This window comes from Bradyrhizobium sp. 27S5 (assembly GCF_037217225.1).
GTDB classification, from domain to species: domain Bacteria; phylum Pseudomonadota; class Alphaproteobacteria; order Rhizobiales; family Xanthobacteraceae; genus Bradyrhizobium; species Bradyrhizobium septentrionale.
Map to the genome: position 1 here is coordinate 7,220,264 of NZ_CP147714.1, position 111,267 is coordinate 7,331,530.

Annotated in this window: 111 protein-coding genes and 1 pseudogene (1 of these 112 running past the window's edge); 61 read left to right on the forward strand and 51 right to left on the reverse strand. The window is 64.9% G+C overall.

Annotated elements, in window-relative coordinates; all coding sequences use genetic code 11:
* Window positions 1-609: 609 nt before the first annotated feature.
* Complete coding sequence (locus WDM24_RS34045; RefSeq protein WP_338828882.1) at window positions 610-1,140, reverse strand: DUF3617 domain-containing protein; 531 nt, start codon at window positions 1,138-1,140, stop codon at window positions 610-612.
* A 44-nt stretch (window positions 1,141-1,184) separates the two neighbouring features.
* Entirely contained in the window at window positions 1,185-1,484 is a 300-nt protein-coding gene (locus WDM24_RS34050) for a hypothetical protein (protein WP_338828883.1), read from the reverse strand.
* A 164-nt stretch (window positions 1,485-1,648) separates the two neighbouring features.
* Between WDM24_RS34050 and WDM24_RS34055 the strand changes: the two genes are divergently transcribed.
* From WDM24_RS34055 to WDM24_RS34070, 4 genes are all read left to right on the forward strand, one after another.
* Window positions 1,649-2,143, forward strand: coding sequence for a hypothetical protein (locus tag WDM24_RS34055; protein ID WP_338828884.1), 495 nt, complete (start codon window positions 1,649-1,651; stop codon window positions 2,141-2,143).
* Window positions 2,144-2,257: 114 nt separating this feature from the next.
* The gene (locus tag WDM24_RS34060) at window positions 2,258-2,944 is read left to right on the forward strand and encodes a ribonuclease T2 family protein (protein ID WP_414645646.1); all 687 of its coding nucleotides are present in this window, start codon (window positions 2,258-2,260) and stop codon (window positions 2,942-2,944) included.
* A 304-nt stretch (window positions 2,945-3,248) separates the two neighbouring features.
* On the forward strand, window positions 3,249-4,109 hold the full coding sequence (locus tag WDM24_RS34065; RefSeq protein ID WP_338691835.1) for a 23S rRNA (adenine(2030)-N(6))-methyltransferase RlmJ: 861 nt from the start codon (window positions 3,249-3,251) through the stop codon (window positions 4,107-4,109).
* A gap of 260 nt (window positions 4,110-4,369) precedes the next feature.
* Window positions 4,370-4,582, forward strand: coding sequence for a cold-shock protein (locus WDM24_RS34070; RefSeq protein ID WP_016844477.1), 213 nt, complete (start codon window positions 4,370-4,372; stop codon window positions 4,580-4,582).
* A gap of 272 nt (window positions 4,583-4,854) precedes the next feature.
* Here WDM24_RS34070 and WDM24_RS34075 read toward each other — a convergent pair whose 3' ends face one another.
* Window positions 4,855-5,478 (reverse strand): outer membrane protein, encoded by a 624-nt coding sequence (locus tag WDM24_RS34075; protein WP_166209848.1) that lies wholly within the window; start codon window positions 5,476-5,478, stop codon window positions 4,855-4,857.
* 263 nt (window positions 5,479-5,741) lie between these two features.
* Between WDM24_RS34075 and uvrC the strand changes: the two genes are divergently transcribed.
* From uvrC to WDM24_RS34110, 7 genes are all read left to right on the forward strand, one after another.
* Entirely contained in the window at window positions 5,742-7,826 is a 2,085-nt protein-coding gene (gene uvrC / locus WDM24_RS34080; protein WP_338828885.1) for an excinuclease ABC subunit UvrC, read from the forward strand.
* 206 nt (window positions 7,827-8,032) lie between these two features.
* Window positions 8,033-8,647 carry a CDP-diacylglycerol--glycerol-3-phosphate 3-phosphatidyltransferase gene (gene pgsA / locus WDM24_RS34085; RefSeq protein WP_029081939.1) on the forward strand — a complete coding sequence of 205 codons (615 nt, stop codon included), beginning with the start codon at window positions 8,033-8,035 and terminating at the stop codon, window positions 8,645-8,647.
* Entirely contained in the window at window positions 8,644-8,895 is a 252-nt protein-coding gene (moaD, locus tag WDM24_RS34090; protein ID WP_338828886.1) for a molybdopterin converting factor subunit 1, read from the forward strand. The genes pgsA and moaD overlap by 4 nt, the downstream gene beginning before the upstream one ends.
* A gap of 8 nt (window positions 8,896-8,903) precedes the next feature.
* Window positions 8,904-9,371, forward strand: coding sequence for a molybdenum cofactor biosynthesis protein MoaE (locus WDM24_RS34095; protein ID WP_338828887.1), 468 nt, complete (start codon window positions 8,904-8,906; stop codon window positions 9,369-9,371).
* Window positions 9,371-10,330 (forward strand): 50S ribosomal protein L3 N(5)-glutamine methyltransferase, encoded by a 960-nt coding sequence (prmB, locus tag WDM24_RS34100; RefSeq protein WP_338828888.1) that lies wholly within the window; start codon window positions 9,371-9,373, stop codon window positions 10,328-10,330. The genes WDM24_RS34095 and prmB overlap by 1 nt, the downstream gene beginning before the upstream one ends.
* Before the next feature lie 178 nt (window positions 10,331-10,508).
* Window positions 10,509-11,921, forward strand: coding sequence for an EAL domain-containing protein (locus WDM24_RS34105; RefSeq protein WP_338828889.1), 1,413 nt, complete (start codon window positions 10,509-10,511; stop codon window positions 11,919-11,921).
* A 15-nt stretch (window positions 11,922-11,936) separates the two neighbouring features.
* A complete protein-coding gene (locus tag WDM24_RS34110) occupies window positions 11,937-12,788 on the forward strand; it encodes a TIGR01459 family HAD-type hydrolase (protein ID WP_029081934.1) in 852 nt (283 codons plus the stop codon).
* A 258-nt stretch (window positions 12,789-13,046) separates the two neighbouring features.
* Here WDM24_RS34110 and WDM24_RS34115 read toward each other — a convergent pair whose 3' ends face one another.
* On the reverse strand, window positions 13,047-13,442 hold the full coding sequence (locus tag WDM24_RS34115) for a response regulator (protein ID WP_016844467.1): 396 nt from the start codon (window positions 13,440-13,442) through the stop codon (window positions 13,047-13,049).
* 213 nt (window positions 13,443-13,655) lie between these two features.
* Here WDM24_RS34115 and WDM24_RS34120 point away from each other — a divergent pair, with 213 nt between their 5' ends.
* The 8 genes from WDM24_RS34120 to arfB all read left to right on the forward strand — a co-directional run bounded on the left by WDM24_RS34120 (window position 13,656) and on the right by arfB (window position 23,584).
* On the forward strand, window positions 13,656-14,627 hold the full coding sequence (locus WDM24_RS34120; RefSeq protein WP_166303552.1) for a bifunctional riboflavin kinase/FAD synthetase: 972 nt from the start codon (window positions 13,656-13,658) through the stop codon (window positions 14,625-14,627).
* Window positions 14,624-15,175, forward strand: a complete 552-nt coding sequence (locus WDM24_RS34125) for a sugar O-acetyltransferase (RefSeq protein WP_166303549.1) — start codon at window positions 14,624-14,626, stop codon at window positions 15,173-15,175. Before WDM24_RS34120 ends, WDM24_RS34125 begins: the two co-directional genes overlap by 4 nt.
* A 213-nt stretch (window positions 15,176-15,388) precedes the next feature.
* Window positions 15,389-18,391 (forward strand): isoleucine--tRNA ligase, encoded by a 3,003-nt coding sequence (ileS, locus tag WDM24_RS34130; RefSeq protein ID WP_338828890.1) that lies wholly within the window; start codon window positions 15,389-15,391, stop codon window positions 18,389-18,391.
* Between the two features lie 166 nt (window positions 18,392-18,557).
* Complete coding sequence (gene lspA, locus WDM24_RS34135) at window positions 18,558-19,055, forward strand: signal peptidase II (protein WP_166308204.1); 498 nt, start codon at window positions 18,558-18,560, stop codon at window positions 19,053-19,055.
* Window positions 19,056-19,155: 100 nt separating this feature from the next.
* Complete coding sequence (locus WDM24_RS34140; RefSeq protein WP_338828891.1) at window positions 19,156-19,887, forward strand: hypothetical protein; 732 nt, start codon at window positions 19,156-19,158, stop codon at window positions 19,885-19,887.
* A 165-nt stretch (window positions 19,888-20,052) separates the two neighbouring features.
* Window positions 20,053-21,444, forward strand: coding sequence for a pitrilysin family protein (locus WDM24_RS34145; protein WP_338828892.1), 1,392 nt, complete (start codon window positions 20,053-20,055; stop codon window positions 21,442-21,444).
* Between the two features lie 33 nt (window positions 21,445-21,477).
* Window positions 21,478-22,806 carry a pitrilysin family protein gene (locus tag WDM24_RS34150; RefSeq protein ID WP_338828893.1) on the forward strand — a complete coding sequence of 443 codons (1,329 nt, stop codon included), beginning with the start codon at window positions 21,478-21,480 and terminating at the stop codon, window positions 22,804-22,806.
* A 358-nt stretch (window positions 22,807-23,164) separates the two neighbouring features.
* Complete coding sequence (arfB, locus tag WDM24_RS34155) at window positions 23,165-23,584, forward strand: alternative ribosome rescue aminoacyl-tRNA hydrolase ArfB (protein ID WP_166303534.1); 420 nt, start codon at window positions 23,165-23,167, stop codon at window positions 23,582-23,584.
* A gap of 57 nt (window positions 23,585-23,641) precedes the next feature.
* Here arfB and WDM24_RS34160 read toward each other — a convergent pair whose 3' ends face one another.
* Window positions 23,642-23,944, reverse strand: a complete 303-nt coding sequence (locus tag WDM24_RS34160; RefSeq protein ID WP_338828895.1) for a hypothetical protein — start codon at window positions 23,942-23,944, stop codon at window positions 23,642-23,644.
* Window positions 23,945-24,334: 390 nt separating this feature from the next.
* Between WDM24_RS34160 and WDM24_RS34165 the strand changes: the two genes are divergently transcribed.
* From WDM24_RS34165 to WDM24_RS34180, 4 genes are all read left to right on the forward strand, one after another.
* Window positions 24,335-24,655: a c-type cytochrome gene (locus tag WDM24_RS34165; protein WP_029081924.1), complete on the forward strand. Its 321-nt coding sequence runs from the start codon at window positions 24,335-24,337 to the stop codon at window positions 24,653-24,655.
* On the forward strand, window positions 24,656-25,051 hold the full coding sequence (locus WDM24_RS34170) for a VOC family protein (protein WP_166303531.1): 396 nt from the start codon (window positions 24,656-24,658) through the stop codon (window positions 25,049-25,051).
* A gap of 92 nt (window positions 25,052-25,143) precedes the next feature.
* Entirely contained in the window at window positions 25,144-25,692 is a 549-nt protein-coding gene (locus WDM24_RS34175; protein WP_338691849.1) for a gluconate 2-dehydrogenase subunit 3 family protein, read from the forward strand.
* Between the two features lie 29 nt (window positions 25,693-25,721).
* On the forward strand, window positions 25,722-27,290 hold the full coding sequence (locus tag WDM24_RS34180; RefSeq protein WP_338828896.1) for a GMC family oxidoreductase: 1,569 nt from the start codon (window positions 25,722-25,724) through the stop codon (window positions 27,288-27,290).
* A 187-nt stretch (window positions 27,291-27,477) separates the two neighbouring features.
* Here WDM24_RS34180 and WDM24_RS34185 read toward each other — a convergent pair whose 3' ends face one another.
* Window positions 27,478-27,801, reverse strand: coding sequence for a ribbon-helix-helix domain-containing protein (locus tag WDM24_RS34185; protein WP_338828897.1), 324 nt, complete (start codon window positions 27,799-27,801; stop codon window positions 27,478-27,480).
* Between the two features lie 231 nt (window positions 27,802-28,032).
* On the opposite strand from WDM24_RS34185, the gene mutL reads away from it, so the two are divergent.
* The gene (gene mutL / locus WDM24_RS34190; protein WP_338828898.1) at window positions 28,033-29,850 is read left to right on the forward strand and encodes a DNA mismatch repair endonuclease MutL; all 1,818 of its coding nucleotides are present in this window, start codon (window positions 28,033-28,035) and stop codon (window positions 29,848-29,850) included.
* A 201-nt stretch (window positions 29,851-30,051) separates the two neighbouring features.
* Here mutL and rsmD read toward each other — a convergent pair whose 3' ends face one another.
* Together rsmD and WDM24_RS34200 are read right to left on the reverse strand one after the other, a co-directional pair.
* Window positions 30,052-30,606, reverse strand: a complete 555-nt coding sequence (gene rsmD / locus WDM24_RS34195; RefSeq protein WP_166303517.1) for a 16S rRNA (guanine(966)-N(2))-methyltransferase RsmD — start codon at window positions 30,604-30,606, stop codon at window positions 30,052-30,054.
* Between the two features lie 6 nt (window positions 30,607-30,612).
* Complete coding sequence (locus WDM24_RS34200; protein WP_338828899.1) at window positions 30,613-32,766, reverse strand: pseudouridine synthase; 2,154 nt, start codon at window positions 32,764-32,766, stop codon at window positions 30,613-30,615.
* Window positions 32,767-32,893: 127 nt separating this feature from the next.
* On the opposite strand from WDM24_RS34200, the gene WDM24_RS34205 reads away from it, so the two are divergent.
* The gene (locus WDM24_RS34205; protein WP_338828900.1) at window positions 32,894-33,352 is read left to right on the forward strand and encodes a nucleoside deaminase; all 459 of its coding nucleotides are present in this window, start codon (window positions 32,894-32,896) and stop codon (window positions 33,350-33,352) included.
* A gap of 223 nt (window positions 33,353-33,575) precedes the next feature.
* On the opposite strand, the gene WDM24_RS34210 is transcribed toward WDM24_RS34205, so the two are convergent.
* Entirely contained in the window at window positions 33,576-34,481 is a 906-nt protein-coding gene (locus WDM24_RS34210) for an alpha/beta hydrolase (RefSeq protein ID WP_338828901.1), read from the reverse strand.
* A 123-nt stretch (window positions 34,482-34,604) separates the two neighbouring features.
* Here WDM24_RS34210 and WDM24_RS34215 point away from each other — a divergent pair, with 123 nt between their 5' ends.
* Window positions 34,605-35,837 carry an acyl-CoA dehydrogenase family protein gene (locus WDM24_RS34215; protein WP_076864913.1) on the forward strand — a complete coding sequence of 411 codons (1,233 nt, stop codon included), beginning with the start codon at window positions 34,605-34,607 and terminating at the stop codon, window positions 35,835-35,837.
* Window positions 35,838-35,960: 123 nt separating this feature from the next.
* Here the strand turns inward: WDM24_RS34215 and purD are convergent, their stop codons facing one another.
* From purD to WDM24_RS34235, 4 genes are all read right to left on the reverse strand, one after another.
* Entirely contained in the window at window positions 35,961-37,238 is a 1,278-nt protein-coding gene (gene purD / locus WDM24_RS34220; RefSeq protein WP_338828902.1) for a phosphoribosylamine--glycine ligase, read from the reverse strand.
* A gap of 108 nt (window positions 37,239-37,346) precedes the next feature.
* Window positions 37,347-37,646: a winged helix-turn-helix domain-containing protein gene (locus WDM24_RS34225; RefSeq protein ID WP_166303496.1), complete on the reverse strand. Its 300-nt coding sequence runs from the start codon at window positions 37,644-37,646 to the stop codon at window positions 37,347-37,349.
* 4 nt (window positions 37,647-37,650) lie between these two features.
* Window positions 37,651-38,202 carry a hypothetical protein gene (locus WDM24_RS34230; RefSeq protein WP_338691859.1) on the reverse strand — a complete coding sequence of 184 codons (552 nt, stop codon included), beginning with the start codon at window positions 38,200-38,202 and terminating at the stop codon, window positions 37,651-37,653.
* A complete protein-coding gene (locus WDM24_RS34235; RefSeq protein WP_338828903.1) occupies window positions 38,199-38,741 on the reverse strand; it encodes a DUF2306 domain-containing protein in 543 nt (180 codons plus the stop codon). Before WDM24_RS34235 ends, WDM24_RS34230 begins: the two co-directional genes overlap by 4 nt.
* Before the next feature lie 149 nt (window positions 38,742-38,890).
* Between WDM24_RS34235 and xseA the strand changes: the two genes are divergently transcribed.
* Window positions 38,891-40,516 (forward strand): exodeoxyribonuclease VII large subunit, encoded by a 1,626-nt coding sequence (xseA, locus tag WDM24_RS34240; protein WP_338828904.1) that lies wholly within the window; start codon window positions 38,891-38,893, stop codon window positions 40,514-40,516.
* Here the strand turns inward: xseA and WDM24_RS34245 are convergent, their stop codons facing one another.
* Window positions 40,517-41,347, reverse strand: coding sequence for a dienelactone hydrolase family protein (locus WDM24_RS34245; protein ID WP_338828905.1), 831 nt, complete (start codon window positions 41,345-41,347; stop codon window positions 40,517-40,519).
* A gap of 187 nt (window positions 41,348-41,534) precedes the next feature.
* Here WDM24_RS34245 and WDM24_RS34250 point away from each other — a divergent pair, with 187 nt between their 5' ends.
* Window positions 41,535-41,762 carry a DUF2093 domain-containing protein gene (locus WDM24_RS34250; protein WP_016848019.1) on the forward strand — a complete coding sequence of 76 codons (228 nt, stop codon included), beginning with the start codon at window positions 41,535-41,537 and terminating at the stop codon, window positions 41,760-41,762.
* Window positions 41,763-41,776: 14 nt separating this feature from the next.
* Here WDM24_RS34250 and lpxK read toward each other — a convergent pair whose 3' ends face one another.
* The 6 genes from lpxK to WDM24_RS34280 form a co-directional block, all read right to left on the reverse strand.
* A complete protein-coding gene (gene lpxK, locus WDM24_RS34255) occupies window positions 41,777-42,787 on the reverse strand; it encodes a tetraacyldisaccharide 4'-kinase (RefSeq protein ID WP_338828906.1) in 1,011 nt (336 codons plus the stop codon).
* Window positions 42,780-44,114: a 3-deoxy-D-manno-octulosonic acid transferase gene (locus tag WDM24_RS34260; RefSeq protein WP_338828907.1), complete on the reverse strand. Its 1,335-nt coding sequence runs from the start codon at window positions 44,112-44,114 to the stop codon at window positions 42,780-42,782. The genes lpxK and WDM24_RS34260 overlap by 8 nt, the downstream gene beginning before the upstream one ends.
* On the reverse strand, window positions 44,077-44,790 hold the full coding sequence (locus tag WDM24_RS34265; protein ID WP_029079220.1) for a lysophospholipid acyltransferase family protein: 714 nt from the start codon (window positions 44,788-44,790) through the stop codon (window positions 44,077-44,079). Before WDM24_RS34265 ends, WDM24_RS34260 begins: the two co-directional genes overlap by 38 nt.
* Complete coding sequence (locus tag WDM24_RS34270) at window positions 44,787-45,035, reverse strand: DUF4170 domain-containing protein (protein ID WP_016848023.1); 249 nt, start codon at window positions 45,033-45,035, stop codon at window positions 44,787-44,789. Before WDM24_RS34270 ends, WDM24_RS34265 begins: the two co-directional genes overlap by 4 nt.
* Before the next feature lie 129 nt (window positions 45,036-45,164).
* Window positions 45,165-45,974 carry a 3'(2'),5'-bisphosphate nucleotidase CysQ gene (locus tag WDM24_RS34275; protein ID WP_338828908.1) on the reverse strand — a complete coding sequence of 270 codons (810 nt, stop codon included), beginning with the start codon at window positions 45,972-45,974 and terminating at the stop codon, window positions 45,165-45,167.
* The gene (locus WDM24_RS34280; RefSeq protein WP_338828909.1) at window positions 45,961-47,355 is read right to left on the reverse strand and encodes a TldD/PmbA family protein; all 1,395 of its coding nucleotides are present in this window, start codon (window positions 47,353-47,355) and stop codon (window positions 45,961-45,963) included. Before WDM24_RS34280 ends, WDM24_RS34275 begins: the two co-directional genes overlap by 14 nt.
* A gap of 275 nt (window positions 47,356-47,630) precedes the next feature.
* On the opposite strand from WDM24_RS34280, the gene WDM24_RS34285 reads away from it, so the two are divergent.
* On the forward strand, window positions 47,631-48,155 hold the full coding sequence (locus WDM24_RS34285; protein ID WP_166298630.1) for a DUF6101 family protein: 525 nt from the start codon (window positions 47,631-47,633) through the stop codon (window positions 48,153-48,155).
* A gap of 723 nt (window positions 48,156-48,878) precedes the next feature.
* On the opposite strand, the gene ubiA is transcribed toward WDM24_RS34285, so the two are convergent.
* A complete protein-coding gene (gene ubiA, locus WDM24_RS34290) occupies window positions 48,879-49,811 on the reverse strand; it encodes a 4-hydroxybenzoate octaprenyltransferase (protein WP_338691866.1) in 933 nt (310 codons plus the stop codon).
* A 25-nt stretch (window positions 49,812-49,836) separates the two neighbouring features.
* Entirely contained in the window at window positions 49,837-50,571 is a 735-nt protein-coding gene (locus WDM24_RS34295; RefSeq protein WP_166298632.1) for a hypothetical protein, read from the reverse strand.
* A 512-nt stretch (window positions 50,572-51,083) separates the two neighbouring features.
* Here WDM24_RS34295 and WDM24_RS34300 point away from each other — a divergent pair.
* From WDM24_RS34300 to WDM24_RS34325, 6 genes are all read left to right on the forward strand, one after another.
* Window positions 51,084-51,833 (forward strand): 16S rRNA (uracil(1498)-N(3))-methyltransferase, encoded by a 750-nt coding sequence (locus WDM24_RS34300; RefSeq protein ID WP_338828910.1) that lies wholly within the window; start codon window positions 51,084-51,086, stop codon window positions 51,831-51,833.
* 352 nt (window positions 51,834-52,185) lie between these two features.
* Window positions 52,186-53,352 (forward strand): ATP phosphoribosyltransferase regulatory subunit, encoded by a 1,167-nt coding sequence (locus WDM24_RS34305; RefSeq protein WP_338828911.1) that lies wholly within the window; start codon window positions 52,186-52,188, stop codon window positions 53,350-53,352.
* Window positions 53,349-54,326 carry an ATP phosphoribosyltransferase gene (gene hisG, locus WDM24_RS34310; RefSeq protein ID WP_338691869.1) on the forward strand — a complete coding sequence of 326 codons (978 nt, stop codon included), beginning with the start codon at window positions 53,349-53,351 and terminating at the stop codon, window positions 54,324-54,326. The genes WDM24_RS34305 and hisG overlap by 4 nt, the downstream gene beginning before the upstream one ends.
* 139 nt (window positions 54,327-54,465) lie before the next feature.
* Window positions 54,466-55,512, forward strand: a complete 1,047-nt coding sequence (locus WDM24_RS34315) for a glycosyltransferase family 2 protein (protein ID WP_338828912.1) — start codon at window positions 54,466-54,468, stop codon at window positions 55,510-55,512.
* Complete coding sequence (locus WDM24_RS34320; protein ID WP_338691870.1) at window positions 55,509-56,351, forward strand: ChbG/HpnK family deacetylase; 843 nt, start codon at window positions 55,509-55,511, stop codon at window positions 56,349-56,351. Before WDM24_RS34315 ends, WDM24_RS34320 begins: the two co-directional genes overlap by 4 nt.
* A 129-nt stretch (window positions 56,352-56,480) precedes the next feature.
* Entirely contained in the window at window positions 56,481-57,356 is an 876-nt protein-coding gene (locus tag WDM24_RS34325; RefSeq protein ID WP_338828913.1) for a DUF2076 domain-containing protein, read from the forward strand.
* Between the two features lie 163 nt (window positions 57,357-57,519).
* On the opposite strand, the gene WDM24_RS34330 is transcribed toward WDM24_RS34325, so the two are convergent.
* Window positions 57,520-58,323 (reverse strand): L,D-transpeptidase, encoded by an 804-nt coding sequence (locus WDM24_RS34330; RefSeq protein WP_338828914.1) that lies wholly within the window; start codon window positions 58,321-58,323, stop codon window positions 57,520-57,522.
* Window positions 58,324-58,630: 307 nt separating this feature from the next.
* Here WDM24_RS34330 and WDM24_RS34335 point away from each other — a divergent pair, with 307 nt between their 5' ends.
* The 5 genes from WDM24_RS34335 to WDM24_RS34355 all read left to right on the forward strand — a co-directional run bounded on the left by WDM24_RS34335 (window position 58,631) and on the right by WDM24_RS34355 (window position 63,917).
* A complete protein-coding gene (locus WDM24_RS34335; RefSeq protein ID WP_338828915.1) occupies window positions 58,631-59,407 on the forward strand; it encodes a protein phosphatase CheZ in 777 nt (258 codons plus the stop codon).
* Window positions 59,408-59,862: 455 nt separating this feature from the next.
* Complete coding sequence (locus WDM24_RS34340) at window positions 59,863-60,342, forward strand: hypothetical protein (protein WP_338828916.1); 480 nt, start codon at window positions 59,863-59,865, stop codon at window positions 60,340-60,342.
* Window positions 60,343-60,674: 332 nt separating this feature from the next.
* A complete protein-coding gene (locus WDM24_RS34345; protein ID WP_338828917.1) occupies window positions 60,675-61,526 on the forward strand; it encodes a hypothetical protein in 852 nt (283 codons plus the stop codon).
* A gap of 1,121 nt (window positions 61,527-62,647) precedes the next feature.
* Entirely contained in the window at window positions 62,648-62,911 is a 264-nt protein-coding gene (locus tag WDM24_RS34350; RefSeq protein WP_338828918.1) for a hypothetical protein, read from the forward strand.
* Between the two features lie 490 nt (window positions 62,912-63,401).
* A complete protein-coding gene (locus WDM24_RS34355; protein ID WP_338691877.1) occupies window positions 63,402-63,917 on the forward strand; it encodes a hypothetical protein in 516 nt (171 codons plus the stop codon).
* Between the two features lie 588 nt (window positions 63,918-64,505).
* Here WDM24_RS34355 and WDM24_RS34360 read toward each other — a convergent pair.
* Complete coding sequence (locus WDM24_RS34360; RefSeq protein WP_166298641.1) at window positions 64,506-65,024, reverse strand: hypothetical protein; 519 nt, start codon at window positions 65,022-65,024, stop codon at window positions 64,506-64,508.
* 318 nt (window positions 65,025-65,342) lie between these two features.
* On the opposite strand from WDM24_RS34360, the gene WDM24_RS34365 reads away from it, so the two are divergent.
* Complete coding sequence (locus WDM24_RS34365) at window positions 65,343-65,639, forward strand: co-chaperone GroES (RefSeq protein ID WP_018269780.1); 297 nt, start codon at window positions 65,343-65,345, stop codon at window positions 65,637-65,639.
* A gap of 163 nt (window positions 65,640-65,802) precedes the next feature.
* A complete protein-coding gene (gene groL, locus WDM24_RS34370) occupies window positions 65,803-67,449 on the forward strand; it encodes a chaperonin GroEL (protein ID WP_338828919.1) in 1,647 nt (548 codons plus the stop codon).
* 232 nt (window positions 67,450-67,681) lie between these two features.
* Here groL and WDM24_RS34375 read toward each other — a convergent pair whose 3' ends face one another.
* Entirely contained in the window at window positions 67,682-68,050 is a 369-nt protein-coding gene (locus WDM24_RS34375; protein WP_338828920.1) for an antibiotic biosynthesis monooxygenase family protein, read from the reverse strand.
* 96 nt (window positions 68,051-68,146) lie between these two features.
* Here WDM24_RS34375 and WDM24_RS34380 point away from each other — a divergent pair, with 96 nt between their 5' ends.
* Both WDM24_RS34380 and WDM24_RS34385 read left to right on the forward strand, forming a co-directional pair.
* Entirely contained in the window at window positions 68,147-68,623 is a 477-nt protein-coding gene (locus WDM24_RS34380) for a MarR family winged helix-turn-helix transcriptional regulator (protein ID WP_338691881.1), read from the forward strand.
* A gap of 127 nt (window positions 68,624-68,750) precedes the next feature.
* The gene (locus tag WDM24_RS34385; protein WP_338828922.1) at window positions 68,751-69,953 is read left to right on the forward strand and encodes a hypothetical protein; all 1,203 of its coding nucleotides are present in this window, start codon (window positions 68,751-68,753) and stop codon (window positions 69,951-69,953) included.
* Between the two features lie 120 nt (window positions 69,954-70,073).
* On the opposite strand, the gene WDM24_RS34390 is transcribed toward WDM24_RS34385, so the two are convergent.
* Window positions 70,074-70,271 (reverse strand): hypothetical protein, encoded by a 198-nt coding sequence (locus WDM24_RS34390; protein ID WP_166298646.1) that lies wholly within the window; start codon window positions 70,269-70,271, stop codon window positions 70,074-70,076.
* A 248-nt stretch (window positions 70,272-70,519) separates the two neighbouring features.
* Here WDM24_RS34390 and WDM24_RS34395 point away from each other — a divergent pair, with 248 nt between their 5' ends.
* Window positions 70,520-71,047 (forward strand): ester cyclase, encoded by a 528-nt coding sequence (locus tag WDM24_RS34395; RefSeq protein WP_338828924.1) that lies wholly within the window; start codon window positions 70,520-70,522, stop codon window positions 71,045-71,047.
* Window positions 71,048-71,256: 209 nt separating this feature from the next.
* Here the strand turns inward: WDM24_RS34395 and WDM24_RS34400 are convergent, their stop codons facing one another.
* Both WDM24_RS34400 and WDM24_RS34405 read right to left on the reverse strand, forming a co-directional pair.
* The gene (locus WDM24_RS34400) at window positions 71,257-71,724 is read right to left on the reverse strand and encodes a PaaI family thioesterase (RefSeq protein WP_338828925.1); all 468 of its coding nucleotides are present in this window, start codon (window positions 71,722-71,724) and stop codon (window positions 71,257-71,259) included.
* A gap of 18 nt (window positions 71,725-71,742) precedes the next feature.
* On the reverse strand, window positions 71,743-72,321 hold the full coding sequence (locus tag WDM24_RS34405; RefSeq protein WP_338701606.1) for a bifunctional transcriptional activator/DNA repair enzyme AdaA: 579 nt from the start codon (window positions 72,319-72,321) through the stop codon (window positions 71,743-71,745).
* Between the two features lie 251 nt (window positions 72,322-72,572).
* Here WDM24_RS34405 and WDM24_RS34410 point away from each other — a divergent pair, with 251 nt between their 5' ends.
* Complete coding sequence (locus WDM24_RS34410) at window positions 72,573-73,211, forward strand: hypothetical protein (RefSeq protein ID WP_338828926.1); 639 nt, start codon at window positions 72,573-72,575, stop codon at window positions 73,209-73,211.
* Between the two features lie 37 nt (window positions 73,212-73,248).
* Here the strand turns inward: WDM24_RS34410 and WDM24_RS34415 are convergent, their stop codons facing one another.
* Both WDM24_RS34415 and WDM24_RS34420 read right to left on the reverse strand, forming a co-directional pair.
* A complete protein-coding gene (locus WDM24_RS34415; RefSeq protein ID WP_338828927.1) occupies window positions 73,249-73,665 on the reverse strand; it encodes an META domain-containing protein in 417 nt (138 codons plus the stop codon).
* Between the two features lie 154 nt (window positions 73,666-73,819).
* Window positions 73,820-75,490 carry an L-lactate permease gene (locus WDM24_RS34420; RefSeq protein ID WP_338691888.1) on the reverse strand — a complete coding sequence of 557 codons (1,671 nt, stop codon included), beginning with the start codon at window positions 75,488-75,490 and terminating at the stop codon, window positions 73,820-73,822.
* A gap of 309 nt (window positions 75,491-75,799) precedes the next feature.
* Here WDM24_RS34420 and WDM24_RS34425 point away from each other — a divergent pair, with 309 nt between their 5' ends.
* The gene (locus WDM24_RS34425) at window positions 75,800-77,545 is read left to right on the forward strand and encodes an ABC transporter ATP-binding protein/permease (RefSeq protein WP_338691889.1); all 1,746 of its coding nucleotides are present in this window, start codon (window positions 75,800-75,802) and stop codon (window positions 77,543-77,545) included.
* Between the two features lie 6 nt (window positions 77,546-77,551).
* Here WDM24_RS34425 and WDM24_RS34430 read toward each other — a convergent pair whose 3' ends face one another.
* The 5 genes from WDM24_RS34430 to WDM24_RS34450 form a co-directional block, all read right to left on the reverse strand.
* Window positions 77,552-78,058, reverse strand: coding sequence for an HPP family protein (locus WDM24_RS34430; RefSeq protein ID WP_166298653.1), 507 nt, complete (start codon window positions 78,056-78,058; stop codon window positions 77,552-77,554).
* 69 nt (window positions 78,059-78,127) lie between these two features.
* Window positions 78,128-79,117, reverse strand: coding sequence for a TorF family putative porin (locus tag WDM24_RS34435; protein WP_166298654.1), 990 nt, complete (start codon window positions 79,115-79,117; stop codon window positions 78,128-78,130).
* A 406-nt stretch (window positions 79,118-79,523) separates the two neighbouring features.
* On the reverse strand, window positions 79,524-79,931 hold the full coding sequence (locus WDM24_RS34440; RefSeq protein ID WP_338691891.1) for a histone: 408 nt from the start codon (window positions 79,929-79,931) through the stop codon (window positions 79,524-79,526).
* A 214-nt stretch (window positions 79,932-80,145) separates the two neighbouring features.
* Entirely contained in the window at window positions 80,146-81,462 is a 1,317-nt protein-coding gene (gene glcF, locus WDM24_RS34445; protein ID WP_166298656.1) for a glycolate oxidase subunit GlcF, read from the reverse strand.
* Window positions 81,459-82,697, reverse strand: coding sequence for an FAD-binding protein (locus WDM24_RS34450; protein ID WP_338828928.1), 1,239 nt, complete (start codon window positions 82,695-82,697; stop codon window positions 81,459-81,461). The genes glcF and WDM24_RS34450 overlap by 4 nt, the downstream gene beginning before the upstream one ends.
* A 419-nt stretch (window positions 82,698-83,116) precedes the next feature.
* Between WDM24_RS34450 and WDM24_RS34455 the strand changes: the two genes are divergently transcribed.
* Complete coding sequence (locus WDM24_RS34455) at window positions 83,117-83,599, forward strand: putative quinol monooxygenase (RefSeq protein ID WP_338828929.1); 483 nt, start codon at window positions 83,117-83,119, stop codon at window positions 83,597-83,599.
* 146 nt (window positions 83,600-83,745) lie between these two features.
* On the opposite strand, the gene WDM24_RS34460 is transcribed toward WDM24_RS34455, so the two are convergent.
* Window positions 83,746-84,891, reverse strand: a complete 1,146-nt coding sequence (locus WDM24_RS34460) for an acyltransferase (protein WP_338828930.1) — start codon at window positions 84,889-84,891, stop codon at window positions 83,746-83,748.
* Window positions 84,892-85,169: 278 nt separating this feature from the next.
* On the opposite strand from WDM24_RS34460, the gene WDM24_RS34465 reads away from it, so the two are divergent.
* On the forward strand, window positions 85,170-85,583 hold the full coding sequence (locus tag WDM24_RS34465) for a hypothetical protein (RefSeq protein WP_338828931.1): 414 nt from the start codon (window positions 85,170-85,172) through the stop codon (window positions 85,581-85,583).
* On the opposite strand, the gene WDM24_RS34470 is transcribed toward WDM24_RS34465, so the two are convergent.
* A complete protein-coding gene (locus WDM24_RS34470; RefSeq protein ID WP_338828932.1) occupies window positions 85,580-87,073 on the reverse strand; it encodes an FAD-linked oxidase C-terminal domain-containing protein in 1,494 nt (497 codons plus the stop codon). The genes WDM24_RS34465 and WDM24_RS34470 overlap by 4 nt on opposite strands.
* A gap of 235 nt (window positions 87,074-87,308) precedes the next feature.
* On the opposite strand from WDM24_RS34470, the gene cycA reads away from it, so the two are divergent.
* Complete coding sequence (cycA, locus tag WDM24_RS34475) at window positions 87,309-87,701, forward strand: cytochrome c-550 CycA (protein WP_338691897.1); 393 nt, start codon at window positions 87,309-87,311, stop codon at window positions 87,699-87,701.
* A 26-nt stretch (window positions 87,702-87,727) separates the two neighbouring features.
* On the opposite strand, the pseudogene WDM24_RS34480 reads toward cycA, so the two are convergent.
* Together WDM24_RS34480 and WDM24_RS34485 are read right to left on the reverse strand one after the other, a co-directional pair.
* Window positions 87,728-87,946 (reverse strand): annotated as a pseudogene (locus WDM24_RS34480) (hypothetical protein); the annotation flags it as partial.
* A 41-nt stretch (window positions 87,947-87,987) separates the two neighbouring features.
* Window positions 87,988-88,911 carry a LysR substrate-binding domain-containing protein gene (locus WDM24_RS34485; RefSeq protein WP_338828934.1) on the reverse strand — a complete coding sequence of 308 codons (924 nt, stop codon included), beginning with the start codon at window positions 88,909-88,911 and terminating at the stop codon, window positions 87,988-87,990.
* Between the two features lie 88 nt (window positions 88,912-88,999).
* Here WDM24_RS34485 and WDM24_RS34490 point away from each other — a divergent pair, with 88 nt between their 5' ends.
* A complete protein-coding gene (locus WDM24_RS34490; RefSeq protein ID WP_338828935.1) occupies window positions 89,000-89,515 on the forward strand; it encodes a DinB family protein in 516 nt (171 codons plus the stop codon).
* Between the two features lie 135 nt (window positions 89,516-89,650).
* Here WDM24_RS34490 and poxB read toward each other — a convergent pair whose 3' ends face one another.
* Together poxB and WDM24_RS34500 are read right to left on the reverse strand one after the other, a co-directional pair.
* Window positions 89,651-91,387 carry a ubiquinone-dependent pyruvate dehydrogenase gene (gene poxB / locus WDM24_RS34495; protein WP_338828936.1) on the reverse strand — a complete coding sequence of 579 codons (1,737 nt, stop codon included), beginning with the start codon at window positions 91,385-91,387 and terminating at the stop codon, window positions 89,651-89,653.
* An 83-nt stretch (window positions 91,388-91,470) separates the two neighbouring features.
* A complete protein-coding gene (locus tag WDM24_RS34500) occupies window positions 91,471-92,454 on the reverse strand; it encodes an alpha/beta hydrolase (RefSeq protein WP_338691901.1) in 984 nt (327 codons plus the stop codon).
* Window positions 92,455-92,809: 355 nt separating this feature from the next.
* Here WDM24_RS34500 and WDM24_RS34505 point away from each other — a divergent pair, with 355 nt between their 5' ends.
* Window positions 92,810-92,986, forward strand: coding sequence for a hypothetical protein (locus WDM24_RS34505; protein WP_165126306.1), 177 nt, complete (start codon window positions 92,810-92,812; stop codon window positions 92,984-92,986).
* A 96-nt stretch (window positions 92,987-93,082) separates the two neighbouring features.
* Here WDM24_RS34505 and WDM24_RS34510 read toward each other — a convergent pair whose 3' ends face one another.
* The gene (locus WDM24_RS34510; protein ID WP_338691903.1) at window positions 93,083-93,754 is read right to left on the reverse strand and encodes a tetratricopeptide repeat protein; all 672 of its coding nucleotides are present in this window, start codon (window positions 93,752-93,754) and stop codon (window positions 93,083-93,085) included.
* A 104-nt stretch (window positions 93,755-93,858) separates the two neighbouring features.
* Window positions 93,859-93,984: a type B 50S ribosomal protein L36 gene (ykgO, locus tag WDM24_RS34515; RefSeq protein WP_002718645.1), complete on the reverse strand. Its 126-nt coding sequence runs from the start codon at window positions 93,982-93,984 to the stop codon at window positions 93,859-93,861.
* Between the two features lie 490 nt (window positions 93,985-94,474).
* Between ykgO and WDM24_RS34520 the strand changes: the two genes are divergently transcribed.
* Genes WDM24_RS34520 through WDM24_RS34535 form a run of 4 tightly spaced genes read left to right on the forward strand, consistent with a single transcriptional unit; the run spans window position 94,475 to window position 97,469 of the window.
* Window positions 94,475-95,359: an amidohydrolase family protein gene (locus WDM24_RS34520; protein ID WP_029079264.1), complete on the forward strand. Its 885-nt coding sequence runs from the start codon at window positions 94,475-94,477 to the stop codon at window positions 95,357-95,359.
* Window positions 95,360-95,395: 36 nt separating this feature from the next.
* A complete protein-coding gene (locus tag WDM24_RS34525) occupies window positions 95,396-96,238 on the forward strand; it encodes a dienelactone hydrolase family protein (RefSeq protein ID WP_338828937.1) in 843 nt (280 codons plus the stop codon).
* Window positions 96,235-96,978 carry a haloacid dehalogenase type II gene (locus WDM24_RS34530; RefSeq protein WP_338828938.1) on the forward strand — a complete coding sequence of 248 codons (744 nt, stop codon included), beginning with the start codon at window positions 96,235-96,237 and terminating at the stop codon, window positions 96,976-96,978. The genes WDM24_RS34525 and WDM24_RS34530 overlap by 4 nt, the downstream gene beginning before the upstream one ends.
* 5 nt (window positions 96,979-96,983) lie before the next feature.
* Complete coding sequence (locus tag WDM24_RS34535; RefSeq protein ID WP_338828939.1) at window positions 96,984-97,469, forward strand: YbaK/EbsC family protein; 486 nt, start codon at window positions 96,984-96,986, stop codon at window positions 97,467-97,469.
* 215 nt (window positions 97,470-97,684) lie between these two features.
* Here the strand turns inward: WDM24_RS34535 and WDM24_RS34540 are convergent, their stop codons facing one another.
* From WDM24_RS34540 to WDM24_RS34555, 4 genes are all read right to left on the reverse strand, one after another.
* The gene (locus tag WDM24_RS34540; RefSeq protein WP_166298796.1) at window positions 97,685-98,047 is read right to left on the reverse strand and encodes a hypothetical protein; all 363 of its coding nucleotides are present in this window, start codon (window positions 98,045-98,047) and stop codon (window positions 97,685-97,687) included.
* A gap of 134 nt (window positions 98,048-98,181) precedes the next feature.
* The gene (locus WDM24_RS34545) at window positions 98,182-99,171 is read right to left on the reverse strand and encodes a tripartite tricarboxylate transporter substrate binding protein (RefSeq protein WP_338828940.1); all 990 of its coding nucleotides are present in this window, start codon (window positions 99,169-99,171) and stop codon (window positions 98,182-98,184) included.
* A 283-nt stretch (window positions 99,172-99,454) separates the two neighbouring features.
* Complete coding sequence (locus WDM24_RS34550; RefSeq protein ID WP_338828941.1) at window positions 99,455-101,482, reverse strand: hypothetical protein; 2,028 nt, start codon at window positions 101,480-101,482, stop codon at window positions 99,455-99,457.
* 236 nt (window positions 101,483-101,718) lie between these two features.
* Window positions 101,719-102,633 (reverse strand): LysR family transcriptional regulator, encoded by a 915-nt coding sequence (locus tag WDM24_RS34555; protein ID WP_338828943.1) that lies wholly within the window; start codon window positions 102,631-102,633, stop codon window positions 101,719-101,721.
* Window positions 102,634-102,760: 127 nt separating this feature from the next.
* Between WDM24_RS34555 and WDM24_RS34560 the strand changes: the two genes are divergently transcribed.
* The 4 genes from WDM24_RS34560 to WDM24_RS34575 all read left to right on the forward strand — a co-directional run bounded on the left by WDM24_RS34560 (window position 102,761) and on the right by WDM24_RS34575 (window position 106,105).
* Window positions 102,761-103,513 (forward strand): SDR family NAD(P)-dependent oxidoreductase, encoded by a 753-nt coding sequence (locus WDM24_RS34560; protein WP_338828944.1) that lies wholly within the window; start codon window positions 102,761-102,763, stop codon window positions 103,511-103,513.
* 76 nt (window positions 103,514-103,589) lie between these two features.
* Entirely contained in the window at window positions 103,590-104,288 is a 699-nt protein-coding gene (locus WDM24_RS34565; RefSeq protein ID WP_338691907.1) for a pirin family protein, read from the forward strand.
* Window positions 104,289-104,375: 87 nt separating this feature from the next.
* A complete protein-coding gene (gene wrbA, locus WDM24_RS34570; RefSeq protein ID WP_338691908.1) occupies window positions 104,376-104,975 on the forward strand; it encodes an NAD(P)H:quinone oxidoreductase in 600 nt (199 codons plus the stop codon).
* Window positions 104,976-105,157: 182 nt separating this feature from the next.
* Window positions 105,158-106,105 carry a DUF5996 family protein gene (locus tag WDM24_RS34575; protein ID WP_338828945.1) on the forward strand — a complete coding sequence of 316 codons (948 nt, stop codon included), beginning with the start codon at window positions 105,158-105,160 and terminating at the stop codon, window positions 106,103-106,105.
* A gap of 23 nt (window positions 106,106-106,128) precedes the next feature.
* Here WDM24_RS34575 and WDM24_RS34580 read toward each other — a convergent pair whose 3' ends face one another.
* Window positions 106,129-107,319 (reverse strand): GNAT family N-acetyltransferase, encoded by a 1,191-nt coding sequence (locus WDM24_RS34580; RefSeq protein WP_338828946.1) that lies wholly within the window; start codon window positions 107,317-107,319, stop codon window positions 106,129-106,131.
* A 28-nt stretch (window positions 107,320-107,347) separates the two neighbouring features.
* A complete protein-coding gene (locus WDM24_RS34585; RefSeq protein WP_338828947.1) occupies window positions 107,348-108,295 on the reverse strand; it encodes a cupin-like domain-containing protein in 948 nt (315 codons plus the stop codon).
* 193 nt (window positions 108,296-108,488) lie between these two features.
* Between WDM24_RS34585 and WDM24_RS34590 the strand changes: the two genes are divergently transcribed.
* Window positions 108,489-109,580: a hypothetical protein gene (locus tag WDM24_RS34590; protein WP_338828948.1), complete on the forward strand. Its 1,092-nt coding sequence runs from the start codon at window positions 108,489-108,491 to the stop codon at window positions 109,578-109,580.
* On the opposite strand, the gene WDM24_RS34595 is transcribed toward WDM24_RS34590, so the two are convergent.
* Both WDM24_RS34595 and WDM24_RS34600 read right to left on the reverse strand, forming a co-directional pair.
* Entirely contained in the window at window positions 109,577-110,890 is a 1,314-nt protein-coding gene (locus tag WDM24_RS34595) for an O-antigen ligase (RefSeq protein WP_338828949.1), read from the reverse strand. The two genes, WDM24_RS34590 and WDM24_RS34595, sit on opposite strands and share 4 nt — an antisense overlap.
* A protein-coding gene (locus WDM24_RS34600; protein ID WP_338828950.1) for a glycosyltransferase family 2 protein crosses the window boundary here: on the reverse strand, window positions 110,887-111,267 show its 3' portion. It continues 615 nt past the right edge of the window; only the last 381 of its 996 coding nucleotides appear in the window; its start codon lies off the right edge, out of view; the stop codon is at window positions 110,887-110,889. The genes WDM24_RS34595 and WDM24_RS34600 overlap by 4 nt, the downstream gene beginning before the upstream one ends.

Consider the following 111,267-nt stretch of genomic DNA (forward strand, 5'->3'; position numbering starts at 1 on the left):
CCCCAGTTGATCGTGATCGAGCCGCGTGTTCGCAACTCAGCGGGCATCGATTGGGGGGGACTTCTATCGGCGGGTTGAGCGAAATTCCACACGCGCAAAATAGAATCCATTGAAGCGCACACGATGCGAAACACTGGAACGATTCAAGATGCGCAACACTGGAGCGATTCAAAACGACATGTAGTCGCAGCACGCTTGCAGCGCGAAGAATTCGATGCGCGTCTTCGCTTTCTCAGATTGCTCGAGCGCGAGGCACGCAGCGATCGTTCAATGATGTTGATTTCGTCCTGCAATGCCCTTGGCATTTTCGCGCGCGATCAAGGCCAGCACCTCGCAAGTGATGCGCGCTATCCATGTCATCGCATCTAACGGGGCGGGCGAACGCGCGCGATGTTAGGCTGCGCGAAGCAGCCATCGCTCCTCGACAAGCAAGCTGCGAATTGGATCGCGTTCGCCTTCGCCGAGCTTCGGCGGACAAGTCGTCGCTTCAGCGCAAAATTGCTTTGCAGTTTTGTTGCGAGCTCCTCGCAATGGAGGTGGTGCAAAGCGTCACAGCCTCTCGAGATGAGAGGCGATACATTCAGGCGCGCGACGTCAGTGCGCTGCGCCCTACTTCTGCTTGGGCAGCAGGCCCTTCAGCTTTTCCATGTCCTTGACGTTCATCTTCATGCCGCCGGGCATGACGATGTCACCGGGCTTCTGGTCGGCCTTGCAGGCGCCAAGCCATTTCGCCTCGATGGTCATCGTGGTGTCGCGGGTGCCCGCCGCGCCGCCCTCGGAATGCGAGGTGCTCGTGACCGTGTAGGCGGAATTGAAATCGCCGACGATCTCGGCGTGGCTCTGCACCGTCATGCCGGCGACGCTGCAGACGGAATCGCTGACATAGCCGGTCGCGGTCTTCTGGATATCCTGCTTGGAGCAGACTTCCTTGGCCATCGGCGATGCCGCCGCGCTCATTTCCTTGTCGGTGGTCTCGTCGGTGCAATGCTGCATGGTGATTTCGGGCATCGGCCCGCCAGTGCGCAGCATTTTCATCTCCCAAAGACCGGCCTTGCGGGTCGGCAGGTCGACGGCACTTGCGGCGCCGGCGGACAAGACGAGGCAAACAGCCGAACCAAGCAAGGCAAGCTGTCGGGTCATGCGGTGAGCTCCCGGCTGAACGATCGGAGAATGGAGCGGCGCGCTCAGTAGAGCGTGCGCACCGGCCTCTCGGCCGCGCCGTAGGGCACCCAGCGGCAGGCAAAGGAGATATAGCCGCCCGGATTGCGCTGCACCGCAAGGAACTTCACCACCTTGCCGTAGGAGGCGCAGTGATCGACGGCAAGCTGCCGGGCGTCGGTCTGGGCTGCCAGCGTATAGGCGATGATACCGCCGGTATCATTGCCCTTGAACGGCGGCACCGGCTGCAACCAATCGGCCCGCGCCGGTACAACGGCCAGCATCCCGCAAACGGCAACCAGGCACGCGGCCAATTTCCTTCGCATCGCAGACTCCATTTCGCTTGAAGCAACATAGAGTGCGCCGGCCACCGTGAAAAGAACGAGCCGGCCGCTAGAGGTGGACTTCTCCGCAGGTGTTGCCGCGCTGCACTTGACCTTGCCGGGGCTTCGCGGCACCGTCCGCGCATCGGATCATCGGGTGGATTCCCATGCGCAACCTGTTCAACTCCCGCACTAAACTCGGCCACAAGCTTGGCCTCGGCGCCGCATTGGTGGTCGGCCTGCTGGCGTTCGGGGGTACGGCCGAGGCCGCCAATCCGTTCGAGCTGAATTTCTGGCTGTCCGGCCCGCGCTATGACGGCAATGTGGCGCCCTGCGAGAGGGCGCTGAGGGTCATCAGCGAGCAATTCCAGGAAAAGGAAGCCACTTTCTGGAATTCGCCGCTCGTGATCACCGGCTTCAACCGGATCCACGAAACCGCCTTCCGCCCCTGGCAGGCCGACAATATTCCGCGCCGCTATTGCTCGGGCGACGTGATGTTGAGCGACGGCAAGGTGCGCGGCGTACACTATTCGATCATCGAGGACGGCGGTTTTGCCGGTGTCAGCGACTCTCTCAGCCTCAGCCCGGGCGTCGAATGGTGCGTGACCGGCCTCGATCGCAACTGGGCCTACAACCCGTCCTGCAAGGCCGCCCGGCCCTGATCTCCGACCAGATTGCTGACAGCAGAAGCCGCCGCCATTCAGACGGCGGCTTTTGTTCTTGAAATGTTCCGGTGGCCTGCTAGGCTCCGGGCGGTCGAGTGAGGGGAGCGTTTGATGCCGCGGTTGGTCACAATTTCCCGATTTCTGATTTCGATTGCCTTTGTTCTATGCGGTGCGGTGGGGGCCTCGGCCCAGGATCGCCGCCAGAATGCGCCGGGTGAGTTCGATTTCTACGTATTGTCGCTGTCGTGGTCGCCTTCGTTCTGCGAGGCGGCGAGCGAGCGCGGCAACAATGGCCGCGGCACGCAGGCCCAGTGCAGCGGTCGGCCGTATTCCTTCGTGGTGCACGGCCTGTGGCCGCAATATGAGCGGGGCTTTCCGGAATACTGCCAGCGGCCCTCGCCGCGGCTCGCCCGCAACATCATGACCTCGATGCTCGACCTGATGCCGGCGCCCGGGCTGATCTACAACGAGTGGGACAAGCACGGCACCTGCTCCGGCCTCGGCGAGCGGGCCTATTTCGAAGCCATCCGCAAGGCCCGCGCCGCGGTGAAGATCCCCGAGGAATTCCTGCAATTGTCGGAGCCGAAGACGATCGCGCCCGACGAACTGGAGGCGGCGTTCATCAAGGTCAATCCGGGACTCAGCAGCTCGGCGATCGCGGTGACCTGCGACAGCAGGCGGCTCAGCGAGGTGCGGATCTGCCTCAGCAAGGACCTGCAATTCCGTTCCTGCGAGGAAACCGACCGCCGTGCCTGTCGCCGTGATCAGGTGCTGATGCCGCCGGTTCGCGGCGGCTAGCGCCTTTTCGAGCGAACTGGGTACCGGTCCACGTGAATAAAACGCGTCAAAACTGGAGGCTCATCGGTTCTGATTTCAATCAGAACCGAACATGCTCCAGCCCATCGCTTCCCGTCATTGCGAGCAACTCGCGACAAAATTGCAGGGCAATTTTGCGCTGAAGCGACGACTTGTCCGCCGCAGCCTCGGCGAAGGCGGAGGCAATCGATACTTTCTCGTGGTGAGATGGATTGCTTCCGCCTACGCTCCCCGAGCTTCGGCGGACAAGTCGCTCCCCCCGCAATGACGTGGTAATTGCTATCCCATGAACTACCGTCACGCCTTTCACGCCGGCGGCTTTGCCGATGTCATCAAGCACATCGTGCTGGTGCGCATGCTCACCTATCTGCAGGAAAAGCAGGCGCCGTTCCGCGTCATCGACACCCATGCCGGCGCCGGGCTCTATGACCTGACATCGAGCGAAGCGCAGCGCAGCGGCGAATGGCTCACCGGCATCGCGCGGCTGATGCAGGCGCGACTCTCCGACAAGGCGCTGCCGCTGATCGCGCCGTATCTCGACATCGTCAGGGCATTCAATTCGAGAGGCGAACTGAAAACCTATCCCGGTTCGCCGCTGATCGCGCGTGCGCTGCTGCGGCCGCAAGACCGCCTCACCGCCTGCGAGATCGAACCGACGGCGCGCAAGCAACTGATCGATGCGTTGCGGCGTGACGCGCAAGCGCGCGTCGTCGATCTCGATGGTTGGACGGCGCTGCCCGCATTCGTGCCGCCGAACGAGCGGCGCGGTCTGGTGCTGATCGATCCACCGTTCGAGGCAAAGGATGAGTTCGAACGACTGGCCCATGCTTTCACTGAAGCGTTCGCGAAATGGCCGACTGGCGCGTATCTTTTGTGGTACCCCGTAAAATCCCGGAGGGCCACCGACGAGCTCGCGCACAGCGTCGCTGCAGCGGCAGCAACAAGCCGGCCTGCCGGCAAATGCTTGCGTTTGGAATTCAGTGTGGCACCGCAAGAAACCGACGGCGGCCTCGTATCCACCGGCCTTTTGATGGTGAATCCGCCGTGGACGTTGGCAGGTGAGCTGAAGATCATCCTGCCCGAACTCGAGAAGCCGCTTGGTCAAGGCGGCGCTGGCCGCTTCAGACTCGAGACGCTCAAGGCTTAATCCGCAGCACCCACTGAAAAGTTCGAATTGATCGTAGGCAACGCGCGCGGAACCGTATTATGCTCATCCTGTTACGACTGGCTTTACGTTCCGCTTCCGCGAATGGTTGCGGCGGAGTGACAAGGCCGAAATAAATCCAGGCAGACCGGCGGCGTGACACCGGCCTGTTCAGGTGGCCAAGCTTCCGACAAGCGAATGTCGGTCAACCGCTATGCGGCGTGCGCGTAGCGGTGGAGCAATACGGGGGAGGAGTTTTCCCGATGGCCATGACTGGGACAGTCAAGTTCTTCAACGGAGAGCGTGGCTACGGCTTCATCAAACCTGACGATGGCGGCCGCGATGTGTTCGTTCACATCACAGCTGTCGAGCGTGCGGGATTGAAGGACCTGACTGAAGGACAGCGCATTACGTTCGAGGTTGAACCGGACAAGAAGGGCAAGGGCCCGAAGGCGGTCAACCTGGTGGTTTCATGAGGAGCGCTTGCGGCGCGCGGCTCGTGATGAACGCCAAATGAAGCGTTGCGTGTGAGTTGACTGCCGGGCGCGCGGCTCGCGCTCGCTGCGTGACCACCTGCATGATGCGGACGCGACTGGCGGTGCCCGCATAACCGACACGTGCGGCGCGATCGGCTTCGCGAACGCCGTGGCGTGCGTGCCGCTGCTCATGATGTCCACGTCATCAGCACGAAGAAAAACCCGGCCGCGCGAGGCGCGACCGGGAGTTGATATCTGACGTTTTCTTGTTCTCAGAAGTGATAGTTGATGCCGGCGCGAACCAGGCTGAAGCTGTAGCCGTTCGACGCGCCGCCGGTGATGGTGAAGTTGCTGTTGGCGAGGTCGACGTAGAGATACTCGATCTTGGCGCTCCAGTTCGGGGCAAAGCCCATTTCGGCGCCGGCGCCGACGGTGAAGCCCGCATTGGTATGCGTCTCCGAAATGCCGAAGGTTTCGCCGCGCAGCTCGCCGAAGGCGAGACCGCCGGTTGCGTAGAACAGCACGTTGTTGACCGCATAGCCGGCGCGGCCGCGCACCGTGCCGAACCACGGGTTGGAGAACTTCCAGGGCGCGAACCGATCGTCCGCGGCGGAGCCCTGGATATCGGCTTCGATACCGAACACCCAGGGGGTGCCGTTCTGGAAATTGTAGCCGGCCTGTACGCCGCCGGCGAAGCCGGACGGCTTGGTCGGGTTGTTCTCGACCGAACCCCAGCCATAGCCGATGTTGCCGCCGAGGTAGGGGCCGGCCCAGCTATAGGCGTTGAGCGGCTGATGGACGGTATAGGGCGATCCGTAGTTGAGGTCGGCCGACGCCGCCGAAGTCGTCCAGCCTGCGACGATCAGTGCCAGCGCACGCGCAACCAAACGGGTCATTGTACTCTCCACCACGCAACTGCCGTAGCCCGCCGGCCAAGGCCAGCGTGGTTACGGAATTCCACTTTTTTCGCTAAGGTTTATCGAGAGTTTTAAGTTAAAGGGCTGTTAAGCCCGGTTACCGCAGCGCTCATCAATCTTAACAATGTGTTACCCACCCGCCCGGGTCGGCCCGCGGGGTCGGTAACCTCCTGCGATCGGGCTTGTTTTTCCGGCGCCGCCAACGCTGGCGAGCGGTCGCCCAAGCGCTTAATTTACGGCCCATGGTTCACGATTCTCCCGAACGCCCGACGCCGGCCCCGAAGCCACGGCGCGGTTCAAAGTCCGACCTGCCGCAGGACGATCTGACGCTCGACACGAGCGACGTCGATCCGGAAACCTCCGCAGCCGAGGAGGAGGATGAGGCGCGTCTGCCGGACGCTTCGGACGACGCCACCGAGGCGGTTGCCGAAGGCACGCTCTCGGTCGGGCACGCCGCGATCGAGAACGCGGTTCGCCTCGCCCCGACCTCGCCCGGCGTCTACCGCATGCTCAACGCCGCCAACGACGTGCTCTATGTCGGCAAGGCGAAAAACGTCAAAAAGCGGCTGTCGTCCTATGCGCGGGCCAACGCGCCGCTGCCGGCGCGGATCCTGCGCATGATCGCAGCAACCACGCATGTCGAGATCGTCTCGACCACGACCGAGACCGAAGCACTGCTGCTCGAAGCCAATCTGATCAAGCAGCTTCGCCCGCGCTTCAATGTGCAGCTACGCGACGACAAGTCGTTTCCCTATATCCTGATATCGGGCGATCACTGGGCGCCGCAGATCCTCAAGCATCGCGGTGCGCAGTCGAGGCCCGGACGCTATTTCGGTCCGTTCGCCAACGCCGGCGCGGTCAACCGCACCATCACGGCGCTGCAGCGCGCCTTCCTGATCCGCTCCTGCACCGACGGCTTCTTCGAAAGCCGCACCCGGCCCTGCCTGCTCTATCAGATCAAGCGTTGTGCCGGCCCGTGCACGCGCGAGATCGATTTCCCCGGCTACACCGAACTGGTGCGCGAGGCGACCGAATTCCTCTCCGGCCGGAGCCACGCCGTGAAGGAGTTGCTCGCGGCCGAGATGGAGAAGGCCTCCGGCGAGCTCGAATTCGAGACCGCGGCACTGTATCGCGACCGTCTCGCGGCGCTGTCGGCGATCCAGTCGCAGCAGGGCATCAACCCGCGCACGGTCGAAGAGGCCGATGTGTTCGCGATCCATCAGGAAGGCGGCTATTCCTGCGTCGAGGTGTTCTTCTTCCGCACCGGCCAGAACTGGGGCAACCGCGCCTATTTCCCGCGGGCGGAAAAGACCTTCACGCCCGAGGAGGTGCTGTCCTCGTTCCTCGCGCAATTCTACGACGACAAGCCGCCGCCGAAGCTGATCCTGCTGTCGCACGAGATCGAGGAAAGCGCGTTGCTCGCCGACGCGCTGTCGGTCAAGGCCGGATCCAAGGTCGAGGTCTCCGTGCCCAAGCGCGGCGAGAAGAAGGAGCTGATCGGCCACGCGCTCACCAACGCGCGCGAGGCGCTCGGCCGCAGGCTCGCCGACACCGCGACGCAAAGCCGGCTGCTCGAGGGCATGGTCACCACGCTTGGCCTGCCGCACACACTGAGGCGCATCGAGGTCTACGACAACAGCCACATCCAGGGCACCAACGCGGTCGGCGCAATGATCGTGGCCGGGCCCGACGGATTCATGAAGAACCAGTACCGCAAGTTCAACATCAAGTCCGAGGGTCTGACGCCGGGCGACGACTATGGGATGATGCGCGAGGTGCTGGAGCGCCGCTTCAAGCGGCTGCTGAAGCCGCCGGAGGGCGAGGCCGCCAGAGCCAAGGAAAACGACAAGGCGGACGACGATTCGTTCCCGCAATGGCCCGACCTCGTCATCATCGACGGCGGCCGCGGCCAGCTCAACGCGGTCAGGGAAATTTTCCAGAATCTCGGGCTGACCCAGGTCTCGCTGATGGCGGTGGCCAAGGGACCGGAGCGCGATGCCGGGCGCGAAACCCTGTTCATGCCTGACCGCGAGGCCATCAAGCTGGAGCCGCGGGACCCGGTGCTCTATTTCATCCAGCGGCTGCGCGACGAGGCCCACCGCTTCGTGATCGGCTCGCACCGCAAGCTGCGCAAAAAGGACATCCGCGAGGCCGGCCTGCAGGAGATTCCCGGCATCGGCCCATCGCGCAAACGTGCCCTGCTGCACCACTTCGGAACTCTCAAGGAGATCGAGCGGGCCTCGATCGCCGACCTCGGCAAGGTTCCCGGCGTCAGCGCCGAGAGCGCCCGCAAGATTTTCGAGTTTTTCCACGCCCAGCCGGGTTAAACGAAAGACGAGTCATCAGGGCGTCGCCTGCGACGGGGCATCTGGGGCATGATGCGGGCAATGTTCCCTCGCGACAAACGCGAGGCGTTTGCGCGGAGATCATGCATAAACAAGGAGCTAAAGTGCCATGAGGATTCGGCGTAATCTCACCGCGCTTTGGCCTGCGCACGGTTGACCTTCTTGCTTCAGCGGTATTGGTAGAACGGATGAACATCGCCACGACCCGGGGACAGCCCAAGACCTTGTCCCTCCCGAATATCCTGACCTATGCCCGGATCGCCGCCATCCCGGTGGTGATCGGCTGCGTCTACTGGCAATCGATCCTGGACGGCCCGCTTTGGCTGCGCTGGGTGGCGCTGGCGGTATTCATCGCAGCGGGGATCACCGATTATCTCGACGGTTACTACGCCCGGATGTGGGACCAGCAGTCGGCGTTCGGCCGGATGCTCGATCCAATCGCCGACAAGCTTCTGGTCGCCTCCAGCCTGTTGATGCTGGCCGCCGACAACTCGATCCATGGCTGGACGCTGTGGGCGGCGATCGTGATCCTGTGCCGCGAGATCCTGGTCTCGGGCCTGCGCGAATATCTCGCAGGACTGCGGGTCAGCGTTCCCGTCACCAAGCTTGCGAAATGGAAGACCACGATCCAGCTGGTGGCGATCGGTTTCCTGATTGCCGGCGAAGCGGGCGAGCAGGTCGTTCCGGCGACCACCCTGATCGGCATCGTGTTGCTCTGGATGTCGGCGATCTTCACCATCTACACCGGCTGGGACTATTTCCGCGCCGGCATCCATCACCTCATCAAGGAGGATGAGGGATGAAGCTGAAATATTTCGCCTGGGTCCGTGAACGCGTCGGCAAGGCCGAAGAGGTCATCGAGCCGCCGGTCGAGGTGCGCACCGTCGGCGACCTGATCGGCTGGCTTGCCGCGCGCGACGATGCCTACGCCTATGCCTTCGAGAAGCCCGCGGTGATCCGCGCCGCGATCGACCACGCCCACGTCAAATCGGACGCAGCGATCTCCGGCGCCCGCGAGATCGCGTTCTTCCCGCCGATGACCGGCGGCTAAATCTCATCATGGCTGTCGCAGCGACCATCCGCATCCAGGAAGCCGACTTCGATGTCGCGCGGGAGATTGCGGAGTTGAGCAAGGGGCGCACCGATGTCGGCGCGGTCGTCAGCTTCAGCGGCATCTGCCGCGGCAGCGAACAGGGCGAGCCGATCGCGGCACTGACGCTCGAGCATTACCCTGAAATGGCGGAAGCCGAGATTGCGCGCCATGCCGACGAGGCGCTTTCGCGCTGGCCATTGCAGGGCCTCACCGTCATCCATCGCTTCGGCCGCATCGCGCCGGGCGAGAACATCGTGCTGGTCGTGACCGCCTCGGCGCACCGGCAGGCCGCGTTCGAGGCAGCCGAGTTCCTGATGGACTACCTCAAGACCAACGCACCGTTCTGGAAGCGCGAGGAAAGCGCGCGCGGCACCGGCTGGATCGAGGCGCGCGACCATGACGATGCGGCCACCGCGCGCTGGACCAAATCCTGATGGCCAAGCGCAGCAAAGTGCCGGCCAGGCGCGGCCCCGCCGCGCCGAAAGCGCCCAAGGTCGGCGCCGGCGAGCTTCACACGCTGTTCGATTTCCTGCGCTACGCGGTCAGTCGCTTCAACGCGGCCAAGCTCGTGTTCGCGCACGGCACCACCGATCCGGTGGCCGAGGCCGCATTCCTGATCTGCGAGACGCTGCATCTGCACCCCGACCAGTTCGAGAGCTTTGCCAACGCGCGCGTCACCATTGCCGAAGGCAGGCAGATCCTCGACTTGATCGAGCAGCGGATCGCGACGCGAAAGCCGGCCGCCTACCTCGTCAACAAGGTCTATATGCGCGGCCTGCCGTTCTATGTCGACGAGCGCACCATCGTGCCGCGCTCCTTCATCGGCGAATTGCTGGACTCGCATTTCGGCGGCGACGAGGACGGCACCTCATTGATCGGCGACCCAGAGGACGTCGAAAGCGTGCTCGACCTCTGCACCGGCTCCGGCTGTCTTGCGATTTTGGCCGCCAGGCATTTCGCCAACGCCGCGGTCGACGCGGTCGATATTTCGAAGGATGCGCTGGAAGTCGCCGCGCGCAACGTCGCCGACCACGGCCTCGACGATCGCCTGACGCTCCATCGCGGCGACCTGTTCAAGCCGCTCGGCAGCCACCGCTACGATCTCATCATCTCGAACCCGCCCTATGTCGACGCTAGAGGCATGGCGGCGCTGCCGCGCGAGTGCCGCGCCGAGCCGAAGATCGCGTTCGATGGCGGCACTGACGGGCTCGATATCGTCCGCCGCCTGCTCGACGAGGCCAGGGAACATCTGACCCCGCAGGGCGGGCTGCTCTGCGAGATCGGCCCCGGCCGCGACAATCTCGAGGCTGCCTATACGAACCTGCCCCTGCTCTGGCTCGACACCGAGGACTCCGAGGGCGAGGTGTTCTGGATCGCCGCCGCGGACCTCTGACGGGCGCGGCGCGGCCGGGTCCGGATTATTGCGGAGCCCGGCTTATCGAGCCCGATCTGGGCGAAGCGAAAATCGTGTGCAGTTCCAGCCGGTTCCGAAGATCGCAGGCCCGTCGAATCAACAATGGTGCTAAGGTTGCGGTCCGGGGACGTTCGGAGAGAGGGCGCGGGCGCGCGACATGATTCGCATTTCGACGATCTTCATCGCCATCTGCATGGTGCTCCTCGCAGCCTCGCTCGGCTTCGTGCTGTATTCGGTGGCGGGCATCAGCGGATCGGAATCGGCGATCGTGGCGCTCACCGCCCTCACCTGCCTGATCCTCTACAACGCCGTCTCGATGCGGTTGCGCGACCGCAGCGATGTCGGCGGCCAGATCGCTGATCTGTCGCGCGGCACCGCCGACCTCGCCCGCCAGGTCGCCGAATTCGGCCGCCGGCTGGCCGCGGTCGAAGGCCGCGTCGCTTCGGCCAACTCCACCGGCGCCGACCGGATCCAGGGCATGGCCGGCGAGATCAGCGAGCTTGGCGGACTTGTGAAGCAGCTTGCGGCGTCCGTCGCCCATCATGAGGATCTGCTGGCGGCAGGTCCCGTGGCGCAGCCGGTCGCATCATTGCGCGACGATCTGCTGCAACCGGTCCCGCCGGCACCGACCGTCGTGTTTGCGCCCCCGCCGCCACCTGCACCTCCGTCAGCGATCTCACGCAGCCAGACCCAACTCATCGGCGCGATCAGGCACGCCCTCGATGAGAACCGCCTCGACATCTACCTGCAACCGATGGTGACGCTGCCGCAGCGCAAGGTGCGCTACTACGAGGCGATGACGCGACTGCGCGACGAGCGCGACCAGGTCCTTGCCGCCGACGATTTCATCGAGGCCGCCGAGGCCGGCGGCCTGATCGGCCGTATCGACCACATGGTGATGCTTCGCTGCGTCCAGGTGCTGCGACGCCTGATGATCCGCAGCAAGGATGTCGGCGTGTTCTGCAACGTGGCGTCGGCGACGTTGTCCAACCCGGCGCATTTCACCCAATGCCTCGATTTCCTCGAGGCCAACCGCGCGCTGGCGCCGTCCTTCGTGCTCGAGTTCAAGCAGGCGACCTTCCGCAATCTCGGCCCGGTCGAAAGCGAGAACCTCGCAGCGCTGGCGCAGCGCGGCTACCGCTTCTCGATCGACCATGTCAGCGACCTCCGCCTCGAGCCGCGCGAGCTCGCCGATCGCGGCGTCCGCTTCATCAAGGTGCCGGCCGCGCTGCTGCTCGACGCCAGGCAGAGCGCGACCACCGATATCCATCCCTCCGATCTGTCCGACCTGCTCGGCCGCTACGGGATCGACCTGATCGCCGAACGGATCGAGGGCGAGCGCTCGGTGGTCGATTTGCTCGACTTCGATGTCCGGTTCGGCCAGGGCTTCCTGTTCGCCCCGCCGCGGCCGTTGCGGCCGGAAGGGGCATCTGCTACCGCCGAGACTGCACAGACCAAGCCCCAGGACCTCAATGGCGCCAGCACTTCCGCACCCGTCTCCAGCCCCGCAGCGCCACCGCGCACCACCGGCAGCGCTGCGCTGGCGCGCCGCGCGCTCGGTCCGAACTAACCAACGGTTCGCCTCATGACGCTGCGTTTTGTGGAGCGGCTGCGCGATCTCGTCGACGGCGTCGACGTCGTGCTGTCGGACATCTGGGGCGTCGTGCACAATGGGCTCGAGTCCTTTCCCGAGGCCTGCGCGGCGCTGCACACCTTTCGCCAGCAGGGCGGCACCGTCATCCTGATCACCAACGCGCCGCGGCCGGCCGATTCCGTGCAGCGGCAGCTGCGCAAGCTCGGCGTCGCCGACGAGACCTATGACGCAATCGTCTCCTCGGGCGACCTGACGCGTCATTTTGTTTCTGATCATCCCGGCCAAAAGATCTTCTGGATCGGCCCGGAGCGCGACAGCTCGATCCATCGCGGCCTCGACGCCACCATGGTGCCGCTGGAGCAGGCCGACTACATCATCTGCACCGGCCTGTTCGACGACGAGACCGAGTCCGCCGAAGACTATCGCGACACGCTGTTGAAGGCACTCGAGCGCAAGCTCACGCTGATCTGCGCCAATCCCGACATCGTGGTCGAACGCGGCGACCGGCTGATCTATTGCGCCGGCGCGGTCGCCGAACTCTATCGCGAACTCGGCGGCGAGGTGATCTTCTACGGCAAGCCGCACCGGCCGATCTATGAACGCGCCATGGCGCTGGCCACTGAGCGCCGCGGGCGTCCGACCGAACTCAGCCGCGTGCTCGCGATCGGCGATTCCGTGCGCACCGACCTCACCGGCGCCCATGGCTTCGGCATCGATCTGCTGTTCGTCACCCGCGGCATCCATTCCGATCAGTTCGAGGGCATCGAGCAGCTCGATCAGGCCTCGGTGAAGGAATTGTTCGGCCATCCGCCGCGCGCGCTGATGCGCGACCTGAAGTGGTAGCGGCGCTTCACAGCCAAAATATCGAAAACAACCCCATGCAAAGTAGCCGCCGGCGGCTGACGGTCGACCCGGCGACTTGACACGTCGGGCAACTCAGGGACATTCTTCCAATATTCCGAAATCGTGCAGGCACACCCTCCCGGCAGGACTATCGCATTGGCATTTGACGCAAATGCCCGGGACATCTAGCGCGAAGACGCGCTTCGCGCTTCTGCCCGGGCATGACGAGATATTCAGTTGGCGCGATGAACGGGCGTCTTACGCCGTCGCCATATCCGGGAAGACCGCCTCGATCTTGGTCTTCAGCGTGGCGGCGTTGAACGGCTTGACGATGTAATTGTTCACGCCGGCCTTCTTGGCCGCGATCACGTTCTCGGTCTTGGACTCCGCCGTGATCATGATGAAGGGCGTGGTCGCGAGGTTGGGATCGGCGCGGACTTCCTTGAGCAGGTCGTAGCCGGTCATCGGCTCCATGTTCCAGTCGGAAATCACCAGGCCATACTTCTTGCCGCGCATCTTGTTCAGCGCCGCCGAGCCGTCGGAGGCATCGTCGATATTCTCGAATCCAAGCTGCTTGAGAAGATTCCGGATGATGCGGATCATGGTGCTGTAGTCATCAACCACCAGAACCGGCATGGACAAATCAACCGCCATCTTTTCCCCCAAAACAACTGACGCAACTGGCTTCTGCGCAAACGCAGCTTTCCGCCAACGACTAACAGCAGGCGTTAAACAGCGCGTTAACCGGCTGAACCCGGATTGTTACGGATTTGACGCGATTTTCGCTACGCTTGACTTCCACGCCGCCGCCGCGTCACGGTCCGGCCCGCAACAATCATGCTTAAGAATCCTTGAAGAATCCCTGAAATGAGCACCGGCTTTACCGTTATCCGCGACAACACCCCCGCCAGCGCCATTCCGAAGGGCGCCGTAGTCGCGATGGGAAATTTCGATGGCGTCCATCTCGGTCACCGCGCCGTGATCGGCGCGGCGCTCGCGATGGGCAAGGCACATGGCGTGCCCGCGTTGGCCGTCACCTTCGAGCCGCATCCGCGCTCCTTCTTCAGCCCGAACACCCCGCAATTCCGCCTCACGGACGAGACCAACAAGCTGCGGCTGCTCGCGGCCACGGGGCTTGCCGGCGCGGTCGTCATGACCTTCGACAAGGCGCGCGCCGGCACCACGGCACAGGACTTCATTCATCATGACCTGATTGACCGGCTCGGCATCAGCGGGATCGCGGTCGGCTACGACTTCCATTTCGGCAAGGGCCGGGTCGGCTCGCCGAGCCTGCTGGTCAGCGAAGCGCCGCGGCTCGGCATCGAGGTCGATGTGCAGGCCCATGTCGATATCGAGGAGCGTCCGGTTTCCTCCAGCGCCATCCGCATGGCGCTCGCCGAGGGCCAGGTCACTGACGCCACCACGATGCTGGGCGGACCGTGGTTCGTCACCGGCAAGGTGATCCACGGCGAGAAGCGCGGCCGCGACCTCGGCTACCCCACCGCCAACATCCGCCTCGACAAGCATTGCGGCCTGAAGCACGGCATCTATGCGGTGCGGGTCGGCAAGGGCTCGCAACGTTTCGACGGGGTCGCAAGCTTCGGGCGGCGTCCGACCTTCGACAACGGCGCGCCGCTGCTCGAAGTGTTCCTGTTCGACTTCAAGGGCGATCTCTACGACACGGTCCTTGATGTCGCATTCATCGGTTTCATTCGCGAAGAGCTGAAATTCGACACCATCGAGGCGTTGATCCGCCAGATGGACGACGACAGCGCCAAGGCGCGCGCGGTGCTGGCCGCGGCACCCGATGCGTTCCCGCAGCTCGGAGCGATTGGTTGAACAGGACTGAGAAGCAGAAGATGCTGGCGGGCGAACTGTATCGCCCCGATGCCGAGCTCGCCGCCGACCATACCGCGGCGGAACATTGGATGACGCGCTACAACGCGTCAGGCGCCTCTTCCGCAAGCGAGCTGCACGCGCTGCTCGCCGAGCGCTTCCGCAGGGTCGGCAACGATGCCGTGATCCGCCCGCCGTTCTTCTGCGACTACGGCAGCAATATCAGCCTCGGCGACGGCGTGTTCCTGAACTTCAATTGCGTCATCCTCGACGTGGTCGAGGTCGCGATCGGCGATCGCACCCAGATCGGGCCCGCGGTGCAGATCTATACCGCCGACCACCCGCGCGACGCCGCGACCCGGCGCGCCGGGCTGGAATTCGGCCGCCCGATCCGGATCGGTAGCGACGTCTGGATCGGCGGGGGTGCCATCATCCTGCCCGGCGTCACGATCGGCGACGGCGCCCTGGTCGGGGCCGGCAGCGTGGTCACCCGGGACGTCGCCCCGGGCGCCATCGTGGCCGGAAATCCGGCCCGGCCGCGGCAGGCCTAGAACACCCCGGCGGTCCGGATTTGCCGGCGGCGGGGGGCTTTGCGATTTCCCTGCCCGGCTGCTATGGAAACCCCATGTTTTCGCGGCGCATCATACGGATTAGCGGCCCGGCTTCCGCCTGAGCCTGAAGGCTCGGCGCAAGACCGGGACTTTCGCCGTTTCACCCGCGATTGATCGCGTATCCGCGCCCTCACCTGCCAAATCAGAGCCTTCATGTCCGACAAGCCGCAAAAGACCGACGCCAACGACTATTCCAAGACCCTTTACCTGCCGCAGACGGAATTCCCGATGCGCGCCGGCCTGCCCCAGCGCGAGCCGGAAATCCTGAAATACTGGAACGACATCGGCCTCTACACCAAGCTCCGTCAGGAAGCCGAGGGCCGCGCCAAATTCGTGCTGCATGACGGCCCGCCCTACGCCAACGGCAACATCCATATCGGGCACGCGCTGAACAAGATCCTCAAGGACGTCGTGACCAAGAGCCAACAAATGCTCGGCTTCGACTCCAACTACGTGCCGGGCTGGGATTGCCACGGCCTGCCGATCGAATGGAAGATCGAGGAGGAGAACTACCGCTCCAAAGGCAAGCAGAAGCCCGACTTCCGCGACTCCGCCGCGATGGTCGCATTCCGCAAGGAATGCCGCGCCTATGCGACGCACTGGATCAACGTGCAGCGCGAGGAGTTCAAGCGGCTCGGCATCATCGGCGACTGGGACCATCCCTATCAGACCATGAGCTATCCGGCGGAAGCTGCGATCGCCCGCGAGCTGATGAAATTCGCCGCCAACGGCACGCTCTATCGCGGCTCGAAGCCCGTGATGTGGAGCGTGGTCGAGAAGACCGCGCTTGCCGAAGCCGAGGTCGAATACGAGGACTACACCTCCGACATGGTGTGGGTGAAATTCCCGGTCACCTCGCCGGCGCATGGCGTGCTGGCCAATGCCTCGGTCGTGATCTGGACCACCACGCCGTGGACGCTGCCGGGTAACCGCGCGATCTCGTTCTCGCCGAAGATCGCCTACGGTCTCTACAAGGTCACGGATGCGCCTGCGGACAATTGGGCGAAGACGGGCGATCTCCTGATCCTGGCCGATGCGCTTGCCGCCGAGGTGTTCAAGCAGGCCCGCGTCACGGCCTATGAGAAGGTCCGCGATATCCCCGGCGACACGCTCGACGCCGTGGAATGCGCCCATCCGCTGCGCGGGTTCGGTGGCGGCTACGAGTTCACCGTGCCGCTGCTCGCCGGCGAGCATGTCACCGACGACACCGGCACCGGCTTCGTCCACACCGCGCCGAGCCACGGCCGCGAGGACTTCGACGTCTGGACCGCCAACACCCGCGAGCTCGACGCGCGCGGCATTCCGACTGCGATCCCCTACACGGTCGACGAGAACGGCGCCTACACCGCACAGGCGCCGGGCTTCACCGAAAAGCGCGTGATCAACGACAAGGGCGAAAAGGGCGACGCCAACGAGGCCGTGATCAAGGCGCTGATCGAGGCCGGCAAGCTGCTGGCGCGCGGCCGCCTCAAGCACCAATATCCGCATTCCTGGCGCTCCAAGAAGCCGGTGATCTTCCGCAACACGCCGCAATGGTTCATCGCGATGGACAAGGACATCGCGGAGAACGGCCATGCGAAGAAGGGCGACACGCTGCGCGCCCGCGCCCTGCACGCGATCTCGGTCACGCAATGGGTACCGCCGGCCGGCGAGAACCGCATCAACGGCATGATCGCCAACCGTCCGGACTGGGTGATCTCGCGGCAGCGCGCCTGGGGCGTGCCGATCGCCGTGTTCGTGCGCGAGAACAGCGACGGCTCGGCCGAGATCCTGCAGGACGAGGTCGTCAACCAGCGCATCGCCGAGGCGTTCATGGAAGAAGGCGCCGACGCGTGGTACATGGACGGCGCCCGCGAGCGCTTCCTCGGGGCCCGCGCGTCGGAGAACTGGAAGAAGGTCGACGACATCTGCGACGTCTGGTTCGATTCCGGTTCGACGCACGCCTTCGTGCTGGAAGACCGCCAGAACTTCCCGCAGCTCGGCAACATCGTTCGCAAGATCGATGGCGGCGACGACACCGTGATGTATCTGGAAGGCTCGGACCAGCATCGCGGCTGGTTCCACTCGTCGCTGCTGGAGAGCGCCGGCACGCGCGGGCGCGCGCCGTACGACATCGTGCTGACCCACGGCTTCACGCTCGACGAGAACGGCCGCAAGATGTCGAAGTCGCTCGGCAACACGGTCGAGCCGCAGAAGGTGATCAAGGATTCCGGTGCGGACATCCTGCGGCTGTGGGTTTGCGCCACCGACTATGCCGATGACCAGCGCATCGGCCCGGAGATCCTGAAGAACACCATCGAGACCTACCGCAAGCTGCGCAACTCGATCCGCTGGATGCTCGGCACGCTGCATCACTTCAAGCCGAGCGAGAAGGTCGGATTTGCCGAGATGCCCGAGCTCGAGCGGCTGATGCTGCACGAATTGGCCGGGCACGCCGAGACCATCCGCAAGGCCTATGCGGAGTTCGACTACAAGACCGTGGTCGCCAGCCTCGCGGCCTTCATGAACTCCGAGCTGTCGGCGTTCTATTTCGATATCCGCAAGGACACGCTGTATTGCGATCCGCCGTCCTCGGTGGCGCGCAAGGCGGCGCTGACCACGATCGACCTGCTGTGCGACGCGATCCTGAAATGGCTGGCGCCGATCCTGAGCTTCACCACCGACGAAGCCTGGCGGATGTACCGGCCGAACGCGGAGCCATCGGTGCACCTCACGCTGTTCCCCGAAGGTCTCGAGCGGTTCCGCGACGACGCCCTCGCCGCAAAGTGGGAGACGATCCGCAACGTCCGCCGCGTCGTCACCGGCGCACTCGAGCTCGAACGCGCCGCCAAGCGGATCGGCTCGTCGCTCGAGGCATCGCCGGTGATCTACGTCGCCGACCGGCAGATGTTGGCGACGCTGTTCGACATCGACCTCGCCGAAGTCTGCATCACCTCGAACTACGAGGTGCGCGAGGGCGAGGCGCCGGCCAATGCCTTCCGCCTCGATGCCGTGCCCGGCGTTGCCGTCGTGGTCGAGAAGGCGGTCGGCACCAAATGCGCGCGCTCGTGGAAAATCCTCCCGACAGTCGGCGAGGATCGCGAATATCCCGACGTTTCGCCGCGCGACGCGCAAGCGCTGCGCGAATGGAAGGCGCTGGGGGTCAGCATCTCCTGACTGTCCGTTGTCCCGGCCTAGTGCGCAATTGCGCACGGGGGCCGGGACCCATAACCACCGCTGTCTCGAATGGACGAAGGTTGATGACCCCGAGTCATTCAAACAATACCCGGCACGGCGTATGGGTCCCGGCCTTCGCCGGGACGACGCCTTTGGCGGCAAGCCGATGACCCCTGCTGTCCGCACCGGCGTGATCGCGGCAGTCATCACCCTGATCGCCGACCAGGCCTCCAAGCTCTGGCTCCTGTACGTCTTCGGCATTGCCCACCGCGGCGCGGTGCAGGTGACGCCGTTCTTCGACCTGGTACTTGCCTGGAATCCCGGGATCAGTTTCGGCTGGTTTCAGAGCGAGACCCCGGCGGCCCAGATTCTGCTGATGGTGGTCAAGGCCGCCGCCGTGATCGCCCTGGCGATCTGGATGGCGCGGTCGCGGACCTGGCTGGCGACGCTGTCGCTGGGGCTGATCATCGGCGGCGCGATCGGGAACGGCATCGACCGCTTCGCCTACGGCGCCGTGGTCGATTTCGCCCTGTTTCATGTCGAGATCGGGGGAAAAACCTTCAATTGGTACGTATTCAACCTCGCCGATGTGGCGATCGTTGCTGGCGTGGCGGCCCTATTGTATGATTCCGTGATGGGGACCCCCGCCGTAAAAGCGCCCTGATCCCGGCCGATACGAGCCGGTCGGCGGCCGACTTGCACCCAGCGGAACTGAGCGCTAAGCCAGTGATCGCTCGGGCGAATTTTGAGATGGGAATAGCGCGATGCGCAACACCAAAGCCCGCGGTTACCTGATCGAGACCTCCCGGATACCGCTGATGCGCGGCCTCCGCCTGGCGTTCGTTGCGGCCGGAATCGGCCTCGTCATGACGGCCGGCCCGGTGCGCGCCGGCGACGATGACGACGATGGCGATGACGGCCTGACCTTCGAAGAGCGGATCGTCGACAATCTGATGACCGGGCTCGGCGCCAAGAGCGCGGCCAGCAAGGGCATCGACTACCGCGAGCGCTCGCCGCTGGTGGTGCCGCCGAAGCTCGACCTGCCACCGCCCGCTTCGGCCGCCCAGGTCAATGCGCCGAACTGGCCGAAGGACCCCGATATCGCCAGGCGCAAGGCCGCGATCGCGGCGCGCAAGAAGGAAGTCAAGAAGGAGTCCTGGGAGTCGGCGATGCCGCTGACGCAGGCCGAGATCGAGGCCGGCCGCAAGCAGCAGACGGCCACCGACGGCCGGAAAGAGCCGCTCGAGCCTGGCGTGAGCACGAATCCGGCGCTGTCGCCGAGCCAGCTCGGTTACAATGGTGGCCTGCTCGGCATATTCAAGGGAAACAGCAGCGAGTCCAAGCCGTTCAAGGGTGAGCCGACGCGCGAATCCCTGACCGAGCCGCCGCCCGGCTACCAGACGCCATCATCGGGCTTTGCCTATGGCACTGGACCGATGCAGCCGGTGGCGAAAGAGGGCCAGTACGACGTCATGTCCGGAAAACCGGTGCAGTGATCGATTGGCCCGATCACTTGGCCTCTGCGGGCGAAGGCTGACATGAGCAAAGCTTAATGCGGGGTGACGCATGTCTCTCCGCTTCGTGACGACGGGCACGGATGCGACCGTGTACGATGGCTTGCTTTCGCGCCCCGGCTGTGTGTCCGGGCTTCAACAAGGATCATGATGCCCTCACGCCGATCGATTGCCCTGTTTGCTGCCGCATTTGTTTCCACGATCCCGCTGTCGGGCGCCAGCCTCCGCGCCCAGACCACCGTCACCTCGGAACGCCCCGCCAGCTTCACGCTCGATAACGGCCTGCAGGTCGTGGTGATCCCCGATCGCCGCACGCCGGTCGTCACGCAGATGATCTGGTACAAGGTGGGCTCCGCCGACGAGACGCCCGGCAAATCGGGGCTGGCGCATTTCCTCGAGCATCTGATGTTCAAGGGCACCGCCAAGCATCCGGAGGGCGAGTTCTCGAAGACCGTGCTGCGGGTCGGCGGCAACGAGAACGCCTTCACCTCGGTTGACTATACCGGCTACTTCCAGCGCGTGCCGCGCGAGCAGCTCGCCTCCATGATGGAGTTCGAGGCCGACCGCATGACCGGCCTGATCCTGAAGGACGAGAATGTGCTGCCCGAGCGCGACGTCGTGCTCGAAGAGTACAACATGCGCGTTGCCAACAACCCGGACGCCCGGCTCACCGAGCAGATCATGGCCGCGCTCTATCTCAACCATCCCTACGGCCGGCCGGTGATCGGCTGGCACCAGGAGATCGAGAAGCTCGACCGCGAGGATGCGCTCGCCTTCTACCGGCGCTTCTACGCGCCGAACAACGCGATCCTGGTCATCGCCGGCGACGTCGACGTCAACGATATCCGACCGCTGGTCGAGAAGAATTTCGGCCCGATCCCGGCGCAGAAGGCAATTCCCGAGAAGCGCGTCCGGCCGCAGGAGCCGACGCCGGCCGCACCGCGCACCGTGACGCTGTCCGATCCGCGTGTCGAACAGCCGGGCCTTCGCCGCTATTATTTGGTGCCCTCGGCGACCACAGCCGCATCGGGCGAAAGCCAGGCGCTCGATGTGCTCGCGCAGTTGATGGGCGGCGGCGCCAACTCCTACCTCTATCGCTCGCTGGTGATCGACAAGGGCCTCGCGATCTCGGCCGGCGCCGGCTACCAGGGCACTTCGCTCGATCCGTCGCAATTCTCGATCTCGGTGACGCCCAAGGCGGGCGTCGAGTTCGCCCAGATCGAGGACGCGATCGACAAGGTGATCGCCGACCTCGCGCAGAACCCGGCCCGCGCCGAGGACCTCGAACGGGTCAAGACCCAGCTCATCGCGGAAGCGATCTACGCCCAGGACAATCAGGCGACGCTGGCTCGTTGGTATGGCGGAGCGCTGACCACCGGGCTCAGCATCGACGACATCAGGAGCTGGCCGGATCGCATTCGCGCCGTGACCGCCGAGCAGGTGCGTGCCGCGGCCGCCACCTGGCTCGACAAGAAGCGGTCGGTGACCGGCTATCTGATCAAGGATACTGCGCCGAAACGCGAGGAGAAGCGCTCGTGATCTATTCCCTGACCCGCCGTGCAGCGCTGATCGGTGGCGCCTGCGCCGCGCTGCTTTCGCTGTCATCAGGCCGCATCGGCGCCCTCGGCCAAGATCCAGCGGCTGGTGTCACCCGGCGGCATCGAGGCGTGGTTCGTGCAGGATGCGACCGTGCCGCTGATCGCGATGGAATATTCCTTCAGCGGCGGCGCCAGCCAGGATCCGCCCGGCAAGCCCGGCGTCGGCAATCTGGTCGCCGACCTACTCGACGAGGGCTCCGGCGATCTCGATTCCAAGACCTATCACGAGCGGCTCGAGCGCCGCGCCATCGAGCTCAGCTTCCAGTCGAACCGCGATCAATTCCGCGGCTCGCTGCGCATGCTCAAGGACAACAAGGACGAAGCCTACGACCTGTTGCGGATGGCACTGACCTCGGCGCGGTTCGAGCCGAAGGACGTCGAACGCATCCGCGCTCAGGTGATCTCGAACCTGCGCCGCGAATCGACCAATCCGTCGTCGCTGGCCGGCCGCAAGTTCCTCGAGCTCGCATTCGGCGATCATCCCTATGCCAGGACCGCCACCGGCACGCTCGAGAGCGTACCGACCATCGAGATATCGGACCTGAAGGACTATGTCCGCCGCATCATCGCCAAGGATACGCTGCGCATCGCCGTGGTCGGCGACGTCGACCCTGAGACGCTCGGCAAGCTCCTGGACAAGACCTTCGGCGGCCTGCCCGCGAAGGCCGAATTGGCGCCGATTCCCGACGTCGCGGCGACCAAGCCGCCACAGCGCGCCTTTGTCCCGCTCGACGTGCCGCAGACCGTCGTCACTTTCGGCGGCCCCGGCATCAACAGGCACGACCCGGATTTCATGCCGGCCTATGTGGTGAACCACATTCTCGGCGGCGGCGGGTCGTCGTCGCGGCTCTACAAGGAAGTGCGCGAGAAGCGCGGGCTGGCCTATTCGATCTATGAAGCGCTGGTCTGGATGGATCACTCCGCGCTGTTCATCGGCAACACCGGCACCCGCGCCGATCGCGCCGGCGAGACCGTCGATGCGATCGATGCCGAAGTCCGCCGCATCGCCGAGGAAGGCCCGACGCAGAAGGAACTCGACGAGGCGAAGTCCTATCTGAAGGGCTCGCAGATGCTGGCACTCGACACCTCCTCCAAGCTCGCGCAGGCGATGCTGCAGTACCAGCTCGACAAGCTGCCGATCGATTACATCGAGAAGCGCAACGCCATCGTCGATGCGGTGACGCTCGACGACGCCAAGCGGGTCGCCAAAAAGCTCTGGGGCAACGGCCTGCTCACCGTAATCGTCGGCCGCTCCCCGCAAGCCGCGGCGCAGCCGGTGTCGGCGCCGCCGAAGGCGAACTGACGCGCTTCGGCACGACCGCTTCTCCACACGCACTTCCGTTGCGGCCACCCCTTTCCCCGCCCTCCCCCGCAAGGGGGGAGGGAGCCTGACACGCGTGCTCACCTCACATCGTGTTCTCGCATCACGTCACAGCTGGCGATTGCGCTGGATCTTTAGGGACGCACAGGCGGATGGGCTCCCTCCCCCCTCTTGTCCGCCGAAGCCTCTTGGCGAAGGCGGATGCGGGGGAGGGTTGGGGAGAGGGGTGGCCCCGCACTCCGGTAGCAGACGTAACGCAAACCCTATCAACACCGCCCGAGCACGCCCAGCGCAAACCCGCTATCCTGCGGCCGCCGATTCTTCCCCACCGGGTGATGTCATGCTGCGGGTGTCCCGCGACCTTACGATCGACGAGAACGACATTGAGATCGTGTTTGTCCGCGCCTCCGGACCGGGCGGACAGAATGTCAACAAGGTCTCGACCGCAGCGCAGCTCCGCTTCGACACGCACAAGATCACGCTGCCGCCGGACGCGGCGCAGCGGCTGGCGCGCCTCGCGGGCAGCCGCATGACCAAGGACGGCGTGATCGTGATCCAGGCCTTCCGCTTTCGCACCCAGGAGCGCAATCGCACTGACGCGATCGAGCGGCTGCTTGAGATGCTGAAGGAAGCAATGGTGCGGCCGACACCGCGCCGCCCGACCAAGCCGACATTCGGCTCCAAGCAGCGCCGGCTTGAGGGCAAGAAGCACCGCAGCGACATCAAGGCCGGCCGCGGCACCCGCCGTTTCGATGATTGAAGAGCACCGGACGCAGCGCACGCGCGGCGCTGCATCCGGTATCCGATCATTGCGGGATCAATATTTTTTGGTCCCCGGCGCCATCTCGGAACCGCTGGACTTCGGCGCGGCGTGGCCGCTGCCGACCGTTCCCTTGCTGCCCGCCTTGGCGTTGGCCCCGCTCTTCTGCGTCGGAGCAGTCGGTTGCGCCGCCATTTCCTCATCGCCGCTGCCGGACATGCCGCCGCCCTGCTGCATGGTACCCCTGCCCTGTGCACCGCCGCGAAGCTGGGTATCCGATGCGGCCCCTTGCGCCAGAACGGGGCCGGCCATCGCGGCTGAGACGGCAAGGGCGAGCACGCTGGTTTTCACAAACGTCATCCATTTCTCCTGGACTTTAATTGACGATGGACGGAGCGGCGCAGGACGTGCGCCGTTTGCAGCGCCGACCCTGAACCCCATCGCGCGAGACTGAATTTTCCGCAAACGGCGCACGCGCAATGCAAGCTGCGTCGTGTGGTGATCGTGCAGGGATTTCGCGGTCATTTTGCGGATTTGTCGTTCGCATATGCGGCAACGATCGGTTCCGCGCCAGATCACCGCCCATCTTTGTTCTGCGGTGAAACAGCCCGCTACTACCAATGGCCGATTTCAGCCTCCTACAGTCACCGCACAGAGGCGGTGATGTATATGACAAAGCTGCGGGCCAAGTGGACGTTGGCGCTGGGATTTTGCAGCGCGATGTTTGCAGTGCAAATGGCCGGCGCGCAAATGCCCTTGCCTGCCGCCAAGCCGCCCGACGGGGCGACGCTGTTCAAGCAGCAATGCGCGACCTGCCATACCACCAACACATCGGATCCCGTCCGGCAGGGACCGTCACTCTTCAAGATCGTCGGCCGCCATGCCGGCCAGGCCGACGGCTTCAAATATTCCGCGGGCTTTACCAAGGCGGATTTCGTCTGGGACGACGCCAGGCTCGATGCCTGGCTGGCCAATCCGCAGGAGGTGATCCCTGGCGCCGTGATGGCCTATCGGCAGGCCAAGCCGGAAACCCGCGCCATGATCATCGCCTACCTGAAGGAGCTGAACTGAATGGCGAAACCCGTGCACTCGATGATCCGCGTGTTCGACGAGGCCAGGGCGCTCGACTTCTACAAGCGCGCGTTCGGCCTCGAGATCGCGGACAATCTGCGATTTCCCGATTTCGCGCTGATCTATCTGCGCCATCCCTCCTCGCCGTTCGAGGTCGAGCTCACGGTGAATTTCGATCGCAAGGAGCCCTATGCGCTCGGCGACGGCTACGGCCATCTCGCCGTCGTGGTCGATGACGTCGACACCGAGCACGCACGCTTCGAAAAGGAGAAACTGTCGCCCGGGCCGCTGCGCGACTTCAAGCATGACGGCAAGACGCTGGCGCGCTTCTTCTTCGTCTCCGATCCCGACGGCTACAAGATCGAGGTGATCCAGCGCGGCGGGCGGTTCGGTTAGAGCATGATCCGGAAAAGTGGGTACCGGTTTTCCGGCAAGATCATGCCCAGACAAAATGGTTCAATTACAAAAAATGTTGACGGAGGAAACCCATGAGAGAAATCGATCGACGCAGCAAATATGACCGGCGTGTCTTCCTCAAAGGCGCGGCCGCGACCGCACCGGCAGTCGCGATCGCGACCTCCACCGGGCTTGGCATCACCGATGCGTGGGCCGATGACGCCTCGACGCTGACGCCGGCCACGCTGAAGACGCTGTTGAAGATGGCGCGCGACATCTATCCGCACGACTTCCTCGGCGACAGCTATTACATCACCGCGGTCAAGCCGTGGGATGCGAAGGCGGCGAAGGATCCGGCGGTCAAATCGCTGATCAACAACGGCGTTATCAGGCTCGATCAGGCGGCCAACGACCGCCACAAGATGCCCTATGTCCAGGTCGCCTGGGAGAACGATCGCGTCGCGCTGCTGCAGCAGATCGAGGGAAGCGCGTTCTTCCAGCAGATCCGCGGCGACCTCATCGTCTCGCTCTACAACAACAAGGAGGTGTGGCCGAGGTTCGGCTACGAGGGCTCCTCCGCCGAGCATGGCGGCTACATCAAACGCGGCTTCGCCGATATCGACTGGCTGCCGAAAGCCTGAATCGGACAACGAACGCTCGGGAGGAAACAATGGCAAAATTCGATCTGAATGACAGCGGCGTTGTCGTGATCGTCGGCTCCGGCGCCGGCGGCGGAACGCTCGGCAATGAACTGGCGCAGAAGGGCGTCAAGGTCGTGATCCTGGAGGCCGGTCCGCGTATCGAGAACCAGGACTTCATCAACGACGAGTGGGACAGCTTCACCCAGCTCGCCTGGGCCGACGCGCGCTCCACGTCGGGAAGCTGGCGCGTCGCCAAGGACTTTGCGGGCCTGCCGGCCTGGATCGTGAAGGCTGTCGGCGGCTCGACCACGCACTGGGCCGGCGCATCGCTGCGCTTCGACGAGCATGAGTTCAAGATCAAGTCCGCCTACGGCAACATCCCCGGCGCCAACTTGATCGACTGGCCGATCACGCTCGCCGAAATGGAGCCATGGTACGCCAAGGCCGAGGACAAGATGGGCGTCACCCGCACCAACGGCATCCCCGGACTTCCCGGCAACAACAACTTCAAGGTGATGGAGGCCGGCGCCAAAAAGCTCGGCTACAAGGAAGTGCACACCGGGCGGATGGCGATTAACAGCGAACCGCGCGACGGCCGCGGCTCCTGCCAGCAGATCGGCTTCTGCTTCCAGGGCTGCAAGTCGGGCGCCAAATGGTCGACCCTCTACACCGAGATTCCGAAGGGCGAAGCCACCGGCAATCTCGAGGTGCGCCCCGGCAGCATGGTGATCAAGATCGAGCACGACCAGTCCGGGAAAGTCACCGGCGTGGTCTATGCCGATACGAGCGGCGCGATACAGCGCCAGAAGGCGCGCGTGGTCGCGGTCGCCGGCAACTCGATCGAGAGCCCGCGGCTGCTGCTCAACAGCGCCTCCAGCATGTTCCCCGACGGGCTCGCCAACTCGTCCGGCCAGGTCGGCCGCAACTACATGCGGCACATGACCGGCAGCGTGTATGCGAGCTTCGAGAAGTCGGTGCACATGTATCGCGGCACCACGATGGCCGGCATCATCCGCGACGAGGCCAAGAACGATCCGAAGCGCGGCTTCGTCGGCGGCTACGAGATGGAAACGCTGTCGCTCGGCCTACCGTTCATGGCGGCGTTCCTCAATCCCGGCGCCTGGGGCCGCAGCTTCACCAGCGCGATCGAGGGCTATCCGCGGATGGCCGGCATGTGGCTGGTCGGCGAAGACATGCCGCAGGAGACCAACCGCGTCACGCTGGATCCGAAGATCAAGGACAAGTTCGGACTGCCGGTCGCCAGCGTGCATTTCGACGATCATCCGAACGACGTCGCGATGCGCGATCACGCCTACAAGCAGGGCTCCGCGGTCTATGAGGCGGTCGGCGCCACCGTGACCTATCCGACGCCGCCCTATCCCTCGACCCACAACATGGGCACCAACCGGATGAGCGAGAAGCCGCGCGACGGCGTGGTCAACAAGTTCGGCCAGACCCACGACATCAAGAACCTGTTCGTCTCCGACGGCAGCCAGTTCACCTCGGGCGCGGCGTGCAACCCGACGCTGACGATCGTGTCACTGGCGATCCGGCAGGCCGACCACATCGCCGGCGCGATGCAGCGCAAGGAGATCTAGAGCGTTATCGAGCGAAGTGGCACCGGTTCGCGTGAAGAAAACGCGTCAAAACAAGAAGCTGGAGGTTCGGTTCTGATTCAATCAGAACCGAGCCTCCAGCAAGAAAATCCAATTCCCCTCTCACTGAAGCGGCCTTGCCCAACAGGACAAGGCCGCTTTTCTCTTTGCGTGACGGGTTGGCGCGACGCTATTCCGCCGCGTCCAGGATCGCTGCCGCCGTGCCGCTATAGTCGGGGACGACCACCGGCGCATTCGCCTTGGCGCGGTAGATCAGGCAGGAGCAGCGCAGCAGCGACGCGAAATTGTTCACCTCGCCGTGATGGTCGAGCACCTCGTTGTGCAAGGTGGTGAGGAACTTGGCCAGCGTCATGCCTTCCTTGGCCGCGATCTCCTCCAGCGTGTCCCAGAACGACATTTCCAGCCTTATCGAGGTGCAATGGCCGTCGATCCGCAACGATCCGGTGTGCGATTCATAGTCGCGTTGCGGCTGGTGCGCGAAAAGATGGCACATGGCGTTCCTCCGGCAAGAACTTATAATTTTTCTAAACGATATACCGGCGCGCGCGGCCCCACAATCGCGACGTAGGGGGTAACGCGCCGGTCGCTGAAGATGAGCGTCTTCAAGGCGATAGGCCGGAATCATCCCCAGCTGGATCGGGCAGGCGCAGCGCTCCCATGCATTTGCCGCCGCGGCCATTTATAGTCGCGACCAGGCTCGAATCGCTCATCCGACATCCAATCCATGCCCGTCCGCCAGCTCCCAGAACAGCTCGTCAACCGCATCGCCGCCGGCGAAGTGGTCGAACGCCCGGCGAGCGTGGTCAAGGAACTGGTCGAGAACGCGATCGACGCCGGCGCGAGCCGGATCGATGTTTTCACCGATGGCGGCGGGCGGCGTCGGATCGGCATCACCGATGACGGCAGCGGCATGACCCGCGCCGACCTCGCGCTTGCGGTCGACCGCCACGCCACCTCCAAGCTCGACGACGAAGATTTGCTGCGCATCCGCACGCTCGGGTTCCGCGGCGAGGCGCTGCCGTCGATCGGCGCGGTTGCAAAACTTGGCATCACCACGCGTCATGCCAGCGAGCCGCACGCCTGGTCGCTGTCGGTCGAAGGCGGCGAGAAGTCGGCGATCATGCCGGCTGCGCTCGGCCAGGGCACCCGCGTCGAGGTCAACGAACTGTTCTACGCCACGCCGGCGCGGCTGAAATTCCTCAAGACCGATCGCACCGAGGCGGAGGCGATCCGTGAGGTGGTGCGGCGGCTGGCCATGGCGCGCCCCGACATTGCCTTCACGCTGGCCGGCGAGGAGCGCGCACCGGTGACCTGGGCGGCAGCGCTGCCCGGCGCGGCCGGCCGGCTGACGCGGCTCGGCGATATCCTGGGTGCGGATTTCCGCAGCTCCGCCATCGAAGTCCGCTCCGAGCGCGAGGGCGTCGTGGTCGAAGGTTTCGCCGCCGCGCCATCGCTGACCCGCGCCAATGCGCTCGGGCAGTATCTGTTCGTCAACGGCCGCCCGGTGCGCGACAAGCTGATCCTCGGCGCCGTGCGCGCGGCCTATTCCGACTATCTGCCGCGCGACCGCCATCCCGTCGTGGCGCTGTTCGTGACCTGCGACCCGCAAGAGGTCGACGCCAATGTGCATCCGGCCAAGACCGAGGTGCGCTTCCGCAATGCCGGCCTGGTCCGCGCGCTGATCGTGCACGCTTTGAAGGATGGCCTCGCGCGCGAGGGCAGACGCACCGCGGCCAACACCGCCGACGGCGCGACGTTGCAGGCGTTCCAGCCTGCCTTCACGCCGCCGCGCCCGGGCAATTGGGACTGGCGCGGCTCGCCGTCATATCCGGTCAATCCGATGCGCGCGTTCGAGGGGACGGCGGCGCCCGCGTTCGCCGAGCCCGGACAGGCCGCCTTCGATGTCGGCACGCCGAGCGCCGATGTGCGTTTCGAGGCGGCGCCCGCGCCCGATCTGCTCGACCGCCCGCTCGGGGCCGCGCGCACCCAGATCCACGAGACCTACATCGTCTCGCAAACCCGCGATGGCCTGATCGTGGTGGACCAGCACGCGGCGCATGAGCGCATCGTCTATGAGAGACTGAAGGCCTCGCTGGCGAAGAACGGCGTGCAACGGCAGATCCTCTTGATCCCCGAGATCGTCGAGCTCGACGAGGCGACCGTCGAGAAGCTGCTCGACCGCGCCGAGGAGCTGGCGTCGTTCGGGCTCGCGATCGAATCCTTCGGTCCCGGCGCGGTCGCGGTGCGCGAGACGCCCTCGCTGCTCGGCAAGGCTAATGCGGCGGGCCTGTTGCGCGACCTCGCCGAACACATGGCGGAATGGGACGAGGCGCTGCCGCTGGAGCGCCGCCTGATGCATGTCGCCGCCACCATGGCCTGCCACGGCTCGGTCCGCGCCGGCCGCCGTCTCAAGCCGGAAGAGATGAACGCGCTGCTCCGCGAGATGGAAGACACGCCGAACTCCGGCCAGTGCAACCACGGCCGCCCGACCTATGTCGAGTTGAAGCTGAGCGATATCGAGAAGCTGTTCGGGCGCAGGTAGGACTGCACACTCCGCTGTCATCGCCCGGCTTGCCGCCTTCGCTAAAGCTTCGGCGTGCCTGGGATCATAGGCCTCGTCGAAGCCTTGGCGTAGACGGGACCGGGCGATCCAGTACGCCGCGGCGATCGTGATCAGTCGAGAGGCCTCGGCGTACTGGATCACCCGCATGCGCGGGTGATGACAGCACATCAAGCGGTAACATCACGGCCTGCGCAAAAACACGAACTCCGTGTCGTCATACGCACGCCGCTCGAGCTCCTCGAAACCCGCGGGCGGCGCGAACGCTGCGGCCTTCGCCTCCTCGACCACGAGCAGCGCGCCCGGCGTCAGCCAGCCGCCATCGCGCAGCGAGGCGAGCGCCTTGTCCGCGAGCCCCTTACCGTAGGGCGGATCGAGAAACACCAGCGAGAACGGCTCGACCGGATGCGCCGGTCCGAGATCGGTGGCATCGCGGCGATAGACCTTGGTCGTGCCGCCAAGCCCGAGCGACTCGACATTGTTGCGCAGCAGCGCCCGCGCCTCGGCGCCATTGTCGACGAACAGCGTGAACTTCGCGCCGCGCGAGACGGCCTCGATACCGAGCGCACCGGTGCCGGCAAACAGGTCGAGCACGCGCGCGTCCGCGATCGGATTGTCGTAGGCGTGGATCAGGATGTTGAACACGGACTCGCGCAGGCGATCCGCGGTCGGGCGGATCTCGCGGCCCGACGGCGACGCGAGATTGCGGCCCTTCAGCCTGCCCCCGACGACGCGCATCGACCGTTACTTGTCCTTCGGCGTGAGATCGCGCTTGCCGTGATAGCCGCGCTTGGGCCGGCGCGGCGGGCCGTAGCCGCTGGCCTCGTCCTCGTTGCGGGCGCGGGCTTCCTCGCTGCCGGTGCGCTGCACCAGCACGCGGCGGCCCTTGCGGTCGTTGATCACCGCCCTCTTCGCCACCGGCTTGGACGGCTTTGCGCGCGTATCATCGCCGTCGTCGGCGTCGCGCTGCTCGGGCCGCGTGAAATCGGCGCCTGCGACCTTGGCGATTTTCTCGCCGAGCTGCTCGCGCAGCACCCGCGTCTTGACCTCCTCGACCTTGCCCTCCTCGAGCTCGCCGAGTTGGAACGGACCGTAGGAGACCCGGATCAGCCGGTTCACCTCGAGCCCGAGATGCGCCATCACGTTGCGCACCTCGCGGTTCTTGCCCTCACGGATCGCGAACACCACCCAGACGTTGGAGCTCTGGTCGCGCTCCAGCGTTGCATCGATCGGCCCGTATTTGACACCGTCGACCTCGACGCCGTTCTTGAGCTGGTCGAGCTGGCCCTGCGTCACCTCGCCATGCGCGCGCACGCGGTAGCGGCGCAGCCATCCGGTGTCGGGATGCTCCAGCGTCCGCGCCAGCCCGCCGTCATTGGTCAGCAGCAGCAGGCCCTCGGTGTTGAAATCGAGCCGGCCGATCGAGATCAGCCGCGGCAGGCCCTCGGGCAGATTGTCGAACACGGTCGGCCGTCCCTCGGGATCGGCATGCGTCGTCATCAGCCCGCGCGGCTTGTGATACATGAACAACCGCGTCCGCTCGCGCGGCGGCAACGGCTTGCCGTCGACCGCCACGACATCGTTGTCGGTGATATCGAGCGCCGGCGAATTGATCACGCGTCCGTTGACGGTGACGCGCCCCTGGGTGACGATCTCTTCGGCATCGCGGCGCGAGGCGAGACCGGCGCGTGCCAATACCTTGGCGATGCGCTCGCCGGATTTCTTCGGCTTCGGCTCGGGACGCTCGCGGCGATCGTCGTAGGAACGTTCACGATAGGCGCCGCGGCCGCCGAAGGCCGGGCGCTTCGCAAAAATCTCGCCGTCGTTTTCATTGTCGCGGCGCGGGCGATCGCCGAAACGACCCTCGCTGCGCGGATGCTCCTGCCAGTCGGTGCGGCCTTCGGGCCGTTCGCGTCGGCGCTCGCCGCCTTCCTCGTCACGACTCCAGCGCGGCCGGCTGAACTTCGGCCGCTCATGACGGTCGCCTTGCTCGCGATCGTCGCGGGAACGCGAGAACCTGGGCCGCTCGCCGCCGCCGCGATCATCGCGCGGCTTGTCGTAACGCGGCTTGTCGAAATTGCGCGGCCCCTCGCGGAACGGACGCGACCCGCGCTCCGGACGATCGGAGCCGCCCTCGCGCTTCTGCCACGGCTTGGATTCGCCGCGCGGCGGCCGGTCGCCAAAGTCCTTGCGCGGGCCGCGGTCACCACGATCACGATCGCCCCCGCGATCCGCCGCACCGCGCTTGAACTTGCTGTCGCCGCCGAATTTCCGTTCGGGCCGGTCGCCGCCGCGCGAAGGACGGTCGCCGAACGATCGCTCGCCACGCGGCGTATAGGGCCGCTTCTCCCCGTCACGCTCGCGCGGCGCGTAAGGCTTGCGGTCGCCGAACTTCCGATCGGAGAACCGCCCCGCCGGGCGGGCGTCATCGCGATCGCGACGCGGCGCGCGGTCATCGCGATTATAGTTCGGGCGGTCGCCACGCGGCGTGTAGGGGCGCTTTTCGCCGCCGCGGTCGTCGCGCGGTTTGAACGTGCGCTTCTCGGCATCGCCGCCGCGATCAAATCTCGGCCGGTCGCCACGCGGCTTGAAGCTGCGCTTCTCGCCATCGCCGTCACGCGGCGGCCGATCGCCGCGGGGGCGGTCGTCGCGGTTGAACCTCGGCTTGTCGCCGAACTCGCGGCGCGGCGGACGGTCCTCGCGGTCGCCGCGATAGGGCCGCTTCTCGCCATCGCCCTTGCCGGCAAACTTCTTGTCGCCAAAGCCGCGCTTGGCGAATTTCTTGTCCGGTCCGCGGGCGGCGCCGGAGCGGCCTTTGCCGCCGCCGCGGCCTTGACCACCGCCGGGCCGATCACGCCGGCCGCGGGAATCGTTGTTTTTGTCGCTGTCGCGGGGCATGAATAATCTCGCTGGACGTTCAATTGGGGTGCAAGGGGACGGGCCGTACGCGCCTGTTGGCAGCGCATTTGACGCAAAACCGGCATCCACTTTTGCTGAAGGCGAAGCTACTAGCAGGTTTCTGGCAATGATACGAGGCATGACAGCCCCTTCTTTCATGGATTTGGCGCTGAAAACGGCCGAAAACGCCGGAAAATCGGGCGAAGTTCCGATCGGATGCGTGATTGTCCGGGGTTACGAGGTGATCGCCACCGCCGGTAACCGCACCCTGACCGACCGCGACCCCACGGCGCACGCCGAAATCCTGGCGATCCGGCAGGCCGCGGACGCGATCGGCACCGAACGGCTGGTCGACTGCGACCTCTACGTGACGCTGGAGCCCTGCACCATGTGCGCCGGCGCGATCTCGTTTGCCCGCATCCGCCGACTGTATTACGGCGCCGCCGACCCCAAGGGCGGTGCGGTCGAGTCAGGTGTGCGGTTCTTCGCGCAGCCGACCTGCCACCACGTGCCGGATATCTACGGCGCAGTCGGCGAGCGCGAGGCCGCGCGCCTCTTGCGCGAGTTCTTCAGAGAGCGGCGCTGACGGCTCGTAGCCCGGATGGAGCGCAGCGCAATCCGGGGAGTTTTCTCCGCGGAGACCGTCCCGGATTTCGCTTCGCTACGCACTTCAGCATGCAATATGTTGATCCCGTCATCCTGAGGTGCGAGCTCTTGCGAGCCTCGAAGGATCGACGGCCACCAGCCGAGCCGTACATCCTTCGAGGCTCGCTTCGCTCGCACCTCAGGATGACGGTGCTAGAGCAGATTCATCCCGCCAGGAAAAACTCCCGCAGCAGCTTCGCCGTCACCTCCGGATTTTCCTCGGGCAGAAAATGCCCTGACGCCACCGGCGCGCCGCTGACATTGGTCGCCCAGTTCTTCCAGGTGTCGAGCGGCGTCGTTGCGGCGCTGGCAACCCCCGCATCGCCCCACAACGCCAGCATCGGGATCGTGATCTTCTTGCCGGCGTCGACATCGGCCTTGTCGATCTCGTAGTCGGCATAGGCGCCGGCACGATAGTCCTCGCACATTGCATGGATGCGGGCGGGATCGCGGAACGGCGCGAGGTAATGCGCGAGCGCGCGCGGATCGATCGCATCGAGCGTCTTGCTGCTGGTCTGGCTCGCCATCTTCTCCTTGAGGAAGAATTCGCCGTGGCCGGAGATCAGCGTCTCCGGCAGCGGATAAGGCTGCGCCAGGAAGGCCCAGTGGTAGATCTTCAGCGCCGACAGGCGATTGAGCTTCTGCCAGTAATCATAGGTCGGCGCGATATCGAGCACCGCGAGCTTCGACAGCCGGCCGGGATGATCGAGCGCGAGCCGATACGACACCCGGCCGCCGCGGTCGTGACCGGCAAGTGCGAAATGCACATGGCCGAGCCGCTCCATCACCTCGACCATGGTTTTCGCCCAGGCCCGCTTGGTGTAGGGCGTATGGTCCTTGTCGCTATCCGGCATGTCGGACCAGCCATAGCCCGGCAAGTCGGCAATGATCAGCGTGAACTTGTCGTCGAGTTTCGGCGCCACCGTGTGCCACATCACATGGGTCGAGGAGAACCCGTGCAGCAACAGCAGCGGCGGGCCCTTGCCGCCGACGCGGGCGAAGATGCGGCCCTGCGAGGTGTTGACCCATTCGGAGGCATAGCCGGGAAAAAGATCAGCGAGATCAGGCATCGGTGGCTCCCTTCCCTGTCGCGGCCGCGCTGCTTCAAACTTTGTTCGGCGTTGCCGCTGCTTTCGGCGAGGTTTATGCCATCCTCAAGCCAAGCCAACAACAACATGAAACGAGGAAGTGCCATGTCGATCGATTTCGAGATTCCAGCCGAAGCCAAGGCGATCCGCGAGAAGGTCCGCAAATTCGTCCACGACGAGTGCATTCCGGCGGAAAAGGAACTCGACACCAAACCGCTTGCCGAGGTGCTGGGGCCGCTGCGCAAAAAGGCCCGCGCGCAGGGCCTGTGGTGCCCGTTCGTACCGAAGGAGTATGGCGGTATGGGCCTCGGCCCGCTGGCGAACGCCCTGGTGCAGATGGAGCTCGGCGAGAGCATGCTGGGCGCGCTCTCGATGAACACGCAGGGGCCGGACGACGCCTCGATGATGACGATCCTGGCGCACGGCACCGAGTACCAGAAGGAGAAATTCCTCAAGCCCCTGCTGAACGGCGAGAAGCGCATCTGCTTTTCAATGACGGAAAAGGCCGCCGGCGCCGACGCCACCGGCATGCAGACCACGGCCGTGAAGGACGGCAACGAGAACTACATCCTCAACGGCGAGAAATGGTTCTCGTCGTCGGCGAGCGTCGCCGACATGGCGCTGGTGATGGCGAAGACCGATCCGAACGCGCCGCGCCACAAGCAATACTCGACCTTCATCGTCGAGCTGCCGAATCCCGGCTACCGCATCAAGCGCAACGTCGCGAACATGGCGATCGAGGGTCCGCACGACGACGTGATCCATGGCGGCCACTCCGAGATCGAGATCAAGGATCTGAAGGTGCCGGCCGACAATCTGCTCGGCGGCGAAGGCAACGGCTTCAACATGGGCCAGCACCGCCTCGCCTACGGCCGGCTGCGCCACGGCATGCACAACGTCGCCAAGGCGCAGCGCGCGCTCGACATGGCAGCCGCCCACGTCACCAAGCGCTCGACCTTCGGGCAGTTGCTGGCCGACCGCCAGGCGGTGCAGTTCATGCTCGCCGACTGCGCGAGCGAGCTCTATATCGGCCGGCTGATGCTGCTGCACATCGCCTACAAGGCGGAGAAGGGCCTCGATATCCGCCAGGAGAACTCGATCGCGAAGATCTTCCATGCCCACATGGTGCACAAGGTGATCGACACCGCGATCCAGCTCCACGGCGCGCTCGGCTTCAGCCAGGATACACCGCTGGCGAAATGGTACACCCAGGTGCGCTCGCAGCGGCTGGTCGACGGCCCCGACGAGGTGCACAAGTGGAAGATCGGCAAGAACGTCATCAAGGCGTTCCGCGAGCACGGCACCACCGCATCAGCGGCGGGCGGGGATTTGCTCTGACCCACTTCGTCATTCCGGGGCGGCGCAACGCGGCGAACCCGGAATCTCGAGCTGAGGGACGACGGTGCTTACAACATCGAGATTCCGGATCGACGCGCGATGCGCGTCGTCCGGAATGACGAGTTAGCCCCTCTCCGCCTCCACCGCCTGCCACCCAATATCGCGCCGGCAGAATCCGTCGGGCCATTTGATGCGATCGACCGCCTGATAGGCGCGGTCGCGCGCCTCGGTGACCGTCGTGGCCATCGCGCAGACGTTCAGCACCCGCCCACCATTGGCGAGAATGGCGCCGTCCTTGGCAACCGTGCCGGCGTGGAAGATCTCGACGCCCTCGACAGCAGCGGCGTCATCAAGGCCTTCGATCCGCGTGCCCTTGATGTAGTCGCCGGGATAGCCCTTCGCCGCCATCACGACCGTTAGCGCCGGTTCGTCGTACCAACGCAGATCGAAATGTTTCAGCTGCCCCTCGCAGGCGGCAAGCAGCGCCGGCACGATGTCCGACATCATCCGCAGCATCAGCACCTGGCATTCGGGATCGCCGAAGCGGACATTGTATTCGAACAGTTTTGGGCCCTGCGCGGTCAGCATCACGCCGGCATAGAGCACGCCCTTGAACGGCGTACCGCGACTCTTCATCCCGGCGACGGTCGGCAGGATGATCCGCGCCATGATCTGGTCGTGCACCTCGGGCGTCACGAACGGCGTCGGCGAGTAGGCGCCCATGCCGCCGGTGTTCGGTCCCCGATCGTGATCAAACACACGCTTGTGGTCTTGCGCCGAGGCCAGCGGAATCGCAGTCTCGCCGTCGCACAGCGCGAAGAAGCTGATCTCGCGCCCCGACAGGAATTCCTCGATCACCACCTCGGCGCCGGCCGAGCCGAACGCGCCCTCGAACATCATCGCGATCGCAGCTTCCGCCTCGAGCAGCGTCTGCGCCACCACGACGCCCTTGCCGGCCGCAAGCCCGTCCGCCTTGACCACGATCGGCGCCCCCTGCGCGCGGACATAGGCGACCGCTTCCTTCGCATTGTCGAAGCGGCGATAGGCGCCGGTCGGAATGTTGAACTCGCTGCAGAGGTCTTTTGTGAAACCCTTGGAGCCCTCGAGCTGGGCGGCCTGCTTATTGGGCCCGAATGCCTTGATGTCGACGGCGGCGAGATCGTCGACGATGCCGGCGGCGAGCGGCGTCTCGGGGCCGACCACGACCAGATCGACCGCGTTGCGCCGGCAGAATTCGATCACAGCGGCATGGTCGGCGACATCGAGCGCGACGCATTCCGCCTCGCGTGCGATCCCGGCATTGCCCGGCGCGCACCAGAGTTTCGTCACCAGCGGGGATGCTGCGATCTTCCACGCCAGCGCATGTTCGCGGCCGCCGGAACCGAGCAAAAGGATGTTCATCTGATACGGGCTCGAAAGGGTGCAAGAAACGGGTGCAAGACCCGTGTCGGTCGCACGAATCCCCGCCGGCCTGCAAGGGGCGAGGCGGCCGATTCCCGTCATTCCGGCTCACGGCTGCTTGCCGGCGATGATCTCCTGCAGCGTCGCGACATGGCGGGCGAAGGCGCCGCGGCCGGCCGCGGTCGCGGTCACCGTGGTCTGCGGCTTCTTGCCGACGAAGGCCTTGTCGACCGAGACATAGCCGGCCCTGGCCAGCGTCTCGATATGGGCGCCGAGATTGCCGTCGGTGGCCCCCGTCAGCTTCTTCAGCCGGGCGAATTCGAGCCCGGTCGAAACCGGCAAGGCGTTGAGCGCCGCCATGATCCGCAGCCGCAGCGGCTGGTGGATGATCTCGTCGAGTTCGGCCATCGCGTCAGATCCGGCGCATCCAGAGGCCGCCAAGCATCAGCCCGCCGCCATGCACCACCGCCATCCATAACAGGAACGCTGGCCCGATATAGTAGTAGCCGATCAGCGTCAGCGCGCTGGTGCAGGCCGCGATCACGATGAAGGCGTAACCGAACCACACGCCGGCGATGGCGTAAAACAGCATGCCGTAGAGCACCCAGAACACGATCATCTGGCGCGGTCCGAAATGGCCGAGCATGACCGAACAGTAGACGCCGAATACACCGATCAGCAGGAAGCTGATCGTCGAACGGATCGGAAAGGTGCGATTGCCGGAGCGGAGGTTGATGACGAAGCCAACCGCGGTGCTGAACGCAAGGCCGCTGAGATTGGTGACGGTCCAGATCGTGTAACCCTGCCGGGGCCAGAGATGGTTGGCGATGTAGGCCACAAATAGCAGCACGCCCCATAGCGTGATGATGATGCTCGCGATCTGATAGATCTGCGACTGACGGACGCGCTGGACGACGTCGTTGATGTCGGCCAGCGCCGCGCTGGCCTGCTTGCTGTCGATCATATCGGCGCCCCGCTTTGCTCGGCGAGTTCGGCGGACACCGGCGGCGCCTCCGCCGGCGGGCGATATTTGCCGATCAGGATATAGCCGATCGTCATCGTCACGATCGACAGGACGAAAGCCATCAGCCCAATTTGCCCGCGCGTCATCGGCGGCAGCAGACGCACCACGATTTCCGTCGACGCCGCCGACATCAGCGACACATAGGACCAGGAGATGAAGTAGTAGTGCTTCAGTTTCCAGTTGGCCGGCCGCGGGCTGCGCAGCAGCGGAACAATCGCTGCCACGATGCAGGCGAAGTTCACGATCGCGCCAACATGGAACAGGTTGAAGCGGCCGCTGAACTGATAGACCAGCATCGCCGTCCCGTCGGCGACCAGCATGGCGTAGACGTAGAGATAGCCGTGCGCCCGGTGGCCCGCACCGCGCTTCGGGCGCAGGAACTGGATCAGCCCGACACCGATGCAAAGGATTGCCACAACGGCATGCACCGCGCCCGCCGCGGAATGGACAAAACCTGCCAACATGACATGCGGGATCATCGGTCGGCCCCCCAAACGAGGATCGTCATCGCTCAATACAGAGAACTCTGTATCACAGAGTACATGGACAAACAAGCCCTCGGATTGGCGATGTCGGGCAAAAGTCCCTACGTTGCGTTGAAGCTCACAAACAGCCGAATCACCTGCAAATGACTGCTGCCGCGCCTAATCTCGTCAACGCGCCTGAATTCACCGTCTCGGAACTCTCCTCCGCGCTGAAGCGGACGGTGGAGGACCGGTTCGGCCATGTCCGCGTCCGCGGCGAGATTTCCGGCTTTCGCGGCCCGCACTCCTCCGGCCACTGCTATTTCGCGCTGAAGGACGAGAACGCCAAGATCGAGGCGGTGATCTGGAAGTTCGCCCACGCCCGCATGCGCTTCAAGCCGCAGGAAGGCCTCGAGGTCATCGCCACCGGCAAGCTGACCACCTATCCGAACTCCTCGAAATACCAGATCGTCATCGATTCGCTGGAACCGGCCGGCGTCGGCGCGCTGATGGCGCTGATGGAGGAGCGCAAAAAGAAGCTCGCGGCCGAAGGCCTGTTCGACGAGGCGCGCAAGCAGCTGCTGCCGTGGCTGCCGGAGGTGATCGGCGTCGTCACCTCGCCGACCGGTGCCGTGATCCGCGACATCCTGCATCGCCTCGAGGACCGCTTTCCCCGCCGCGTGCTGGTCTGGCCGGTCAAGGTGCAGGGCGACGGCTCGGCCGAACAGGTCGCGGCCGCGATCCGCGGCTTCAACGCGCTGCCGGAAGGCGGCAGGATTCCCCGACCTGATCTGTTGATCGTCGCACGTGGCGGCGGCTCGCTGGAGGACCTCTGGTCGTTCAACGAGGAGATCGTGGTCCGCGCTGCGGCGGAGAGCCATATCCCGCTGATCTCGGCGGTCGGCCATGAAACCGATATCACGCTGATCGACTTCGTCGCCGACAAGCGCGCCCCAACGCCGACCGCCGCCGCCGAAATGGCGGTGCCGGTGCGCAGCGAGCTGTTCGTCGAGGTCGAAAGCCTCGCCCGCCGCACCATGGTGTGCTGGCAGCGGGCCCAGGAGGCCCGCCGCACCGAGCTGCGCGCCGCCGCGCGTGCGCTGCCGGCAGCGAACGAGCTGCTGGCGATCCCGCGGCAACGGCTCGATCATCTCGGAGCCGGGCTGCCGCGCGGGCTGAAGGCCAATACGCACGCGCATTTCCGCCGCTTTGCCGCGACGAGCTCCCGGCTCACCATCGGCGTGCTGCGCGGCCAGGTCGCGCATGCCAGGCAGCGGCTCACCGCCTCCGGCGAACGCATCACGCTGTCGGCGCGCGCGCTGCTGCATCGCCGGCGCGAGCGTTTTGGCGGGCTCGAGATCCGGCTCAAGGCCTCGAAGCTCGCCAATGCCAAGGCCCAACGCAACGCGATCGCGCGCGATCTCGAGCGCACCCACCGCCTCGCCGAGCGCGCCCGGCGCGCACTGCTGACGACGATGCAGCGGCTGGAGGCGCGGGTCGCCCATCGCGGCCAGCTGCTGTCGGCGCTGTCCTATCGCGGCGTGCTGGCGCGCGGCTTTGCGCTGGTGCGCGACGATCAGGGCCACGCACTGCATTCCGCCGCGGCGGTCGGCCCGAATGCCGGCCTGTCGATCGAATTCGCCGATGGCCGCGTCGCCGCCACCGTGAATGCCGATCAGCCGCCGGCGACGGTGGCGCCCGAGAGCCAGGTCAAGCCGCAGCCGCGTGAGGCAAAACCCGCTGCGCCGAAGCGCGTCGTAAAGCCGGTCGATCAGGGCAGCTTGTTTTAGCTAGCGCGCCAGCCACTCGGCGACTTGCTTCTGCGCATCCTTGCGCGCGTCGGTGTCGGTGCCGATGTGACCGCGCTCGGCGATGTCGGCATCGGAGGCCGCGACCGCGTGCAGCGGCAGGTTAGCGCGGTCGAAGTCGTGATACGCCTCGGGATAGACCACGATCCGCGCCAGCGCGCTGCGGCCATGCGCGGCCTCGACCATCTGGTGGCAGGCCGATGGCGATGTGACATCGTCGCGCGCGCCGATCAACACCAGCGTCGGCACCCGCGCGCTCCAGCCGAGACCGAACGAGGCGCGGCAATCCGGATAGAACGCGACCGCCGAGCGGAAATCCGGCTCGGCATTGCGCGACCCTAGCTGCGGCCGCACCGCCCACAGCAAGGCGGCCGCGCCATTGCCCCAGCCGATCAGGCTGATGCGGCTCTTCGCCACCCATTTCTGCTGCACCAGCCACTGCCGCGCCGCATTGATGTCGGCGACCCGCGCACGGCGGGTCTGGACCTGATGCTCCCTGATGCGGCACTGCGGACCAAGCTCGCGCGAACCGTAGCTGTCCGGCAGCAGCACCGCGTGGCCGGCGGTCAGCAGCTGTTCGGCCCAGTCGCGATAGCGCGGTGCAACCTGCTCGGAACGGCCAGCGAGACCGCCGCAGCCATGCAGCGCGATGACCGTCGGGAACGGTCCGTCGCCATCGGGCCGGTAGAGCTGCGCGTGCAGCGTGACATTGCCATCTGGAATCTCGACCTGATGCGGGGCCGGAAGCGGCGCTGCAGCCGCGGCCGGCACGGCAAGCATCGCGAGACACATGAAAACCGACTTGAGGCGCATCCGATCCGGCCGGCTCGTCATGGCGCTGCAAACGCGGCGAACCACGCGTGCAACGCTACCATGCGCTTCCGCCGCCAAATCATCACAAGTCGGTGGTTTAACGGGCGGACATGCCCGCCTATCTGTGATAGACGGCTTCATGAACATTTAAGGCTGCCTCGTCAGAGGCAAGGCGGAGAGCTCAATCGTGCTGAACAAGTTCGGTCCCTCGGGCCATGGCGAAGCGCAGGTGCAATATCTTGACGGCGATTTCCGCGTGATCTCGCCCGGCACCTTCGTGCGTTGTGCGATCACCGATGTCCGGATTCCGCTCGACGAGCTGAAGTACTGGAGCGTCGACCTGCAGGAGGCCTACGCCACCCCGACCGCCGTACTGCAGCGCCACCATCCCGGCGTGCTCAAGCCGCAGGCCTAAGCTCGAGGCCAGGTTCACTTTCGCAGCCTCCTATCCCGCGCCTTGAACAGCTGATCGGCCACCAGGCGCCGCAGCGCGCCAACGTCGGCGAATTGCAACGTCACCGCGAACGGCACGATCGTCTTCGCCGCATCGGTGCCGCGCAGGCGCGCGAAATCCTTCTCCGTCGTCACCAGCGTCAGGCCATTATCTCGGGCGTCAGCGACGAGCTGATCGATCTCGTCCTTCGTGAAGGCGTGGTGATCGGCGAAAGCCCTGCTGCGCACGACATCGACGCCGCTCGACCGCAGCGAATTGAAGAAGCGCGCGGGATCGCCGATGCCGGCAAAGGCGAGCGCACGCGTGCCGCGCAGCGCCGCCAGCGAAGCCGCGTCCGGCGTCAGATGCGCCGACAGCACCGGCTTGCCGCGGGAGGCGATCTCGGCCGCGATGTCCTGCGCCGCACGCCCCTCGCCGACCACGATCAGCGCGTCGGTCCGCTCCAGCTGCGGCGGCAGCGGCGCGCGCAACGGTCCGGCCGGAATGACGCGGCCGTTGCCGATGCCGCGCGTGCCGTCGGCCACGATCAGGCAGCAATCCTTCGCGACCGACGGGTTCTGGAAGCCGTCATCCATCAGGATCACGCTGGCGTTCTGCGCCCGCGCCAGCGCCAGACCCGCGGCGCGGTCGCGCGACACCACGACCGGCAGGCTCGCCGCCATCATCAGCGGCTCGTCGCCGACATCGGCCGCGGTGTGGCTGTCGGAATCGACCTTGACCGGGCCGGCAAGCCTGCCGCCATAACCGCGGCTGAGCACGACCGGCCGCTCGTCGAGCTCGCGCAGCAGTTTTGCCAGCGCCAGCACCGTCGGCGTCTTGCCGGCGCCGCCGACGTGGTAATTGCCGACGCAAAGCACCGGGATGCCGGCGTCGATGCCGGCGCGCTGCATGCGCCGCGCGGCCACCGCGCCGTACAGCGCGGCAAGCGGTCTCAACAGTTGCGATATCCAGGACGACGGCCGGTGCCAAAAGGCCGGCTCACGCATTGGCGGCTCCCATCTCGAGCCGCAACTGCAACAGATAGGGCTCGAGAGCGGTCACCGTGCGCTCCAGCGCACCACCGAGTTGTTCGACGACGCGCTCCGAGGCACCCAGCGAGGTGTCGCGCGCCGCGGGATCGGCGAGGAACTGGCCAAGCTGCTTGACCAGCGCCTCGCGATCGTCGGCGCGCCGCGCGCCGCCGGCACGATCGAGTGCGTCATAGACGTCGGTGAAATTGAAGACGTGCGGACCGTGCACGATCGCACCGCCAAGCTTGATCGCCTCGATCGGATTCTGGCCGCCATGCGCGACCAGCGAGCCGCCCATGAACACGATCGGCGCCAGCCGGTAGAACAGGCCGAGCTCGCCCATCGTGTCGGCGACGTAGATATCGGTGGTCGCAACCGGCAGGTCCTCGTGCGAGCGCATGCCGGGGCGCAGGCCAGCCTCCGTCACCAGCCGCGCCACCGCCTCGCCGCGCGCGGCGTGCCGCGGCACGATCACCGTGAGCAGCCCGGGGAAGAATCCGGCGAGCGATTTGTGCGCCTCGATCAGGATCTCTTCCTCACCCGGATGGGTCGATGCCGCGACCACGATCGGGCGGCCGCGCGTCACCGACATCAGCCGTTCCAGCTTGGCCGGATCGGCCGGCGGCGCCGCGACGTCGAGCTTGAGATTGCCGGTGACGACGACATTCGGGCTGCCGAGCGCGGCAAAACGCTCGGCGTCGGTGTTCGACTGCGCGAGGCAGATGTCGAACCGTCCGAGCAGCGCCCCGATGGTGTTGGAGACCCGGCGCCAGCGCGGGAACGAGCGCTGCGACATCCGCCCGTTGATCAAGACCATCGGCAGCCGCCGCGCCGCGCACGACAGGATCAGGTTCGGCCACAGATCGGACTCGATGAACAGCGCTAGCGACGGATGCCAGTGATCGAGGAAGCGCGTGACATAGCGCGGCGAGTCGTACGGCACGTATTGGTGGATCACGTCGGGCGGAAAGCGCTTGGCCACGATCGCGGCCGAGGTCACCGTGCCCGAGGTCAGCAGGATGCGCAAATTGAGCGCGCGCAACCGCTCGATCAGCCCTGCCGCCGCCAGCACCTCGCCGACGCTGGCGCCGTGGATCCACACCAGCGGCCCCTGCGGCCTGACATCGGCGCTCATGCCGCGCCGCTCGCCGACGCGCTCGGGATCTTCCTTGCCGAGCTTGAGCCGCCGCTTGATCAGGGCAGGCGCGAGCGGCACCATCGCGGACGACAGCTGGCGGTACACACGCAACGTCATCGGTAGCGAGCTAGCCAAGCGTTGCCTCCGGCCGCCCGACGGCTGCATAGGCGCGTCGGGTCGCTTCGTTGAGAAGATTCTCCACGTGCTGCCGAAGCTTTTCCATCGTCGCGGCATCGGCATCGGGCGGCACATAGACCGGCTCAATACCTACCACTGCGCCGCGCCCGAATGGCAAATTGATGGTGGTCGAATCCCAGTTTTTCAACCGGATGAATCGGCTGGTGACCATCGCAAAGGGGATGATCGGCCGGCCGCTCTCCCGCGCCAGCATGATGGCCCCGAGACCCGCCACCCGCGCCCGCTTCGGCACGTCGGCCGTGGTCGCCATGTTGCAGCCGTCTTCCAGCGTCCGAACCATCTCCAGGAAAGCGCCGACGCCGCCCTTGCGATGGAACGCGCCGGAATGGTCGCCGGAACCTCTGATCGTGCCGATCCCGAGGCGCTCCACCGCCAGCGCGTTGAACTCGCCGTCGCGGTGGCGGGAGATCAAGACCTTGGCGCGGTAGCTCTCCTTGGTCTTGATGAACGGCGTCATGAAGTGCTGGCCGTGCCAGAACACGAAGATCGCCGGCATCAAGGGCTCGACGATCCCATACACGTCAGGAGGCTGGTAGCTGAAGCGGTTGGTGTGCCAGACCAGCCGCAGATACTCGGCCGCAAGCACACCCAGCACGCGCTGCACGAAGCCGCTGCGCAGCAGATCGCGAAGTAGTCGTTTCAATGGGAGTGCTTTGTGTCCTGCTCAGGATCGAGCAACCGGTGGAGGTGAACGACGAAATAGCGCATCTGGGCGTTGTCCACGGTCTGCTGCGCCTTCGCCTTCCAGGCCGCATAGGCGGTCGCATAGTTCGGATAGACGCCGACGATCTCGACTTCGTCCAGGTTCTTGAAGGTGTTGTGCTCGAGATCGGTCAACTCGCCGCCGATGACGAGGTGGAGCAGCTGCGGCTGGGCATTGTCTGACATGATGGTTTTTCCTAACGAGATGCCCGGCAAAGTCGTGGTCGTCACAAGTCTGGTCGTCACAGGTCTGTCGTAACAAGTCTGTCGTAACGTCTGGTCACAATCGGAAGCGCGGCGCGGATCGGCGGGGTCTCACGGCAATGGACGGTTGCGAAAATGCTCGACAATGCGTGCATGACGTTCGCGTCCTGCTGCCACCAGCACCCCATGCGTCACCTCCCGGCGATTGTACTCAATCGCTTCCCCCGAGAGCGCGGTCATCTTACCATCCGCTTCCTGCACGATCAAATTCGCGGCGGCAAGATCCCAGTCGCGGCTTTGCCCGCCCGCAAAGGCGGCGTCAAGTCGACCTTGTGCTACACGGCACAACCGCAGCGCCAGGGATCCGATCCGCGGAAACAGCGTGATCTCGTCCGACGTCGGGCTGAGCCGCTGCACCAGCGGCTTCGGTCCGGCCATGCGGGAAAAATCGAATTCGGTGCCTGCGGTTGCATGCACGGCGCTGTCGTTCAGGGTCGCGCCCTGCCCGCGGGCGGCAAAGAAGAATTCCTCGCTCACCGGCGCATACACCGCCGCGAGCACCGGAGCTGCATTTTCAACCAGCGCCACACTGACGCACCAGTCCTCGCGGCCGGCGAGATAGGCGCGGGTGCCGTCGATCGGATCGACGATCCAGGTGAAGCGCTTGCCGAGCCGGGCCGTGTTGTCGGCGCTTTCCTCCGACAGCCAGCCATAGGCTGGCGTTGCCGAACGCAGCTGCTGCTCCAGCAGGTCATTGACCGCGATGTCGGCCTCGGAGACCGGCGAGGACGCGCCCTTGGTCCAGTTCTTCAATTCGGTGCGGAACAGCGACAGCGCGAGCCGACCTGCCTCCTGCACCGACCGGGTCAGCAAGACAGCATCGCGCGCCTTGGTCCAGTCGTCCGTATCAGCGTCCGCCAAGCGTCAGGCCCTCGATGCGCAGCGTCGGCGAATTGACGCCGTAGCGGAATTCCAGATCGTTGGCGGCGACCAGCGACTTGAACATCGGCAGCAGATGCCCGGCGATGGTCACTTCGCTGACCGGATAGGTGATCTCGCCGTTCTCGATCCAGAAGCCGGACGCGCCGCGGCTGTAATCGCCGGTCACGCCATTGACGCCGGAACCAATCAGGTCGGTGACGTAGAAGCCCTGCTTGATGTCGGAGATCAGCTCCTTCGGCGTCACCGCACCGGGCTCGAGATGCAGATTGTAGGTGCCGGGCGACGGCGAGGACGACACGCCGCGATGCGCATGTCCCGTCGTGACCAGGCCGAGCTCGCGCGCAGTCGCCGAGTCCAGCACCCAGGTGGTCAGCACGCCCTCGTCGATCAGCGCCGTTCGCTTTACCTTGACGCCTTCGGCATCGAAGGTCTGCGAGCGCAGGCCGCGTACGCGCAGGGGATCATCGATGATGCGAATATCTTTGGAGAACAGCTGCTCGCCGAGCTTGTCCTTCAGGAAGCTGGTCTTGCGCGCGATCGAGGCGCCGTTGATGGAGCCGACCAGATGGCCGACGATCGAGCCGGCAACCCGCGGATCGAACACGACGGGCACCTTGCAGGTCTCGACCTTGCGCGGGTTCGACCGTGCTACTGCGCGCTCGCCGGCCTTGCGGCCGACGGAAGCGGGTGAATCGAGATCGGACCCATGCGGCGCGCTGGTGAAATCATAGTCGCGCTCCATGCCGGTGCCCTCACCGGAAATCGCGGTTGTCGAGATGCCGTGGCTGGAGCGCAAATAGGAGCCGTGAAAGCCGGTCGACGTCACCAGCACCATGCCGCCGATCCCGGTCGAGGCCGACGCACCGCCGGACTTGCTGACGCCCTTGACCGCGAGCGCCGCAGCCTCCGCCTCGATGGCACGCTGCTCGAGCTCGGCCGTGGTCGGGACCTTGCGATCGAGCAGATCGAGATCGGGGAAATCATGCGCGTGGAGCGCAGGATCGGCCAGACCGACATATTTGTCGTCGGGCGCCACGCGCGCCATAGCCACCGCACGCTCCGCAAGCTTTGCGATCCCGTCGCCGCTGATATCGTTGGTTGACACCACCGCCTGGCGCTGGCCGACGAACACCCGCAACCCCACGTCATCGCCTTCGGAGCGCTCGGTTTCCTCGACGCGGCCGTCGCGCACCTCGACGCCTTGCGAGACGCCGCGGACCGCGATCGCATCGGCCGCGTCCGCGCCGGCGCGCCTCGCGGCCTCGACGAGACGCTGCGCGAGGTCGCTGAGGCCGGATTGGTCGAACAGATCGGAGGAATCGCCGTGTCGCGACGACGATGCAGATGGTGAAGGGTTCACGAACGAATTCCTGCGGATTGAGGGGAGGCCCGGAACGAGGTCGACAGACCCACCAGATGTGCAGGATTCACAGGGATTTCAAGCACTTTGCACCGGCGGGCAACAAAGATTTGAGTGATCGGCGCAACGCTTCGTCAATCATGCGGGCCAACCTCTTGTCAATCATGGCGCCAGGTGAGGATGGGTTAACCAGGCTTTTTAAGCCGAAACGGCCATCGCTCGGCTAGGCTCTCACACATCGACCGGGAACATAATCCCGGCGGGGAGATAAGGCTTTGAGGCGTCAAACACCAACAAGCGGAATCAATTCCGCCGGGTCGAGCTGCGCGTTGCGGCTCGACCCTCTTTCCCTTCCGCTCTCTTTCCACGCGCAGGATGCGCGCGCGGATGGCGGCACGCGGCAGGTCGAGCTTCATCGCGAACATGTCGTGCTGCGCCGTGCCGTTCTCGGCATGCGGATGGCGGTCAATGTTCGCGTCAGCGATTTCCTCGGCGTCGCGTTGCGCGGCATCGACGACGCGCAGATGCTGGTGCTGGTTCACCGCGATCCCGCGCTCTCCATTCCGCTCGGCACCAGTTCGGATGCCGAGGAGATCACGTCCGCCTGGCAGATGTGGAGCGACATCTTCCGTCTCCCGCAACTGACCGAGCCGGCGCCGCGCCAGCCGGCGGCGCGCCGCCGTCGCCGCAACGCGATCCGCGCCCGCCGCCCGAAATTCCTGGTCCGCCGCCGCGCCGGCGTCCAGCTCAACGAAGCCAGCGTGCATCGCGACGAGCGCGAGATCATCGCGCGGAATTGAGGTCGTTTCACAGCGCTCCACGCCATTCACCATCGCTGTTGTGCAAGCAGGGATAACGCGTCGTTGCAGTTCGGATCTGCATTTCAAGCATCGCGGTGTCATCACCCGCGCATGCGGGTGATCCAGTATTCCAGAGACGCAGCGATTGAAACGATAGGCCGCGGCGTACTGGATCGCCCGGTCGAGCCGGGCGATGACACCCGTCCGCTTCACATGCGTTCGTCGCTTGCATGATCAGCGTCCACCGCATCCCACACCGCGTTCGCGACGATCACGAGCCGCCCCTCGATCGGGTGAGACCGGCGAACCATACACCGCGTTGCATTTCTGATAAAGCGAACTATTTTTGCTGCGGGGCTTGCGCCGTCGGGCAACTCAGTGGCACGCGCGCGTGAGGAACGCACCGGCGGAAGGGTTCCCTCTTCCCTTGCGGGAGAGGGTTAGGGAGAGGGGTGCCACACGGCAAGCTCTCTCCACTCGATCGAGCACGCACGACACGCGGTCGAATTGCGCGTGCGAGTTTCACTTCGATCATCTCGCCCGGGGCCACCCCTCTCCCCACCTCTCCCATCGCAAGTCGGGCCTGCCCGACTTGCGCAAATCAATGATGCGCAACCGGGGTAAACCCCGGTTGCGTGGGAAAGGGAGCCTGAGTAGCGTGCTCACCTCACTCGTCACTCCCCGTCGCGCAATTGCGCACCGGGGAATGACGAGGGATGTGCGTCACCCCGCCCGCATCACCGCATCGACGACCAGGCTTGCGAACAGGATGAAGCCGGCGTCGCGGTTGGACTTGAAGATGCGCAGGCAGAGCGCGGGATCGCTGGTGTCGAGCCGGCGGACCTGCCAGGCGAGATGCAGCGCAAATGCGGCAAGGCCGATCCAGGCCGGCCAGCGTGCGCCCGCGAGCGCGAACGCCGCGCCGATCAGCAGCACGGCGAGACCATAGAAGATCACCAGCGCGCGGTGGGTGCGTGCGCCGAACAGGCGCGCGGTGGATTTGACGCCGATCAGCGCGTCATCCTCGGCGTCCTGGTGGGCGTAGATGGTGTCGTAGGCGATCACCCAGGCGATCGACCCGGCATAGAGCGCAATCGCCGTTGCATCGATGCGTTCGAGCGTCACCGCAAATCCCATCAGCGCGCCGTAGGAGAAGGCGAGGCCGAGCACGACCTGCGGCCACCAGGTGATCCGCTTCATGAACGGGTAGATCGCGACGATCAGAAGCGAAGCGATGCCGGTCATTACCGCAAAGCGGTTGAACTGCAGCAGCACCGCAAGCCCGATCAGCGCCTGCAGCACCATGAAGACCACCGCCTGCGTCACCGTCACCTGCCCGGCCGGGATCGGCCGCGACCGTGTGCGCTCGACCTTGGCGTCGAGATCGCGATCGGTGATGTCGTTCCAGGTGCAGCCCGCGCCGCGCATCACGAAGGCGCCGATGAAGAACAGCAGCACCACGAGCGGCAGCGAGCGGACATCATGCGCGACACCGGCGGCGAGCGCCGCCGACCACCAGCACGGCATCAATAGCAGCCAGGAGCCGATCGGCCGGTCGTAGCGCGCAAGCCGCAGATAGGGCCGCGACCAGACCGGCGCATGGGTGTCCACCCAGTTGCCTGTGGAGTCGGCAACGCGGGCGGAGACGTCGCTCATGAGCAGTCGATCATCGGGCGGTCCCTTATCGGGTGAGGACGTTGCCGTTCAGCGTGTCGAAGGTGCTGCCGCCCTTCTTGGTCGGGGTCGCTTCGGGCAGCGAAGCGGACGAACCCAGCACGTCGCTCAGCGACGGCCCAGCGGGGCCGCGCGGCTGCGCCGCCGCCTGCTCTGCGACATTGCAGACCTTCTTCAGCAGCGCTTCCGTGTTCTTGTGGCCGTCCTTGAGCTGGTTGGCGATCTGCGGCGGAATTCCGCACTTGGCCGCGTTGGTATCGACATATTTGATCATCTTGACCTCGGCCTGGCTGTAATTGCCGATCAGCTTGCAGGCCTCCTGCGGGCTGGCGTGGCGATCGCTCGCGGCCTTGATCGCCTTGCCGCGCTTCTCAGCTTCCTCACGCAGCGGCACGAAATTCTTCATGCAGGCCTCGCTGGCGCCACCCGCCTCGCTCGGCGGAGGCGGCGGCGAGGACAACCCGCCACCGGCTATGGGCGCCGCACCATTGCTCGGGAACGCCGACGGCGCCGCGCCGACCCTGGCTGCCGGCGCGCCATTGACCGGCGGGAATGCGGAATCCGAGGCGGTTCCGGCCTGGCTTGGACGCATACCATTGACCGGCGGAAACGCCGGATCGGACGCGGTGCCAGCCTTGCCGGCCTGATTGGGCAGCGGAGCCGGAAAGGCGCTCTGGGCAGCGGCCTGCCCCACAGACAGGGCGGTCGCGGCAACGGTCAGCACGATCAGGCGGCGGATCATCGAGGGTGTCTCTCCGGCAAAAGGTCCAGGCAACCCCAGCGCAACAAAAACGAAGCAACCAATTTGGGGGCGTTTTACGATTCCTGTGGCGCCTTAACAACCCGTCGATTTGGGCGACAGCGCGGCGTAGGGCCACGCCGGCCACATTAAATTGTTCCTCGTTTATAAGCCTTTAGGCTACGAACGGCGGTAAAACCGGACCATCAAATATACCTGATCCCGATTTTCGGTCATGCCACAGTCTGGATTTGCGGCCCGACGCCGCGCAGGGGTGACTGAAAAGCAAAAGGGGCCGCGTGCAAGCGACCCCTCCCTTGGGCCTAAGAACTTTGGACTTAAGAACTTAACCAATGACTTGGTGACAGAAGCAATACATCGACAGGTCCTTACTACGTTGGTCGGCGAGTTCCTGACGAGTCCGCGGGACTACGGTATTGCTCAGCTTGGTAAATTTGCCACGGAGCAATAAGGCCGCCTTGCCTTTTGGGCTAAAGCGCGGTCCGGAATAGGACATGCCTGAACTCGATTTTCGCAGCCCCCGCCTGTTTGTCGATGCGCCGCTTGGCGCCGGCGCGACCGTCGCGCTCGAACGCGACCAGAGCAACTATCTCGGCAATGTGCTGCGGCTTGGCGCCGGCGACAGCGTGCTGGTGTTCAACGGCCGCGACGGCGAATGGCGCGCCGAGATTGGTGGCCGCAAGCGCCCCGACACGCTCTCGATCACGGCGCAGACCCGCGCGCAGGACCGCCTGCCCGACGTCGCTTACGTGTTCGCGCCGCTGAAGCATGCGCGGCTCGACTACATGGTGCAGAAGGCGGTCGAGATGGGCGCGGCGCGGCTCGTGCCGGTGCTGACCCGCTTCACCCAGGTGTCGCGGGTCAATAGCGAGCGGATGCGCGCCAATGTGGTCGAGGCCGCCGAGCAGTGCGGGATCATCTCACTCGCCGAGGTCGCCGATCCGCTCCCGCTCGAACGCTTCCTGGCGGGGCGCGACCAGACGCGCCTGCTGGTGTTCTGCGACGAGGCCGCCGAGGTCGCGAACCCGGTGCAGGCGCTGCAGGTGGCCAAGGCGGCGCAGGCCGGGATCGATGTGCTGATCGGCCCGGAAGGCGGCTTTGCCGAAGAGGAGCGCGCGCTGCTGCTGCGCCAGCCCAACATCCTCCGCCTCGCGCTCGGCCCGCGCATCCTGCGCGCCGACACCGCAGCCGTCGCCGCACTGGCGCTGGTGCAGGCGGCGCTGGGGGATTGGAGCGCTGCGTAGCCAAGAAGGGACTGCGCCCCCCTCTCCCGCTTGCGGGGGAGGGTTTGGGTGGGGGTCTCGCCGCAACGAGATTCTTTGAGTGGCGAGAGCCCCCACCCGGATTGCATCTCCGATGCAATCCGACCTCCCCCGCAAGCGGGAGAGGTGGACCGCCCGTGCCGCAGCACATAGCCCAGATGAAGAAAAACATCTTTCCCTAGCCAAGCCGTCGCAAAATCGTTAACGAACCCAATCATTAAGCCACTTGGCCGATCCCTGTCGAAAGCCCGGGCCGACCATGCTAAGGGCTCCGCCAACACCACCTATGGAACCCGCTCTGGAACTGCGATTTCGGGGCGAATTGGACGTCGAGATGACCGAAGCTGCCGCACCACGATCCGCCGCCGGATCCGCCGACTGGGCGGATGCGTTGCTGGCCTCGTTCGCGCAGGCTGGGTATCTCCGGTCCGAGCCGGCGATCCTGCAGCCGGCCGAGCCGTTCCTCGACCTCTCCGGCGAAGACATCCGCAAGAGCCTGTATCTGACCACCGACCCGAGCGGCGAGGAGCTCTGCCTGCGCCCGGACCTCACGATCCCGGTGGCGCGCGACTACCTCGCCTCCAACAGGGCCGGCCAGCCGGCGGGCTTCAGCTATCTCGGGCCGGTGTTCCGCTATCGCGGCGGCCAGCCCAGCCAGTTCCTGCAGGCCGGCATCGAATCGTTCGGGCGGCAGGACCGCGCCGCGGCCGATGCCGAGATGCTGGCGCTGGCACTGGAGGCGACCACGGCGTTTGGCTTGAGCGATGTCGAAATCCGCACCGGCGATGTCGCGCTGTTCAACGCGCTGATCGATGCGCTCGAGCTTTACCCGGTGTGGCGGCGCCGGCTGATCAAGGATTTCAACCGCAAGGTTTCGCTGACCGACGACATCGAGCAGCTGACGCTCGCGACCGCGCCGGGCCGCAACGAATATGAGGGTGTGCTCGCCGCACTGGCCGGCTCCGACCGCAAGGCGGCGCTGGCGCTGGTCACCGATCTGATGTCGATCGCCGGCACCACCAATGTCGGCGGGCGCACAGTGGCCGAGATCGCCGACCGCTTCCTCGAGCAATCGACGCTGAAGGCCGGCGCGCTGCCGCGCGACGCGGTCGCCATCATCAAGCGCTTCCTTGCGATATCGGGCGACCCCGACGACGCAGTCGCGCAACTGCGCGCGCTGGCCGACAACGCGAAGCTCAACCTTGCCGCCGCGATCGACCAGTTCGAGAGCCGGGTCGGCTTCATGGCGGCGCGCGGCATCGACACCAGGAAGACGCGGTTCTCGACCGCGTTCGGCCGCGGCCTCGACTACTACACCGGCTTTGAGTTCGAGCTGCACGCCAAGGGCAACGGCGCCGAGCCGCTGGTCGCGGGCGGCCGCTATGACGGGCTGATGACGCAGCTCGGCTCGGCAAGCCCGATCCCGGCGGTCGGCTTCTCGGTCTGGATCGAGGCGATGACCCGGCATGGCAAGGCCGCTGGCCGCGGAGGCGCCCCATGAGCACGCCGTTCGTCGTCGCCGTCCCCTCCAAGGGACGCCTGCAGGAAAACGCGGAAGGCTTCTTCGCCCGCGCCGGGCTGACGCTGTCGAAGGCCGGGGGCGCGCGCGACTATCGCGGCACCATCTCAGGCGTCGACAATGTCGAGATCGCCTATCTCTCGGCGAGCGAGATCGCGGCCAATCTGGCGCGCGGTTCCGTGCATCTGGGTGTCACCGGCGAGGACCTCGTGCGCGAGAGCATTCCGGATGCCGACAAGCGCGTGCTGATGATCGAAGGCCTCGGCTTCGGCTATGCCAATGTCGTGGTCGCGGTGCCGCAGGCCTGGATCGACGTCCGCACCATGGCCGACCTCGACGACGTCGCCTCCGGCTTCCGCGAGCAGCACAATCACCGCATGCGGGTGGCGACCAAATACATCAATCTGACGCGCGGCTTTTTCGCCAAGCACGGCGTCGGCGACTACCGCATCGTCGAGAGCTCCGGCGCCACCGAGGGCGCGCCCGCGGCCGGCACCGCGGAATTGATCGTCGACATCACCACGACCGGGGCGACGCTCGCCGCCAACGGGCTCAAGGTGCTCGACGACGGCGTCATGCTGCGCAGCCAGGCCAATCTGGTGGCGTCGCGGGATGCCGACTGGTCGACCGGCGCCCGCGAGACCGCGCGCGTCATCCTCGACCACATCGCCGCGCGCGCCCGTGCCAGCAAGTATCGCGAGGTCCGCACCCGCTTTGCCGGCTGCAACGATGCGCTGCTCTCCGAGGCGCATCACCGTTTCGGCGTGGTCGCCCCGTTCGGGGGGCCGACCTCGTCGGGCATGCTTACGCTGCACTGCCCACCGGGCAAGCTCTACGCGCTCGGCAGCTTCCTGCGCGACCACGGCGCGGAAACCGTGTCGGTGGTGTCGCTGGACTATGTGTTCGACCGCGAGAACCCGCTCTTCGCCAGGCTCGAGGCGTTCCTGCGACAATGAGCCGGCAAGGCCATTCATCTTGGCGACAGCTGCCCCGCGGTACCATATTCTGTTCAAGCTCTCTTGTTTGACGTGTTTTCCTCACGCGAGCCGGATGTCCGCTTCGCTCGAAAACGCGCTTAGTTCTGGAACCTGACCGATGATGCTGGGCTCTGACGTTTCCAGCCTGACCACAACCGCCAAGACCGCCGCCGCGCAGGGTCTGTCCATCGTCGTGCCCGTCTACAACGAGGCCGCCGGGCTTGCGGCGCTGCACCAGCGGCTGATCGATCTCGCCAAGTCGCTGCGCGCACGCTACGGGCTGCCTTGCGAAGTGGTCTATGTCGACGACGGCAGCGCCGACACTACCCTTGCGATCGCCCGCGCCCTGCCCGCCCATGGGCTGGACCTGCAGGTAGTGTCGCTGTCGCGCAATTTCGGCAAGGAGGCGGCGCTGATGGCCGGCCTCGACCACGCCCGCCGCGGCGCGGTGCTGTTCATGGACGGTGACGGCCAGCATCCGCCCACGCTGGTGGAGCAGCTGGTCGCGCACTGGATCGATGACGGCTACGACGTCGTCTACACGGCGAAGGCACATCGCGACAATGAATCGGCGTTCCGACGGCTGGCCGGGCGCGGCTTCTACGCGCTGATCAACTGGGGCGCGCGGCAGAAGATCCCGGAGGATGCCGGCGACTTCCGCCTGCTGTCGCCGCGCGCGGCCGCGGCGCTGCGGCAATTGCCGGAACGCAACCGCTTCTTCAAGGGGCTCGCCAGCTGGATCGGCTTCAGGCAGATCCGCGTCGACTACGAGCCGGCGCCGCGCGCGCATGGCGTCACCACCTTCAATGCCGGCCGGCTGATCGGCCTGTCGATCGAAGGCCTGACCTCGTTCTCGGTGGCGCCGCTGCGCTTCGCCAGCCTGCTCGGCGCGCTGCTCGCGGGCGTGGCCTTCCTGTTCGGTCTCTCGATCCTCTGGGAAGTGTTGACCACCGGCAAGCAGGTCCCCGGCTATCCGTCGCTGATGATCGGCGTGATGACGATCGGCGGCGTGCAGCTGATCATGATCGGCATCGTCGGCGAATATATCGGCAAGATCCTCTCCGAATTGAAGGCGCGGCCGATCTATTTCGTCGCCGAGCACACCGAGAAGCACGCCGACGGCGGCGCGGCGCAAAGCGCCGCCGAGCGGACCGCCGCCGAATGAGCGATGCCGCTGCGCCACGCCGGATCTGGCTGTGTGCTGACGATTACGGCCTGAGTGACGGCGTCAACCGCGCGATCCGCGACCTGATCGAGCGCGGCCGCCTCAACGCGACCTCGGTGATGACGGTGACGCCGGCGATCGGCCGCGAGGCTGCGGCCGCGTTGCAGGCTTCGGTCGCGAACAGCCCGCGCTGCGCGATCGGGCTGCATGTGACGCTGACCGCGCCGTTCCGGCCGCTGACGATGCATTTCCGCCCGCTCGACGGCGACATGTTCCTGCCGTTCGCAAAACTGTTGCGCGCCGGGCTGATGCGGCGGTTGGATGCCGAACTCGTGCATGCCGAGGTGCTGGCGCAGCTCGACGCCTTCCACGATCTGTTCGGCCGCGCGCCCGATTTCGTCGACGGTCACCAGCATGCGCAGCTGTTCCCGCAGGTGCGCGACGGCTTCCTGCGCGCGGTGAAGGAGCGCGCGCCGCAGGCCTGGGTGCGGCAGTGCGGACGCGACGGTCCGCTGGCGCGGCTGGTCGGGCCGAAGGCTCTGGTGCTGAACGTGCTCAGCACGCAATTCCGGGCGAAAGCGACCCGCGCCGGCCTGACGTTCAATCCGGCCTTCGCCGGTGCCTATGATTTCATGCGCGAGCATGATTTCGCGGCACTGATGCGCGGCTTTCTGGATGGCATGCCCGACGGCGGCCTCGTGATGTGCCATCCCGGTTTCGTCGATGACACGCTGAAAAACCTCGACCCGCTGACGACGCAGCGCGAGACCGAACATGCCTATCTGGCAGGCGACGATTTCCCGGCCCTGCTCGCCCTGAATAAAGTTACACTGGCCTGACAGGGTTCAGAAAAAACCGACGGTCGTATTGTCGCATACATAAATTTAATTCGGCCCCCCACTCCTTGCGCCACAAAGCCCGTCCTACATCTCGGGCGCGCCGATTCGATCGACGCGATGGAGAACGCCATGACACCGCAAGAACGCCAACTGATCGACGATCTCTTCGACCGGCTCGCCAAGCTGGAGAATGCCCCGCGCGACAGCGAGGCCATGTCCGCGATCATACAGGGCCTGCGCAGCGCGCCGAATGCGGTCTACGCGCTGGTGCAGACCGCACTGGTGCAGGACGAGGCTCTGAAGCGCGCCCATGATCGGATCCAGGAGCTCGAGGCCGCGGTCAGCCAGCAACCGCCCGCGCAGCAGCAGGGCGGCGGCTTCCTCGATTCGATGCGCGACGCGGTCTTCGGACAGGGCCAGCCGCATGGCTCGGTGCCGCCGGTCCGCGCCCCCGATATCGGCGGCAGCCGCCCGGTCTGGAACTCGGGCCAGGCGATGCAGCAGGCGGGCGGCTACGGCCAGAACTACGGCCAGCCGCCGCAGCAATACGGCCAGGGCCAATACGGCCAGCCTTACGGCGGCCCGCAGCCCCCGGCCTTCGGCGGCGGCGCTCCCGGTGGTGGCGGCGGCTCGTTCCTCGGCACGGCGGCTGCGGCCGCGGCCGGCGTGGTCGGCGGCGGGCTATTGCTCTCCAGCATCCGCGGCATGATGGGTGGCGGCAGCCATCAGTCGCTGGCCGATGCCGGCGGCCTCGGCGGCGGTTCGCGTCCTTGGGGCGGCGACCAGTCGTCGAGCGACCTGGCGCGTGACGCCGGGATCAACGATGTCGGCTCATCCGGCCGCGGCAACGACAATTCCGGCTCGCGCTCAGGCCTGTTCGACCAGGCCTCGAACAACAGCAACAACAACGACGATAACACCGACCACGATTCTGACGGCTTCGATCATGATGACGATGATGATGGCGGCTTCGACGGTGGAAGCGATGACAGCAACTACGCGTAAGCGTGTGCGTGTCGCCTGAACACGAACGGCCGCTCTCATCGAGCGGCCGTTTTTTTGATCATCGTAGCCCGGATGCAGCGAAGCGAAATCCGGGGAAATCTCTCAGCTTGCACAACTGTCCCGGATTTCGCTGCGCTTCATCCGGGCTGCGCAGACAGCTATCTCACATCACGACGACCTTGGCGCCGACATTGACGCGGCCGTAGAGGTCGATGACGTCCTCGTTGCGCATCCGGATGCAGCCCGACGACACGTTGGTGCCGATGGTCCAGGGCTCGTTGGAGCCGTGAATGCGGTACAGCGAGGAGCCGAGATACATCGCGCGTGCGCCGAGCGGATTCTCCGGCCCGCCCTCCATGTGCCGTGGTAGATCGGGGCGGCGCGCCAGCATTTCCGGCGGCGGCGTCCAGGCCGGCCACTCCTTCTTGGCCGAGATCGTCTTGACGCCGGCCCAGGTGAAGCCGGGCCGGCCGACGCCGATGCCGTAGCGCATCGCACGGCCATCGCCCTGCACCAGATAGAGGAACTTGTTCGGCGTATCGACCACGATGGTGCCGACGCCTTCCTTGCCGTGATAGTCGACCAGCTGTTTTTCATATCGCGGATCGAACGGACGCTGCGCCGGATCGCCCGCGGCCTCTTCCTGCTGGCGGATCATCTGCTGCTGCGGATCCATCGGCGGCAGGCCCTGGCGGTTGCCGTAATAGCCGGGCTGCTGCTGATACTGCGGCGAATATCCCTGCGACGACGGAGCATCGCCGAACAGAAATTCGATGAAGCCGCCGCCCATGCTGGAGCGCTGCGGCTGCACATAGGCGGTGCGCATCGGCGGCTGCGGCGCGCCCTGGTTGGCGTAGATCACGGTGGGCTCGGCGGGCGACACCGCGTCGATCGCCATGGCGTGATGGGGGACGGCAATAAGAGAAGAGGCGCCGGCAAGCAGCGCAAGCGTGGTTTTCCTGAACATCGACGTACTCTGTACTGGTTTCGTCGTGAGGTGATGCGCGAGGGCGCGACGAGCGCCGTTGCACGTGGTCAATAAGCAATGAAAACCGCATCGGTTTGGTAAACGGATCGGCGGTTTCGATTCACCATCCCGGCAATAGCGCGCGGTTTTGCCGGGTAGCGTTTATTTTGCGTGAACGCCGCCGCAACATGGTTAATCGCCGGTAGCGCGGCCGCCGCGCGCCGTGCGCGCAAATTGTTCCGCGTGAACCTGACGTTAAATCACCTCTCGCTAGAACGGACCTTAGTGAAGGGGCGGGAATGAAATCATGTCAGTGAAGCGCAAGCGTTTTCGTGTCGAGCAGGCGATGGGCGAAGTGGTGATGGCGGAGCCGGAGGCCGCCGGCGGCGACGACCTCGGTCCGATGCATCGCGAGATCATGGCCGAGCTTCGCTCGATCCGCGCCCAGATGGCCGCAGCACCGGCGCAGCGCACCGCCGACAGCGTCGATTCCATCGTGGCCCGCGAGGTCGCCGAGACGCATAAGATGCTCGAGACCTATCGCGCCCAGGTCGAACAGTGCGAGAAGCTCAAGGTCGAGCTCGACCTGATCCACGACGCGATCAGCCGCACCAAGCGCGAAATCGCCGTGCTGCACGGCAAGAGCTTCAACGGCGAGGAGATGGCCAAGGTCAATGGCGAGCTCGGCGCCGTGGTCGGCGGCACCGAACAGGCCACCCAGCAGATCCTCGAGGCTGTCGAGGCGATCGACCAGGCCGCGTCGGCACTGGCCAACAACGTCACCCCCGACCAGCAGAGGCGGCTCAGCGAGGATATCCAGGAGCGCGTGGTCTCGATCTTCGAGGCCTGCAACTTCCAGGACCTCACCGGCCAGCGCATCAACAAGGTGATGCAGACGATGAAGTTCATCGAGCAGCACATCAACGAGATGATGAACATCTGGGGCGGCGTCGACGCCATCAAGACGCACGTCCCGCCTGTTGTCGACACCCGCGAGGGCGACGCCCGCCTGCTCAACGGCCCGAAGCTCGACGGCGACGCCGGCCACGCCTCGCAGGACGACATCGACGCGATGTTCGACTGAGATTTGTCGAATCAAGACAAAAAGCGCCGGCCCTCGGGCCGGCGTTTTTTGTTTGAGTGCTGCGGCTCTCCGTGTGTGTGCGTCAAGTGACGCATCAGTCAGAACCTCTGTCTCGACCTCATGCAGTTTGTGCCAACTGCGACACTTGGAAATTGCGACTCTTGGAAATTGACTGGCAGGTTTGCTGTCGCGGACGCATACTGTGTCTGAGGGAAATTGTCATGCGCATGCCGGAAGCCAACATTTGGTGCCGGTTGCATGGGACTTCCGGAGTGAATCCGGTCGCCCCCGAGCGGGGTTTTGTACTTCCACAAGCACACAGTCACAGGTTCGCGGCCACTCGCCGCGCGCATCCGACGAGGGCAAGCTGGCTTCTCTCGAGCGATGCCGTACGCCCCGTTATCGGATAACTGATTGGGGGGAGCCACTGGAGTACTCAACGCTGGAGATTGAACATGACGCAAAGAATGGTCAGAAATACTGCAATTGCGCTCTCGACTTTCGCTTGTGCGACACTGTTCTCCATCACCTGGTCTGAGCAGGGCGGCGTTTCGGCGTCAGTCGAAAGCGCCCAGGCGCGTGTGGGCCGACCGCTGACGCCCATGAGCGTCGCAGGTGTTGCGCGTCGCCAAACCCGGCGCGCTGCGTATGGATACGGGGTTGGCGCGGGGGTCGCTGCTACGGCGGCGGTCGCCACGGCGGCCGCTACCACGGCGGCCTATTCCGGCTGGGGCACAAACAATTGGACCGATGCATATGCCGCCCAGACGGATCCCCGCTTTGGCCAGCCCTACTATCCGGCACGAGCCTATCAACGGGTCAGTCCGTATTACGGTTACGCCGGATGGGCAGACTACAAGGCCGCCAATGGTATCGCCTGCGAACCCGGTACGATGACGAAAATGCCTGACGGCAACATGTACGTCTGCCAGTGAAGCCGGCGCAACGGCACCGCAAGAGGGCGGCTCCTTGAGCCGCCCTCTTGATCTTCATGACGGACCAGGACGTGTACTCATAAGTGTCGGCTTCCAACTACGAGGCAGAACTCGCCGGGATCGATCGTCATCGGCGGCTTGTGACCCCGAGCGCACCTGACCTCCGGCTAGCCCAGGCCGGTATCCCGCTCTATTGTCACGAGACCTCAAGCGCGCTTTCATCCGGCCATTCTTTGGACAAAACTGACAGGAGTGCTGAGGGGGGCTGATCGACCCTAACGGATAGCCGGGTCGGCACGCTTGGGTGACATTGGACGGAAAGGGAAACGTCAGTGAACTCCACCCCCACTCCGAACCCAGTTCAATCGAACGATAGCCTGACCGCGCCCGCCGACGAAAGACTCGCGGAAGCTCGCAAGCAAATCGCGCGCGCCGATGAAGAGCTCACGCGTTTGAGTGAACAGCTTGCAAGAATGGAACGCGATGCCGCGTCCCCACCTTCGGCGCAACCTAACCCGCCTGCGGCCGGAACTAACCCTGCTTCTTCCGGGCCTAGCCCTGCCTCTTCCGCACTTGGCTCGCAATCGCCGCCTGGAAGGCCGGTGTTCCGAGCCCTCGCCGGCTTGTCGCTGGCAGCATGTATCGTTATCGCTGCCCTGGCTTTGCAGTCGTCTTATGGTGGGGAAGCCAAGCTGATTGCTGCCCGTTGGGCGCCGCAGCTTGTCTCAACTCCATCATTGCCGCCTGATGATCCGCCGCTCACGGCGCGGCCCGCTCCACCCACCGTTCAGGTCGCCGCGGCGGACGCCGCTCCGCCCCAAGCGACGCCCATGGTTCAAACCGCACCGCCGCAGGACGCCGCGCCGACAGCCAACACAGCCCTTCCCGATCAGACGCAGTTGCTGCAAACGATCGCGCGCGACCTCGCAAATATGGAGCGAAATATCGAACAGCTCAAGGCGGACCAGCAACAAATGGCCCGCGAGAACTCCAAAGCCATTGAGGAACTCAAGGCGAGCCAGGAAGAAATGAAACGGGCGCTCGCGAAGGCTTCCGAGCAGAGGGCGTTACCGCCTCCGACACAGCCGACTCCGGCCGTACGCAAGCCCGAGCGGACGTCTCAACCGCCGTACGCAAGATTGCGGCCTCGAATCCCAAGGGAGTGGCTCTACGACGAATGGTGACCGTCGATGCAGTGATCATCGACGTCTTGTCCCGCAACAACGCCTCGATTTAGAATGCGGCGCGGTGTCACTTCCGGTTTGGGCCCAGGCAGACATGGGGGCCAATAACGAGGGTGGCCTAAGGCCCCAAGCGGACCGAAGCGCGCATGCAACCGCCCTGACTCCCCACTTCCGTCAATTTTGATCGCCATGTCAGATGTGGAAATTTTCGCCGAAGCGTGGCTACAAGAGTCACGCGATCAATTCTTTTGTCTGAGTGATTTGCAGGACGGCAATGAAAAACGCTACGCTGTTTGCACTTGGTTTATTGGCGGCGGGAGTTTGGTCACACGACAGCGCGAGATGTCAGACGTCGCTGTCCCCGCCGCTTTCGCTTGCGCCGCCGTCTCAGTTGAATGAGGGGTCGGCATCTCCGGCCGCGACCAACAGCGTTTGGCCGCCGATGGCGGCACCCAGCGTGTCGCCGCCGGTGGCGGCTGCCGTAAGTCCCACGCCATCAGCAAAGGGCAATGTTGGTTCGTCACGGGCGACGGATGACGTTCCGCCGCCGACGGCGACCGCCAAGGGAGCCAAGGGTCCGGTGCCGCCCCGAGCCGCTAAAGATGTGCCGCGACACACGACCGCCCCACGATCTGCCACTGTCGAGCACACGCCGCCAGAGCCCGACAGCGTTTCGCCAGCGCAAGTGATCGACAGGTCGCGGCCGTCGGCCAAGCCGGCCACCGATTACGATGGCTTTAGCGTCGGTATCGCCGACGATGATGACACGTCAAGCCGGACGACGCGACCCGTCAGGCCGCGCCGGGCAAAGCAGCCCATCAATCAAGAAGCAGATCGTGTCTCTGGGCAGCAATCGGTCGATCCCGGGGAAGATGACAAGCTAAAGGGCAAGCTTACGATTTGCCGCGGCTGCAAGTAGCAGGCGCCACTCCGGGCGGACGACTAGATTGGCGCATCATTTTGGGGGACTTCTTGCGGTGCAAGAGTCCGGAAATGGCCCAGGGCGCGCGCCCGGCGTTGATCCATGTCAACATCACTCATCCTTTGCCACCGACGATAGATTGGGCCACATCTGCGGTGGCTCCATCACCTTTCGGTTCGCGTGCGATGAGGAGGATACCATGCGTCGGACGAACATTCTTTCGACCAGGTCAGTGACAGTTGCGGGAATTGCGGCCAGCCTCGTGCTGGGGTTTGCAGGTGTTACTCTCAGTCCGGCACCGGCTAAGGCCGTCATTTATTGCCAGTACGTCGGGTATCCGGTGGGTTGCGTGGCGAGAGCAGGCGTGGTGCTCAGGCCTCGTCCGGTGGCGCGTGCTGCGGTTCGTCATAACGCCGGCGGCAATTTGAATGGCGGCGTCAATCGCGTCGGAGTGCGGCGGTAGCAGCTGTTTGCGGGTCACGACTTTGGGCGGTAGACGGCAAGCCAGGTTCGTCCGTGCCCCCTGAAGTTCGTCATAGACAGACGAAAACGCCGGCCTTCGGGCCGGCGCTGGATGCGGTAATCAGCGACTTCAAAGAAACCTGAAGGCGCGGCGGAAGTGCCCGACCTGATTCCGAATGGCCTCGACGTGCAACATCGTCGGGCCATTGCTTATCTCAAAATGCAGCATTGCGTGTGATACTGCTGGCGCCTCAGTCCGCGAAACATCACGCATCATCCCAGTGCGGTTGAGTGAGGCTCTTCGTCAACGACGCTGACCCATCTGCGTCAATTGGTCGAATTCGTCAACTTGTATGGAGCAATGCAGGGTTGTACGTTCCGCTGCGTGCTCCACGAACAGGAGCGCCTGCAATTTACTGCAAGCGGTTCGTTTGCCAATTGAGTTATCGCTCGACGCAATTAGTTCTCAAACGCCATTATGGGAGGGAACAATGTCAATTACTCACGTACTTGTCGCGTTGTCCTCAATTGCTGCTGTTCTCACGGCTGGCAATGCCCAGGCTCAGAGCATGCCACCGGAAGGGCCCGTCTCGGTGACATTTACTGCGACACCAATCCCGCCACCAAAGCCGATGCCGATCGGCGGCGGTAGAGAGTTTGACCTGCTGAACCAAGCGATGGCAGCAATGAACGACGCGGGAAACCCGGTGCTCAATAACATGGGTGGACGTTGCCAGTTTAGTCGGCTCAGAGATACATCGGCGAAGACCGTCGAAGTCCGCGGGTTCTGTACTTACGTCGACAAGGACGGCGATCAAACATTCGAACAATGCGATTTCCTGCCGGGGCAACCCAACAAGTGCAACATAACCGGCGGGACCGGCAAATTCGAAGGGCTCCAAGCCGAACTCATCATTTCCATCGAGCCTCTTAAGAGCAATTTCGAAGGCATTGGTCAGGTCATTGGCCACAAGAAGGGCACGTATCGGATTGCAAAGACAAACTGATACATCCGGCCGCGTTCTGGTTGGCGCAAGCGCGAGCTGGCCGCGAGCCGCTTTCGCACGGAATGTGATTACCTCGATGGAGCGATTGCCACATCCAGCCCTGACCAAGTACCGTGATCAGCGACGCTTATGATCGGATGGTCCGGCGGATGTACCCGTGGCCGATGATCTCGAATGGCCCCGACGTGGATATCGTCGGGGCCATTTGTCTAAGGGCGTGATCCCATAGGCAAGTGCTGATTGGGGGCTCGCGACGCAAAGCAATATTCGCGGATGCGCTTGCTTCCGGCACGAGAGATCGGGTCCGTACTTAACGAGAGCCGTTTCGTCCGGCGTATCGTAAAATCCAGATCAAATGTAAACCCCGCGCGCAGCGGCTCGTGCTTCGTCTAGCGGCCCGGCCACGCTCGCAGGACGACATCGACGCGATGTTCAACTGAGATTAGTTTAGGCGATGGCCTTTCCCCGTCATTGCGAGGAGCGGAAGCGACGAAGGAATCCATGCCTTCGATGCGATCCGACCTCTCCCACAAGGGGAGAGGCGCACCGTCATCGCGGCTCTGGCTCAGGCTGAACCTTCTTTGCCCCTCACGCCCGCGGCGCGCAGCGGACGTAGACCATGTTGCCGTAGCGGGTGGCGGCGTCCTTGTCGACGAAGCGGGTGATCAAGACCCGGCCGTCGAACGAGATGATCTCGCGGTCCTGCTCGCCGGGCACAGGTCCTGGCGGGCCGATATAGTTCTTGCCGCCGGGGGAACCCTTCAGCCGCAATTCCTGCGGGGTGGCCTGGTCGGCCAGGTGCATGATGACGCCGCCGTTCTGGCCCGCGCCGATCACGTAAGGCTGCTTGCACTGGCCGCGCGCCGCGGCCTCGGTGCGGGCGCGGTCGGCGGGATTCTGGAACGAGGCGAGACCCCAGCGGCCGACGATCTCATCGGGGCGGATCGACGCAGGCATCTCCGGGGCCCCCCCGGGTTCGGAGGGCGCCGGCTCGGGGTTCGACGACAACGACGGCAGGCTGAAGCTGCTGCACGCCCCCAAGAGTGCCGTCAGCGCCGAGACAGCCGCGAATCGTGCGACCAATCGCGCGTTGAGTGACCTGATCATATGCATCCCCCGACTATGTCCCGGCCGCACCCGTCCTGCAGCCAAGCGTAAAACTTAAGGCGGAGCAACGACGTCTGACAAAATTACGTCATCGCTACGATTTGGTTTCCGGTCCACCATCCTATATTGGCCTCACCAAGGCCTTAACCACTTTGCTTGACAGAAAACCCGCCAAGCCATATTTCCCGGCCCGCAATTAGCACTCTCGCACCACGATTGCTAAATGCGCCGGGCGTCCTGCCTGGCGCCGACCGGGCCGGCATTCAACGCCGGTCTCGATGAACCGGACCTGAAACCGAGCCTCCAAGAGGGAACGTCATGGCTAAATCCACCTTCCGCCCACTGCATGACCGCGTCGTGGTCAAGCGTATCGATGCCGAGGAGAAGTCCAAGGGTGGCATCATCATTCCGGACTCGGCCAAGGAAAAGCCGTCCCAGGGCGAGATCGTCGCCGTCGGCCCGGGTGGCCGCGACGAGGCCGGCAAGCTGATCCCGATCGACCTCAAGGTCGGCGACCGCGTGCTGTTCGGCAAATGGTCGGGCACCGAGGTCAAGCTCGACAACCAGGAGCTCCTGATCATGAAGGAGTCCGACATCATGGGCGTGCTGGCGTAAGCGCACCTCTTTTTCCGTCACCCAGAGGAAGCAGCGAAGCTGCCGTCTCGAAGGGTGAACATCCACAAACTCATCCTTCGAGACGCAGGCCAAGGCCCGCTCCTCGAGCAATAACGGCAAAGCCGTTATGCAAGGGATGACGGCTTTCCAGGAGTTGAAAACAATGGCTGCCAAGGACGTAAAATTCGCCGGAGACGCCCGCGAGCGCATGCTGCGCGGCGTCGACGTGCTCGCCAACGCCGTGAAGGTGACGCTCGGCCCGAAGGGCCGCAACGTCGTCATCGAGAAAAGCTTCGGCGCGCCCCGCATCACCAAGGACGGCGTCACCGTCGCCAAGGATATCGAGCTCGACGACAAGTTCGAGAACATGGGCGCGCAGATGCTGCGCGAGGTCGCTTCCAAGACCAACGACACCGCCGGTGACGGCACCACCACCGCAACCGTGCTGGCGCAGGCCATCGTCCGCGAGGGCGCCAAGTCGGTCGCCGCCGGCATGAACCCGATGGATCTGAAGCGCGGCATCGACACCGCGGTCGCCGCCGTGATCAAGGACATCGAGAAGCGTGCCAAGCCGGTCGCCTCCTCCTCAGAAGTCGCCCAGGTCGGCACCATCTCGGCCAATGGCGACGCCGCGATCGGCAAGATGATCGCGCAGGCGATGCAGAAGGTCGGCAATGAGGGCGTGATCACCGTCGAGGAGAACAAGTCGCTCGATACCGAGGTCGACATCGTCGAGGGCATGAAGTTCGATCGCGGCTATCTCTCGCCCTACTTCATCACCAACGCCGAGAAGATGACCGCCGAGCTCGAGGATGCCTACATCCTGCTGCACGAGAAGAAGCTGACCGGCCTGCAGTCGATGCTGCCGGTGCTGGAAGCCGTGGTGCAGTCGGGCCGTCCGCTCCTGATCCTCGCCGAGGACGTCGAGGGCGAGGCGCTGGCGACGCTGGTGGTCAACCGCCTGCGCGGCGGGCTCAAGGTCGCCGCCGTCAAGGCGCCGGGCTTCGGCGATCGCCGCAAGGCGATGCTGGAGGACATCGCGATCCTGACCGGCGGTCAGTTGATCTCCGATGACCTCGGCATGAAGCTCGAAAACGTCACGGTGAACATGCTCGGCCGCGCCGGCAAGATCGTGATCGACAAGGAGAACACCACGATCGTCAAGGGCGCCGGCAAGAAGAAGGACATCGACGCCCGCGTCGGCCAGATCAAGGCGCAGATCGAGGAGACCACCTCGGACTACGACCGAGAGAAGCTGCAGGAGCGCCTTGCCAAGCTCGCCGGCGGCGTTGCGGTGATCAAGGTCGGTGGTGCGACCGAGATCGAGGTCAAGGAGAAGAAGGACCGTGTCGAGGACGCGCTGAACGCGACCCGCGCCGCGGTGCAGGAAGGCATCGTGCCCGGCGGCGGCGTCGCGCTGCTGCGCGCCAAGAAGGCGGTCGGCCGTCTCACCAACGCCAATGCCGACGTCCAGGCCGGCATCAACATCGTGCTCAAGGCGCTGGAAGCTCCGGTCCGCCAGATCTCGGAGAACGCCGGCGTCGAGGGCTCGATCGTGGTCGGCAAGATCCTCGAGAACAAGTCGGAGACCTTCGGCTTCGACGCCCAGACCGAGGACTATGTCGACATGGTCGACAAGGGCATCATCGACCCCGCCAAGGTGGTGCGCACCGCGCTGCAGGACGCCTCCTCGGTGGCCGGCCTGCTGGTGACCACCGAAGCCATGGTCGCCGAACTCCCAAAGGACGCTGCGCCGGCGATGCCGGGCGGCGGCGGCATGGGTGGAATGGGTGGCATGGGCGGCTTCTGAGCCCGGTCAGCGCATCAATATCGAGATCGAAGGCCGCCTCCGGGCGGCCTTCTTTTTTGTCTGAGGCAGCAGCCTCCCTCACCTCTCCCGCTTGCGGGGGAGGTCGGATCGCATCGCAAGATGCGATCCGGGTGGGGCTCTCACCGCAATATGACTCGCGGTAAGACCCCCACCCCACCCTCCCCCGCAAGCGGGAGAGGGAGCCCAGCATCGAGCCAACCTCACCGTGCGCCTACGCGACGCAGACGCCCGGCACCGCCACCTTCCGGAACAGATGCGGCGACGCCACCGCCGACGCCGGATAGGCCGAGAGCTTGGCCCTGAACTCGGGATTGGCGAAGGCGGCCCGAAAAGCCGCGGTCGATTCCCAGACCGCGTAATTCAGATAGGCCGGGCTGTCGCCGAGCGCGCGGTGCAGCTGGGTCGAGATGAAGCCGGGCTGCCGCTTCATGATGGCGGCGTCGTCCTGCCAGGCCTTGAGGAAGGTGTCCTCGTCGGCAGCATCGAGCGTGAAGAGGTTGACGAGCACGACGGCGGTGGCATCGACCGCGAGCTGGCGGTCGATCGGGAATGCGGGGTCGAGGGGGCGCATCTGCGGCATGGTTGGCTCCGTGATATGGTGCTATGATGTCATGTCGTTACGATGGATACATATCAATATTGACATCATGATGTCAATATACTCTTATGGTGACAAATGCCACAGACCAAGCGCACCCCGGCCGGCGAGGCCCTGAGCAACCTGATTCTCGACCTGTTCAGGCTCAACAGCCTGCTGTTCACTGCCGGCGACCGGCTGGTGGCCGGGCTCGGGCTGACCAGCGCGCGCTGGCAGATCCTCGGCGCCATCATCGCCGCCGAACGCCCGCAACCGGTGGCGTGGCTTGCGCGCGACCTCGGCGCTGCCAGACAGAACGTGCAGCGGATCGTCAACGACCTCCAGCGGGACGGGCTCGTCACCTTCGAGACCAACCCGCATCACCGCCGCGCCCAGCTCGTGGTGCTGACCGGCAAGGGACAGCAGGCCTTCGACGCGGCCATGCGCCTGCAACTGCCCTGGGTAAACGGCCTCGCCGACGGTCTCTCGACAAAGGACATCGAAACCGTGAGCCGCGTCGTGACCGCGCTGCGCGGCAGGCTGGAAAGCAGTGAGGAGCCCGGTGCACGCGTATGACGCGCACCGGTACCCGCTTCGCATGAAAACGCTCTCAGGCCGCCGTTAGGCGGCCTTCTTTTTGGCCAATGACACACAGGTTTGCTAGTTACGACGGAACCGATTCTGCCCTTCGAGGACTTATCGTATGCGCGCGCTCCCGCTCCTGCTGCTCGGTCTTGCCGTCGTCTCGGCGCCCGCTCTCGCCCAGATGAAGCTGCAGCCCAAGGCGGCGCCAGGCGGCGGCCCCGAGACGCGCTACTTCAACTCGATCATCGGCCTGATGGACGGCAATGCCGACGTCATCCTGAAGGAAACCCGCCAGGGCAAGACCGTGACCGCGGCCGTGCTCGACGTCTGCTATCCCGTCGAGAAGGGCTCCGACCGCAAGGACCGCTTCATCGCCAACCTCGCCGTCAGCGGCCAGACCCTCGCCGGCACCAGCCAGAGCATCGCCGACAAGCAGCCGGTCACCGTCAAGCTGACCCGCAAGCAGACCGGCGACGATTTCGAGTTCCGCGGCCAGATCACGATCGGCCAGGCCGTGACCGAGGTCGCCTCGACGGACAATTCCGATCTCAGCGAGAAGGAATTCCAGGACAGCCAGGCCAGCCAGGACGACATCACGCCGCAGCCGAAGGATTTCACCGACGTCTCGCCGGAATCGATCGGCGTGCGGGTAAAGCTGGATGCGGCGGCCGACTTCCTGAAGAGCCTGAAGGGCGAGGCCGTCGAGATCGGCACCTCCAGCCTCGCGGTGACCTGCGACGAGATCCGCGCCGGCGAGCAGACCATCAACCTCACCGTCGATCCCGAGCGCGCCGGCGCGCTGCTCGCCAAGGCCAAGAGCACGCCCGGCGTGACCGCAGCCGGCTGGACCAGCGGCGCGTTCGAGATGGACCGCACGATCCGCTTTGCCGCCGCCGACTGGCGCGACGGTGACAAGATCAACAAGGACAAGCTCGCCTCCGCCGTCGCCGGCGTTCTGGCGAAGACGCTTGCCGCGAAGCCTGCCTCCGCCACCTGGAACGCGAATACCGGCAAGCTGAAGCTGGTGCTGAAGCGGCCGAGCGCGGTCTATCCGGCGCTCGGCCTGATCCAGAACTACGAGGTCACCGCCCTCGTCTCGCCCGACAAGCCCGGGAGCTCGGACAAGCTGATGCTGTGGGTCTCGACGCCGACCGTCTCGACGTCCGACGACAGCGCCGGCGCCAAGCTCAATCTTTCGGACGATTCCAGCGGCAGCGACGAGGAAGGCAGCGAGCCGAAGGACGACAACGGCGCGATCGACGCTCTGATCAAGGAATTCAGGGGCCAGCGCTGGGATGCCGACAAGTCGGTGTGGCGCTAACGCCGGCGCGCTAGACCGGGATGACTTTTCTTCGAGAAGTCATCCCGGTCCAGCTCTTTGATTTGAGCATGATCTCTTCGGAAAACCGCTACACACTTTTCCGGATCATGCTCTGGTGATTCAAGCCGCCCTGCTCTTCAGCGGCACGACATTGTCGCGCGCCGCTTTGGGAGTGGCGTCCGGACCGGACTGAAGCATCCCGTCGCTTCTGACGAACAGTTCAGCGCGAAGCTCGATCGCAGCGCGATCAAAGAGCGCCCGCAGCTCGGGACGAAGTCCGTCGCCGCGCAGCGCGGCGATCGCATCGAAATTGCGCATGATGTTCTCCTGTGTATTTGGGACGATGATTTCGTGCCCGCGTTGCGCGCACCACCCGTTTCCCGATTGAGCGACGACGCGCAAAAAACTGCGCCAAGCACCATGCCGACACAGCGGAATCTCGCCTGAAGGCCGAGCGCACGCCCGATCCGGAATCGGGTGGCACGACACGCGCCTCCAAATGCTTACTGCGCGCATCGAGACAGCGCCGGTCGCGATACCGGTAAACCGCAAATGGAGACGATCCGATGTCAGAGGAAAACAAGAACGTCGTAGGCCGGTGGTTCAAGGAGTTCTGGGGCAATCCCTGGAATCCGCGCATCATCAACGAGCTCGCCACGTCAGACATTGTCGTGCATTATCCGATGCACGAACCGAAGCGCGGCCGCGCTGCGGTTATGAAGTTCATCACCGAGTTTCGCGAAGCCTTTCCGGATCTCAATTTCTGGGGCGTCGGCGATCTGATCGCGGAAGGCGACCTCGTCGTCGGCCGCTGGGAAGGCGGCGGCACCCACACCGGACCGGCGTTCAGTGACTTCCGCCTCGGCTCGCTTCCGGCAGCCTCCGGTCGCAAGATGACGTTCGCCGGCACCACCGTGCTCCGCGTCCGCGAGGGACGGATCGCCGAAGAGCTCGGGCAGGAAGATGCGCTGACCGCCATGTTTCAGCTCGGCCTCATTCGCTTGCCTGAACACAATGGCACAGCGACGCGGCCCGGCGGCGAGTTGCCTGCCGGATGGAACAACATGCCGGGATATCCGGAGGGACCGCGCTGAGCACGGCTGTGCGGCGTGGCTTCGTCGACGATCGCATCCTGACTACCCGAACGCTGTTCCCATAGCGTTCGGGTAAGCCAATCGATCGGTTCAGTGAAATTGAAGGTCTCTAAGTCGGTGCCTCGCTGGACACGTTCCAATGTTGCTGCGCCGGCATCGCATCTACAGATGCAGGCCGGCGCAGTCTCTCCGTGCCAACGGCGTTTGCGCTACGACGGAAAGATCAGGCACGTCGTCGTGCCGTGGGCGAGCAGCCGTCCCTTGGCGTCGGTGACTCTGCCCTCGGCGGTGCCGATGCGGCGACCGCAATTGAGCACCTGGCCTTCCGCCCGGATCGGGCCGGTGTCCGGCGTGATTGGCCGCACCAGCGAGATCTTGAATTCGAGCGTGGTCTGGCTGGTGCCGGCCTCGAGCGTCGACTGCACCGCAAGCCCCATGCAACTGTCGAGTAGCGTGGCGGTGAGCCCGCCATGCACGGTGCCGGCCGGATTGAGATGCGCGTCCGTCGGCTCTAGCGTGACCACGACGCGGCCGCGCTCGGCCTCAGTGACGTCATAACCCAGGGTCTGCGCGATGGTGTTGAGCGGCAGCGCGCCGGAGGCGAGCCCCTGGACGAATTCGAGGCCGCTCATCTGCGCTTTGCGTTCCGCACTGACGGTGCCGTAGCTCTTGGCCATTGCTGATCTCCATCGAGGTTATTGCATCAAGACGCGTGGCTGCCGCTTACCTCGCAGCGAGGCGGGCGAGCGGCCGTAGAGCCTTGCGAACGCAGCGTTCATGCGCCTTGCACTGGAGAAGCCGGCGCGCTGCGCCACCAGAGAGAGCGGAAGATCGCTGCCATCGATCAGGCGCTTGGCGCGCTGCACGCGCAGCGACAACGCGATTTGCAGCGGCGAGGCATCGAGATGCTCGGCAAACAGCCGCGACAGATGCCGCGTGCCGATGCCGAGCCGGTCGGCCAGCGCCGCGACATCGCCGCGATCGAGTGCGCCCTCTTCGATCAGCGCCAGCGCGCGCTCGACCGTCGTCCGAGTGCCCCTCCACGCCGGACAGAACGGCGCCGCCTCGGGACGGCAGCGCAGGCAGGGCCGGAAGCCGGCGCGCTCCGCCGACGCGGCGCTGCCATAGAATTTCACATTGCGCGCCAGCGGCGTGCGCGCCCGGCAGACCGGGCGGCAATACACGCCGGTGGTCTTGACCGCGACGAAAACGATGCCGTCCCAGGCCGGGTCGCGGCGCTGAAAGGCGGCATACTGTGCGGCGAAATCGAGCATGCGATCGCTATAGCCGCGCACGCACGCCGCGACGACCCGGTTTGCGGAGACGACGTCCGGAAACGACCGCTGCGTCCTGAGCCCCGCACTTTTACGGGGACTGCGACCAAAAGACTTCGTGCTGCCGCAGTTCGGTCACCGAAAATTAAGGCTCGATTTAGTTTCGGGGATCATCCTTTGCGTCACCGAACACAGGTCACGCCATGCAAGACCGCGAGCCGATCAGTGCTGCGAGCATCTGGCCAACAGATGTGACGGAGGGTCATTCGCCGGCGCAGACGGCGGACCTCTGGGACGTCTCCAACGAGAACCACGACGCCGCCCTGCTGCTGCGGGAGCCATTCGCCGATCGCATCGGCACCGCGCTGCTGGCAGCCACGGCCCTTGCCGCAAGCTTCGTGCTGGGCTGGACCGGCGGCGCCAACTGGCACGACTTTGCGGCGCCCGCCCCGGTCTCGGTGGCTCAGAAGGAAGCGCCTGTCCCCCACGTCGCGGAGACGCGGCCGAGCCCCAAGATCGAGGGGAGAATCGAGAGCCCGCGGCGGACCGCGTCCAACGCGGACCCCGCCGTCACCGGCAGCATTCCCAAATCCGTTGCCAATCCGCGCCCGCAGGTCGTCGGTGCTGCACCCACGACGTTGAACGCGCAGGCCATGGCGCTCGGGCCGAAGCAGCCGCTTCCGGCCGCACCCGAGACGCGGCCAAGCACCATCCCCGGCTGGTCAGTGGTGGAGGTTCGCGACGGCACCGCCGTGCTCGAAGGGCCGGAGGGCGTCAAGATGGCCGCGCGCGGCGACGTCGTCCCTGGGCTTGGTCGAGTCGACTCGATCGTACGCTGGGGCAACCGCTGGATCGTCGCCACCGCCAGCGGATTGATCGCGACGCCCTGAGCGGGTGCGCTCGACGCGCCAGCGCGTTACGCCGCCATCAGTTACTGTTGATCACGAAACGCAGCGACTTGCTGCCGATGAACGTGACCTGATCACCCTGCCGGCGCCAGGACGTCATATCGCCGAGCGCGGCGAGCAGATCGTTGTCGGCCTGCGCGCGCTCCGGCGCGCAGCTGCGGTTCTCCATCGCGCCGGGAACGAAGACGATGGTGTTGCCGGCTACCGAGAACTGGCCCTTGCCGCCGTTGCACCACAGCTCGAGGATCACCTCGCCATTGTCGCCGACCTCGATCGAGGGGATTCGCTTGGAGCCCGGCATGCGCGCGGCATCGAGCGTCATCACGAAGCCGAACGGGAATTCCTCCTGAGCCTCGGCCGGAACCGCGACGACGGCCGCGGCAACCATCGCCAACGCGGCGATGCCGCCGTTCAGAATCCGTTTCATCGACATCATGCCAGTCCTCGAAATACCCCGCGCCAACGCCGCCCTTGTATGGGACGAGGCTGCGATTGGCCAGAATGGCGGCGCCAGAAAAAGCGCTTGAAACGCAAAATCCCCGCGGGCTCCTCACCCGCGGGGATCGTCGTTTGGGCGACGCCTCGCCTCGTTATTTCAAAACCATCGCCGTGAACGGATAGACATAGGCCTGCAGGGTCACGAACAGGCCGACCAGGCACGCCAGCACGATCGAATGCAGGAATACGTAGCGCAGGATCGAGCCCTCGTGGCCGTACCAGTTGGTCGCGGTCGAGGCGACGACGATCGATTGCGCGTCGATCATCTTGCCCATCACGCCGCCCGAGGAGTTCGCCGCCGCCATCAGGATCGGCGACAGGCCGAGCTGCTCGGAGGTGATCTTCTGCAGATTGCCGAACAGGATGTTCGAGGCGGTATCCGATCCGGTCAGCGCCACGCCCAACCAGCCGAGCAAGGTGCCGAAGAAGGGATAGAGCACGCCGGTCGCCGCGAAGGCGAGACCGAGCGTGGCGTCGACCCCCGACAGCCTGGTCAGCGTGCCGATCGCCAGCATCGCCGAGATCGTGATCAGCGATATCGCGCACAGTTTGATGGTGCGGCCATAATCGGCGATCATCCGCAGTGGCGAAAAGCCCGCCAGGAACCCGGAAATGATCGCGGCGATCAGCATGCCGGTGCCGGTGAACGACAGATAGGTGAAGCCGAACACGGCGCCTTCCGGGGTCGGCTTGGCCGCCACCGGCGGCATCTTGTTGATCATCTTGTCGAGCTCGGGGATCGGATAGTTCACCGTGAAGATCGAGTTCGCCCAGGTCTTGAAGGCGCCGTTGCCCCAGATCAGCATCACGATGCAGACGATGATCCACGGCAGCAATGCGGTCCAGAGCTCGCGGTTGGTGAGCGGCGTCTTGTCCATCGGCTTCGGTGCGGTCATCGTCGCCGCCGATTCATCGCGCCCGCGCAGCGCCGGCGACAGCCAGAGCTGCTTCGGCTGCCAGATCTTGAGGAACAGGATCAGCGCGCCCATCGAAATCAGCGAGGCGCCGATGTCGACGATCCAGGGGTTGATGTAGTTCGAGATCACGAATTGCGGGACCGCGAAGGAGACGCCGGTGACCAGGATCGCTGGCCAGACCTCCTTCATGCCGCGCCAGCCCGCGAATGCCCACACCACCCAGAACGGCACGATCAGCGAGAACAGCGGCAGCTGCCGGCCGACCATCGCGCCGAGGATGTAGGGATCGAGCCCGGTGACCGAGGCGAGACCCTGGATCGGCGTGCCGAGTGCGCCATAGGCAACCGGGGCGGTGTTGGCGATCAGCGACAGGCCGGAGGCTGCGAGCGGTGAGAAGCCGAGCCCGATCAGCACCGAACCGGTGATCGCGACCGGGGTGCCGAATCCCGATGCCCCTTCGAAGAAAGCGCCGAACGAAAACGCGATCAGCAGCAATTGCAGGCGGCGGTCCTCGGTGACGCCGCCGACCGCGCGCTTCAACAGCTCGAACTGGCCGGTTGCAACCGTGAGCTGGTACAGGAAGATGACGTTGAGAACGATCCAGCCGATCGGGAAGAAGCCGGAGACGATGCCGAGCACCGAGGCGCGGATCGACATGTTGGCCGGCATCGTGAAGATGAAGATCGCAATCAGATTGGTCAGGATGACCGCAATGATGGCAGCGATATGCGCCTTCACCTTTCCGCTGGCGATCAGGATCAGCAGCGTGACGACGGGAATGGCGGCCGCGATCGTCGACAGCGCCGCATTACCCAGCGGATTGTAGATTTGATTCCAGGTATTCATCTCGGGTCCTCCCCATGTTCTTATGCAGCGCGCCGGCCTGCCTGCAGGCCGGGCGCTGGTGCGATTGCGGGAGTCCGTCTACAAAACTTGAAGCCCCGGCTCGCGAATGAACGATCGGTAAGGATCGCTCACATCCTCGCGAAAATCGAAGGTCCCCCGCCCCTCGCCGTTGACTGCCATGCTAGGGTTGACTCGCTCGCCGGGACAAGCCAACGCTTGCATGCCAGGCTTACGACTTTAGTCGATGTCCACTCCGATTGTCCCGATTCTTCAGGCCTTTGCGGCCCCCTTCCCCGGAGACGATAATCTGTGAACAACATTCGCTCGACACTCGCGACGGTGTGGCGCATCGCATCGCCCTTTTTCAAATCCGAGGACAAATGGGCCGGCCGCATACTGCTTGGCGCGGTCGTCGCGATCGAGCTGTCGTCAGTCCTCATGGACGTGCTGATCAACCAGTGGCGCAACCGCTTCTACACCGCGCTGCAGAACAAGGACTGGGACACGTTCAAGCGCGAAATGCTGGTGTTCTGTGCGATCGCAGCCGTCTCGGTGGCCCTCGGCGTCTACCAGCTCTATTTGAATCAGTGGCTGCAGATCCGCTGGCGCAAATGGATGACCAGTAAATATCTGCGCGACTGGGTGCATGACGCCAACCACTACCGCATGCAGCTCGCCAACGATGCGGCCGACAACCCCGACCAGCGCATCACCGACGACGTCAAGCTGTTCGTCGCCCAGACGCTGGCGCTGGGCCTTGGCCTGTTGAACGCGGTGGTTTCGCTTGCCTCCTTCGTGATCATCCTCTGGGGGCTCTCGGAACTGCTGCCCCTGACCCTGTTCGGCATCGATCTCTCGATTCCCGGCTACCTGGTCTGGGCCGCCTTGGTCTACGCCATCTTCGGCACCATGCTGACGCAATGGATCGGTTCGCCGCTGGTCGGTCTCGATTTCAACCAGCAGCGGCTGGAAGCGGACTTCCGCTTCAACCTGGTGCGGGTGCGCGAAAACTCCGAGCAGATCGCGCTGCTCAAGGGCGAAGGCGCCGAGCGCGGACGGCTGCTGGATCGGTTCGGCCGCGTCGTCGCCAACTGGTATGGCATCATGAGCCGCACCAAGCGGATCACCGCCTTCACACAAAGCTATGCGCAGGCGTCGGTGGTGTTTCCCTTCGCGCTGGCGGGCCCGGCCTATTTCGTCAGCAAGACGGTGCAGCTCGGTTCCCTGATCCAGATCGCCGAGGCCTTCGGCAAGGTGCAGGACTCGCTCTCGTTCTTTGTCTCGGCCTACCGCACTTTGGCGGAGTGGCGCGCGACCGTCGCCCGTCTCGACGGCTTCGAGAACGCGATCGCGGCCGCAGAAAAGCTGGCCGACGATCCTGCCGCGATTCACGAAAAGCCCGCGGCCGGCGGCGAGATCGCGCTGCCGCAGCTCTTGGTCAAGCTGCCGAACGGTACGCCGCTGGTCGCGGCCGAGCATTTCAGCTTCCGTCCCGGCGAGCGGACACTGGTGACCGGCCCCTCCGGCGCCGGCAAGTCGACGCTGTTCCGTGCCGTGGCCGGCATCTGGCCATTCGGCAACGGCGCGGTCGAGATCCCGGCCAATGCCAGCCTGATGATGCTGCCGCAGCGTCCCTATCTGCCGATCGGGTCGCTGCATGACGCCGTCGTCTATCCGGGCGAGGCCACGCAATTCGAGGCGGGCCGGGTTCGCGACGTCCTCACCGCGGTCGGACTGCCTCAGCTCGCGGCGCGGCTTGAGGAAGAGGCGCACTGGAACCGGATGCTGTCGCTCGGCGAGCAGCAGCGCCTCGGCATCGCGCGGGCGCTGTTGCATGCGCCGCAATTCCTGTTCCTCGACGAGGCGACGGCCTCGCTCGACGAGCCGTCGGAAGCCGCGCTGTACAGGCTGATCGCCGAGAAGCTGCCCAACACCACCGTGGTTTCGATCGGCCACCGCTCGACGCTCGGCGCCTTCCATGAGCGCAACGTCACGCTGGTCCGCGATGGCGACCGCTTCAGCTTGCGTGACACGGTCAAGGTCGCCGCGTCGTAGCGGGGACTACTGGCTCAGCCGCGGCCACGGCCTGCGGCTGACCCAGCGGTGCCAGCCATAGGCGAAGGCCGCCAGCATCAGGACGCCGGCGAGCACCGGTGCGAGCAGGAACGACCACGGCAAATTGCCGGAGACGATCAGGAGCGGACTGATTCCCGCCGGCGGGTGGAAGGTGTCGGTCACGACCATCACCAGGATTGCAACCCCGACCGCGGCGGCGGCCGCCCAGGCATGCGGCCCGGTCAGGCACAGCACCGCAAAGCCGGCCAGTGCGGACACCAGGTGTCCACCGATCAGGGCGCGCGGCTGGGCCGGCTCGGCCTCCGGCGATCCCACCACCAGCACGATCGAGGTTGCGAACGGGATCACGCCCAGCGGATATCCGGCCGCAACGGAGAACCACTCCATCGTGCCGATCGCGATCGCGCCGCCGAGGCCCGCCACCGCGCCCGCAAGCAGGTCGCGCCGCCCCACCCGCATCAATGCCTTCACCGCGGTCCGGTCCGATGCCATGAGCCTTGCCACAAAAACAAAGGGGGCGGCAGATTACTCTGCCGCCCCCGCGATCTCCGAAAGGAAAGATTACTTCAGGCTGGACGCCGCCGTCAGGTCGACCGACAGCTTGGCGATGCCTGCCGCGCCGCACCAATTGGAGCCGGTGCCGAGCGGGTTGATCGGGGTCACGTTGGTGGTGCCACCGGCGGTAAAGTCGCTGGTGAAGGCGCTGCAATTACCCTTCGACAGGTCGGTGTCGGAGTAGCGCAGATCGAGCGTGAACACCTTGTAGGTGAAGCCGATGCCGATGTTCCAGGTGTTGTAATCGGCATACTTGATGCCGTTCGGGAACGCCGGAACGCCGTAGAAGCTGTCCGAGGTGCCGAGCCACTGGCGGCCGAACTCGCCCGAGACATACATGCCGACGCCGCTCGACCCGAACGTGGTGCTGGGCGCGGTGTACTTGCCGATGATCGAGGAGTAGTTGCCCCAGGCGCCGGTGTTGAGGAAGTTCGGCGAGTAGTATTCGTTGATGGTGAACGCCCAGTTGTCGTTGATGGTCCAGGTCGCCTTGCCGTAGACTTCGAAGAACGAGACGTCCTTCTTCATGACGTTGCCGTTCGGCAGGAAGTTGGCGGCGCACTGCGCGCTGAGCGGGTTGCCGGCGGTGTCGAAGGGGCCGCCGAAATAGCAGGTTCCACCCGGATACAGGTAACCCCAGACACCGATGTCGAAGGCGAAGGCGCCGAAGGTCGGGCGGATACCGCCGTAGACGTCGACTTCGGCCGCGGCGCGGTTGGCGAAGGAGATGCTTTCGGTCGAGGTACCGATGTAGAGCTGCAGGTCCTTGTTGACGTTGTAGCGCGGCTCGAAATACGCGGTGACCGACGGATTGTGGTTCGACTGGGTGACGCCGCGGAAGATATAGTCGTTCATGATGCCGGCGCCGAAGGCGATGTCCCAGGGATCGAAGGGAGCCGGCGGCGGCGCCTTGACGGCCTTCACCGCCATGTCAGCTGCCATTGCCGAGCTCGAAATCATTGCTAGCGCCGTTGCTAACAAGGCCAGTTTCTTCATGACGATCCCCATCTACTTGTCCAGACAGCCCAGCTCCGTGGCCCCCCAAGGGCGCGCGATAACGGACTGCAACTAAATCGCGTGGGTTCAATCTGCAGGTCGTGCACGGTACCGTGAAGCAAAAAAGACATGCATGTGCCGACTTTTTAGGCGTTCCAGCCATTTCGCCGCACGTTGACTTGCGGGTGTTGCATTTGCACCACAAAACAGTCGCTCCCGTAGCGGTTGAGCCGGGCACCGGAAGTGGGGGATGAGCAACAGCCGGCCTGCAGCGAAAGCGCCAAAGCGAATCGCCGTACCCGCAAAAACACGGGCCGCCGTCGTGAACCGGAATCGTGGAACGGAAAAAGCCGCAGCGGCGTCCGCTGCGGCTTCGGTCAGGTGAACCTCTCCAGGCTGGCTGCGGCTAGTGGTGCTCGCCACTATCAGAGCTGCCGGCGCTCCAGCCCGGCGCGGGTTCATGGCTTGGCGTCGCCCAGCTCGGGGCCGGCTGCGGCGCGGGCTCGGGGGCCGGGGGCGCTGCGACCGGCGCAGCCGGCTTCGGCGCGGCGGCCTTCTTCGGAGCGCTCTTCTTGGCGGCTTTCTTCGCAGCCTTGGGAGCGGCTTTCTTGGGGGCCGCTTTCTTCGGAGCAGCCTTCTTGGCCGCTTTCTTTGCAGTCTTCTTGGCCGACTTCTTGGCTGATTTCTTCGCTGATTTCTTCGCCGCCTTCTTGGCGGATTTCTTCGCGGCCTTCTTGGCCGACTTCTTCGCCGCTACCGCCTTTTTGGCCTTTTTGGCCTTCTTGCTTTTCTTCGCCTTCTTCGACTTCGCCATCGTGGTCCTCCTGTTGCCGCTGATTTGAGTCCACCGGGCGTATTGAAGTGATCGCTTGCCGGTCGTTGGCTGCGCCTCGGAGAGAGGCCCCTCCACTTCGCTTGTCGGGCATGATGGCCGCGCGATCGCTTCGCGTCTGTGGCAAGGAAGCGCCGGTCCTTCACGTTGCATCAGGGCAAGGCTGGGGTCCGGATCATGCTCGAGTGGCAGTCGATCAATTCAATCCTGGCCGGGGACCTCCTGTCGCCCAATCGAGAAGCTCAATCGTGTGCACCACAGGAACTGACGTACCGCCGGCAATCTGAACCATGCACCCAATATTGCCCGCAGCGATCATGTCCGGTTTGACAAGCGCAATATTGGCGACCTTGCGATCGCGCAATCTGCTCGCAATGTCGGGCTGGAGAATGTTGTAGGTCCCCGCCGAACCGCAACACAAATGGCTCTCAGGCACATCTTTCACCACGAATCCATTCTTGGAAAGCAATTCTTTCGGTAGCTGAGTTATTTTCTGTCCATGCTGCAACGAACAAGCCGAATGATAGGCGACGGTGACGTCGCCTTTCTGCGTTGAAGGCGCGAGCTCGAGGCCAGCGAGATACTCGGTGATATCCTTTGCCAGCGCCGAGATTCGCGCGGCAGGCTCAGCGAATGTTTTGTCCTCGCGCAGCAGGTAGCCGTAGTCTTTGACAACTGTCCCACAGCCCGAGGTCGTCACCAGGATGGCGTCGAGTCCGTTCTGGTCCGCTTCCCTTTGCCACACCGCGATGTTGGCTTTCGCGCGCGCCAGCGCGTCGTGATCCTGCCCCATGTGATGGGTCAGCGCGCCGCAGCATTGCTCGTCCTTGACCAGCACCACCTCGACGCCGTGCCGGGTCAGGACGTTGATCGCGGCCTGGTTGATACGCGGCGCCAGCACCTGCTGGGCGCAGCCCTGCAGCAGCGCGACCCGGCCGCGGCGCCGGCCGGTCGGCGCAAACACGGTTCCGGCTGATGGACCCGGCTGCGGCAGGCCGCGTGGCGCGAGCGCCAGCATCGCCTTGATCCGCCGTAAGAGGCCGGGGTTCGACGCGCCGACCGAAGGCGTCGGCAGCAGCGCCGCGAACGGACGGGCGAGCCCGGCGAGGATCATGCTGATCCGGAACAGGCCCGGCCGCGGCAGCACGTAGGCGAGCACCGAACGCAGCAGCCGCTCGGCCAGCGGCCGCTGGTAGTCCCGCTCGATCCTGACCCGGGCCTGGTCGACGAGGTGCATGTAGTTCACGCCCGACGGACAGGTGGTCATGCAGGCGAGGCACGACAGGCAGCGGTCGATATGCTTGACCACGTCTGCTGTCGGCGGCTTGTTCTTCTCCAGCATCTCCTTGATCAGGTAGATGCGGCCGCGCGGGCTATCGAGCTCGTCGCCGAGCAGCACATAGGTCGGACAGGTCGCGGTGCAGAAGCCGCAATGCACGCAGGCGCGCAGGATCTTGTCGGCTTCCTTGATGTCGGGATCGGCGAGCTGCGCCAGGGAAAACTCGGTCTTCATGCAGCCCCGCCTCGCCTCATCCGGCCGCGGTTGAGGATCGACCTCGGATCGAAACTCGCCCGGACCCGTTCGCCGAGCGCGGCAAGGCCGGCCGCCTGCGGCTGGAACACATCGACCGCACGGCGCACCTCCTCGCCGGCGCGGATCAGGGTGGCGTGCCCGCCGATCGCCTCGACCTGGCCGCGGACCAGCGCGGCGTGCGCGTCGGCGCTCTGCGGCAGTGCAGCCCAGATCAGCCCGCCGCCCCAGTCGTAGATCACGTCGCCGCCGGTTGCGCGCGACAGCGCCTGGCCCAGCGCGCCGCCAGCGGCCGGCGGGCAAACGATACGCCACACCGGCCAGGCCCCGAGCGCGCCGTTCGCCGCAAACGGCACCACGTCGCGCAGCGCGCTCCAGATCGCAGCCGAGGCGTCGTCCGCGAGGAAGTCGACCGCTCCATAAGAAGATAGTGTCTGGGTCAGCGAGGCCGCCCGGTGTGCCACTGAGGCCGAAATGCCCTCGAGCCGCACCAGCGTGACGGCCTGGCCGGAGGCGCCAAGGCTGCCGAGCGCACCGGTCCCGGACCGCAACGCTGAGCCCGGCAGATGCGCCGCGCCTGAAACGTCGAACGGCGAGCCCAGTGCCGCGGTCATCGCCCGGTTGGCGGTGACGTCGTCGAGGGAGCGCAGCACCAGCGTCCGCTCGGCTTCCGGCTTCGGCATGACCTTGAGCGTCACCTCGGTCATGACCGCGAGCGTGCCCCAGGAACCGGTGAGCAGCTTGCAGAGGTCGTAGCCGGTGACGTTCTTGACCACCCGTCCGCCGGTCTTGAAACTGTCGCCGAACCCGGACACCGCGTGCGCCCCGAGCAGATGGTCGCGGGCGCCGCCGGCCTTGATGCGGCGCGGACCGGCCAGGCCAGCGCCGATCATGCCGCCGATCGTGCCCGCTCCCGCAGTGCCGAGCAGCACCGATGTGTCCATCGGCTCGAAGGCGAATTGCTGGTTCTTGGCGTCGATCAGGGATTGCACGTCGGCGAGCGGCGCGCCGGCCTGCACGGTGATGATCAGCTCGTTCGGCTCATAGGAGATGACCGCGTTGAGCACCGAGACGTCAAGCACCGCATTGGTCGCCATCGGATGGCCGATCGCGCGCTTCGATCCATGACCAATGACCTCGAGCGGCTGCTCGCCGGCGACAGCCGCGCGCACCACCTCTTCGACGTCCTGGGCATCCCTGACTTTGAGCGTTTCCACACGCTAGGCGGTATCGAAATTCGGCTCCGAAATCAAATGCGCGCCGAACAAATCTCTGAATGCGACAAGCCCGGCCTCGGTGATCTCGACGGAACGGCCCGGTGGCGGGGGCTTCCGCAGTGGTAACGGCCATTGGCTGCCTTGCCCGGACGGTCCCGCCCAGCTCAAAAATCCGCCGCCCTGCGAAAGGCAGGAACACGATATCTCCGCCTGTTCCGGCGTGCTGGTCGGCACGGCAAGCCCGACGTGGGGCGTCCACCGTGGCGCACCCCTGTCCGCAACACTTCGGCCATGGTCGAAGCATTTTCACGACATCGACATTTCGGTCACCACCGAACTGAGTTCGCCGGACGATCCACTATCTCTCGCGTTGCGGTTCGGCCCGGCAAGCGGGCGCTGCGAACCATCTGGAGGCGATCATGAAAGGTTCGGAACTCACGACCACGACGATGATGCTCACCCGGCGATCGGCCATCGGCTCGTTCGCGATCATGGCGATCGCCGGCGTCTCGCCCTGGGTCGGATCGCAAGCTCGATCGGAGCAAAGCAACGGAGGAATGCAAATGAAGCACTATGCGATGAGCACGAGGACCATCAGCGATGCAATCAACACATCAGGCCTTCTGGTGGTGGCGCAATGGGAGGCAAAGGAGGGACAGGCCGACAAGGTCGCGGCAATTCTCGACGGCTTCCTGCCCGAGGCGCAGAAGGACGCCGGCACCAAGCTGTTCCTGATCGGCCGCGGCAAGGACAATCCGGCGCAATTCCTGTTCTATGAATTGTTCCAGGACGAAGCGGCGTTCAAGGCACATCAGGAGAGCGCCTACTTCAAGACCTACATCGCGGAGCAAGCGCTGCCGCTGCTCGCCAAGCGCGAGCGGACGCAATACGCCCTCCTGTAACGGGACGCCGCCGCGGGGAGGAAGCTAAGCGTTTTCGAGCGAAGTGGACACCGGTTCGCGTGAAGAAAACGCGTCAAAACAAGAAGCCAGAGCTTCGGTTCTGATTCGATCAGAACCGAAGCTCCATTCCTTCCCGCGGACGCGGATCAGATCGATGCGCTGCTGTTGCCGAGCCTTGCGCGCAACTCGACCCGCTCGGGCGAGCGGCGCCAGAAGCCTATGATCGAGCTCCGCGCCAGCGCTGCCGCCTCGAGCTTCTCGACCTGGCCGCGGAGGCGGAGTGCGTGTTTCTCGACCAGGTGCCAGGACGCAACGGCGACGCCGAAGGCGAGCGGCAGGCTGATCAGGATGTTGAGATACCAGTGCTGAACCGGCGGTCCGAAGGTCGCAATGCACTGCTGGATGACGAAGCCATAGAGATAGAGCCCGTAGGAGTAATCGCCCGACGAGACGATCCAGCTCCGCCGCGGGTTCATCAGGCCGAGATAGCACGCGACATAGGCGGCCGGCACCGGCGCCAGCGCGTCGCCGCGCCCGGTGGCCATCGCGGCGGCGCACAGCACCAGCGCGAACAGGAAGACGGTCCGGTTGAACGGCACCTTGTCGCGCCAGAGGTAGAAGCCGACGCCGGCGAGGAAGCAGAACACCAGAAGATGCGGGCGAAGCTGGATCGGCACCTCGTCCCAGCGGTAGAGGTCGTAGCCGGCGAGCCCGATCTGGGTGATCACCATGAACACAAGATACGCCACCCTGTTGAAGCAAATCGTGGTCACCGCGAGCAGCGCCAGGATGACGTAGCACCACAATTCATACGGCACCGTCCAGAGCTGGGCATTCACCAACTCAGGCAGCGGATTGTGCAGGAATACGCCCGGCAGCTCGTAGTGGATGTCGCCGACGATATTGAGGAAATAGGCGTGGAATTTCGGGTCGGCGAGATATTGCGCCAGCGGCAGCTCAGTGAAGAGCGAACCGATGATGACGGCCGACAGCGTGGTCTCGACCGCGAGCGCCGGTCCGATCCGCAGCACGCGCAGGCCGAGGAAGGAAATCAGGCTCTTGCACCTCAACAGGCTCGCCGTCACCAGAAAGCCGCTCAGGGCAAAGAACAGCGCAAGGATCATCGCGACGCCGATGCGAAGCGTGCTCTGGATTTCCAGCGCGCGGCCGAGCCCGAGCGTCACGTTCAGGCTGTGCAGGCCGATGATCGACACCGCCAGCGCAATTCGCATGTAGTCGAACCCTGCGGGCCGATTGCGCGAAAGCGCCAGCTGATCGGCCAGGCTGGGCATCGATGTGTTGCCGAAGACATGCATCTTGGGAAAATACCGAGGAACAGTCTAAGGCCGTGTAAACGGTGCCCGCTGCAAATTGCAGCGACGCGCGATGGGCCCTGACGACCATCGCGGCAAGCATCGGTTAAGGTTATCGGCTGGTGAGCGCGATCCGTCGAATTGTATAGACCGGCGCTCGCGGCTGACGCCTCTCCTGATGCCCGAAGGAACACACTTGCGTCATCGTAACTCGGCAACCCCGTGATCACGGCTCAACGGCCGCAGGCAGAACCACCATGAAGATCAAACTGCCAGCCATCGCACTGCTTGCGATGATCGCACCAGGACAGGCGCGCGCCCAAATGCTCACCGATGCCGAGGCGACGTTCCTCGACCAGCTTGTCACCGCGGCCGCGGTGCTCGAACAACGATGCATCGGATATGAGGCCGATGGCGCCGGCGGCGTTCAACTCGGCGCCAGACTGCTCGGCAGCCCCAATGCAGCGATGGCAATGATCAGCGCCTTCGACGCGGCCATCAAGGCCAACGATGGCAATGACTACGATCCGCGTAAATTCCGCCCCGAGGTGACCGAGGCGGCCGGCAAAACGTTCAAGCGAGTCCGGGCGGAGTTAATCAAAGACCCGGAAGGGGCCTGCGCCGAATATGGCGATACCAGCGCGGCGCTGGGCCTGCTGAGACGCTACTAGAACCGCGGGATATCCGGAAACGCCAGCTCGCCGGCGTGGACATGGACGCGGCCGAGTTCGGCGCAACGGTGCAGGGTGGGAAACACCTTGCCGGGGTTGAGCAGGCCCTCCGCATCGAACGCGCATTTCAGCCGCTGCTGCTGGTTGAGGTCGATCTCGGTGAACATCTCCGGCATCAGGTCGCGCTTCTCGATGCCGACGCCATGCTCGCCGGTCAATACGCCGCCGAGCTCGACGCAGCAGCGCAGGATGTCGGCGCCGAACGCCTCCGCCTTCTCGATCTCGCCCGGCTTGTTGGCGTCGTAGAGGATCAAGGGGTGCAGATTGCCGTCGCCGGCGTGGAACACATTGGCGACGCCGAGGCCGTATTTCTCCGAGAGCTCGCGGATCCGCGCCAAGGCCTTGGGCAAGGCGCCGCGCGGGATCGTGCCGTCCATGCAGAGATAGTCCGGCGAGATGCGCCCGACCGCGGGGAATGCCGCCTTGCGGCCGGCCCAGAACAGATTGCGTTCGGCCTCCGAGTTGGAAATCAGCAGCGTTACCGAGCCGCAGCCCTTTGCGATGGTCTCGACCCGCGTGATCAGCTCGTCGACCTCGATCTGGGGACCGTCGAGCTCGATGATCAGGAGCGCCTCGACATCGAGCGGATAGCCGGCATGGACGAAGGCTTCCGCGGCATGGATCGCGGGCTTGTCCATCATCTCCATGCCGCCCGGGATGATGCCGGCGCCGATGATGGCAGCCACGCATTCGCCGGCGGCTTCCACCTCGGCGAAGCCGACCATCAGCGCGCGCGCGGTCTCCGGCTTCTGCAGGATGCGCACCGTGATCTCGGTGATGACGCCGAGCAGCCCCTCGGAGCCGGTGATGATCCCCATCAGATCGTAGCCGGCATTCTCGGCCGACTTGCCGCCGATGCGCAGGATCTCGCCCGACATCAGCACGATCTCGCAGCCCAGCACGTTGTTGGTGGTCATGCCGTATTTCAGGCAGTGCACGCCGCCGGAATTTTCCGCGACATTGCCGCCGATCGAGCAGGCGATCTGCGACGACGGATCGGGCGCGTAATAGAAGCCGGCATGGGCGACCGCCTGGCTGATCGCGAGGTTGGTGACGCCGGGCTCGGTGACAACAACGCGGTTGTCGAAGTCAATCTCGCGAATCCGCTTGAACTTGCCGAGCCCGAGCAGCACGCCGTCGGCCAACGGCAGCGCGCCGCCGGACAGCGAGGTGCCGGAGCCGCGCGGCACCACCTTGATGCCCTGCCCGTGGCAATATTTGAGGACCTTTGCGACCTGTTCGGTGGTATCGGGCAGCACAACAACCATCGGCGGCTGCCGATAGGCGGTCAGGCCGTCGGATTCATACGCCAGCATCTCGGCGGCGCTGTCGATCACGCCCTCGCCAGGGACGATTGCGCGCAAGGCGGCCACGATTTCGGCGCGGCGGGCAAGGACGGCCTGGTCGGCCGCCGGCATCATGATGGACATCGTTGTTCCCTCGGAGGGCTTTTGCCCTTTGCCGATTTTGTTACGACAAATCAAGCACGTCTGCACCTGTTTCAGTCAACCGGCCGAAGGTCGGATTGCCCCGCCCCGCAATGGCGAGTTCTCTCTGGGACAAGCGGGCGGCCATGAAACCTGTCAAAGTTTCGTGGCTTGTCCTGTCCAAGCCGGACATGCCACAAACGATCACTACCCCCCGGGACGAAACGAAGAGAACCCCATGAACCTAAAGACCTTGAGCGCGCTGGCGGTCGTCACATCGCTGGCCACCGCATCCTCCGCGCTGGCGCAGGATGCCGCCGCCGGCAAGACCTCGTTCAACAAATGCCTCGCCTGCCACGCGATCGGCGAAGGCGCCAAGAACAAGGTCGGCCCCGAGCTCAATGGCCTCGACGGCCGCCATTCCGGCACCGCGCCGGACTACAATTATTCCGACGCCAACAAGAATTCCGGCATCACCTGGAACAAGGACACCTTCCTCGAATACATCAAGGATCCGAAGGCCAAGATCCCCGGCACCAAGATGGCGTTCGCCGGCGTCAAGAACGAGACCGAGGCCAACAACCTCTGGGCCTACGTGTCGTCGTTCGACAAGGACGGCAAGCCGAAGTAATCGACCGTAACGGTCTGAACTCCGCCTCAAACCCGCCCTGGCGCAAGCGTCAGGGCGGAGTCACCATCGCAATCAGCGCGGCAATTGGTCTTGGCGAGATCGACCACCTCGTCGCCGCGGCCGCTCATCACGGCGCGCAACACCCACAGGCTGAAGCCCTTGACCTGCTTCAGCGTGATAATCGGCGGCATCGACCGTTCCTGGGTCGCGGTGACGACGTCGAGCTCCCCAGGGTCCTCGACCCTACATCAGACTCCGCCAGATCACGCGGAGCTTGTTTGGCACGTTACGCCGTCCGAAACGGCCGCGCCGCCTCCACGGCCCAGTCGCGCAGATGATTCAGCAGGTGGAGGGTTCGGGCGTTGGGCACGTTGACAAAATAGTAGCCGGTCTGGAGTTGCAGAGGACGTTCCGCGAGCTTCTCGAGCCTGCCTTCGTCCACGGGCGTCGTAATATAGGCCATATCCATCAACGCAACGCCGGCGCCGGCCATTGCGGCATCGAGCGCCTGCGCGCGGGTTTCCACCGTCAACCATTTGATCCGCCGTTGGGCCAGCGTACGATCGTGCTGCTGCCAGTTCGACCAATCCGCGAATCGCGATCGGGCCCGAATCAGTGGTGTGCCGTGCCAGATCTTTGCAAAATTTGTCTTTGCAGAATTTGCCCGTTTGGCGCTCGTCGCGGCACGGGCCACGACATCAGGTCTGGCAACGGGCATCAGGGTTTCCCGGAACAGTAGCGTCGAGGAAAGCCCTTTCAACGCCCCGCGGCCGTGGCGGATGGCGCAATCCATGTCTTCCGTTTTGAGGTCGACAGCTCTCGTCGTTGTAGAGATAGCGACCTCGATCAGGGGATGCCGCGCCTGAAATTGCGAAATGCGCGGGATCAACCAGTGAGAAGCAAAGGTTGCGATCGTGCTTACACGGATCTGCCCGCGATAACGTTGAAATGGTTCAACCGCCGCCTCCAACCGGTCGAGCGCGTCGCCCATGCTGGCGAGCAACCGTTCGCCGTCCTCGGTCAGCGAAATTCGCCGGCCGACTTTTCTCACCAATGCCACGCCGAGGCGCTTTTCCAATTCGGCAATCCGGTGCGACAGCGCCGACCGGGTAACGCCCAGTTGTTCGGCCGTCTCGGTCAGGGTGCCGAGCGTGGCGAACAGCGAGAGCGCTGTGAGTGCACGCGCCGATGGTGGAACCGACCGTCCCATCGCGTCCTCCTGATTGGTGAGATATTTTCACCAATTGGGGGGGTGTGGGCAAGCTATCATCCGCTATCGTTTCGAACAGGACAGCAAGATGGGAACCGAAAACTTCCGGCAGCTCGCGGCCTATAATCATTGGGCCAACCTGCGGCTCTACGGCGCCGCGCTTGAACTGCCCGAGGAAGCCTATCGCCGTTCAACCGGCGTGTTCTTTGGCAGCCTGCACGGGACGCTCAATCATTTGCTGCTGACGGATCGGATATGGTTGAAGCGATTGACCGGCACCGGCGAGCATCCGGATCGCCTCGACGCGATTTTGCACGACGATCGCCGCGATCTTCTTCGCGCCCGGATGGCGGAGGATGCGCGCTTGAATGAGTTGGTCGAAAGCTATACCGGCGCCGATCTCTTGGAGCCCATCGCCTATCAGACAACGTCGGGCAAACCCTATCGCCAGCCGCGGCAGGATATCCTGCTGCATCTCTTCAATCATCAGACCCACCACCGCGGCCAGGCGCATGCGTGCTGCTCAATCCTGACCGGCAGCGAGCCGCCCTCACTCGACCTCTTAGCCTTTCAGCGCGGCGTGCCTGCGCCGAATTTAGGTTGAGCCGACGCAAGAACGGGGCGACGGTCAACCCTAAAGCGCGATGAGATCAGGTAGAATCGTCATCGCGCTTTAGATTCTTGTTTAAGCATGATCTCTTCGGAAAACCGCTTCGCACCTTTCCGGATCATGCTCTAGCTAGCGCGGCAGCAAATTGGTCTTGGCGAGATCGACCACCTCGTCGCCGCGGCCGCTCATCACGGCGCGCAGCACCCACAGGCTGAAGCCCTTCACCTGCTCCAGCGTAATGGTCGGCGGCATCGACAATTCCTGCGTCGCGGTCACGACGTCGAGCACCGCCGGGCCGTCATGCGCGAGCACGTTGCGGATCGCGCCCTCGAGCTCGCCGGGATCCTCCACCCTGACGCCGTGAATGCCCATCGCGCGGGCCATCGCCGCGAAATCAGGATTCTTGAGGTCGACCCCGGTCTCGATGAAGCCGGCGGCCTTCATCTCCAGCGCCACGAAGCCGAGCACGCTGTTGTTGAAGATCACGACCTTCAGCGGCAGCTTCGCTTGCGTCAGCGTGATCAGATCGCCCATCAGCATGGCAAAGCCACCGTCGCCGGACATCGACACCACCTGCCGGCCGGGCTGCGCCGCCTGCACGCCGATCGCCTGCGCCATTGCATTGGCCATCGAGCCATGGACCCAGGAGCCGATCAGCCGGCGGCGGCCGTTCATCTTCAGATAGCGCGCGGCCCAGATCGTCGGCGTGCCGACGTCGGCGGTGAACACCGCATCCTCGGTGGCCTGCTCGCTGAGCAGGCGCGCCAGATATTGCGGATGGATCGGCCTCGAGCCGGGCTTGCCGCGGGCCAGATCGTCGAGCCCGGCGCGGGCGTCCTTGTAATGCGCGAGGCTGGCGTCGAGGAACTTGCGGTCGGTCTTGACCGTGAGCTTCGGCAACAGCGCGGCGATGGTCTCGCCGACGTCGCCGACGATGCCGAGATCGAGCTTGCAGCGGCGGCCGAGATTTTCGGGACGGAGATCGACCTGGGCGATGCTGATGCCGGTCGGGAAGAACTGCTTGTAGGGAAAGTCGGTGCCCAGCATCAGCAGCACGTCGCAGCCATGCATCGCGGCGTAGCCGGAGGAGAAACCGATGAAACCGGTCATGCCGACGTCATACGGATTGTCGTACTCGACATATTCCTTGCCGCCGAGCGCGTGCACGATCGGGCTCTTCAGCGTCTCGGCGAGCTTGAGCAGGCCGTCATGGGCGCCGGCGCAGCCGCGGCCGCAGAACAGCGTGACGCGCTTGGCGCCGTCGAGCAGCGCCGCCAGCGCGTTCAATTCGGGTTCGGCCGGACGCACCACCGGTGCCGGCGGCAGCAGGCCGGCATTCGGCGCGATGTCGCGCTTCGGCGCCGGCCGCATCGCGACGTCGCCCGGCAGCACCAGCACGGCGACGCCGCGCTTGCCGACCGCGGCGCGGATCGCGTTCTCCAGCATGTAAGGCAGTTGCGACGGGTCCGACACCAATTCGCAATAATGGCTGCATTCGCGGAATAGATCCTGCGGATGGGTCTCCTGGAAATAGCCGCCGCCGATCTCGGCCGACGGGATCTGCGCCGCCAGCGCCAGCACCGGGGTGCGGCTGCGATGCGCGTCGAACAGGCCATTGATGAGATGGAGATTGCCCGGGCCGCAGGACCCCGCGCACACCGCAAGGCCTGCCGTGATCTGGGATTCGGCGGCGGCGGCGAAGGCGGCCACCTCCTCATGGCGCACATGCAGCCAGTCGATCGTGCCGCGCTTGCGCAACGCCTCGGTGAGGCCGTTGAGGCTGTCGCCGACGACACCGTAGATGCGCTTCACGCCGGCTTGGGCAAGGGTTTCAGCGATGAGGTCGGCGACGTTGTCGATCCGCATGGGGCTTATCCTTTGGGTGAGATCTGAAGAACCGCGCGGCCGCATGATGTTCGGCGCGATGGACCCGCGCAAGCCTTAGCCGATCACAGATTCGCGGGGGCGGTCTTGTCCTTTGCTGCTGCCGGTTGGACCAACTTGCCCGCCACCGCCTCGACCTCGGACGCCACAAGATCGGGCACAGCGTACTGCACCATATGACCAACGCCCGGCATCACGATGAGCTTGGCGTTCGGCGCCGTGGCTGCAAGCGGCCGCGAATGGATGCGGGTCGAGACCGTCTTGTCGACGTCGCCCGCAATGATTGTGACCTGTGCCTTGATCTCCGCGTAGCGCGGCGCCTGCTCGACGACGGCGGCCTTCAGCGTGACGAGGTCGCGTGCATTGGCGATGAACTCGCGCGGGCGCAGCAGGAGCAATGTCGCGCTGTCGCGGACGAAATCGTCCGGCATCTCTTGCGGCGCGAACACGCCGCGCGAGCCTGAATTGGCGACGAGATAACCGAGCGGCAGCGTGACCGTGTGCGCCAGCATCGGCCCGATCAGCGGCGTCGAAATCACGTCATTGTAGCGGCCGGCGCCGCCGCGCCACGGATAGGCGACGGGGGCGAGCAGCACGAGGCCCGCGACGCGGTCCGGATGATCGAGCGCAATGCGCAGGCCGAGCGCGCCGGCCCAGGAATGCGCCACCACGATCGCCCTGTCGATGCCGAGCCTGGTCAGCGCCTCCATGATCATCCGGCCCTGGACCGCGGGCGTCGAATCCGCGACGCGCTCGCGGGTGCTCCAGCCATGGCCCGGCCGGTCGATCAGGATCACCCGGCGCGTCCTTGCGATGCGATCGCCGAGCGGCTGCATCGCGCGGAGGTTGGAGCTCGCGCCATGCAGCAGCACGACCGGCGGCCCCGCGGCATCGCGCGGGCCGAGCTCGACGACATGCAGCCGCGCGCCGGCCACCTCGATCATGCGGCCCTGAGGCGGAAAGGCGCGCTGGATCAGCGTGACGCCGATTTGCGTTGCCAGGGCCAGCGCCAGCCCTGCGGCCGCCAGCGCGATGATCACGGTTAACATCGAGGGGATCCGAAGGGTGTTGGGCACCTGGTAACTACGAGGTACCTAAAACCAGGTTTCGCCCGATACTGGATTTGCGTCCTCCCGAGCATGCTTTTGTCCGGAAAGCCAATTGTCGATTTTCCCGGTCGCGCCCCGGCGCGGAGTTGTCCACAGCACGCCCAGCCTGTGGATAGCGGGTTCATACCGGCGTCATTAGTAATTTCATATAGTTTGGCGGTGGCAATTTCGCCATCAGGCGCGAGGCTTCATCCAAACCGGGACGCACCCGGAAACACTTCTTGGCTTGTGCACAAGATCCACAGGAACCTGCGTCCGCACGACGAGTTCAACGGGAAGTAATCGGAGGAGTACCATGATTTCCGACCCTAGCGATGCGGCCATCGATCAGATCGTGGCGAGCTGCAATGGCGACCTGCGCGGTGCGCTGAAGGCGCTGTTGCTCGTGAACGAGCACCTGGAAGCCGAGCTTCAGCAATTCTATGCTGCCGTGGCCGAGGACTGCGCGTCCCGCGGCAAATTCCTGCACTAGCCTCCTGCGCGGGACCGTATCGCGGGCAAGTCCCAGCTCGCGAGTCACGTGCCCATTCGCGGCCATCCGACCGCGATCGCGATCAATCGCACGCAATCAGATGTCGCGGCCTTCGACCTTCTCGGTCAGCTGCTTGACGATCTGCGGCACTTTCTCGAGGTAGGGATCGACAGCCAGCGCCTTGCGGAAGGCGTTCAGGGCGCGCTTTTCGTCGCCCATGTCCTGCATGATCATGCCGACGCCCGCCAGCGCGCCGAAATGGCGGGGCTCACGGGTCAGCACCTGCTGCAGGTCTGCGAGCGAACGGACGTAGTCGTTCTTCAAATAGTAGATCGTCGCACGCCGGTTCCAGGCCTCGACATAGTCGGGCCGGAGCTTGATCACCGCGTCCAGCAGCTGCAGCGCGACATCGATGTTCTGGGCGTCGATCGCGGCCTTGGCGCGCACCATCAGTAGCGCCGCGGTATCGCTCGGGGTTTGCAGCCACAGCGCCCAGATCCGCGCCTCGACATGGCGGGCACTGTCCTCATCGGGCGCGGCCTTCAGCGCGCCGAACAGGAAATCCAGCCCGCGGGTGCGGTCGGCCGGCACCTTCGGCAGCTTGGTCGGCGCTTCCGGCAGTTTCTTCTGGGCCCGCGGCGGCGGGACCACCCGGGGATCGTCCTGCGCGGCGGCCGCGCCAGGCAAAGTCAAAACAGGTCCGGCCAGAAGCGCGGCGATCAAGATCGCCAGCCGGCGGTTGGGGGGGCCAAAGAAGTTTAATCCCATGACCGAAGTCTAGACGCACAACGCCGCACTGCAAAGCAGCACGGCGTCAAAGACCTGTGAAAGAGATGTGTTGGATCAGCGCAGCGGGCAGATCCGCGCCGAAATCAACCCTGGCGCGCCTTGAAACGGCGCTGGACCTTGTTGATCACGTAGACGCGGCCCTTGCGGCGGACCAGACGGTTGTTGCGATGGCGGCCGCGCAGCGACTTCAGCGAGTTACGGACCTTCATGGGACAATCCTGTTACTTCGAAAGGCCCGTGTTGGAGGCCGTGCCTGATCAATGCCGAAAGGTGGCAAAATGGGATCTATCCCGACAAGCGGCCAACCGCCCGGGACGGCCGCCTTCTAAGCCATCGGACCGTTAAATGTCAACCGAGACGGGCCGATTTTCGGCCCGTGCCCGGCATGGAACGGGCTTTTGGCTCCCAGCCATGCCATTGAGATCGCTTTGGAAACGGCGGCAAGCGCGATTATCCTGTACCGCGATCCCGTCCGCCGTCACATCATGTCTGCAGCGGCGCGAGAGCGAATCGTGCGTTCGCACCCGGCTGAAGCCCACCGCACGCCACCGACCGGACCGGACCGGACCGGACCGGGAGTTTGCGGCTGCGACCCAACCTCGCACATCCGGCCTTCCCAAACACCAGCGCGCTTGCGAAAATCGTTATATCCTATAATTATTTTCCATCGCCAACAAACCGGCCGCCGGGGAAACCGCAATGCCCAAGCTCAAACTGCCCGACATCGAAAAGGTCACAGCGATCGACATCCACACCCATGCCGAGGAGCCGTGCGGCATGCATGGCGACGACGGCTATGACGACTTCCAGGCGCAGATGGCCGATTACTTCAAATCGCCGCACAAGCATCCGCCGACCGTGCCGGAGACCGCGGCCTACTACCGCGCCAAGAACATCGCCGCGGTGATCTTCCCGGTCGATGCCGAGCGCGAGACCGGCTTCCGCCGCTATAAAAATGAAGAGATGCTGGAGATTGCCTCCGATCATCTCGACGTCTTGATCCCGTTCGTCTCGATCGACCCGCACAAGGGCAAGCTCGGCGTCCGCGAGGCGCGCAAGCTGATCGAGGAATACGGCGTCCGCGGCTTCAAATTCCATCCGACCATGCAGGGCTTCTACGCCAACGACCGCATGGCCTATCCGCTCTATGAGGCGATCAATGAGGGCGGCGCGATCGCGCTGTTCCACACCGGCCAGACCGGCGTCGGCTCGGGCATGCCAGGCGGCATGGGAATGCGGCTGAAATATTCCAACCCGATGTACATGGACGACGTCGCGGCCGACTTCCCCGACCTCAAGATCATCCTCGCGCATCCTTCCTTCCCCTGGCAGGAAGAGGCGCTGTCGGTCGCGACCCACAAGCCGAACGTCTATATCGACCTCTCCGGCTGGTCGCCGAAATATTTCCCGCCGATCCTGGTGCGCTACATCAACTCGATCCTGCAGGACAAGATGCTGTTCGGCTCCGACTGGCCTGTCATCACGCCGGACCGCTGGCTCGCCGATTTTGCAAAACTCGACATCCGCGAGGAGATCCGCCCCAAAGTCCTGAAGGCCAACGCGCGGAAGATTTTGGGCATCTAAGGGAGTATCATCGGCCGCATGCTTGCGGGGCGGCCGATGACGAACTGCGCCGGACTTGCCACCGTCCTCGCCGTGCTCCTGATCGGAAGCGCGGGCGGCAAGCCTGCGGCGACAGCCGAAGCGCCTTCCGTGCTGGTCGAGTTCGAAAGCCCGCTTGCGAGCGCGCAGCCGCTGCAGGGCCTGTTGCGGCGGCCGGAGCGACCGGGTCTCCTGCCCGCCGTGGTGTTGCTGCACGGCTGCAGCGGGCAGTGGCGGGAACTCGACGAGCGCTGGGGCAAACGGCTCGCAGCCTGGGGCTATGTCACGCTCACCGTGGACCGGTTCGGCCCGCGCGGCATCAGCGACACCTGCTCCGGCGGTGTCCCGGCCGCAACGGTTCACGACGCCTATCGCGCGCTGAGCTTCCTGAGCCGGCAATCCCTGGTCGATCCGGCACGCATTGCCGTGATCGGCTTTTCGCAAGGTGGCTGGCTCGCATTGTTGTCGGTCGAGCGCGGCGCAATCGAGGTCAACGCGACGGAAAAATTCCGCGCCGCCGTCGCCTTCTATCCGCGCTGCCTCGGCATCAAGGGCGACATGACCGTGCCGACCCTGATCATGGTCGGCGAACTCGACGACTGGACGCCGGCGCAAGAGTGCCGGAACCTGGCGGAAGGCCGCGACGATGACGGCATCTCGCGCCAGCAGGGCCTCGGCTATCCGATCGAGCTGATCGTCTATCCCGGCGCCCATCACGATTTTGACGTGCCGCAATATCGCACGCCGGGGCGGCTGCTCGGTCATCACCTCGAATTCAACGCGCAGGTCCTCGATCAGTCCATCGACGCTCTCAGGAAATTCCTGTATGCGACCATTGGCGGACAAGAGAAAACCCAATGACCATCAAGGCAATCGTGTTCGACGCCTACGGCACGCTCTACGACGTCCAGTCGGTGGCCGATGTCACCGAGGATGCGTTCCCCGGTTATGGCGACATCATCACGCAGATCTGGCGCCTCAAGCAGCTCGAATATTCCTGGCTGCGCTCGCTGATGCGGCGCTACCAGGATTTCGCTGCCGTCACCCGCGACTCGCTCGCCTACACGCTGCGCTGCCTCGGCCTGCAGTATGACGAAGCGACCTTTGCCCGCATCATCGACAAGTATCAGCATCTCGCGCTGTATCCGGATGCGGTCGCAGCCCTCGAGGCGATGAAGGACAAGAAGCTCGCGATCCTCTCCAACGGCAGCCCCGACATGCTGAATGCGCTGGCGCGCAATTCCGGGCTCGACCGCCTGCTCGATGCGACCATCAGCGTCGATGCCCACAAGGTGTTCAAGCCGGCGCCCGAGGCCTACACGCTGATCGAGGAGGTGCTGAACGTGCCACCCGCGGAAGTGCTGTTCATTTCCTCCAATCCGTGGGACGCCTGCGGCGCCAAATCGTTCGGCCTCACCGTTGCCTGGATCGAACGGGTGACGCCGGAAGCGATGGCGCTCGCCTGCGTCGAGAGCGAGACGGTCGCCCCATTGACGATGTTCAAGGCGCTGCGTACCCAGATGGACGAGCTCGGCGTCGTGCCCAATCACCGGATCCATGGTCTCTCCGAACTCCCTGCCCTGGTGTCTGCAAGGTCCTGAACCGTATGAGTCTCGCCTCCGTCCGCGCCTTCTTCGCCGAGAAGGCGCCCGAAATTCCCGTGATCGAATCCACCCAGAGCTCCGCGACCGTCGTGCTGGCGGCGGAGGCCTATGGCGTCGAGCCGGCGCGGATCGCCAAGACGCTGAGCCTGCGCGTCGGCGACCGCGTGGTGCTGATCGTCGCCAGCGGCACGGCGCGGATGGACAACAAGAAGGTGAAGGCGGCGTTCGGCGGCAAGCCGAAGATGCTCGGCCTCGACGAGGTCGCCGAGATCACCGGCCACGAGGTCGGCGGCGTCTGCCCGTTCGGGCTGAAGACGCCGCTGCCGGTCTATTGCGATGTGTCGTTGAAGGCATTCGACGTCGTGGTGCCGGCCGCAGGCTCGACCCGCAGCGCGGTGCGCATCACGCCCGAGCGGATGGCGGAGCTGACCGCGGCCGAATGGGTCGACGTCTGCGAAGTCCGGTCCCAGACAGAAGTCACTGCCTAAAGCGCGATGAGGTTAAATAGAAGCCCCGACGGGGCTGCGACTCCCTCTCCCGCTTGCGGGGGAGGGCTGGGGTGGGGCTCTCTCCACGAGTCACATTGTGGAGAGAGCCCCCACCCGCATCGCATCTCCGATGCGATGCGACCTCCCCCGCAAGCGGGAGAGGTGAAGCCAGTCTGCCGCAAGGTCGATTCGACCTGACTTCATCAGGCTAGCCGCTAATCCTCATCGTAGTCGGGCGACGGCCGCGGCGGCGCGAGCGGGGCCGGCTGCATCTGCTGCGGCGCGCGTTGCCGCTGTTGCATCTGCGGCTGCGGTGCGCGCCCCTGGGTCTGCGCCTGCTGCGCATTGGACTCGAACACCGCGCGGCAGGAACTGCCAAGCAGCGCCGTGTTCTGCCGCAGGCATGCGACGATCCGGTTGGTGTCGGGAATCTGATCGCTGCACAGGCGCATCACGTCCGGCGTGCACGCCATCTGCTGTTCCCAGGTGCCACGATACTCCTGCGACGACGCAGGCCCCGCAGCGCCGAGGCCGCCGATCGCAATCGCTATGCTCAGGACAATCCGCTCCGTCTGCATGCCAAATGCCCTTGTTTGATTTGATCCGCGCACGCGCGGGTTCCGCGCGGCGATTTGCCTGAAATTGGCAAATGAATGCGGCCAAGGATCGTTCTCGCAGACAACTAAATGTGAAGGCAAGGGAGCCAGGTTCCCTACTCGACCTTGCCGATCTTCTTCACCGCTGCAATCAACCGCGCGCTGTCGTCTGCAACAAATTTTGAAAACTCCGGCGCGTCCAGATAGGCGACCGGACTGCCCGCGGTCTCGAAGGTCTTGATCACCTCCGGCGCCTTGACCGCGTCGGCCATCGCCGCGCGCAGCCGCGTCATGATCGGCGTCGGCAGCGCGGCCTGCGCGAACAATCCCGCCCAGATGTAGAACTCGACGTCCTTGTAGCCGAGCTCCTTGAAGGTCGGCAGATCGGGGAAACTCGCGATCCGCCCGGCGCCCCAATTGGCGAGCACGCGCATCTTGCCGTCTTCGACCTGCTGCTTGAGCGTGCCCGGCGCCGACGCCAACGCCTGCACGGTGCCCGAGAGCAGCGCGGTGAGCGCGGGACCTGCGCCACGGAACGGCACATGCAGCAATTTGATTCCTGCGTTCGCCGCGAACATCTCCATCGCGACATGCAGCGTGCCGTAGGGGCCGGACGAGCCATAGGGGATCTGTCCCGGGCGCTTCTTCGCGTCGTCGACGAACTCCTGCAGCGTTGTCCACGGCGCCGAGGCCGGCACGGCCAACAGCGTCGGGTCCGCAAGCACACGCGCGACCGGCGCGAACTGCGACACTTCGTAGGCAACCGGACGATCGAAAAGCCGGTCGGCCTCCGGCAGCACCGCAAGCGAGGACAAGGTCATCAACAGCGTATAGCCGTCCGCCTCGGCGCGCGCGGCCTGCGCATTGCCGATCGATCCGCCCGCTCCGCCGGCGCGATTGTCAACGATGACAGGCTTGCCGAGGATCCGCTCGAGCGCCAGCGCCACCGGACGCGCCGCGAGATCGGCCTGGCCGCCGGCCGGAAACGGCACGATCATCGTGATGTTGCGGCTGGGATAGGCGGCTTGCGCGAAGGCGGAATTGGCGAGCGCAGTGTGCGCGAGCGGCAAAGCTGCAGCGGCGCGCAGGAGTTCGCGGCGGTTCATCGAGAGTTTCTCCCCGGTCGTCTTTTTTGGCGATCGCAGCCGATCGCGATGCCGCGGTCAAAGCCGCGGCTGGTCGCATCGTGCAGGAGCGGGACGCCGATCTCAAGCGTCCCGCTTGCCGCATCCGATGCGGCCTGACCGACGAGGAGGATCAGGCCTGGTGCTAGGTGACTTTACTTCGAATCGAGCAGCGGACTCCGCTTCACCTCGCCCCGCGTACGGGGAGAGGTCGGAACGCATCGCTAGATGCGTTCCGGGTGAGGGGGAGTCTCCGCGAACGCAGCTATCGCCGCGTATGTGGAGATAGCCCCTCACCCCGACCCTCTCCCCGTAAGAACGGGGAGAGGGAGCATCGCGACCGTCGCCGCCGAACCAATCTCATCCAACTCGCATATGGGCAGCGGCCAGGTCGAAACGCTGTGGTCGAAGCTGAAGGATACGACGGCGGCCTGCATGCAGGACGGCGCGAAAACCCTGGCCCGGGTCTGGGAGGCCGCCTGGCGCGCCGGCGCCGGCGAGGACCGCGGGCAGGGCGGCAAGTTCGACCAGGACAGCTTGAGCAAGCTCTACAACGGATCCCCGATGCCAGGACCAGCGAGTCGCGGAGATTGCGCCGGGCGGAACGCCGACCGGGCGCGACGCCGCGGTCGCCGTGGTCGCGCTGATGCAGCGAACCGTGAAGCGGCTGCCGCCGATGACCATCGTCAACCTGTTGGGCGGCGGCGTACTCGACCATCTCGTCGAAGATCTGCCAGACCCGGAACGGCAAGGCACCGCGCCGGTCCTCGCCGATCCCCTGGTAATAGTCGTTCCAGACCTTCGGATCGACGTTGCGCGTGGACTCGGCGCAAAGATCGAGCAACGTCTTGCCGTCGCTGCCCGGCTTGTCCATGTCGGCGAAATGGTTGCTCTCGTCGGTGTGCCGGGTGAAGCGCCAGACCAGGTCGGCGACGTCGGCCAGCGGCGAGAACGTGCCTTTCTGATGCGGCTTGAGGTCCTGCAGCAGCTTGTCGTCGAGGCCGATATTGTCGGAGTTGGCTTCCATCATGGTGGCGAGCTTGGAAAGCTTCGCATCGATCAGGCCGGTCGCGTAGGCGCCGATCTTGACGTGTCCCCATTCGCCCCAATACTCGGTATGACCGGCGTTCCAATCGCCGATCAGCTCGACGTCGAGCTCGCGGCACAGTGTTGCCATGCAGATGCCGAGCGCGACCTGCATCGGGACCTTGCCGCCCGATCCGAACAATTCCTGGCCGCCCCATTCCAGCGCCACAGGGCTGAGGATGCGCGCGCCGCCGGCGTTCTTCTTGGCGTCCGGATCGTCGAGAAACCAGACCGTGCCGGAGTCGCCGGGATAGTTGTTGAGCGGCGTGTCGCCGTCGCGCGGACCGATCACGAAATCGCTGACATACTCCAGGCCGCCGACGGTCTTGTAGCGATAGAACAGGCCAAGGATCTTGCCCTTCATCAAGCCGCTGGTCGCACCGAAGGCAATCAGCGGCTGGTCGATGATGTCGAGACGGAAAGTGCCGACATTGAGATCGACAACGTCGCCGACCTGGCCGACGCCGTAAACCTGCGCGGTCCAGCCCTTGACGTCATCGACGCGGATCAGTCCGGCATCGAGATTGGCCACCACGCGCGAGCCGGGCCAGCCGGGATAGACCTCGCTGAAGGCGCGCTTGCCGAGTTGCAGCGTATCGCTGACTCCGAGACGCCGATCCGTGTTCTTGAAGCCGGCAAAGATCTCGCGTCCGGCCGCGCCGACCACGTGACGGTTGGACAACGCAAACACCGTCTCGCCATTGGTGACCAGACAGCCGATCGAACCGCGATGGATCTTGCCCTGGATCGTGGTTTGAACCGGAAAGCCGCCGCCGACCAGATCGCTCTTGAACACCGGCGGGTCGACGGTGCCGGGGCTTTCCTCGTTCGGATCGACCTTGACCACGCAGGTGGGCACGACACGACCATCAGGCAGATACAGGAACGGCGGCACCAGCTGATCCTGCTTCTCCGGATGGTTCTTCAGCTCCGAGCGCTTCATCCAGTCGCGGACAAAGACCAGGATGCAGGGCCACGACCAGTCCTTGACCGACGAATTGAACAGCGTGCGCGGTCCGAGCGCCTGCGGTTTGGAGTGGGCCTTTCTTTCCGTCGCGTTGCGATCGTTGTCGCGGATCAGATAGCGGCCGATCGCAGTGGCGTAGACCGACTGCAGATGGGCGAGATGCACGTGATAGGCCTCGCGGGCATCGAGCAGGTCCTTCACCGACAATGACGTGAAATCATGCTTGGTCAGGTCAATCATCTGGTTCCTCCGAAAATGCGCTTTGTGGCAGCACCGGCTCAGGACGCAGAAATAGACGATCGCAGCCGCCCGCGATCGTGGGTTAGTTCACACAAGTTATACAATTTAAAAGGGATGACACGAATGTGACGGGTCACACGGCCTTCGGCCGGTCCGCCTGCGGAGTTCTATTTCCGCTGAGCGTGCCGCTCTATTTCCGCTGAGCGCGGCCCTCTATTTCCGCTGGGCGCGGCTCTCTATTTGCGCTGCGCGCGCCCTTTGGCGAAATGCCGGGCGAGGAAATCCGCCAGCACCTCGACACGGGCGGGCCGCGGGCCGCCGGGCGGGGTGACGAGATGCACGGCGCCTTCCGGCTGCTTCCAGCCCTTCAGGATCACCTCGACCTCGCCGCTTGCGATCGCATCGCCGACGATGAAGTCGGGCAGATCGGCGATGCCGAGCCCGGCCAGCAGCGCCGGCATCACAGCCTCGCCATTGTTGACCCTGAGCTGGCCGGCGGGACGCACGCTCGCCTGCTCGCCCGACGCGTTGGTGTAGTGCCAGACGCCCTGGGTCGAGAGATAGGCGTAGCCGAAGCATTTGTGCTCGGCGAGATGCATCGGATGGGTCGGCCGGCCATGGCGCTTCAGATAGGACGGTGCGGCCACCGTGTAGCGCGGCATGCCGCACAGCCGCCGCGCGATCAGCGACGAATCCGGCAGCCGCGCGATGCGCAGGCCGGCGTCAAAGCCCTCGCCGATCAGATCGACCGTCGCGTCGCTGAGATGCAGGTCGATCGCGACCTCCGGATAGGCCTCCATGAACTCGGGCAGCAGCGGCGCCACCGTCTTGATGCCAAAGCTCATCGGCACCGCGAGCCGCACCAGGCCGCGCGGCGTGGTCGATTGCGCCAGCGCCTCGTTCTCGGCGGCCTCGCCATCGGCCAACAGCCGCGCGGCGCGCTCCGACAATTTCTGGCCGGCATCGGTCAGCGCCAGCCGCCGCGAGGTGCGGTTGAACAGCCGCGCGCCGAGCCGCTCCTCCAGCCGGCTGACCGCCTTGGACACCGTCGCCTTGGACAACGAGAGCTCGGTCGCGGCCGCCGCAAACGACCGTAACTCCACGACTTTTGCGAAAATCGCGATCGCCTCGAAGTCCGGAAGTTTCGCCATGGGCCGCTGTCCTGATTGCTCAATAATAGAAACAATGAGTTTCAATAGTTTCTATTTATATACCACAGCTGGAGGCATATCCAAGTGCCATCAAATTCAACCGCACTTCAATCGATGGAGAAATCCAATGACCAAGAAGCTCTCGGGCAAGGTTGCCCTCGTCACCGGCGGTTCGCGCGGCATCGGCGCAGCCAGCGCCCGCGCGCTCGCCGCGGAAGGCGCCAACGTCGCGATCAGCTACGTCGCCTCTCCCGAGAAGGCCGAGGCCGTCGTCACTGAACTGAAAGCCAAGGGCATCAACGCCCGCGCCTACAAGGCCGACCAGGCCTCGTCATCCGATGTCGACCGGCTGGTGAAGACCGTCGCCAAGGATTTTGGCCGGCTCGACATCCTCGTCAACAATGCCGGCGTCGCATCCGGCGGTGCGGTCGACGATCCCAAGGCCGATACCACCACGCTCGCCCGCCAGGAAGCGATCAACATCGACGGCGTCATCACCGCGATCCGCGCCGCCTCGAAGCTGATGGGTGAAGGCGGCCGCATCGTCACCGTCGGCTCCATGCTGGCCGACCGCGCCTCGTCCCCGGGCCTTGCCGACTACGTCGCCACCAAGGCGGCCGTCGTTGGCTACACCAAGGGCGCGGCGCGCGACCTCGGACCGCGCGGCATCACCGTGAATGTGGTGCAGCCCGGCTCGATCGACACCGACATGAACCCGAAGGACGGCGGCGAGTTTGCCGAGACGCAACGCTTGCAGCATGCGCTGCAACGCTTCGGGCGGCCGGAGGAAGTCGCGGCCGGCGTCGTGTTCCTTGCGAGCCCGGACGCCTCGTTCGTGACCGGCACCGTGCTCAACGTCGACGGCGGCTTCGGCGCCTGATCGCAGAATTTTCTGGAGACGCCGGGTGAAGCCCACCCGGCCGCTCCGCAACATCGAAAATCAAAGAGGAATAACCATGATCGAACTGAGACCATTTGCTGAGCTTGGCGGTGCCGACCACGGTTGGCTGAAGGCGAAGCATCACTTCTCGTTTGCGAGCTACTACGATCCCGACAATGTGAGCCACGGCGCGCTCCGGGTGTGGAACGATGACGAGATCGCACCCAACTCCGGCTTCCCGGCGCATCCGCATGCCAACATGGAGATCATCACCTATGTCCGCGAAGGCGCGATCACGCACCAGGACTCGCTCGGCAACAAGGGACGCACCGAAGCCGGTGACGTTCAGGTGATGAGCGCCGGCAGCGGCATCCGCCACTCCGAGTACAATCTGGAACCGTCGAAGACCAAGATCTTCCAGATCTGGATCGAGCCGACGACGAAGGGCGGCCATCCGACCTGGGGCTCAAAGCCGTTCCCGAAGGCGGACCGCTCGGGCAAGCTCGTCACCATCGCCTCCGGTATTGACGGCGACAACGACGCGCTCCCCATCCGCGCCAACGCGCGGGTGCTCGCCACCACGCTGAAGGCCGGCGAGAGCGCGGAATATTCCGCCGACAAGGCCCGTCACCTCTACCTGGTGCCGGCGGCCGGCAGCATCGAGGTCAACGGCGTCCGCGTCAATGCACGCGACGGTGCCGCGATCCGCGACGAGGCCAAGCTGAAGATCACCGCGCTCGAAGATGCCGAGCTGGTGCTGGTCGACGCCGCCTGATCACCACTCACCCATGCGCGGACGGGTGTCCGCGCATGCCCCTCCCCCAAACCAACTCCCCGATCCTCAACCTAAAAGGAGGCCATCATGGCCAAGGTTCTCGTCCTCTATTACTCCGCCTACGGTCACATCGAAGCCATGGCGAATGCCGTCGCGGAAGGCGCGCGCGAAGCCGGCGCCACCGTCGACATCAAGCGCGTGCCCGAGCTCGTGCCGGCCGAAGTCGCGAAAGCCTCGTACTACAAGCTCGACCAGGCCGCGCCGGTCGCAGAGATCAACGATCTCGCCAACTACGATGCGATCATCGTGGGCACCGGCACCCGCTTCGGCCGAATGGCCTCGCAGATGGCCAACTTCCTCGACCAGGCCGGCGGGCTGTGGCTCAAGGGCGCGCTGAACGGCAAGGTCGGTGGCGCCTTCACCTCGAGCGCGACCCAGCATGGCGGCCAGGAGACCACGCTGTTCTCGATCATCACCAACCTCCTGCATTTCGGCATGACGGTGATCGGATTGAACTACGGTTTCGCGGGTCAGATGAAGCTCGACGAGGTCACCGGCGGCGCGCCCTACGGCGCCACCACCATCACCGGCGGCGACGGCAGCCGCCAGCCGAGCGAGAATGAGCTCGCCGGCGCACGCTACCAGGGCCGCGCGATCGCGGAGGCTGCCAGGAAACTGCACGGCTAAGCTCCACGGCCAAGCCTCACGGTTGGGTTTCACGCCTGGCTGGAGGGCTATGCGATAGGGCGGCAGTCGCTGAAGATTGCCGCCCTATCTGCTGCTTTTGGAAGCGATGATTCCCGAGGTCATCGGGACTATTTTCGTGATATGCCGCAAGGCTTCTTGTCGGCGCAGCCCTGGGGTTTGCCATGACCAACACACAGAAGACCCGCTGGCCGGAACTGCCGACCGCGGCGTGGCGCGACAGCTGCGCTACGGTCCAGCTCTTCACCCAGATCGCCGGCAAGATCCGGCTGGCGAAATCGCCCTGGCTCAATCACTCCTGGCACGTCACGCTCTATGTCACGGCGCGCGGGCTGACGACCTCGCCGATCCCCGACGGCGACCGCACGTTCCAGATCGACTTCGATTTTATCAATCACATGCTCCGCATCTCGACCAGCGACGGTACCGAGCGGCAATTCGCGCTGGCCGGTCAATCGGTCGCGAGCTTCTACGCGGCGACCACGACCAATCTGAAGGACCTGGGAATCGACGTCGTCATTGACGAGATACCGAACGAAGTCGCCGACCCGATCCGCTTTTCTCAGGATACGCAGCATGCCTCGTACGACGCGGATGCCGTGCGCCGCTTTCACCAGATCCTTGTGAACTGCGACCGCGTGTTCAAGCAATTCCGGACCGGCTTTCTCGGCAAGGCGAGCCCGGTGCACTTCTTCTGGGGCAGCTTTGATCTCGCGGTGACGCGCTTCTCCGGCAGGACGGCACCGCGGCATCCCGGCGGTGTGCCGCATTTACCCGACGAGGTGGCGCACGAAGCCTATTCGCACGAAGTGAGCAGCGCCGGCTTCTGGCCAGGCGGCGGCGCAGTCGATTATCCCGCATTCTATTCCTACGCCTATCCGGAACCCGCGGGCTATCGCAGCACGCCGGTGCGGCCCGACGCTGCATTCTTCAGCGAGGCACTCGGCGAATTCATCCTGCCCTATGATTCCGTGCGGACGGCTGCAGATCCGGACAAGGCGCTGCTCGAATTCCTGCAATCGAGCTATGAGGCGGCGGCCATCAACGCCAACTGGGACCGTGCTGCACTGGAATGCGCACAGGGCCAGCCGGGCGTGGTCAGGGGGGCCTAGCGCTGGCGCGCCGCACCAGTGGCTCAGTCCTCTTCGCGCGACGGCATCGACTTGCCGAGCGCCTCTTTCAGCCGTGCTGAGAGTTTTGGATAGTGACGCACCGCCAGCACGGCACGGTCACGCAGCGCCTGGGGTTGTCCGCGCCAGCTCAAGGCGGCACCAAGATCGACCAGCGGCGTACGCTGCGGTCCGAACCGCCGCTTGTAGCTGTAATTGCCGACCGAGAACTCGAACTCGCGCACGCCGTCTTTGTGCAGCGCCTCGATGGTGCGATCGATGATCAGCCGACCCGGCGAGCACATCGACCACTTCTCGCCCGCATTGCTGATGCGGATCATGATGTAGCGCGAGCCGGTGCGGATACCGAGCAGCGTCGCCACCACCTCGTCGCGCGTCGTGAGCGCAGTCATCAGCGCATAGCCGCGGCCAGCGCCCTCGCGCACGAGGTCGCGATAGAAGGCGGTGGTGTCCGCATTGTCGAGCACGTAATTGAGCCCAAGGCCCAGCAGCCGATCGCCCTGCTGCGCCTCCGTGACCGAAAGAAGCTGCAATGCCGCGTCGGTGTCGGCAGCGAATCTGAAGGCCGCGGACGGTTCACGCGTGAACACGCGCCAGCTCCGTTCCAGCTCCTTGCGGACCTTGCGGTCCAGCTCGTAGCGCCAGGCGTTGTGGTCGTCGCCGATGGTCAGCAGATTGCCATTGACGAGCGACGGCCCGACGCCATCGAGCAACGCCAGCGGATTGGATCGCGCCGCGAGCCTGACCGGCATCTTGCGAAAACGAATGAGGTCGGCACCGCCCTGCACCTTGCGGAGCGCCGCCTTCAGGTCGCGCCAGAACTGCCTCGCGGCGACGTCGTCGCGAGGGGCGGCCGGGCCGAGCAACGGCGCGTTGAAATCGGTGAGGTTCAGATCGGCGAATTCGATGATGCGGAGGCTGGCGTGGCGGTGACGGATCAGCGGCAGCAGCGCGGCGCGCTCGCCGGTCGCAGCATCGCTGACGATGGCGATCAGCGGCTCGACGCCGTCGGTCGTGGCAAAGGCCCGGTACCACGACGTGTACCATTGCGGATGCTGGAACGCGGTGAGCGGATCGAATGCCCCCCAACGGGCGGCGGCCTGCGCCCAATCGTCAACCAGCTCGACGCGATAGCCGACCGCATAGGAGGAGACCCGCGCCCCGGATTTCTCAACCGCCGTCGTCAATACTGTCATTCCAGCACCTGCTTCCGGCGCAACGTTGTTACGCCGCTTCCAACGCCGCCTTGGGCAGGTCGACGATCTTGCCGAGATCGCGCTCGTCGAGACGGAAATCGATCTGGCGGCGCACGGCACGTTCGCGCTTCACCCATTTGCCGTCGCGCAACAGCTTCTGCATCACCTGCTTGGCGAAGAAAGTGGGACCGCGGATGCTGCGGCTGCGCGGCGCGTAACCGAAGCGATGACGCAGCATGCCGTTGGCCAGATGCAGTATCTGGGCACGGCGGATGTCGTCGTTCACATAGGAGATCGTCATCGAGATGTTGACGGTGTCGAGGTTCTCGACGCGGTGCGGCGCATTGAGCGGCCAGTTCAGCATCTGGCCGGGTTCGAGATCGATCACCTGCGCGTGCCAGTCGTACCAGGGCTCATAGGGGATATCGACCTCGACATCGAACAGCGCGATGTTCTCAAGATGCTCGGGCCGGATGAACGGCTGCGTGTTGGGATAGACGTAGACCCGCTTGCGGCCGGCGATCTGCACCAGGCCCTGCCCCGGCAGATCGGCGTGATAATAGACCTGCGCGTCGGGCGACGAAATCAGGATGCCGGCCTGGTGCGTCGGCGCGTCGAAACCCGGGACCTTGGCGGCGATCTCGCCGAACATCCGCTCGATCATGTCGCGATAGCGGTGATCGACCGCGGTGACGTTGCGCAGGTTCAGCCACAGGCCGCCGCGCGAGATCGCCTCGATCACCTGCTGGCCGCGCAGCCTGCCGATCTCGCCCTCGCGCCAGACGCGGCTCGATCCCCTGGCGCCGGTCTTGACCAGGCTGTAATGCTCGCGCGGATAGTGCTCGATCAATTTCGCCAGATCGTCCATCGAGAACGCCGGCTGCTTGTGCATGGTGTGCTCGAGCCGGATCGGCTGATGGCTCCAGAGCTTGGAATGGTTGTCATCCCAGTTCGTGAAGATCTTGCCCGTCGTCATGGTCGCACTCCTGGCTGCTGCACCGTTTCGCTTCATCCGATGTCCCGTTCCGGGACGCGCCGGCAGCTCTTGAGCGGGAATTGGCAAGAAGGATGCCGTCGCGTATGTCCGCGCGGTTACCCGAAGCTAATGTCTCGCCGATATGGCTAACCGCGATTTTTCCGGAGCCGGCCGCCAAGGCCGACAGCACTGAATGGCCGAAAAACCCCGATATCGCGCGCTGTTTCTCGGCGCCGGACCGCAGATGCACTGCGGCGTCGGGCAATTCACCCGCCTGCTGCAGCAGACGATCGAGAAGATCGAGCCCGGCGCTAGCACGGCGTTAACCCTGACCCAGACCGACGGCAGGATCGCGGAGACCTGGCGCGCGGTCGGCAGCGCCGACAGCGTGGTCTGCAACTTCCCGATCGTGGCCTGGAAGCGGGTGATCCTGCGGCCGCTGCTCGCGCTGCTGTTCGCCCGGCTGCGCCGCCGCAAGGTCGTCCTGATCCAGCACGAATGGGCCGGCCTCAACGGCATCAGGCGGCTGACCTATATCCCGGCATTGTGGCTCGCCAATACCATCGTGATGTTCTCGCCGCTGGTGCGCCGCGAGCTCGCCGACGATCCGATCATGCGCGGCATGGTGCGGAAATGCGTGCTGGCGCCGCTGCCGCCGAACATCGCAGCGCCGGCGGACACCGCGGATTCGATGTTGCTGCAGCGGCTGGTCGCGGCACGCGGCGACGGCCAGCTCGTCATCGGGCATTTCGGCTCGATCTATCCCGGCAAGCAGCCCAACGGGTTGCTCGAGATCGGCGCGATCCTGAAGCAGCGGGGCTTACGGCCGCTGATCGTCTATGTCGGCTCCTTCATCCGCGGCGTCGAAAATATCGAGCAGAAATTCCACGTCCGCGTTGCCGAACTGGGCCTGAAGAGCGACGTCATCGTCTCCGGCTACGTCGCGTCCGATCTCGAGGTGTTCGGCCTGCTCAGCGAGATCGACGTGTTCTGCTACTCCCTGGACGAGGGCCTAAGCGCGCGGCGGTCGAGCATTCTGGCCTGCGTGCAGTCGGGCCGGCCGCTGATCGTCACCGGCCCGGCACTGCCGGACGAGTTCGATCACCATCCACGCTTCAAGGAGCTGATCGACCGCGGCGCGATCCTTTTGGTGCCGCGCGACGCCGACAGCGCGGCCTATGCCGACCAGATCGTCGCGTCGCTGAAGCGGCCGACCACGCAGGTGCCGTTCGATTTCGAGGGCTGGTGGACGGACGTCGCCAACGCGGTCCGCGCGCAGCTCTAGGTTCGCATCCGGAACCGGGCGAGATAATGCAGCCCGAACACCGCGATCAGAAACGTGACCCAGATCGTATCGGCGCGATCGAGGAAGAAGCTCTCCATCGACGACAGATAGAGGCCGAACAGCCAGATGCGCAGGAACAGCATCGTCAGCGGCGCATCATTGCCGCCGAGATCCGCGGCCTGGAAGTCGCGCAGCGGCTTGATGACGACGGCCGCGATCAGCAGCCCGAGACCCGGCAGTCCGGTTCCGAGCGCGGTGTCGAGATAGCCATTGTGGCTGTGCGAGGCGTAGCCCGCCCACTCCTTGCCTTCCTGCAGGTTCTGGATCGCGTTGCTGCCCCAGAACGACTCGAAACCATAGCCGGTCCACAGCCGCTGGTGCAGCGAATCGAGCGCGAACGCCCAGATGTCGGCACGGCCGGTGAAGGAGGTGTCGAGCGGCATCCGGTCGGCGATCGCAGCCAGCGTATCGCTCATGACAGTGCCGACGCTGAACAGATTGAGCAGCACCAGCGGCGTCAACAGCAGCAGCGCGCGCCCCCAGAGCGAGTGGATCACCGGCAGCAGCGCGGTCAGCAGCAGTACCGCGACGCACAACACGATCGCGCTCTTGCCGGCGGTGAAGAACAGGAAGATCGCGGCAAGCACGGCGACGGCGATGCCCGACAGCCAGCCGCCGGCGCGCATCAAATAGATGCCGAGAAAGATCAGCATCGCCATCATTGCGGCGGCGACGTTCTTGTGGCCGAACGCGCCGCGCCAATTGCCGGCGAGTGCCGGCTCCTGCGGGTCGGTGGCCTGGTGGATCGACAGATGCGGCGCCAGGAAGACGCCGAGATAGCAGGTGATGAGCAGCACCAGCGCGGCGATGCCAAACCAGCGCATCAATTCGCTCTGCGACTTCGGCAGCAGCAGCAACGTCGCCGTCACCACGATGACGAACACCGAGAGCGCCAGCCGGCGCAGCGAGGTGGCCGGATCGAACGACAGCACGACGGTGACGCAGATCCAGCCCGCGAACAGCAGGAAGGCCGGCGTCAGCAGCGACTTCAACGCCGGCAGATTGTCGCGCAGGGTCAGCGCCAGCATCGCGACCATCAGCACGCCGAACAGGCCGTAGAGAAACGCTTCCTTGCCCGAAGTCACCTCGCCGACATAGAAGCCAGAGAGATCGGCGAACGGACGCAGCGAGATCCAGACCAGCAGCAGAATGCCGATGAAGAACGCGCAGCGCACGATATCCATCACCGGCCGGCGCGCGATGTCGGCGATCAGCGCCCGGCTTTCGGCGGTGGCGGACAAATCGCTCACGACGCGATCTTGGAGGCCGCGTAGGGCTGCGGCTCGATGCCGAGCACCGCAAGCGCGCTGCCGATGGCGACCACCATCGGGTGCATGGCGATCACGGCCTGATGCTCGCGCAGCACGATGCGCGCGAAGCGATACAGCGAGAATGGCACGAGGCCGAACATCTTGGCCTTCACGGCGGCGCGCGACCACACCGTCTGCGCCGCCTTGCGCTCGATATGATAGTTGATCGCACCGATCCGCAAGCCCCGCCGCACGATCCAGCCGAGATTGGTCCGGGTCGAGGGCACGGTCTCGCTGATTGTGGCCTCCGTCACCCAGAAGAAGCGGAAGCCCGCGCGGCGCGCCCGCGCGAAGAAATCGTGGTCGCCGCCGCCGAG

What these genes read in the sequence shown, in the direction of transcription:
- WDM24_RS34335 (WP_338828915.1), top strand. Translation starts at nt 58,631, where the DNA reads ATGTCAGTGAAGCGCAAGCGTTTTCGTGTCGAGCAGGCGATGGGCGAA.
- lspA (WP_166308204.1), top strand. Translation starts at nt 18,558, where the DNA reads ATGACCCCTGCTGTCCGCACCGGCGTGATCGCGGCAGTCATCACCCTG.
- moaD (WP_338828886.1), top strand. Translation starts at nt 8,644, where the DNA reads ATGAAGCTGAAATATTTCGCCTGGGTCCGTGAACGCGTCGGCAAGGCC.
- WDM24_RS34460 (WP_338828930.1), bottom strand. Translation starts at nt 84,891, where the DNA reads ATGCCCAGCCTGGCCGATCAGCTGGCGCTTTCGCGCAATCGGCCCGCA.
- hisG (WP_338691869.1), top strand. Translation starts at nt 53,349, where the DNA reads ATGAGCACGCCGTTCGTCGTCGCCGTCCCCTCCAAGGGACGCCTGCAG.
- poxB (WP_338828936.1), bottom strand. Translation starts at nt 91,387, where the DNA reads ATGCGGATCGACAACGTCGCCGACCTCATCGCTGAAACCCTTGCCCAA.
- WDM24_RS34325 (WP_338828913.1), top strand. Translation starts at nt 56,481, where the DNA reads ATGACACCGCAAGAACGCCAACTGATCGACGATCTCTTCGACCGGCTC.
- WDM24_RS34070 (WP_016844477.1), top strand. Translation starts at nt 4,370, where the DNA reads ATGGCCATGACTGGGACAGTCAAGTTCTTCAACGGAGAGCGTGGCTAC.
- WDM24_RS34225 (WP_166303496.1), bottom strand. Translation starts at nt 37,646, where the DNA reads ATGGCCGAACTCGACGAGATCATCCACCAGCCGCTGCGGCTGCGGATC.
- WDM24_RS34075 (WP_166209848.1), bottom strand. Translation starts at nt 5,478, where the DNA reads ATGACCCGTTTGGTTGCGCGTGCGCTGGCACTGATCGTCGCAGGCTGG.
- WDM24_RS34315 (WP_338828912.1), top strand. Translation starts at nt 54,466, where the DNA reads ATGATGCTGGGCTCTGACGTTTCCAGCCTGACCACAACCGCCAAGACC.
- WDM24_RS34575 (WP_338828945.1), top strand. Translation starts at nt 105,158, where the DNA reads ATGACCAACACACAGAAGACCCGCTGGCCGGAACTGCCGACCGCGGCG.
- WDM24_RS34420 (WP_338691888.1), bottom strand. Translation starts at nt 75,490, where the DNA reads ATGAATACCTGGAATCAAATCTACAATCCGCTGGGTAATGCGGCGCTG.
- WDM24_RS34400 (WP_338828925.1), bottom strand. Translation starts at nt 71,724, where the DNA reads ATGGCCAAGAGCTACGGCACCGTCAGTGCGGAACGCAAAGCGCAGATG.
- rsmD (WP_166303517.1), bottom strand. Translation starts at nt 30,606, where the DNA reads ATGCGCGTCGTCGGGGGCAGGCTGAAGGGCCGCAATCTCGCGTCGCCG.
- xseA (WP_338828904.1), top strand. Translation starts at nt 38,891, where the DNA reads ATGACTGCTGCCGCGCCTAATCTCGTCAACGCGCCTGAATTCACCGTC.
- WDM24_RS34065 (WP_338691835.1), top strand. Translation starts at nt 3,249, where the DNA reads ATGAACTACCGTCACGCCTTTCACGCCGGCGGCTTTGCCGATGTCATC.
- WDM24_RS34305 (WP_338828911.1), top strand. Translation starts at nt 52,186, where the DNA reads ATGACCGAAGCTGCCGCACCACGATCCGCCGCCGGATCCGCCGACTGG.
- WDM24_RS34300 (WP_338828910.1), top strand. Translation starts at nt 51,084, where the DNA reads ATGCCTGAACTCGATTTTCGCAGCCCCCGCCTGTTTGTCGATGCGCCG.
- WDM24_RS34105 (WP_338828889.1), top strand. Translation starts at nt 10,509, where the DNA reads ATGATTCGCATTTCGACGATCTTCATCGCCATCTGCATGGTGCTCCTC.
- WDM24_RS34500 (WP_338691901.1), bottom strand. Translation starts at nt 92,454, where the DNA reads ATGTTAACCGTGATCATCGCGCTGGCGGCCGCAGGGCTGGCGCTGGCC.
- WDM24_RS34530 (WP_338828938.1), top strand. Translation starts at nt 96,235, where the DNA reads ATGACCATCAAGGCAATCGTGTTCGACGCCTACGGCACGCTCTACGAC.
- WDM24_RS34245 (WP_338828905.1), bottom strand. Translation starts at nt 41,347, where the DNA reads ATGCGCCTCAAGTCGGTTTTCATGTGTCTCGCGATGCTTGCCGTGCCG.
- WDM24_RS34505 (WP_165126306.1), top strand. Translation starts at nt 92,810, where the DNA reads ATGATTTCCGACCCTAGCGATGCGGCCATCGATCAGATCGTGGCGAGC.
- WDM24_RS34055 (WP_338828884.1), top strand. Translation starts at nt 1,649, where the DNA reads ATGCGCAACCTGTTCAACTCCCGCACTAAACTCGGCCACAAGCTTGGC.
- ileS (WP_338828890.1), top strand. Translation starts at nt 15,389, where the DNA reads ATGTCCGACAAGCCGCAAAAGACCGACGCCAACGACTATTCCAAGACC.
- groL (WP_338828919.1), top strand. Translation starts at nt 65,803, where the DNA reads ATGGCTGCCAAGGACGTAAAATTCGCCGGAGACGCCCGCGAGCGCATG.
- WDM24_RS34555 (WP_338828943.1), bottom strand. Translation starts at nt 102,633, where the DNA reads ATGGCGAAACTTCCGGACTTCGAGGCGATCGCGATTTTCGCAAAAGTC.
- WDM24_RS34230 (WP_338691859.1), bottom strand. Translation starts at nt 38,202, where the DNA reads ATGATCGACAGCAAGCAGGCCAGCGCGGCGCTGGCCGACATCAACGAC.
- purD (WP_338828902.1), bottom strand. Translation starts at nt 37,238, where the DNA reads ATGAACATCCTTTTGCTCGGTTCCGGCGGCCGCGAACATGCGCTGGCG.
- WDM24_RS34360 (WP_166298641.1), bottom strand. Translation starts at nt 65,024, where the DNA reads ATGATCAGGTCACTCAACGCGCGATTGGTCGCACGATTCGCGGCTGTC.
- WDM24_RS34205 (WP_338828900.1), top strand. Translation starts at nt 32,894, where the DNA reads ATGATACGAGGCATGACAGCCCCTTCTTTCATGGATTTGGCGCTGAAA.
- mutL (WP_338828898.1), top strand. Translation starts at nt 28,033, where the DNA reads ATGCCCGTCCGCCAGCTCCCAGAACAGCTCGTCAACCGCATCGCCGCC.
- WDM24_RS34520 (WP_029079264.1), top strand. Translation starts at nt 94,475, where the DNA reads ATGCCCAAGCTCAAACTGCCCGACATCGAAAAGGTCACAGCGATCGAC.
- ykgO (WP_002718645.1), bottom strand. Translation starts at nt 93,984, where the DNA reads ATGAAGGTCCGTAACTCGCTGAAGTCGCTGCGCGGCCGCCATCGCAAC.
- WDM24_RS34545 (WP_338828940.1), bottom strand. Translation starts at nt 99,171, where the DNA reads ATGAACCGCCGCGAACTCCTGCGCGCCGCTGCAGCTTTGCCGCTCGCG.
- WDM24_RS34050 (WP_338828883.1), bottom strand. Translation starts at nt 1,484, where the DNA reads ATGCGAAGGAAATTGGCCGCGTGCCTGGTTGCCGTTTGCGGGATGCTG.
- WDM24_RS34235 (WP_338828903.1), bottom strand. Translation starts at nt 38,741, where the DNA reads ATGATCCCGCATGTCATGTTGGCAGGTTTTGTCCATTCCGCGGCGGGC.
- WDM24_RS34320 (WP_338691870.1), top strand. Translation starts at nt 55,509, where the DNA reads ATGAGCGATGCCGCTGCGCCACGCCGGATCTGGCTGTGTGCTGACGAT.
- WDM24_RS34165 (WP_029081924.1), top strand. Translation starts at nt 24,335, where the DNA reads ATGCCCTTGCCTGCCGCCAAGCCGCCCGACGGGGCGACGCTGTTCAAG.
- WDM24_RS34380 (WP_338691881.1), top strand. Translation starts at nt 68,147, where the DNA reads ATGCCACAGACCAAGCGCACCCCGGCCGGCGAGGCCCTGAGCAACCTG.
- WDM24_RS34045 (WP_338828882.1), bottom strand. Translation starts at nt 1,140, where the DNA reads ATGACCCGACAGCTTGCCTTGCTTGGTTCGGCTGTTTGCCTCGTCTTG.
- lpxK (WP_338828906.1), bottom strand. Translation starts at nt 42,787, where the DNA reads ATGCGTGAGCCGGCCTTTTGGCACCGGCCGTCGTCCTGGATATCGCAA.
- WDM24_RS34590 (WP_338828948.1), top strand. Translation starts at nt 108,489, where the DNA reads ATGGCCGAAAAACCCCGATATCGCGCGCTGTTTCTCGGCGCCGGACCG.
- glcF (WP_166298656.1), bottom strand. Translation starts at nt 81,462, where the DNA reads ATGAAGACCGAGTTTTCCCTGGCGCAGCTCGCCGATCCCGACATCAAG.
- WDM24_RS34295 (WP_166298632.1), bottom strand. Translation starts at nt 50,571, where the DNA reads ATGATCCGCCGCCTGATCGTGCTGACCGTTGCCGCGACCGCCCTGTCT.
- WDM24_RS34260 (WP_338828907.1), bottom strand. Translation starts at nt 44,114, where the DNA reads ATGCAGCCGTCGGGCGGCCGGAGGCAACGCTTGGCTAGCTCGCTACCG.
- WDM24_RS34430 (WP_166298653.1), bottom strand. Translation starts at nt 78,058, where the DNA reads ATGGCATCGGACCGGACCGCGGTGAAGGCATTGATGCGGGTGGGGCGG.
- WDM24_RS34565 (WP_338691907.1), top strand. Translation starts at nt 103,590, where the DNA reads ATGATCGAACTGAGACCATTTGCTGAGCTTGGCGGTGCCGACCACGGT.
- WDM24_RS34455 (WP_338828929.1), top strand. Translation starts at nt 83,117, where the DNA reads ATGAAAGGTTCGGAACTCACGACCACGACGATGATGCTCACCCGGCGA.
- WDM24_RS34170 (WP_166303531.1), top strand. Translation starts at nt 24,656, where the DNA reads ATGGCGAAACCCGTGCACTCGATGATCCGCGTGTTCGACGAGGCCAGG.
- wrbA (WP_338691908.1), top strand. Translation starts at nt 104,376, where the DNA reads ATGGCCAAGGTTCTCGTCCTCTATTACTCCGCCTACGGTCACATCGAA.
- WDM24_RS34120 (WP_166303552.1), top strand. Translation starts at nt 13,656, where the DNA reads ATGAGCACCGGCTTTACCGTTATCCGCGACAACACCCCCGCCAGCGCC.
- WDM24_RS34510 (WP_338691903.1), bottom strand. Translation starts at nt 93,754, where the DNA reads ATGGGATTAAACTTCTTTGGCCCCCCCAACCGCCGGCTGGCGATCTTG.
- WDM24_RS34490 (WP_338828935.1), top strand. Translation starts at nt 89,000, where the DNA reads ATGGGAACCGAAAACTTCCGGCAGCTCGCGGCCTATAATCATTGGGCC.
- WDM24_RS34355 (WP_338691877.1), top strand. Translation starts at nt 63,402, where the DNA reads ATGTCAATTACTCACGTACTTGTCGCGTTGTCCTCAATTGCTGCTGTT.
- WDM24_RS34485 (WP_338828934.1), bottom strand. Translation starts at nt 88,911, where the DNA reads ATGGGACGGTCGGTTCCACCATCGGCGCGTGCACTCACAGCGCTCTCG.
- WDM24_RS34270 (WP_016848023.1), bottom strand. Translation starts at nt 45,035, where the DNA reads ATGTCAGACAATGCCCAGCCGCAGCTGCTCCACCTCGTCATCGGCGGC.
- WDM24_RS34550 (WP_338828941.1), bottom strand. Translation starts at nt 101,482, where the DNA reads ATGATTGACCTGACCAAGCATGATTTCACGTCATTGTCGGTGAAGGAC.
- WDM24_RS34060 (WP_414645646.1), top strand. Translation starts at nt 2,258, where the DNA reads ATGCCGCGGTTGGTCACAATTTCCCGATTTCTGATTTCGATTGCCTTT.
- WDM24_RS34340 (WP_338828916.1), top strand. Translation starts at nt 59,863, where the DNA reads ATGACGCAAAGAATGGTCAGAAATACTGCAATTGCGCTCTCGACTTTC.
- WDM24_RS34470 (WP_338828932.1), bottom strand. Translation starts at nt 87,073, where the DNA reads ATGTCCATCATGATGCCGGCGGCCGACCAGGCCGTCCTTGCCCGCCGC.
- WDM24_RS34140 (WP_338828891.1), top strand. Translation starts at nt 19,156, where the DNA reads ATGCGCAACACCAAAGCCCGCGGTTACCTGATCGAGACCTCCCGGATA.
- WDM24_RS34580 (WP_338828946.1), bottom strand. Translation starts at nt 107,319, where the DNA reads ATGACAGTATTGACGACGGCGGTTGAGAAATCCGGGGCGCGGGTCTCC.
- WDM24_RS34215 (WP_076864913.1), top strand. Translation starts at nt 34,605, where the DNA reads ATGTCGATCGATTTCGAGATTCCAGCCGAAGCCAAGGCGATCCGCGAG.
- WDM24_RS34375 (WP_338828920.1), bottom strand. Translation starts at nt 68,050, where the DNA reads ATGCCGCAGATGCGCCCCCTCGACCCCGCATTCCCGATCGACCGCCAG.
- WDM24_RS34415 (WP_338828927.1), bottom strand. Translation starts at nt 73,665, where the DNA reads ATGATGTCGATGAAACGGATTCTGAACGGCGGCATCGCCGCGTTGGCG.
- uvrC (WP_338828885.1), top strand. Translation starts at nt 5,742, where the DNA reads ATGGTTCACGATTCTCCCGAACGCCCGACGCCGGCCCCGAAGCCACGG.
- WDM24_RS34180 (WP_338828896.1), top strand. Translation starts at nt 25,722, where the DNA reads ATGGCAAAATTCGATCTGAATGACAGCGGCGTTGTCGTGATCGTCGGC.
- WDM24_RS34110 (WP_029081934.1), top strand. Translation starts at nt 11,937, where the DNA reads ATGACGCTGCGTTTTGTGGAGCGGCTGCGCGATCTCGTCGACGGCGTC.
- WDM24_RS34175 (WP_338691849.1), top strand. Translation starts at nt 25,144, where the DNA reads ATGAGAGAAATCGATCGACGCAGCAAATATGACCGGCGTGTCTTCCTC.
- WDM24_RS34160 (WP_338828895.1), bottom strand. Translation starts at nt 23,944, where the DNA reads ATGACGTTTGTGAAAACCAGCGTGCTCGCCCTTGCCGTCTCAGCCGCG.
- WDM24_RS34395 (WP_338828924.1), top strand. Translation starts at nt 70,520, where the DNA reads ATGTCAGAGGAAAACAAGAACGTCGTAGGCCGGTGGTTCAAGGAGTTC.
- WDM24_RS34390 (WP_166298646.1), bottom strand. Translation starts at nt 70,271, where the DNA reads ATGCGCAATTTCGATGCGATCGCCGCGCTGCGCGGCGACGGACTTCGT.
- WDM24_RS34200 (WP_338828899.1), bottom strand. Translation starts at nt 32,766, where the DNA reads ATGCCCCGCGACAGCGACAAAAACAACGATTCCCGCGGCCGGCGTGAT.
- WDM24_RS34525 (WP_338828937.1), top strand. Translation starts at nt 95,396, where the DNA reads ATGACGAACTGCGCCGGACTTGCCACCGTCCTCGCCGTGCTCCTGATC.
- arfB (WP_166303534.1), top strand. Translation starts at nt 23,165, where the DNA reads ATGCTGCGGGTGTCCCGCGACCTTACGATCGACGAGAACGACATTGAG.
- WDM24_RS34385 (WP_338828922.1), top strand. Translation starts at nt 68,751, where the DNA reads ATGCGCGCGCTCCCGCTCCTGCTGCTCGGTCTTGCCGTCGTCTCGGCG.
- WDM24_RS34145 (WP_338828892.1), top strand. Translation starts at nt 20,053, where the DNA reads ATGATGCCCTCACGCCGATCGATTGCCCTGTTTGCTGCCGCATTTGTT.
- WDM24_RS34115 (WP_016844467.1), bottom strand. Translation starts at nt 13,442, where the DNA reads ATGGCGGTTGATTTGTCCATGCCGGTTCTGGTGGTTGATGACTACAGC.
- WDM24_RS34535 (WP_338828939.1), top strand. Translation starts at nt 96,984, where the DNA reads ATGAGTCTCGCCTCCGTCCGCGCCTTCTTCGCCGAGAAGGCGCCCGAA.
- pgsA (WP_029081939.1), top strand. Translation starts at nt 8,033, where the DNA reads ATGAACATCGCCACGACCCGGGGACAGCCCAAGACCTTGTCCCTCCCG.
- WDM24_RS34330 (WP_338828914.1), bottom strand. Translation starts at nt 58,323, where the DNA reads ATGTTCAGGAAAACCACGCTTGCGCTGCTTGCCGGCGCCTCTTCTCTT.
- WDM24_RS34440 (WP_338691891.1), bottom strand. Translation starts at nt 79,931, where the DNA reads ATGGCGAAGTCGAAGAAGGCGAAGAAAAGCAAGAAGGCCAAAAAGGCC.
- WDM24_RS34560 (WP_338828944.1), top strand. Translation starts at nt 102,761, where the DNA reads ATGACCAAGAAGCTCTCGGGCAAGGTTGCCCTCGTCACCGGCGGTTCG.
- WDM24_RS34210 (WP_338828901.1), bottom strand. Translation starts at nt 34,481, where the DNA reads ATGCCTGATCTCGCTGATCTTTTTCCCGGCTATGCCTCCGAATGGGTC.
- WDM24_RS34350 (WP_338828918.1), top strand. Translation starts at nt 62,648, where the DNA reads ATGCGTCGGACGAACATTCTTTCGACCAGGTCAGTGACAGTTGCGGGA.
- WDM24_RS34365 (WP_018269780.1), top strand. Translation starts at nt 65,343, where the DNA reads ATGGCTAAATCCACCTTCCGCCCACTGCATGACCGCGTCGTGGTCAAG.
- ubiA (WP_338691866.1), bottom strand. Translation starts at nt 49,811, where the DNA reads ATGAGCGACGTCTCCGCCCGCGTTGCCGACTCCACAGGCAACTGGGTG.
- cycA (WP_338691897.1), top strand. Translation starts at nt 87,309, where the DNA reads ATGAACCTAAAGACCTTGAGCGCGCTGGCGGTCGTCACATCGCTGGCC.
- WDM24_RS34435 (WP_166298654.1), bottom strand. Translation starts at nt 79,117, where the DNA reads ATGAAGAAACTGGCCTTGTTAGCAACGGCGCTAGCAATGATTTCGAGC.
- WDM24_RS34405 (WP_338701606.1), bottom strand. Translation starts at nt 72,321, where the DNA reads ATGCTCGATTTCGCCGCACAGTATGCCGCCTTTCAGCGCCGCGACCCG.
- WDM24_RS34095 (WP_338828887.1), top strand. Translation starts at nt 8,904, where the DNA reads ATGGCTGTCGCAGCGACCATCCGCATCCAGGAAGCCGACTTCGATGTC.
- WDM24_RS34465 (WP_338828931.1), top strand. Translation starts at nt 85,170, where the DNA reads ATGAAGATCAAACTGCCAGCCATCGCACTGCTTGCGATGATCGCACCA.
- WDM24_RS34540 (WP_166298796.1), bottom strand. Translation starts at nt 98,047, where the DNA reads ATGCAGACGGAGCGGATTGTCCTGAGCATAGCGATTGCGATCGGCGGC.
- WDM24_RS34185 (WP_338828897.1), bottom strand. Translation starts at nt 27,801, where the DNA reads ATGTGCCATCTTTTCGCGCACCAGCCGCAACGCGACTATGAATCGCAC.
- WDM24_RS34585 (WP_338828947.1), bottom strand. Translation starts at nt 108,295, where the DNA reads ATGACGACGGGCAAGATCTTCACGAACTGGGATGACAACCATTCCAAG.
- prmB (WP_338828888.1), top strand. Translation starts at nt 9,371, where the DNA reads ATGGCCAAGCGCAGCAAAGTGCCGGCCAGGCGCGGCCCCGCCGCGCCG.